The sequence below is a fragment of the Microbacterium xanthum genome (assembly GCF_034531355.1).
Classification (GTDB): domain Bacteria; phylum Actinomycetota; class Actinomycetes; order Actinomycetales; family Microbacteriaceae; genus Microbacterium; species Microbacterium xanthum.
On record NZ_JAWHUE010000001.1, the window covers coordinates 564,770 to 680,112 of the forward strand.

The following is a 115,343-nucleotide window of genomic DNA, read 5'->3' on the forward strand; positions in this document are numbered from 1 at the left end:
CGTCTCGCGGGCGGTGCTGGCCCACCTCGTGACCAAGACCGGCTACGAGGTCTACGAGGCCGACGGTCCCGATCATGCGCGCGAACTCCTCCAGGACACCACGTTCGACGTCGTCTTCAGCGACTACCGCATGCCGGACGAGGACGGACTCTCGCTGTTCCGCTCACTGACACACCTCGAACCCCGCCCCCGTTTCGTCCTCGTCTCGGGCGTCGTGGAGCTGCCGAGCCCCGATCTCACCGAGCTCGGCGTGGATGCGGTCCTCCCCAAACCCGTCATGACCAGAGCCGTGGTCGAGTGCATGGAGACCCTCGGGCTGCCGCGCGCGAGGCCATGACCGTCGCCCCGGCGTCGCCCCCGCGAGCCCGCCCGTCAGGGATCCGGCGGCCCGGCGGCCTGACGTCCTTCGTGCTCCGCCATCGGCTGCTGCTGATCGCGCTGCTCCTGGTGATCTTCTTCCACGGCGCACTGCTGGTCTCGGGCAGCTATCAGCGCACGTACGACGCTTACGTGCACATCTTCTTCGGCGACCACTACGCCAGGTCGTGGTTCTCGAGCTGGGACGACCGCTGGTACACCGGGTTCTCGACGGTCAGCTATCCCCCGGGCGCACACCAGACCATCGCGGCGCTGAGCGGGGTGTTCGGCTTGCGGGGCGGCTTCGTCATCGCTCAGCTGTCCGCCCTCATCATCCTCACCATCGGCGTCTACCGGTCCTCGAAGCTCTGGGTCGGGCACCGCGCCGCCGGGTGGGCGGCGATCATCCTCGTGCTCTCCTCGTCGATCGCCGAAACGGTCCACGTGTTCGGGCAGCTGCCGACGACCTTCTCGCTCGGATTCCTCCTGAATGCCCTGCCGTTCGCCGACAAGTGGGTGCGTACCGGCTCACGGCGGGCGCTGCTGTCCGGGGTGATCTGCGTCATGGCGACCACCGCAGGACACCACGTGACCACGCTCTTCGGCTCGGTCTTCTTCATCGGCCCGGTCCTCATCGCCGCCATGATGCGGGAGCTCCGGCGCCCCCGGCCCGACGAGACCGGTGCGCATACGGTGCGGTTCACCCGCGAGACCGCGTGGCCGCTGATCGCCCGACGCATCCGACGCGTGTGGCCGGCATTCGTGCGCACCGCCGTGTTCACCGTGCTCGTCGTGGTCGTGCTGCTGGTCGTCGTGCTGCCGTACTGGTTGCATTCCCGGACCGACCCGATCACCCAGGTGTCGATCCCCCACGCCAGTCGCGACAGCTTCATCGTCAACACCAGCGCGGGCCTGGTGTTCTGGCTCGTCCCGTGGGGCCTGCTGCTCTTCACCCTCCCCTACGCTCTCATCCGCGGTTTCCGCAGCCGGGCGTGGCCGCAGGCCGCATCACTGGCGGCGTTGACCCTGCTCGGCACCGGGGGGACCACCTTCATCCCCCGCGCGATCCTCGGGGGCGCCTACGACATCCTCACTCTCGATCGATTCACCTTTTGGGCGACGATCGTGATCCTGCCGTTCGCCGGCGCGATGGTCGTCAGCGCCACCCGGGGGCGCATCGCCGCCTGGATGAAAGCCCGTCTCGGACGGGCGGTCAGCCTGGTGCTGCTCGGGCTCGTGACCGTGTCGTTCCTGGTGTTCACGCTGTTCGCCGCGAACCTCACGCACTTCCGATCGTTCCAGCCCGACGCGATCGACATCGACCCGATCGTGGCGTTCATCGAGAAGGACCAGCACGACAACTGGCGGTACCTCACCCTCGGATTCGGCGACCAGGTCGCGTGGTTGTCAGCGAACACGACCGCCCAGATGGTGGACGGGAACTACCACTCGGCTCGTGACCTGCCGGAACTGACGACCCGTCCGATCGAGCGGATCGAAGGCTCGAAGTACTCGGGCGTGCCGGGTATCGGCAGCCTTCAGCAGTTCTTGGCGACCCCGGAGCGGTACTCGCTGAAGTACGTCTTCAACAACGACGATTTCTACGCACCGCTGCTCTCCGCCAGCGGCTGGACCAACCTCGGTCCTCTCGAGAACGGCATCGACGTCTGGGAACGCGCTGACGTCGCGCCGCTGCCGGCCACGACGGTGTCGCAGGAGAAGCCGCTGTGGCAGCGGCTGATGTGGGGCACCATCCCTCCCGCGGCGCTGGTGTCCGCGGTGATCGTGCTGGGCTGGAACCTGTTCGGCGCCCCGATCCCGGCGTCGTGGCGCGGTTACCGACCGATGCGGCACGGCGTGCTCGCGCGCATCGATGTGACCGCGCGGATGGGGCGCCGATGGGATGCCGTGCTCGCCCGGGCAGCGTCGCGCGTCCCCGACGAAGACCCGACCGGCCGTGCGCGGCGGTGGGCTCCCCGGTTGCCCTTCCGACACGTGTGGGAACGCGTCTGCGCCCCACGACCCACCTCGCGTCGCATGCAGGCGGTCGTCGGTGTGGCCGTGGTCGCAGCGGTCGTGGCCACGGGCGTCATCGCCCTTCGCCCCGCGGCGAAGAGCCCGGGCGACGTCGTCACGCAGTACTACGACGATCTGGACTTCCGCCGGTTCTCCGCCGCATACGCACTGCTCGATCCGGCGACGGCGCCCACCTTCGACCAGTATCAGGCCGATCTCGGGCGCGATGGGGGGCTCGTCGCCTCGTACGCCAAGCTCACCGACATCGTCGTCGACGAGGAGGCCGTCGACGACACCCGCGTCGACGTCTCCGCGACCCTGACGTTCCTGACGTCGTTGCAGACCTACGAGGTGACCACCGTCCTTCCCACCGTGCTCACCGACGAAGGGTGGCGCATCCGTCTGCCCGCGGCGGACCCGACCACCTCCCCCAACCAGTTCGCGAGCCGGCCCGACGTGGGGTTCGTCTCCCAGGGTCGCCGGGATGTGTCGTCGGAGGCCACGAATCTGCTCGACGTGATCGACCGACCAGAGCTTGTGGTGGACCAGGTCCGCACGCTGCAGATCGACGGCCGGTGGATCGTCATCGGTCAGGTCACCAACACCGACGTCGTCCCGGCCGATGTGACGGTGCAGGCACAGCTGCGGGACCCGGAAGGCGAGCTGCTCGTCGAGTGGGACGCCGCGCAGGTGATGGTGCACAAGCTGCTGCCGGGTGAATCGACCCCGTTCCGCATCGAGTTCCAGAACATCGCCGGCACCGGCGACTACGGCTTCGAGGCCGACGGCGGCGTTCTCGGCACCAATGACGACTACAGCGTCGTGGATGCCGAGATCGATCCGGACGAGGATCTCACCGCCCCGGTGGAGTTCGACCCGCAGTCCATCACGCCGCTCGCCCTGGCCCCGGGTGACGTGGTCGACGCGGTCGAGGTGTACGCGCGCGCCGTGGTGACCGACGCGCCCATCCCGGCCGGGCTGCAGATCCAGGGGCTCCGGGTCGAGACGACGGACCAGGGCGAGTATCGCCTGCACGGCGAGGTGCGCAACGACGGCGTCACCGAGGCTGCCGTCCCCCACCTGCTGCTGTCCTACCTGGATGCCGACGACGAGCTCGCCTGGGTGAGCCACGCCTACCTCGAGAACAGCATCGCCGCGCAGTCGAGCGCCGCCTTCGACGTCCTCATTCCGGCGGATCTCGCTCTGGAGCAGCCCGACATCCCGACCGCCGCGTTCAGCGGGCCGTCGCACCAGCGGCCGGACACGTCGTGGGTCGATCCCCTCCCCCTCCCCACGGGGTCCGGCTTCGCCGCGGTCGCGGTGACCGTGACGAGCTTCATGAGAGCGGGTGGTGAGTGATGCCCGCGAGAAGAACGGCTCGCGCTGCCGCCACGACGGCGGTGGGTCTCGTCGCGGTCGCCGCCGGTGTCGCATCCGGCACCGCGGCAGCCGACGATGCCGGGGCACTGACGGTGGTCGCACCCGCCGCGATCATGGCCGGCGAACCGGTGACGGTGACGATGACCGGGGCGGGCGAGAGCGTCGAGGTCACCGTCGCCGGCTCGCTCGGGACCTCTTCGTTCTCCGTGGCGGCCCGGGACGGGGCTGCGGAACTGGACCTGCCGGTCGAACTCACGCGCATCGCCGGCCTCACGACGCTCTATGCGGTCTCCGACGGCGCGGTCGCCGTCGCCGAGCTCCGGATCGACCCCGGCGACGTGTCCGGGATCCAGACGATCGTCGGCGCCCGCTCGATCGTCGCTGATGCCGACGACGTGGCCATGGCCGTCGCCCTTCCCGTCGACGTCTGGGGGAACGCGGCGGCGGAGGGGACACCGGTCGATCTCCTCCGCGTCCGGCCCGGCGGCGAGTCGAGCAGCCAGTCGCTCCAGGTCGAGAACCTGCTGGCGTTCGCCGACCTCTTCTCCGGGACCGTCGCCGGCCGGAACGCCGTGTGGTCGCGCGTCGGCGATGTGCAGAGCGTGACGGCCGATCTCGACGAGGTCGCCGGTCTCCCCCTGCCTTTCCCCGTGGCCCTGGTGGAACCGCCCGGGACCCCGCACCTCGCCGACGGGCGGGCGCTCGTCCAGGTGCGCACCGGGGTGTTGGCGGACGCGTTCGGAAACGTGCTCGCCGACGGCACCGCCGTGGACTTCCGCTGGCAGGGGCCGGACGGCAGCGGTTCCGCGCGGGCCCTGACGGTCGCCGGACAGGCCGAGACGTGGATGCAGTCGCCCACGCAGCCGGGAACGGTCACGATCGAGGCCCGATCGAAAGGTGTCGCGAGCGCGACGGCCGTTCCGGTGGACTTCGCCCCGGCGATCGACGGGTTCCCCGCCGACGCGACCGTGCAGGACGGGACGCTCACCGTCCGCGTCGGGCCGGCGCGCGCGACCGACGGCGCCCTGCTCCCGGACGGTGCCGTCGTGGTGGTGACCGCGGACGGCATCGAGGCCGAGGGGTATCTGGACGACGGCCGGGCCACGCTCGTGATCGCCGTCGGCGACCTCGCACCGCGACGCCTCTCCGTCGACATCCTCGGTGCCACCGTCGAGGTCGAGATCGAGGACGCATCATGACGACCCTCACCACCGCCAAGCGGTCGATCGCCGTCGGCCTGCTGGTCGCGTTGGTCGTGGCAGGAGTCCTCGTGATCGGTCAAGCCGGAGCGATCATCCAGCTCTTCGGATCAGGCGCCGACACCGAGGACGCGCTGCACGAGGTGGACGCCGTCCCCACGCTCGCCGATGAGCTCGTCGTGTGGGAGCCGGACGCGTGGACGCGTGAGCGCGTGCTCGAGCCGGCGACGCGTGTGGAACTCGAATCGGCGTATGTCCGCGCCTGGGCGGCGCTGGGGGTGCACCAGAGCACCGGCGAGATCGACGCGGTCGATGACACCTTCAGCGGACAGGCCCGCGACAACGTCCTCGCCGTGCCGGCGGATGCCGACACGGCCCTGTGGACGACCGGTCATCGGCTGACCCTGACCTTCTACTCCCGGGACGGTTCGATCGCCGCATTCGACGACGCCGGCGCCCACGTGGTGCGCGAAGTCTCGACGGCGGCGGGCACCACGATCATCGACACGATCGAGCCGTACTCGGTGGTCATGGTCCTCGAGGACGGATACTGGCGCGTGCAGCAGTTGCGGCGCAGCGGCCAAGACGCCGCCGTCGTCACGACCTCCCCCGCCGGCCACCCCGTCATCGTCGGTCTCGACGTCGCGTCACCCACCGCCGTACCGGGAGGACGCGCCCTGACCTATCCCGCTGAACTGTGGACCGACGACGACACCGACATCGCGGCGGACATCGCGGGGGCGGTCGAACTCGGCGCGGACCGCGTCCGGGTGGCGCTGCCGAACGTCACGGCCGACGAGCTGGATCAGAACCCGCTCGCACGTCTCGACGACGTCGTCACAGCGATCATCGGCCGCGGACTGCAGCTCGACCTGGTGCTCTTCGACGCCCAGACACCGGCCGATCCCGGATCGTGGCCGGTCGCGGATGCCGTCGCCCGTGAGGCGCTGCGCATCACGGATGGACGAGCGCGGGTCGTCGACCTCATGGACGGCGTCGACGGCGAAGGTCTCTCGCCGGCTCGCGCCGCTTTCCTCGCGCACCTGGCGGGGGTGGTCGCCGGGATTGCTCCCGAGACGGCGCAGACGATCGGCTGGCGGGCCGGGAGCACCCCGGTGGCGGCGCTGCAGGAGGCGATGGGCGAGTCGACCGTCGTCGCTCCGGCGGGGACCACGGAGTTCGCGGTGGAGGGAGCGATCCCCGCGAGCATCGTGCTGGAACCGGCCTCGACAGCGCCGGGCTGGTCGCTTCGGCCGCACACCCCGCACGCGCAGGCGGTGGGCGTGGCCGCCTCCCTGAGGGAGGTTCCGGTCGGCACCTCTCTCGCGGTGGGTGACATCCGGGACGCGAACGACGACGGGGGGCCCGGAGTGCGCACCGCCGACGGCACGCTGAAGCCGGCGGCGGCGCTGGTCGCCGCCGGAGCGGATACCGCGTCCGTCGGCGACCTCACGGTGGCGGATGTCGCCGCCACGCGGTTCTGGCAAACAACCGCCGCGGTCACCCTCGTGGGAATGCTCGCGGGCGTGATCCTCCTCACGCGCCGTCGCCGCCGTGGAGGTCCCGGGCCCCGGCGGTGATGCCCCCCACCGCCCCGCAGGGTCGTCACACGTCTACGCTTGCCGACATGGAGTCCGGAATCGAGCCTCCCGCGCTGCGCAGGTTCGTCGCCCACACCGAGTCGAAGGTGTCACCGAAGGCGGTGGCAGCTCTGTATTCGCGAGCGGAGATCCTCGCTCGCATGCCGTCGCGGGCGCAACGGTGGATCGTCTCCCACGCTCGTGGCGATGACGGGATGGGCTTCATCGTCGAGCCGTACTGCTTCTTCCTCGCCTACGAGATCACCGACCCCGACGCCGCCACCCGCCTCCTGCCCCCGCACTACCGCCTCGCCCCCACGGCGATGTTCGCCGACGAGACCCCGCGCCTGTGCGCGATCGTCGGGGCGTTCACCCTCCATACCTCGGTTTTCTGGGGCGCGCGGGTCGAACTGTACGTGATCGCCGAGGACACCCGCAGCGGCATGCTCACGTGGGTGATCTGCGACTACGAATCGAACACGATCAACTACGGACCGGGAGAGGGCTTCGCCGGAGCGACCACCGACCGGGCCGTCATCACGACGACCCACGCCGGCGAGGTGGTGATCGATGTGCGCAGCGCGCAACGCCCGAATCGGCTCGAGCTGTCCGCGCCCGTGCACGGCGCCGCGATGGCACCGCTCGACCAGCGGCTGTGGATCGAGGGGAACCTCAGCGTCGACTACGGCGGCCGCCTGCAGAGCGACGGCTCGGACCCGTTCGGACTCGTCTTCGACCCGGATGAGATGCGGCAGGCCCTGCGGATCGACCCGGACGCGGTTGCACTCGCCGCCGACACCTTCGGGGCGGCCTTCCGCTCCGCGACGCCGTTCGAGGCGGCGTGCTTCCCCTACGCGCAGCACTTCCTCACGAGCAGTTTCTCCCGACCGACGACGATCCGGGACCGGGCCGGTCTCGAGCGCGCCGTGCGAGAGCGGTCCGGCTGAGCGAGGTCGCTCCTTCTTCCGGGGGTCGACGATCGCGTCCGGGCGGGTGGCGGGCGGGTGACACGACGGGTGATCTCCGCCGACGTCGGCCGTCGCGCCGACCGGCGTGCCCGATGATGGCTGCGTGGGCGACCGCTCACGCAGACCCGGGAGAGACCATGGCGACCAAGATCGATGCACCCGAGCACCCGAAGACCGGGGCGCGAGCGGCATTCGGCATCGGAGGCGTGCTCGCCTTCGCCATCGGCGTCCTGATTCTCGTGTGGCCGGAGCGCACCGCCTTCGCGGCGACGGCGCTCGTCGCCGCCTACGCCATCGGCGCCGGACTCGTCTACGGCTTCCTCGGGCTGCTGTCCCGCGAGCAGCGGGCACGGACCCGGGTCGCTCGGATCAGTGCCGCGGTCGTCTTCCTGATCCTCGGAGTCGTCGCGCTGGCCAACCTGAGCCGTACCACGGCCTGGCTCGCCCTGTTCCTCGGGGTGGCGATCGGCGTTGTCTGGATCGTCGAGGGGATCCTCGCGCTGGTCACCGTCCGGGAGTCGGAACACCGCACCCTGTCGGTCCTGTTCGCGATCGTCGCCTTCGCCGCGGGTGTGGTCCTCCTGGTTTCCCCGCTGTGGGGGGTCTCGGTCCTGTGGTGGCTCCTCGGGCTCTCGCTCATCGCCTTGGGAGCGATGAACGCCTACCGCGCTTTCCGCCCGGGGTCGCGAGCGGCCGACTGAGCCACCGCGCCGTCGTCGAGCTCGGCATCGGCGTCCGCCTCCCGGAGCGCCCGGAACAGCGAGGACACCGACCCGAAGCCGGTCGCGCGCGCCAGATCCGCCGTCGGCATGCGGGGATTGCCTCTGCGGATCGCCACCGCCGCGCGGGCACGGTGCCCTCGGATCTCGCGATTGACGGTCGTGTGCTCAGCGGCGAAGGCCGCCTGCAGAGTCCGTTCGCTCACGCCGAGCCACTTCGCCAGCAGACGGCCGGAGAGCGCCGCGTCCTGATAGCTGCGCATGATCAATTTCATCGCCCGGGAGTACACGCTGATCTCGCGGTTCTCTCCGTCCGAGATGAGCCGCACGAGGGACCGCGCCACCTCGGTCGCGGCTCCGTGCATCGGGCCGGCCGCGGTGTCTGCCGGGATCGTCGCCGATGCCAGTGCACCGATGAAGGCGCGAAGCGGCCGCAAGGCCTCCGTGGTGACCGGTTCCGCCCCCTGCACCGGACGCTCGGGCAGGTTGAGTTCGGTGATCATGCCCGCGGGGAGGCTGAGGTAGAACACCTCGACGGGTTCGCCGGTGAGCGTGAAACGCACCGGCGTGTCTCCCGGCGGAACCAGGATCAGCCCGGGTTCGCGGCGCCACACGGGCCCCTCGCTGACCGCCTCCACGGATCCCGCGAGACAGACCACGACCGACGCCCGTTGCCACGACAGCTGGTCACGCGGCCAGTCGACGATCCCGGGCGCCACCTCGACATGCGCGAAGGTGATGTCGGGGAATCGGGTCATGGCGCCTCGCATGGGTCCCGCACCGGATGTGCTGACGATCTCGAGGTTGGCGCCACGCAGATACTCGACGAAGCCGGCCTGGTCCGACTCTGCGCGCGCCTCGAGATCGAACGACAGGCTCTCGACGGGGCCCATCTCCTGCCAGAGGAGGTGGCGATGGTTCACGATGGCTTCCGGTCGGATCGGCGAGTGCTCACTCCTCATCATGGCAGTGCGGGCAGACGCCCGATCACGCCCGGGCACGCGCACCCGCTTCGGTGACGGTGGATGCGGCATCGGCTCGCGAGAGGAGGAACACGCCGCCGACCGCGATCGCGCCCGCCGCGGCGAAGGCCGGACCCGCCCACCACGGCGCGCCGGAGGCCTCGCCAAGGATCGTGATGCCGAGGAGCACCGCGACCGCCGGGTCGATCACGGTCAGTCCCGCCACGACGACATCCGCCTTGTTGGCAGCGTGCGCACGTTGCACGAAGTACACCGACAGCCCTCCCGCGACGCCGATGCCCACCAGGCACGCTGCGGTCAGGACATCCGTCCGATCGACGGTGAAGCGGCCGGCGGAGAGGATCTGCTGCACCCGGAGGATGACCGTCTTGCCGAGGGTTGCGACGAAGGCGGAGTAGACCCCACCGAGGATCACCCAAGCCAGCGGCGGCATGAGGCGTCCGCGCGCGGCGATGACGACCGCTGCGGTGATCGCGAGGACCCCTCCCAGCGTGACCAGGACGGCGATCAGCTGTCCGTCGGTGATCGCACTCTGGCTGCTGACCAACGCCGCGACGAGCACGAAGAGGGCGACGCCCCCGGTGCTCATCGTGATTGCGCGGATGACCGCCCCCGAGGGGGCAGCTCGTGCGACCCAGGCGGTCAGGAGCACGGTGAAGACGAGCGCGGTCACCCCGACCGGTTGCACGACGATCAGGGGGGCGAACGCAAGCGCGGCCATCTGAAGGGCGATCGACAGCCCGAGCAGGATCCCACCCGTGAGCCACCATCGATTCCTCACGAGGTGGAGGACCCTGCTGCCGCCCGATCGTGCGACGCGCGTCTCCATTCTCCGGACGCCCCGCCCCTGCAGCAGGTTTCCCCCGGCGAGCGCAAGCGCGGATGCCACCGCCAACGCGATTCCGACGGCCGGCACGCTCGTGATGGTGTCCATATGGGGTCCTCCGGGTGGGTGACGGGTCAGTCCGAACCGTCGAGGTGCAGTTTCACGCTGATCTCATAGGCGTCCAGCTCATCGCGGACATACCGGAGCGCAGGCGTGCCGTACCGACCCGTGCGCGCCAGCACGCGCAGCTGGCTTCGCATCCCGCGGATGACCGCGAGCTCACGCATGAGCCCTTCCTCGCCGCCGACCCCTTCGCGATCGGCGCGCACGGTGCGGTAGACGTGGGAGTGGGCGAGAGCTTCCGCAGGGTCGTCGCCCACACCGGGCAGGATGATCTGCCGGTCGGCGACCGCGCGGGCGGTCATGCGTCGCAGCTCATCGTCGATGGCGCGGATCTCGGCGGGGTCGGGCCCCTCGCGACCCTCACCGGCGAGTCCCAGGCCGCGGGCGAGGGCCGGGAGTGTGCCGCCCTGCAGCGCCAACGATCCGGCCGCGACGAGGAAGGCGATGAGCACGAGGAGATCCCGCTCGGGCGTGTTCGCGGGGAGGGTCTGCGCGGCGGCGAGGGTCACGACCCCTCTCATCCCGGCCCACACGAGAATGGTGCTGTGCCGCCAGGTCAGCGGCGCCGACTCGAAGTACGCCCGGTCTGCGCGGGCGAGTCCGGGATCCGCCCGACGCATCGTGGAGGATCGCGACGGGCGCGAGATCCGCCGGTCCAGGGTGCGACGGAGCACGACGTTGCGCACCCCGATCAACGGGAAGACGTACGCCGCACGCACCGCCACCACGAGAAGGAAAGCGATCGCGGCAAGCGCCAGCGGGCGCCCCAGCCCTTCCCCCGCCGCGAGGTTGCGCTCGACGAGCCCCCACAGCTGGAGACCCATCGCGAGGAAGACGACGCCTTCGAGGACGAACTCGATCGTGCTCCAGTTGAGCTTGTCGGAGATCCGCTGCTCGGGCGTGAGCCAGCGCGCCGCCCCCTGTCCGCACACCAGGCCGGCCACCACGGCGGCGACGAGACCGGACCCGCCGAGAGTCTCCGTGGGCACGTAGGCGAGGTACGGGATCGTCAGGCCCAGCGCGGTGTTCGCCGTTGCGCTCCGGGTCCACGCCCGCAGCCGCAGCGCGACGAAGCCGACCAGGGCGCCGACCACGATCGCCGCGGACACGGACCAGAGGAAGGAGCCCACGGTGACGACAACCGAGAAGCCCGCCGCCGTCGCCGCGATCGCGGTGCGGAGTGTGACCAGAGCCGTCGCGTCGTTCAACAGGCTCTCGCCTTCCAACACGGTGACCACGCGGCGAGGTGCGCCCACGGCTCGCACGATCGAGGTCGCGACGGCATCCGTCGGGCTGAGGATCGCGCCGAGCGCGACGGCCAACGGGAACCCGAGGCTCGGAATCGCCCAGGAGAAGAAGGCGCCGAGCACCAGCGACGACACCACCACCACCAGGACGACGGCCAGTCCGCTGATGGCGCCGAAGTCGCGCTTGAACTCCCGCGCCGGGGCGGCGACGGCGGCCGAGTACAGCAGCGGGGGGAGGATGCCCACGAGGATGATCTCCGGCGGGACCGTCAGTGCGGGGACGGCAGGGATGAGGCTGACGGCCACACCGATCGCGACGATCACGAGCGGTCCGGCGACTCCGATACGCGACGCATAGGCGTTGGCGAGGGTGACGACGATCACGGCGACGACGATCAGGGTCAGCATTTCGACGGTCATGGTCAGGTCCTACGTCGTGAGGTCGACGACGCCGGACCCGATGAGCTTGGCTCCGAGCACCAGGAACAGCACGGTCATGATCGTCGAGTGGTTCGTCAGCAGCCACTGACGCGCGCCGCTCAACCGCCGCTCGACACCGCCGGGCGCAATGACGCTCACCAGCCAGGGCACGGCGACGGCACTGAGGGAGATGAGCACGAACACGAGGATCACCGCGGCGATCTCGGCCGCCGCCAGTGACGCCTGGGAGATCTGGCCCCCCGCCGCGACCAGCAGCGGCAGGTCCTTCGGCGAGAGCGGACCGGCCAGCAGGACGCCGAGCAGGAAGGCTTTGGGGATCGTCATCTCATCGATTCCGCGGAGCCACGCGGGGTGTGTCGTACGGGATCGTCGCCGCCACTGCAGGACGGCCAACCCGAGGAGTGCGCACCCGAGGAGGATCTCCACGACGTCGACGGCGATGTGGGCTCCCGACTCGGCGTCATCGGCTTCGGCCGTCCTCCCGAGCAGGACGAGCGTGAGGAGGAAGCCGATCATGAACGCCGACGACCCCGCGATGAAGGCGGAGCCGTTCGTCCGGCCTTTCCCCGACGTGGCCATGATGATGACGGCGACGATCGAGAGCGGGCTGATCGCGACGGCGACCGCGACGGCGAGGAGGCCTGCGATGAGCGGTGTCACCGCGGCCTCGTCGCCTCAGGCGCGCACATCGGCGCCGCGCCGACGTGTCCACAGGGGCAGCACGATCAGCGACGTCAGGAAGAAGCAGATCGCGCCGATGAAGGTGCCGACCGATGCGACGGTGCCGTTGACGACATCGCCGCCGGGCAGGATGTACGCGCCGACGGCGGAGAAGCCGAACGCGACGCAGCCGATGAAGTTGATCATCACCGACCACCACTCCTTCCGCCGAACATCCCAGTGCCTGGCGGTGTGGGCGTAGGCGATGAACCCGACCGCGCCGCTGATGAGGAACGCCACCGAGCCACCGGCGTCCGGGTTCCAGACGAACTTCTCCTCGGCGGAGACCGTCTTGGCGTACAGCGCGGCGGTCGTGCTCACGTTGAACAGAAGCGTTCCGAAACTCTGCGTGGCAGCCGTCAGCCACTCCGCCCGCACCATCCGCCCCGGCGCATACGAGACGGGAACGCTGACGGCGCCGCTCAGGAAGAGCTGGATCAGCCCGGCGCCGGTGAAGAACCAGGCCCCGATGAAGAAGAGGATGTTCGACCCCGCCGTCCCCAGGACGTCGGCCAGGCCGGGGGCGGACCCCACGGCGAAGAAGGTCGAGCCGATCATGAAGCCCCAGCACTGCTTGTTGAGCGTCGGGACGAATGCGCGCCGGGGCGTCGCGGCGGGAAGGGCGGTGGTCGTCATGGGGACTCCGTCGATGCGGCGGACACGGGCGGCCGGGTGGGCGGGGGTCCGCCCACCCGGTACCGGTCAGTGGTGGAAGTGCGATCCGGTGGATGCTTCACGAGGAAGCGGCGTTTCGAGCGACTCGAGGAAGGCCACCTCCCCCTTGATGTCCGCCAGCAGGGACGAGGCCAGATCGCGGCTGAGCCCGACCTTCACCACGATGCGCTGCAGCACGACATCGGACATGTCGTCGGCCATCGGGTACGCCGGCACGAGCCAGCCCTTCATCCGGAGCCGGTCGGCAAGGTCGTACAGCGACCAGTTCTTCGTGTGCCCGTCCTTGAGCACCCAGGCGAACACCGGGATCGTGTCGCCCTTGCTGACGAGGTCGAACGGGCCGATCTTCGCGATCTCCGACGAGAGGTACTGGGCGACGTCCAGGGAGTTCTGCTGCACCTCCCGGTAGCCCTCTCGGCCCAGACGCAGGAACTGGTAGTACTGCAGCAGCACCTGCGCGCCGGGGCGCGAGAAGTTCAGCGCAAGGGTCGGCATATCGCCACCGAGGTAGCTGACGTGGAAGATCATGCTCTCGGGCAGAACCTCGCGATCGCGCCACACGACCCAGCCGACACCCGGGTATACCAGGCCGTACTTGTGACCCGACGTGCTGATCGAGTTGACCCGGTCGACGCGGAAGTCCCAGTTCAGCTCCGGCTGGCAGAAGGGTGCGACCATCGCACCGGATGCGCCGTCGACGTGGATCTTGACGTCGAGGCCGGTCTCGGCCTGGATCTCGTCGAGCTTCTTGGCGATCGCCTCGACGGGCTCGTAGGCGCCGGTGAAGGTCTGCCCCAGGATCGCGACGACGCCGATGGTGTTCTCGTCGACGTACTTCTCGAGCTCATGGCCGTCGAGCACCATGTGCTCGGGCGTCACCGGTACATAGCGCGGCTCGACGTCCCAGTAGTTGCAGAACTTCTCCCACACGACCTGCACGGCTGCCGACATGATGAGGTTCGGCTTCTCGGTCGACTTGCCTTCGGCGCGGCGCTTCTGCTGCCACAGCCGCTTGAGGGCGAGACCGCCGAGCATGCAGGCCTCCGACGAACCGATGGTCGACGTGCCGATCGTGTCGCTGACATCCGGCACGTTCCACAGGTCAGCGAGCATGCGCCAGCATCGGTCTTCGATGGCCGCCGTGGCCGGGTACTCGTCCTTGTCGATCATGTTCTTGTCGGCGGCTTCGAGGTAGAGCTTCTTGGCCTCGTCGTCCATCCACGTGCCGACGAAGGTCGCGAGGTTCAGGCGCGAGTTGCCGTCGAGGATGGCCTCGTCGTGGACGATCTGATAGGCCGTCTCGGGCAGACTCGGCTGCTCCGGCATGACGAACTTGTCGAACTCGGTCGCTTCGCCCGGGCGGACGAAGACCGGGTTGACCGACAGTGTCGGGTCGAGGTTCGTGTTCTGGCGAGCCTTGGTCGTGTTGGAACTCACGGAGTCCTCCTTGTGTTCTGGGCTTCGGAATCGGGTCGGGGAATCGGGATCAAAGGTGGTTCTTCACGATCTCGCCGCCCTTGACGATGACCTTGAAGTTGGTGTCGGGATCGGCGATGAGGCTCAGGTCTGCAAGCGGGTCGCCGTCGACCAGGATCATGTCCGCCCACGCCCCCTCGGCGATCACACCGAGTTTGCCACCGCGGTAGGTGTTGCGTTCGCCCGCGAGCTCGAACAGCGAGGCGTTGCCGGAGGTCATCATGCGCAGCGCGGCGGCGCTGCTGTAGAACTCTCCGAGGCGCGCAGCCATCTCGCTCTGACGCGCGGCGGCTTGCGGCTCGAGGAGCAGGTCGGTCCCCCAGGCGGTCTTGGCCCCGTACTGCTTGGCCCAGGCGTACACCTGCGCGGTGCCTTCGCAGATCCGGGTGTTCTTTTCGGCCCGCACCGGGTCCGGGTAGTGGTGGTCCTCTTCCGCGAAGGGTTGCATCGAGAGCCAGACGCCGGCATCGGCGATGCGCCGGACGCTGTCTTCATCGGCGAGGTGACCGTGTTCGATCGAGCGGACACCGGCGGCCAGCGCGCGCGCGATCCCCGCGGGGGTGTACACGTGGGTCGCGACGTAGGTTCCGTAGTCTTGGGCAGCCTGCACCGCGGCCGCGATCTCCGCCGGCGTGTACTGGAGGGTGTCGAGCGGGTCGTACATCGACGCGGCGCCACCGCCGAGGGTGAGCTTGATCTGGCTCGCGCCCTGTCGCAGCTGCTCGCGGACGGCGGCGAGGACCTGCGGCACACCGTCTGCGACACGCGTGAAGTGGATGTCCTCGGTCCTGCTGGGCGTGCCGCCGAACTCCTTCGGGGTGTCGTACACGAAGGCGAAATCCGCGTGGCCCGACGTCTGCGAGATCATGGCCTGGCTCGGGAAGATCCGCGGACCGCGGAAGACGCCTCGATCGATGAGCGATTTGACCGGCGCGGTGTCGCCGCCCATGTCGCGGACGGTGGTGAATCCGCGGAGCAGCATCCGCTCGGCCTCGGCGATGGTGTTGCCGTAGAGGGCCCCGGTCGGACCCTGCAGGAAGTCGACCATGCTGTTGGCATTGCCCATGAGATGGACGTGGGCATCACTCAGACCGGGGATGAGGACGCGACCACGCCCGTCGATCTCGATGGCCCCGTCGGACCCTGCCACGGGCGACGAGGAGACACCGACGACATGCGCACCCTCGACCAGGACGTCCATGTCGTCCTGTGTGCGTTCCCCGACGCCATCGAAGACGCGGACGTTCCGGATGATCAGTCGCGTCGAATCGTGTGCACCGGGGGCGGTCATGGGGCCGACGCTATCCGCGGCGCCTCGGGCTCTCCGGGCCGCGGCAGTCCATTTCATCCGGCGCGACACCCCACTCATCACCCGCCCATCACCCACCCATCGCCCGGGGGCTGCCCGAGGGCGCCCAGGCGCTGCTCGGGCGACGGGCGTGGGGTGACCGCAGCGGTCCGCCGCGGGGTCACTCGGGCCCGGATGCGGCGGACAAGAGGTTCAGCCGGGCCGCGACGCGGACGGCCTCGTCGCGGCTTGCGCACCCGAGCTTCCGATACAGCGAGGCCAACTGGGACTTGACGGTGTTCGGAGACACGTGGAACGTCGACGCGATCTCCGCGGTCGTCTCGTGGCGCGGGAGCGCGTTGAGGACACGGAGTTCCCCGGCCGTCAGCTTCGGCCTCTCCGTCATCTCCGGGTGTGTCAGGTCGCTCACGACGGCGGTGAACCGCTGCGCCGCATCCGGGGACGAGACCTCCGCAACGTGCGCGACGAGCTGGCGCGGGACCGTCGCGAGCATGCGGCGCGCGCTGATGTCGGCGGCCTGACGGCACAGCCGTGAGGCCACGAGCGGGTCGAGATGACCGTCGCGGGCGTACTCCGCCCACGCCAGCAGTGCGCGTGCTTCGTCGCGCGCCCCCGGGCCGAGATGGGTGTCGGCGAGGATGAGCTGGAGACCGTGGACGGCGTTTCCGTATCGCCCCTCCGCCAGGTGCAGACGCGCCTCGGCCAGGCGCGTCAGTATCCCCGGTGCGCCGGCGCGTCGCGCCGCGTCGCGCGCTTCGACCAGATCGCCCATCGCCACATAGGCCTCGATAAGCCCCGAGGTCACGACGTCTCCCGCGAACGACCCGTGCTGCGTGGGGTGTGCATCGCGAGCGAGCATGAGCGTTTCCAGCGCGTCGTGCGGACGCTGCGTGGCGAGCGAGAACCGCACCCGCGCGAGGAGCGCGAACGGCCACGACACCTCGATGCTGTCGTACCCCTCGAGGCTGTCGAAGAGAACGTCGGCATCGGGAAGGGTCTCGACCTGGACGAGCGCTGTCGCCGCGGCCTCCGTCGCCCTGATCGCGTCGGCGTGAGCGGCACCTGGCTGCGGCTCGGGCTCCCGCTCGGCCTCGGAGAGGAATCGGAGGGCTTCTTTGCGCGATCCGCGAACGGCATGCGCCAGGGCCGTCCGCGCGAGCGCCACCCGACGGGCGCCGGGCTGGCCGCACAGCGGAGCCAGCTGCCGAGCCGTCGCGAATTCCCGCAAGGCGCGGGTCGTGTCGCCTGCCGTCAGCAGAGTGGTGCCGATCTGGAAGTGGAAGAACCACAGCGGCCCGTCGACTCGTGACCGCGACTCGGTGGGCACCTTGAGGATGCGTTCCTCCAGGCGGCGAGCATAGATGAGGGCTGCCGCGACGTCGCCGCTGAACCGGAACGCGATCATCTGCACCATGGTGAGCAGGTCGAGCTCGTCGGGACTCATCGACCGGGCATCGTCCTGGTACACGAGGGGCTTGAACGGTCGCGCACCTCGCGCCAGCACCGGTGTCATCGGGTGCACGACCTTCAGCGCCGGATGCCGGTCGAGCAGCGCGCTCGGCAACGCCTCGACCGCACAGACCAGCATGCGGTGGTGAAAACAGTAGAGCGGCCAGATGTTCGCCGTCGCAGCGCGGACGATCGCCTGCGGCGAGCCCGAGCGCATCGCGCGCTCCAGCTCATCTCGAGCTCTGTCCGGGTCGTTGAAGTTCATCGGTTCAGCCGCGCGTCACATCACGACACAGGCGCGGGGATGTCGGCCAGGGAGAGGAAGCGCAACGCCCCTCGGGATTCGAAGTCACCCGCGACGTTCCCGGCGAGCCCGCCTTCGAGCGCCAGCTTGCCGTTGAGGTCGAGCACCTGGTCGCCACTGCCCCGGGAGAAGTCCAGATCGGCGAGGTCGACCCAGACGACGTTGGGGCGGGTGGTCGACTCGAAGACGTACCGCAGCGACGTGAGGTCGACGACGGTCTGCCACAGGGTCTGCGAGGCGTCCGGCCTCCCGGGGTCGGGGATCCGGAAGGGCTGGGCGACATTGCGCATGACGCTGAACATCGACGCGATCGCATGCAGCCGGGTCGGCGGTTCGGGCAACCGGTCGACGTAGTACGACGCGCGGGCGAATCGGTCGGTCGCCAGGGTGCTCCCCCCCAAGGGCGACTCGCCCCCGAAGCCCGCGACCTGCGACAGCAGACGAAGCTGCTCGTCGTAGGCCGGCGAGTTCGTCATGACCCGGTACTGCGCGCCGTGGTGGATCCGCATCTCGCCGTCGATGTACTCGATGATGGCCGAGTCCCCGTGCGCATCGTTCAGTGCGAGATGCAAAGCCGGCGGCTCACCGGTCTGGGGGTCCGGCAGCGGGACGATGCGAGGTTGCTCCCGGCGCATCCATGCGACCGACTCGGCGACCGAGGCGAAGTTGTCCAGGAAGTACTGCATCCAGATGCTCTGGCTCAATCGCACCGCGCCCTGTTCGGCGCCGGCGGAGGCGTAGTCGGACTCCGCCAGCCACAGCACGTGCCCTGCCAGTCCCGCTTCATTGACCCCGTCGACCGAGACCATGTCGAAAGCCGTCGCCACGACCGACCCCCACGCGGATTCCCAGACCAGGCGACCGTCGACGCCGTCATCGCGCCGGGTGCCGCGCGGCAGCTTCCACAGGTTGGTGGCCAGATCGCGTCGGAAATCCATGTTGCGGCCGACGATGACGGCCCCACCGGCATCGGCCCACACCACCCGTGTGCACACGATTGGCCCTCCCATCGGCATCCGCTCCGCGCATTCGTGCGCCCGGCCCGGTACGCGGGGGCCAGGTGCTGGTGCGGTTCCCTCGGATGGTACGCATGGAGTCATGCATCTCGCGGGGGAACACCGACCACCGGGGCCTGTCTTGCGTGAAATGGCACCGACGGTGCGGAATCTGCCCCGATCAGGGATTAGTGAACCCAGGTCAGAAATTCGCTTCGGAAGGCGGAGGATCGCATGAACACGTCCTGGCGCAACGCGCTGCGCTCGCTGACCGGAGTCGGAGCCGACACCCCCGACGCCGCCGTGCCGGAGAGCGGTGTCGTGGCGATGCTGGGAGTCGTGGGGCCGGCGCTGCTGGCCTCATCCCGAGCGACCAACGACGTCGAGTCGACCCTCCGGAGGCTGGCGCACCGCTACGGTCGGAACGATCTGCGTGTCTTCGTCCTGCCGACCGTGATCCTCATCGAAGACGGCGGAGCCCGGTCACCCCGCACCGCCGTCTTCGCCGCGTCCGGCACCGCCCTGCGACTGGACCAGGCCGACGCGATCGAGCGATTGCTGCGGCGCGCGCTCGACAGCGCTCCGGCGCCGGCCGACGTCACCAGCGGAATCGAGCGGGTCGTGTCGGGGACACCGAGGTTCGGGTGGCCCCTGACACTGCTCGGGCACGTTCTTCTCACCGTGGGCTTCGGATTGGTTCTGAATCCGACCCTCACCGCTCTGCCGATCTATGTGCTGCTCGGGATCCTCGTGGGCGGGATCGTCATGGTCGGATCCCGGATCACCACCCTCTCGCTCCTGCTTCCGGTGGTGACGGCGTTCGTGGTCGCTCTGATGGTCTCCGTCTTCATCCGACCGCTCGTCCACGACGACGTGCTGCGGCTCGTCGCCCCCTCACTGGTGTCGTTCCTCCCGGGGCTCACCCTCACGATCGCGGCCGTCGAACTGACCTCCGGACAGATCATGGCGGGGGCCAGTCGACTCGTCTACGGCATCGCCCGACTCGGACTCCTGGCATTCGGCCTGTACGCGGGTCTGTCCGTCGCCGGCGCGCCTCACGCGAGTGCACCCGTCGACGACCGGCTCGGCTCGTGGGCCCCGTGGGTCGGCATCGCGCTGGTGAGCCTCGGCTACTACCTCTTCTCCTCCGCTCCGCGGGGCTCGCTGCTGTGGATCCTCTACGCCCTCGTCGCCGCGTACTCGGCGCAGCTGCTGGGAAACGTGCTCGTCGGGGCGCAGCTGTCCGGGTTCATCGGCGCCGCTGTCGCCGTGCCGTTGATCTACCTCGCCGGTCGCATCCGCTCGGGCGCACCGACCGCGATCATGCTCACCTGCAGCTACTGGCTGCTCGTCCCGGGCGCGATGGGCTTCATCGGCGTGAGCGAGGCCGCCTCCGGAGCTGCGGGAGCCACGGCCACCATCCTGCAGACCTTCGGGTCCTTGATCGCGATCGCCGTCGGCATGATGATCGGCGGCGCCGTGAGCCGAGACGTCGGTGCGTTCGCCACGAGCCTGCGTCGGAGCCGCAGCGAGGCCCCGACCGCCTGACCGTCCCTCTGATTCCTCATTCGGCATACGCCCTCACATCCACGGAGCTGAAGAACATGATCGAAATCCCCGGCCTGGTCAACGTCCGCGATGTCGGCGACTACCCCACCGTCGATGGATCGAGGACGAGGTCCTCCGTCCTCTTCCGGTCGGACGCCCTCTCCGGCCTGACCGCCGACGGCCTGACCGCGCTCTCCCGCAGCCCGATCCGCGAGATCGTCGACCTTCGCACCCCCGACGAGCGTGCTGCCGCACCCGATCGACTGCCGACGACGCCGAGCATCCGCTCCATCGACGCGCCGCTGCTGCAGGGCGCCGTATCCGACCTGCTCCGGGACGCCATGGACCCCGCCGCGCCCGCCACCACCCTGGATGAGATCCCGACGCTCGGCGAGCTGTACTGCGGGATGCTCGACGATGGGGCGACGGTGTTCGCCGATATCGCCCGCCGGCTCGCCGCGTCGACGGGTGCCGAGGCGCTCCTCATCCACTGCACCGCGGGTAAGGATCGCACCGGCGTGGCGACGGCGCTCCTGCTGGACGCCGTCGGTGTCGAGCGCGCCGCTGTGGTTGCGGACTATACGGCGTCCCAGGAGCGTCTGGCCGGCCCGTGGGCCGATCGCATGCTCGGCATGATCGCCGGCCTGGGCGTGCCCCTGACGCCGCGGCTGCGTGCACTCGTCTGCGAGACACCCGCCTCCGCCATCGAAGAGGCGCTGGAGAAGGTCGACGCGCTCGGAGGTTCCGCGTCGTACCTGCGAAACGGCGGGCTCACCACCCCCGAGCTCGCCCACCTCCGCTCCCGTCTGACCGGCTGACCCGGCGCTCCGACGCAGCCGGTCCCGCGCTCGCACGAGGCGAACGACGTTCCGGGTGATGGGCGGGTGATTTTGCGGGTGATGACGGCGGGACCCACGCCGGGCGGCGACCGAGGCGCCCGATACGGTGGTCGCGGCACAGGCCCGGGACCCCGACGCGTCGCGACCTCGGGCACGGCGAGTAGCGGAAGGACGCGTGGCCTCGGTATGCGGAACATCTGGCGGGTCTTCGTACGCGACCTGAAACGGCTCGTGAAGGTCCCGCTCGCGATGGTCATCGTCGGCGGCGCCCTCATCACCCCGTCGTTGTACGCCTGGTTCAACATCTCCGCCTTCTGGGACCCCTTCGACAACACGAAGAACCTCAGCATCGCCGTCGTCAACCTCGACAAGGGCGCATCGAGCGAGCTGACCGGCGACGTGAACGTCGGCGACCAGCTCGTGGCCCAGCTCGAGGACAACGACGACCTCGGATGGCAGTTCCTGTCCGAGTCCGAGGCGATGGACTCCATCAAGGGGGGCGAGAGCTACGCCGCGTTCGTCGTTCCCGAGACCTTCACGTCAGACCTGCTGAGCCTCACCACGGGCGACTTCACCCAGCCGAAGCTGCAGTACTACGTCAACGAGAAGCTCAACGGGATCGCACCGGAGATCACCGACACCGGCGCCACCACCGTCCAGACGCAGATGATCGACGCGTTCACGCAGCAGGTGGCCGACGCCGTGGCCACCGCCATCGAGACCAGCGGCTCGGAGATCGAAGCCGACCTCGTCGACACGGAGGCGCGCATCATCGCCGACCTCGAAGAGGTGTCCGCGGTCATCTCCCAGACGCGCGGGCACCTCGAAACGCTCGAGACCGACCTCGGCTCGGCCGCCGACGGCCTGCGCTCGGACGTCGGAAGCCTCGCGTCGATCGACGTCGCCCTCGGAAACGTGCAGGCGACCCTGACAGACGCTCGAGCCCTCGCCGACACGGCGCAGGCCGACCTGGTCCGCGTGGCGGGCGAAGCGACGACAGGCCACGTCATCGCCTCCGCAGACGTCGCCGAAGCGGCCGCCGCCGCACTCGCCGGGGTCGCCGAGGTCAGCGCCGCGACCGACTCCCTGGCCGCCGCGGTCGAGGCGCAGCGGATCATCCTCGACGAGGCCGAGGGCCTCGTGACCGCCCTCGCGGACCAGCTGGACCAGACCGTGGCCGCCCTGGCGAGCCTCGACGGCGACATGGCTTCCCTCGAGGACGACATGGGCGTCGCCATCGCCGACCTGCGCGCCCTGGGCGGTGCGGCGCTGTGGCAGCAGCTGGAGTCCCTCACGCAGCTGAACCCGGAACAGATCGCCGAGTTCATGGCCACGCCGGTCGTCGTCGACCAGGTCACCATCTTCCCCACGAATTCGTACGGCTCCCAGATGGCCTCGTTGTTCATCAACCTGTCGCTGTGGATCGGGGCCTTCGTCCTGGTCGTGATCCTCAAACTCGGCGTCGACGACGACGAGGTCCCCGGCCTCACCGAGCGCCAGGGGTACCTCGGCCGCTGGCTCCTGTTCGCGATGATCGCGGTCGCGCAGGCGATCACCCTCAGCATCGGGAACCTCGTCATCGGCGTCCAGCACGTGAACACGGCCGCCTTCATCCTCACGCCGATCGTGATCGGGCTCAGCTATCTCAGCATCATCTACGCCCTCTCGGTCACGTTCGGTTACCTCGGCAAGGGCCTCGTGGTCATCCTCGTGATCATGCAGATCCCGGGCGCGTCGGGCATCTATCCGATTCAGCTCATGCCCGAGTTCTTCCAGTCGCTGTACCCCTTCTTCCCCTTCACCTACGGGATCGACGCCATGCGCGAAGTCGTGAGCGGGTTCGCCGGGTACGCGTATTGGCGCTACCTCGGCACACTCCTGCTGTTCGTCGCGCTGGCGTTCTTCCTCGGCCTCGTCCTGCGCCGGCACGTGTCGAACCTCACGCGCCTGTTCACGCAGGAGGTCGCCGAGACGGAACTGTTCACGAACGAGAGCGAGGCCCCGGCCGGACGCGGATACCGGCTTCGCCATGTGCTGCTCGCCATGGCGGACCGGGCGGCGTACAACGATCGCCTCCAGCGGCGTCTGCTCCCCTTCGCGCGCTCCTACCGCAAGGTGCGCACCGCGATCATCGCCGTCGGGATCGTCGTGAGTCTGCTGATCGGCACGCTCGGAGTCGTGTTCGCCGAGGCGAAGCTGACCTTCGTCGGGCTCTGGGTGCTGTGGCTCCTCATCGTCTTCGTCGCGTTGATCGCCCTCGAGTACATCCGCTACAGCCTGAGACTCTCGACCGAGGTGGGGGAGATGACCGACGACCAGCTGCGTCGGCAACTGAACGAGCTGGAGGCCACGCGATGAGCGGCATCTGGGAACTGTTCCGAAGCGACCTCCGGCGCGCGACCAGTCGTGTCATGTCGGTCATCGTCCTGTGCGGACTCGTGGTGATCCCGTCCGCCTTCACCTGGTTCAACGTCGTCGGCAGTTGGGAGCCGTTCGACAACACGAAGAACCTCAAGGTCGCCGTCGCGAGCGTCGACAAGGGGTACACCGGCGCGTTGATCCCCCTCCACGTCAACGTCGGCAGCATGGTCGAATCCGCGCTGCGCGCGAACGACCAGCTCGACTGGATCATCACCTCCAAGGAAGACGCCGTCGCCGGCACGGAGTCGGGCGAGTACTACGCCGCCATGGTGCTGCCCGAAGACTTCAGCGAGAAGATGCTGACGTTCTACACGGACGGTTCCGAGCGCACCCACGTCGACTACTACACCAACGACAAGTCGAACCCCCTTGCGCCCGTCATCACCAGCGAGGGCGCGGACGACCTGACCGCGCAGATCAATGCAGAGTTCACCGAAGAGCTCAGCGACATCGCCCTCAGCCTCGTCTCCGGGCTCGCGACGTCCCTCGGCGACGCGGACTCCGAGGCGGCGCTCACCCGCGTCGAAGCCCACATCAGCGATCTCGGTGTCCAGCTGCGCGCGGCTTCCGGCACCGCCGAGATGTTCACCGCCCTGCTCGAAGGCAGCGTGCCGCTCGCCCAAGGTGCGGGGAACCTCCTGGACGCGGTGGACTCGCAGTTCTCGGCAGCGACCGGCACCGTGCAGGAGGGGGCGACGGCCGCGCAGCAGGCCGAAGCCGCCGTCGGGCGGGCATCGCAGGCGCTCACCGCGGCGTTCGAGGCGAGCAAGGCGCAGTTGGATCGCTTCGAAGCCGATGTCGACCGCATCTTCTCCGGCATCGACACCGACGCCGCGGCGAGCGTGGAGCTGATCGACTCGATGGTCGCCGACCTCGATGCCCTCATCGGGGACCAGGAGGCCCTGCGCCAGCGGCTCGTCGACGAGGTCCGTCCGAGCATCCCCGAGGACGAGCTGCCGGCTTTCGATGAGATGGTGACGATCCTCGACGGCGCGATCGAGCAGGAACGAGCTCTCGACGGCCGCCTGCAGGAGACCTCCGCCGGGATCACCTCGGGCAACGCCGACGTCCAGCGGTACCGCGAGGACATCGAATCCCGAATCTCCGAGGCGCTCGACTCCTTCGCGAATGCGAACGCCGTCTACGCGAACGACCTCCGCCCCACCCTCGACCAGCTCGCCGCGACGTTGGGCTCGGTCGCGGTCGCCATGGGCGAGGTCGGCGGCGATGTCGCGGGCGCCGGCGCGTCCGTCGACGACGTCGTCACGGTGTTGCAGAACGCCGCGGCAGACAACCGCAATCTGGCGGAACTGCTGGCATCCGCCGCCGATGACGTCGACCTGGTCGTCGACACCCTGTCCACGGCGATCGACACGGGTGACTTCAGTCAGATCGGCGAGATCATCGGCGCGAATCCCTCGGTCCTCGCGGCCGCGATCGCTCAGCCGATCGGGCTGGAGCGGATCGAGGTGTACCCCGTCGTCAGCTTCGGCGCCGGCATGGCGCCGCTCTACACGATCCTGTCGCTCTGGGTCGGTTCCCTGCTGCTGGCCGTGACGCTCCGGGTCGACCCGCCCTCACGTCCGTTCGACGGCGGCCCCGAGCTCTCCCTCAACCAGCGCTTCCTCGGACGATACGCCCTGTTCGCGCTGATGGGATTCGCGCAGAGCACGCTCGTGTTCCTCGGAAACATCCTGCTCGTCGGCCTGGATCCGGTACATCCGTTCCTGTTCCTCCTGACCGGCTGGATGACATCGTTGGTGTTCACCTTCATCGTCTACACGTTGGTCGTCTCGTTCAGCGATGCCGGAAAAGCCTTGGCGGTGTTCATCCTGGTCATCCAGGTCGCAGGCGCGGGCGGCGCGTATCCGCTCGCCCTGCTGCCGGAGTGGTTCCAGAACGTCAGCCCCTTCCTGCCGGCGACCCATGCGATCGATGCCTTCCGAGCCGCGCTGGCGGGGATCTACCACGCCGATTACTGGGTGTCCCTCGGCTGGCTGCTGGCGTTCCTCCTCCCGATGCTGCTGCTCGGTCTCGTCCTGCGGAAGCCACTCGTGGGCGTCAACGAGAGCATGGACCGCGCGCTGAAGTCCACCCGGCTGATGTGACCGCCACCGCCCGCGCCGAGCCTCGCGTCGAGAACGGCGCGGGCGGGTCGTGAAGGGAGGGTCAGGCGTCGTCGCGCAGCAACTGCGCGCGAACCTCGCGCCGGAGGACCTTGCCGATCAGGGAGCGCGGCAGGTCGTCGATCCGCACGACCCGCCGCGGCACCTTGTAGGCAGCAAGCCGTGTCCGGCAGAAGTCGCGGATCCCCTCCGCGTCGAGCTCCACGCCGTCCCGCAGCACGACGGCCGCGGTGACCTGTTCCGCCCCGTTCCCGCCGGGCATGGCGATGACCGCCGCGTCCTCGACATCCGGATGCTGCTGAAGCATGTTCTCGACCTCACTCGGGGCCACGTTGAACCCGCCGGTGATGATCAGTTCCTTCCGCCGATCGACGATCGTCACGAAGCCGTCGGGTGCCACCGAGACGATGTCGCCCGTCCGCACCCACCCTCCATCCAGGAGGGTCTCGGCCGTCTCGTCCGGTCGGCGCCAATACCCCTGGAACACCTGCGGCCCTCGGATGAGCAGCTCGCCCTCCTCCCCCGTGGGCACGTCCGCGCTCGGGTTCTCGGGGTCGACCACGCGGATGTCGGTGCTCGGGAACGGCACGCCGACGGTGCCGGGTCGACGGGTCGGGCCGATGGGGTTGCCGAGCGCGACGGGGGAGGTTTCGGTCATCCCGTAGCCCTCGACGAGCAGACCGCCGGTCACCTGCTCCCATCGTCGAACGGTCTGCACCGGAAGCCCCATCGCACCGGAGATCGCGAACCGCACCGACCGCAGGTCCACCTCGCCCTGTTCGGCGGCGCGGGCGAGCTTGTCGTAGATCGGGGGAACCGCCGGCAGGAACGTCGGCGGGCTCGACCGCGCGGCCTCCGTGATCAGCGACACGTCGAACGCCGGGAACAGGACCAGCCGGGCGCCGATGCTCATCGCGAACGTGAGGCACAGCGTCATCCCGTACGCGTGGAAGAGCGGCAGGACGCCGTAGAAGACCTCCTCGCCGTCGCGCAGCCCGGGCACCCACGCGCGGCCCTGCATCGCGTTGGCGCGAAGGTTGGCGTGCGTGAGAACGGCCCCCTTGGGGACCCCCGTCGTTCCGCTCGTGTACTGGAGCACGGCGATGTCGTCGAGCCCCGGGCCGGGCACGGCAGGCGACACGCGGCCGTGGGCGAGGAGATCCTCCCACCGGTGCACGCGCTTGGCGCGGGGAGAGCGGGTGAGCTTCTCCCGCGCGCTGCGTGCTTTGGGGAGGGGCAGACGAAGGGCCAGCCGCTTCGACAACGGCAGCGCGCGAGACATGTCGACGCTCACCGTGCGCGCCGGACGGACGTCGGCAGGAAAGTCGGCCACGGTGTCGTAGAGCTTGTCCCACACGACGGCGAAGCGCGCCTCGTGGTCTTCGAACTGATGACGCAGCTCGCGGGGCGTGTAGAGCGGGTTGTGCTCGACCACGACGGCGCCCAGGCGAAGGACGGCGTAGAAGGCCACGACGTGCTGGGGGCAGTTCGGAAGAATGAGGGCGACGCGATCACCCGCCGCGACCCCGAGTCGGCGCAGCCCTTCGGCAGCCCGGTCGATCGCGTCGCCGAGAGCGCGATAGCTCGTGGCCCGACCGAAGAACTCCAGGGCGGGCTTGCGCCCGTGCGCACGCACGCTCTCGGCGAGCATCTCCGGAAGGGTCTGGGTGACGTCTCCGATCTGGTGCGGGACTCCGGGCGCGTAGGAGTCGAGCCAGGGCATCGACTCGGGGGAACTCGTGGGCACAGACCGTCCTCTCGGCGACCGACAGCGGCACCAGCCTACGGCCGGCGCGTCGAGGTCGGGTCGGGTCCGGCTGCCGGGGGTGATGTCGGGGGTGGGTGGGACGATGTAGTCATGTCCGGAGGAGCTGTTGTTCACGCTGATGTCGCCGCGGCGCGACTGTCGGTGGTGACGGCGGATCTGGTGGAGATCCGGCGGGCGAAAGCGGAGTTGGATGCGCGGGAAGCGCACGCTCTCGCGGAAGCGGCGCGGGTCGCGGATGAGTGGGCCATCGCGGAGGGCACCCGGTCCGAGGCCGACCTGGCTCGGCGGGCGGTCGCGGCGGAACTGGCCGCGGCGCTGCGGGTGTCGGACCGGACGGTGCAACGACAGATGGCCGACGCGGAACGGATGATCGAGGCCTTCCCCGACACGGTCGCGTCCCTGACCGCGGGGAAGATCTCGATCGCGCATGCCCGGGTCATCGTCGATGCCGGTGCCCGGATCACCCGCCCCGAACTGCGGGCGGAGTACGAGGACAGCGTGCTGCCCTACGCCGAAGCGGAATCCGCGTCACGGCTGCGGCCGGTCGCGAAACGTCGCGCGGAATGGTTCCTCGACGAAACCATCCAGGAACGCCACACCGCCGCGAACACCCTCCGACACGTGCGGGTCACCGACCTCGACGACGGCATGGCCGAACTGGCCGTCACCGGATCCGCCGTCCTCATCCACGGCATCCACAACCGCCTCACCCAGATGGCACACGAGGTCACCGACGCCGACGCCGCCACCATCCAACACGCCCGCGACACCCTCACCGCCACCCGCAAGGCCACGACCCGCGACACCGGACCGGGCGAGCCAACCAGCGGGTGCGGCACGGCGGTGGAACAGGCCGAAGCGCACCTGGAAGAACTCCTCCGCAACCGGCGCACGATCGACGCGATCCGCGCCGACCTGCTCGCCGACATGCTCCTCACCGCAGACCCCACCGCCCACACCGGCACCACCGGCACCGGACTGGCCGCGATCCACGCCACCGTCCAGGTCACCGTTCCCGTCCTCAGCCTCCTCGGCACCCCCGTCGAAGACCCCTTCGACGCCACCACCCTCACCGGACACGGCCCCATCCACCCCGACACCGCCCGCACCCTCGCCGGCCACGCCCCCGGATGGGACCGCATCCTCACCCACCCGATCACCGGCGACGTCCTCACCGTCGACCGCTACCAACCCTCAAACGAGATGCGCCGCACCCTCCGAATCCGCGACCAACACTGCCGATTCCCCGCATGCCGACAACCCGCCACCCGCACCGACCTCGACCACACCATCGACTGGCAACACGGCGGCACCACCACCACCACAAACCTCGCGCACCTCTGCCGACGCCACCACACCCTCAAACACCACACCCCCTGGACAGTGACCCAGAAACCCGGCGGCACCCTGAAATGGACCAGCCCCACCGGACGCCACTACACCGACCACCCCACCTCACGCATCCACTTCACCACCGACCCCGAAACCGACACCCCCACCCACACCCCCGCACCCTTCTGACAACCCGGGAAGGAGTGAGGTGGGGCGTGCGGCCCCCGTTTCAGCCGAGACGACGTCGACGTCGCGCTGCGACCAGGAGGGCCGCCGCGCCCGCGGTGATCAGCGCGCCGGCAGCAGCGAGCCACGGCAGCGTCCCGGCGCCGTCGGCGCCGGTCGCCGGAAGCGACCCCCCGGCCGACGCAGGCGAGCCGCCCCCGCCGACGTCACTGCCGGAATCAGCCTCCGGGGAGCCACCATCGCCCGGAGTGCCCTGCCCTGGCTCGGGCTCCGGCTCGGGCTCCGGCTCCGGCTCGGGCTCCGGCTCGACGGCGGGCAGCACCTGGAACAAGGTCACCGGCGACAGGTCGATGCCGCCGTAGGAGTCGGAGGTACGCACGTACCATCCGCGCTCACCGATGTCGGCGAGCGACCACGTGGCCGAGAGGATGCTCCCGCTGGGCACATCTTCGAAGTTCGCGATCTCGGTCGCATCGAGGATCTCGGCCGAGAAGGCGTCCGTGGACAGGGTACGAACCCCCGGATCGATGCCGAGCTGCTCGTAGGTGATCTCGAACTCCTGCGGGGCATCAGCAAGCGACGCATCGTCGGAGTTGTAGTCGTCGAGCGACGGCGAATAGGTGCGAACGAGCATCCGCTCACCCTCGTTGTCGAAGTGCAGCAGACGAAGATAGCCGAGTCCGCCCTCAGGAAGTCCCTGGTAGTCGAACAGCATCGAGTACACCGTGCGGTCGTCGACGCCGTCACCATCGTCGTCGAACGAATCCGTGCGCGTGAACGCGTCGTGGTAGTGACCGGAGAACACCATGCGCACGTTCGGGTTGGGCGCCACGACCTCGTCGAGCACACGCTGCGGGATCGCCCCGAGCCCGCCGGTCGTGAGGATGAACTCGTGCTGCGCGAGGACGGCCACGCGGTCGGGGTACTGCGCGAGCACGTCGTTCATCCACGCGATCGACGCGTCATCGGGCAGCCATCCGGTGTAGAGCATGACGAAGTCGATGCCTCCGGCGGAGATCAGATCGTAGTGCCCGCGGTTGTTCTCGTAGTCCCCACCGAACCAGGGATTCGCCGCGAACCGGTCGGCACCGAAATACGCCCCGTAGTTGGTGTAGTCCTGCAGCTCGTTGCCGACGTCGTGATTGCCGGCCAGCACACCGTAGGGCAACCCGGCGTCATCCAGCTTCTGATACTCGGGATCGGCGTTCTGCCACTGGTACAGCTGATCCCAGTCATCGACGATGTCGCCGGTGTGGAACAGATACTGAAGGTTGAGCTCGTCGCGCCGATCGAGAAGGTAGTCGTGGATGGCGCTCTGGTGGCGCAACGCGTTCTCCGAGACGGTGTTCTCGTTGTAGTACTGCGTGTCGCTCTCCCACGCGAGTGTGAAGTCGTACTCCGAACGGGGCACGTCATCGGCATGGTGCGGGGTGACCTCATCGGTGCGGTCGCTGAGATCTTCGCCCGCGAATCCCTCCGAGTGCTGAACCAGCATCCGCACCACGCCGTCCACCGCATAGGCGTCGACATCGACGACCGCGTTCAGCGTGAACGATTCGTCATCGGCGGTTGCCGTGTGACGGTCGACCTCGTCCCATCCCGACGCGTCGGCGCGCTGCACGTAGAAGATGACGCTCGCACCGGTATCGGCACGACCCGACCAGGTCGAGCGCACCTGTGCTCCGGCCGCGGTCTCTCCCGCGGCGACATCGAAGAGCTGGAAGGGGAACTCGGCGGTACTGGAGACATCCTCCGAGACGCCGTCCACGTCAGCGAACGCGCGCACCTGCGCATCCGTCAGCACCGCGACCTCGTCGCGCTCGAGGGAGCGCGCGTCATTCACCGTGCCGGACTGCACCTCGATGTCGCCGTCCGCGAGGTCGATGCGGCGCCCCTCGCGGAAGGACACGTCGAGAAGGTCACCGCTCGGATCTTCGACCCTGGCCTGCAGGGTCACCTCTCCGGCGTGGACCTCGTCGCCCTCGAGGGGCGCGAGCGCACCCGCAGAGGGCTGTTCGAGGTAGGTCTCGAACGAGGCAGTGGTCGTCGACGTGTTGCCGAGGGCATCGACTGCGGTGACGACGATCTCGTGCACACCCGCCTCGAGGTCGACCGACGACGTGGCGAAGGAGTATGCCCCGGGAGCGTCCTCGGTCACAGACACCTCCGCCTCATCGAGGGTCGCGGTCACGGATTCGGCCCCCGACCCGGCATCCGTGACTCGCGCGGTGACGTCGATCTTCCCCTGCAGAGCCGAATCCTCGCCGCGCTGCGCCTGGTCGACGATCGTGATGTCGGCCACCGGTGCCGTGTTGTCGACCATCACCGAGCGCGTGGCGGTGTCGGTGCCGTCGGTGGCGGTGATCGTCACCTCGCCATCGGAGTGCATGGTGGTGTCCCAGGCGTAGGCCTGAGCACCGAACGCGTCGTCCGGCAGGAGGAAACGAGCATCGTAGAAGTCGTACAGGGTGTTCGCGTCGGGGTTTGCGTCGTTGTCGCCCATGCCGATCACCCGTGTGGGGTCGTCGTAGCCGGCCGGGGTGATGGTGCGCCCGTCGGGGAGGACGAGACGCAGACCTCGGATGTCGAAGTTGTCGTTGTTCTCGAGGTGGTCGATCTCGGGCGCCTTCTTGGACCCCGCCCACACGCTGAGCACGAGCTCCTCGTTCTCAGCGATGTACTCCAGCGGGACCGTCGTGACGATCGTCTCCCAGCCGCTCGTCCCGGTGTCGAAGATGCTCAGGATGTCGCCGTCGGGCGTTCCGCCGACGCGAACGCCGTTCTTGAAGTAGTAGTTGACGTTCGTCGCTTCGAACACGAAGAGCGGCTGCGACTCGAGGCTCGCGATCGTCTCGACGCTCTGGGCGTCGATCGCAAGGTCGATCGGAGTCGTGGCGCGATCGCGCGCGGCGACGATGTCGACGGTGCCGCCGACGAACTGACCGTCGACGAGGTTGAGTCGCACCGGGGAGGTGTCGATGCCGGCGAGCGCGACGCGGCGCGTGTCCGTCGCCGCAGCGTTCGTCCCGTCGGTGACCGACAGCGAGTACTCGTACCACCGCTTGCCCATGAGATCGGCGGCGCTGACGATGTGCCGGAAGACGCCGTCGCCGGCGTCCGTGAGATTGAACGTTCGCGTCTGCTCATCGGCGCTGTTGGCGAGGGTCAACGTCGCCGTACGCGGCTGCACGTCGTCGAGAATCCGGAACGAGATGGCGAAGTCGCCCTCGGCGGCGATCTCGTCTGCGGTCAGATCGGTGATGACCGGGGCGGACTCATCCGGAGCCGTGATCATGAGTCCCGCGGGCACCTGGTCCCGCTGCACGGCACCGGGAGTGGCCGGCTGCCAGTCGATCAGGCGCTGAGCGGTCAGGTCGTCATCGCTCGGGGTGTACCGGATGCCCTGGTCGGCGTGCACGTCGTCGCGGATGCTGCCGGTGCTGTCGGCGGTCACGTTGTAGAAGGCACGACTGACCGTGTAGCCGGTGTTCGTCACGACCTCGACGCCACGCGCCGAGCCGTTCGCCATCCCGGCAGCGTCGATCTCCACGAGCGACTCGCCCAGAACGAGGTCTGTCCCGAATTTCGCGTTGAAGTCCGCCGCGGTCAGCGCATCGTTGGGACCGTTCTTGATCCAGAACGTGAGCGTCTCGCCCCCGTCGATCACGACGTCGGCGGGCACCGCGGGCCAGAGCAGCGACGATCCGGTGTCGGGGTAGAGATAGTTGATCGAGTAGTCGGAGAAGTCGATCGGGGCGCTCGTGGCGTTGTAGACCTCGATGAACTCGTACCCGTCGGATCCGCCCACGTTCGAGGAGTCCGGGAGCAGTTCGGTGATCTGCAGCGGCGCCGTCACCACCGAGTCGTCGGGCTGGGGGTCGAAGGCGGGGAAGGTCAAGGCCTCCGGGGCCACGGTTCCCGGGCTCGGCGCCGCAGGGTCGGCCAGCAGATCCATTCCCCGCTCGGAGGTGTCGGCCGGGATGCGGAAGTGGGCGGTCTGGTGGGGTGCCGTCGCGGTGCGACCGTAGGTCGACCAGCCAACGATCTCATCTCCCTTCAGCACCCGGATCCCGCGCGGGGCGGAGTTCGCCATCCCCGACTGGCCGGTCACGCGCACGACGCGGGCCTCGGTCGGTGCCGACCAGGCGGCGCGGAACTCGTCGATCGTGTGGGCGTACGAATCGATCCCGGTCGCGGTGTAGCTGAGCCAGAAGACCACCGTCTCACCGGCCGCGATCGTCGTCGACTCCTCGACCGTGAGCGCCACGTCTCGGGTGCGATCCGCCGAGTCGACGTAGATGTAGGAGAAAGTGATGCCCTCCGCGGTGAGATCGATCGCGTCATCCGTGGGGTTGTGAACTTCGAAGTACTCGAAGTTGTCGACACCCGTGTTGTCGGGTGCGATCTCGGTGACGATGAGGGGCCACGCGGCCGCGTCCGTCCCGCCGGGCGCCGGCATGGGAGTGGGCTCGGACCCCGCGCCCTCGAGCGCTTCCTGTGCCACGAAGCCCGGGGACCGCTGCGCGTTCTGTGACAGGACGTCCAGCCCGAGGTCCGCCTCGTCGGCCGGCAGCCGGAAGTGGACCGCGTCATCGGCGCCGAATGAGCCTGCCGGAGCATGCGACCAGGAGGTGACGACGCCCTGCTGCCGCACCTGGATGCCTCGGTCGCCACCATTGGCCATGCCCGCCTGACCGGTCGCGCGCACGACCTGCGTCTCCGGCGCCACGGAGTGGTAGGTCCTGAAGTCATCGACCGTACGGGCGAAGGAGTCGACCGTGCTCGTCTGATAGCTCACCCACAGGATCGCCGTCTCGTCGACGTCGAGCACGAGCGGCTCGACCTCCAGCGGCACCGTGCGTGCATCGACGGCGTCGCCGTAGGAGTACGCGAAGGTGAATCCGGAGGCGGCGAGATCGAGGACGCCCCCGGTGGTGTTGTGGATCTCGACGTATTCGTAGTGGTCGTATCCGACGTTGTCGGCGACGAGTTCGGTGACGATCACAGAACTCGGTGTCGTCTGCGCGGTGGCCGAGGTGGCGATCACGAGCGGGGAGACGACGACGGCGGTCGCGGTGACCCACGCAGCGACGATGGACAGGGAACGGCGCGATTCGTGCACGGCGGGACACCTCAAGGTCGGGGAACAGCGTGACGCTATGGCGCAATCGGCTCGTTCGCCTGAACGACAGGTTCCGCGGCCGTGGCCAAATGATGAAGCGGCAGGTCACCTCGAGGTGCTAGACCCCACGCGCAGCAGGGACTGCTAGGCTTGAGGGGCCCGTTCGGGCCTCTCTTCTTGTTCTCGCGACACGCACGACGCACCAGCGCAGGTTGACGTCATCTCCTCGGACCTTCGAGTCCGGATTGTCGCACTCTTCGAAAGTTCCCTTGTCTTCTTCATCAGCCGCGTCTGCGGCCTCTGTCCCCACGTCCATCCAACCGCCCCTTCGATGGGCGCAGGCAGACCACGACGTCCACGTCGCCACCGTGGGCGGTGAGTACGCCGGGTTCGTCGCCGAGACGAACGGCGTGTTCGAAGCGCACAGCGCGCGGGGCGAGAACCTCGGCACCTACGCGACATCCGCCCGGGCCCGCGCCGCCGTCGACGCCGCCGGCGCTCCACAGACCCGACCGGCGGTCACATCCCCCACCCGTCGCGGCCTCACCCGGAGGCCGCCCACCCTCGTCCGCTCCCGCGGCCGACTCATGAAAAGGAAAAACACGATGGCCACTGGCACCGTGAAATGGTTCAACGCCGACAAGGGATACGGCTTCATCGCCCCCGACGACGGCTCCGCCGATCTCTTCGCGCACTACAGCGCGATCGCCGGAAACGGCTTCAAGGACCTCGAGGAAGCGCAGAAGGTCGAGTTCGACGCCGAGCGTGGCCCCAAGGGCATGCAGGCCGCGAACATCCGCGTCATCTGAGACACGGCCCGGGTGCCGGCGGGTCCCTGACCGGCACCTGGGAGTCGTGGCGCATGCCGCTACGCGGATACGAAACCCCGTAGCGTGGCTCTCAGCGATCGGCGACTGCCGTTGGCTTCATCGGCCGACATGGTCCCGATCGAAACACAGGTAGGAACATCTCCTCCACCGTCGAGGCCCGCCTGGGCCCTATCCGACAGACCTACGCGCGCACCGAAGACTTCCCCCCGATCGCCCGCGCCTACACCGACATCTCACAGGTCGTCCGCGAAAGCGGCCTCCTCCAACGCACCCGCTGGTTCTACCTCCTCGTCGGCGGAGCGCTGGCCCTCGCGTTCGCGGGCTGCGTCGCCGGGTTCATCCTTCTCGGCGACAGCTGGTTCCAGCTGCTGATCGCAGGCGCTCTCGGAATCCTCTTCACCCAGGTCGCGTTTCTCGCCCACGAGGCGGCGCATCGCCAGATCCTGGCCTCGGGGCCCGCGAACGACAAGCTCGCGCTCATCCTCGGCAACGGCGTTGTCGGCATGAGCTACTCGTGGTGGTCGACCAAGCACACCCGCCACCACTCCAACCCGAACCGGGTCGGCAAAGATCCTGACATCGACATCGACACCATCTCGTTCCTCGACGCCGACGCGGCCACGGCCCGCGGCCTCCGCCGCGCGATCACCCGCCGGCAGGGATGGCTGTTCTTCCCCCTGCTCACACTCGAGGGACTCAACCTCCACGCGCTCGCGTTCCGTCACGTCGTCCGCCGCGACCCCGTCAAGGACCGCACGTGGGAGATCGTCCTGCTCGTGGCCCGCTTCGCCCTGATCTGGACGCCGATCTTCATGGTCCTGCCCCTGGGAATGGCGTTCGCCTTCATCGGGGTGCAGCTGGCGGTGTTCGGCGTCTACATGGGCGCATCCTTCGCCCCGAACCACAAAGGGATGCCGGTGATCGCTCCCGACGCCAGGCTCGACTTCTTCAGCAAGCAGGTCCGCACCTCGAGGAACGTCTCAGGCGGTTGGTGGGCGACCTGGCTGATGGGCGGCCTGAACTACCAGGTCGAGCATCACCTGTTCCCGAACATGCCCCGCCCACACTTGTCTCGGGCTCGCAGCATCGTGCGCGAGCACTGCCGCACGCTGGGTGTCCCGTACACCGAGACGACGCTGTGGCGCTCCTACGGCATCGTCATCGCCTATCTCAACCGCGTCGGACTCGCCGCTCGCGATCCGTTCGACTGCCCCGTCTCCGCGACCTATCGGAGGGCGTGACCGAGGAGGCGGGAACATGGGTCGGCCAGGGTCCGCTTCCCTGGCCGGCAGACGACCGTCACCCCGATCACGATAGGGTAAACGCTTACCGCCTGGTTCTCGGTGCGGCCAGGGCGAGAAAGGACGACGATGTCGGATTCCGCGGCACACGCGCGCACGGTGGCGGCCTCCCGCGAGGTCTGCCTGTGGCTGACCCCCAAGATCTTCGCCTCCCTGCGCCATCCCACCGAGGCTGCCGAAGCCTTCTTCGACCACTACGCCGGATGGGCGGGCCGCGGAGACCGCCTCACGCTCAACTTCTGCGCAGGGAACGGAGATCACATCCTCGCCTATCGAGGATCCGACGCGTGGGACGACACCTTCGACTGGGCGCGCTACAACTGCTACGCCGGCGAGGACGTCGGGCACCACACCCACAACCACGCATGGCTCTCCCGAGTGCGCGAGGGCGGCGAGAGGTCGCACAATCCGTACTCGGCCGGCCCCATGTTCCTGCTCAGCGACGAAACGCTGGACTATCGCACACTCGCCGGCATCTACGCGGCTCTCCGGGGCGCCGCCGCCGACCGCGGCATCGATCTCACGCTTCTCGAGTACCTCGAGCCCGGACCCGAGTTCTGCCGCAGTGAGTGGAAGACGCATCTGCACCCCGAAGGCGCGCGCGGGCAGGCGGATGCCGGTGGAAACATCGCCCAGGGCGTCATCGACGTGACCTCCACGCTGACGGCGGACTCGCGTGCGTATGCGGCGTTCCCGCACGGCATCACCGAGGGGCTCATCACCGGCGATTTCGTCGCTGCGCAGTCGGCGGCCTTCGTGCGCGACTTCGGACTGGACGGGATCTTCCTCGGGAACCAATTCGGCCTCCTCGGGTTCTGGGACCCTGCGCATGCACCGGAACCCACCCTCGAGCGACGAACCGGCATCACGAGGTTCTTCGTGCAGATGCGAGAGCACATGGCCGAGAAGCTCATCTACTGGATGGACAGCTACTGGCCCGCCGACGTCGAAGACCGTGCGTGGGCGATGAGCCGCGAGAACTACTATCTGCTCGACGCGATCATGGTGTGCAACTTCGCGGTCCTCGTGGAGCGCACCCAGATGGCCCCGAACCTGCTCAGCCGTTTCGGGCTCCGCGGACGCGACATCGCCGGCCGCGGTGCACCGCGCGTGCTCTTCTCGTTCGACTTCGTCGATCCCTGGTACTGGTATCGCACCTACCTCGATGACCGCCGAACCTTCCTGTTCCAGCACGAGGTGTACGCGGACCTCGGTCACCGCGCGGAGGGGGTCACCTTCTTCGCGAACGACACCTTCGGGCACTTCGTCTGGCCCGACGCGTTGGAGCGAACGCGTGCGGTCATCCTGGATGCTGCATCGGAACCGCCCGCCGCGTGAGCCGCGCGCGGCGGACACCCCGCCCCACCGCAGCGAGAAACCCCCGCGATCCCCGTTTTTTCAGGGGATCTGCGGGGGTCTCACATGGCGGTGACGGTGGGATTTGAACCCACGGTAGGGGTGAACCTACACAACATTTCGAGTGTTGCACCTTCGGCCGCTCGGACACGTCACCGCCGACCAGTTTACGACAGGTTCACCTCACTGGCCAATCGAGCGGGCGAGCGACCGGTCGGGCGGGCGACGACGGCTTGCTTCGATGTCGGGAGACCCCCTCCCCACCGCTCACCGAGCCCCGCCATACTGGCCTCATGAGCGTGATCGAGAACTCGAAACTCACCGTCGTCGGCGCGGGCAGCGTCGGTGCGAGCACGGCCTACGCGGCCCTCATCCGAGGGTCCGCCCGACACGTCGCCCTCTACGACATCAACGCCGCCAAGGTCGAAGCGGAAGTGCTCGACCTCGCCCACGGCACGCAGTTCACCGGCTCGAGCGACATCGTCGGCTCCGACGACGTCTCCGTGGTCGAGGGCTCCCAGGTCGTCGTGATCACCGCGGGCGCCAAGCAGAACCCCGGCCAGACGCGCATCGAGCTCGCCGGCGTGAACGCCGGGATCATGCAGAAGATGATGCCGCAGCTGCTCGAGGTCGCCCCCGACGCCGTCTACGTCGTCGTCACCAACCCGTGCGACGTGCTCACGGTGCTCGCGCAGGAGTCCACGGGGCTCCCGTCCGAGCGCTTGTTCGCCTCCGGCACCGTTCTCGACACCTCGCGCCTGCGCTGGAAGCTCGCCGAGCGCGCGGGGGTCTCGCGGTCGAGCGTCCACGCCTATATCGTCGGCGAGCACGGTGACACCGAGTTCCCGCTGTGGTCGAAGGCCACCATCGGCACGGTGCCGATCCTCGACTGGGTCACCCCTCGTGGCGACAAGATGACCGTCGACGAACTCGACCAGATCGCCGACGACGTGCGAAACGCCGCCTACAAGGTGATCCAGGGCAAGGGCGCCACCAACTACGCCATCGGCCTGTCCAGCGCCCGCATCGTCGAGGCGATCCTCAACGACGAGCACGCCGTCATGCCCGTCTCCCCCGTCCTGCACGACTTCCACGGCGTCGACGGGGTCGCCCTGTCGGTTCCGTCCGTCGTGAGCGCATCCGGTGCGCGCCCCATCCGAGAGACGACCTTCGCACCGAACGAACTCGAGCTGTTCCACCGTTCCGCCGACGCGCTTCGCGACGTGGCGTCGTCGCTGCGCTGATCACACTCCCGGATGCCGTGCCGCGACGAGGTCTGCACTCCCGCCGGCGGTGCGGCATCCGGTGCTCCTCGTGGCGCTGACCGCCCTCAGCCCGCGGAGACCCCGCCGCCGGGGATCGCGCTCAGCAGCTCACGGGTGTAGTCGTGCCGGGGATCGGCGAAGATGTGCTCCGCCGTGCCCTGCTCGAGGATGACCCCGCGACGCATCACCGCGACCTCGTCGGAGATCTGCCGGATGACGCCGAGGTCGTGCGAGATGAACAGGTACGTCAGACCGTGCTCGGCTTGCAGATCCACCAGCAGCTGCAGCACCTGCTCCTGCACCGAGACATCGAGCGCCGAGACCGGCTCGTCGAGGATGATCATCTCGGGCCGCAGGGCGAGGGCCCGCGCGATCGCGACCCGCTGACGCTGACCGCCCGAGAGCTGGGCGGGCCGCCGGTCGGCGAGGGCGGGGTCGAGTCGCACGTCGGCCATGAGATCACGCACGGCGGTTGCGCGTTGAGCACGCGATCCCATCCCGAACGCACGGAGCGGCTCGTCGATGATCGCCCCGATCTTCATGCGCGGGTCGAGGGAGCCGAAGGGGTTCTGGTAGACGACCTGCAGACGACGGCGCAGCTGTCGAAGCGCCGCGCCCCGCAGCCGGGTGATGTCGGCCCCGTCGAAGAGCACCGTCCCGGCATCCGCATCCACGATCCTCGCGACCATGCGCGCCGTCGTGCTCTTGCCCGACCCGGACTCGCCGACGATCGCGAAGGTCGTTCCCCGCGCGATGGAGAAGTCCAGAGCGTCGGCGGCGACGATCGGAGCGGCCGACGATCCGTACGTCTTCGACAGTCCCGCCACGCGCAGGAACGGCTCCACCGCATCGGCCGCCCGTCGGGCGCCCGATGTCGGCTCGAGCCGGTGACTGCGCAGGCCGGGAGCGGCGGCGACGAGGCGACGGGTGTACTCGTGGGTCGGGTCGGCGAGGACCTCAGCGGAGGTGCCGCGCTCGACGATCTCCCCCTTGTTGACCACGACGATCCGGTCCGCACGGTCGGCGGCGACCCCGAGGTCATGGGTGACCAGCAGCACCGACGTGCCGTGCGCCTCGCGCATCTTCTGCATGCGGTCCAGCACGTGCCGCTGCACGGTGGCATCCAGGGCGCTGGTGGGTTCGTCGGCGATGACGAGCTCGGGGTTGCACGCCCACGCGATGCCGATGAGCACCCGCTGCCGAAGACCGCCGGAGAGCTCGTGCGGGTACTGCCGGGCACGCTGGGCGGGTTCGGGCACGCCGACCTCATCGAGGATCTCGATCGCCCGTGCCGCGGCGGCGGGCGGCGTGAGACCCCCGTGACGACGAATGACCTCGGCGATCTGCTCGCCGATGCGCAGCACGGGATTCAGGCTGTGCGAAGGATCCTGCGGGACGAACCCGATCCGAGCGCCGCGGACGCGACGGAGAGCCCGCTGGGACAGCGACATGATCTCGACGTCGTCGAAGCGGATGTCGCCGCCGACGATCGTCGCCTCCTGCGGAAGAAGCCGCACCAGCGCATGCGCGATGGTGCTCTTGCCCGATCCGGATTCACCGACCACCGCGACGACTTCGCCGCGGGCGATGTCCAGATCGACGCCCCGCAGAGCGGGATTCACACCGGTGGGTGTCGCGTAGTCGACGCGCAGGCCTCGGACAGAGAGCAGAGGTTCGGGGGTCATCGCTCTCCTCCGATGTAGCGGGCGATGCGGTTCACGGCGAGCACGACCACCAAGATGACCACACCCGGGAGGATGCTCAGCCACGGCGCGATCGCCACGAAGTCACGACCCGCCGAGACGAGCGCTCCCCACTCCGGTGCGGGCGGCTGCGCGCCGAAGCCGAGGAAGCTCAACGCCGAAACGGCGAGGATCGCGACGGCGAGCTCGAGCGCGGCCATCGAGATGATCGGACGGGCGGCATTCGGCAGCACGTGGCGTACGAGGATCGTCGGCCCCCGCACCCCCAGGGTGCGCGCCGCTTCGATGTACTCCTCTGCACGCACCCGGATCACCTGAGCGCGCATGACGCGGGCGAAGGCCCCGGAGGTCCCCAGGCCGACGCCCAGTCCCACCGCGACGGGTCCGAAGCCGAGCGAGGCGACCACGATGAGGGCCAGGAGGATGCCGGGGATCGCGATCACGACGTCGACGAAGCGCATGACGACCGCATCGACGACACCGCGCAGGTAGCCGGTGATCAGGCCGATGATCGCACCGAGCGTCACGCCGGCGACGACCGCCAGCCCCGCGGCCGACAGCGACAGCCGGGCGCCGTAGACGACGCGGGAGAAGACATCGCGGGCGAGATGGTCCGTGCCGAACAGGTGCTCCCAGCTGGGCGGTGCGAGCCGCATCGCACCCACCGACTCGTACGGGTCGTAGGGGGCGAGGAGTGCAGGTGCTGCCACGGCCAGCGCGGTCAGGGCGAGGAGCAGGATCGAGACGACCATGCCGGGGTAGCGGAGGATCCTCATGAGCGCGCCCCCGTCTCATCCTCCGACGTCGCCGGATCACCGGCGCGCCCGCCGAATGCCGCGGGGACGGGGGCCGAGCCGCCGAACGTCGAGGCGACAGGGTCACCGTCGACGGGCGCTTCGGCAGCCGGGCGCGCGCCGACCACCTGCGTGCGCGTGCGCGGATCGATCACGCCGTAGAGCGCGTCGACGACGAGGGTGACCACCGCGTAGACGCTCGCGACCACGACCACGACGCCCATCAGCACGTTGATGTCGCGGGCGAGGACGGCATCGACGGTGAGTCGACCGATGCCGTCGCGCGAGAAGACGGTCTCGACCACCGCGGTGCCTCCGGCGAGGTACCCGACCTGCAGGCCGATGATCGTGATGGCGGGGAGCATCGCGTTGCGGAGCACGTGCCGGAAGACGACCGTGGACTGCGACAGCCCCTTGGCGTTGGCGGTGAAGACGAAGGGGCTCGCCCCCGCGTCGAACACCGCGGCGGAGAAGACCTGGAAGAAGATGGCCGCCGTCGGCAGGGCGAGGGTGATGCCGGGCAGGACCACGCTGGCGAATCCGGTCGCGCCGGAGGCGGGGAACCACCCCAGTCCGAACGAGAAGACCGTGATGAGCACGAGGCCGGTGAGGAAGGCCGGGATGGCGATTCCGAGCGGGGGGATCTGCACGATGACGTTGCGCACCCAAGCCGGGCGTGCAACGTAGGCCCAGACGGTGAAGCCGAGGGCGATGAGGAAACCGACGACGAGCGCGAAGCCGGCGAGTGCCGCCGTAGGACCGGCGACACGGAGGATCGTGTCGGTGACCGGGAGGCCGGTCGCGATGGAGACGCCGAGGTCGCCGCGGAAGATTCCGAAGAACCCGACGAGGTACTGCTGCCACAGCGGCCCGTCGAGGCCGTAGCGGGCACGCAGCTCGGCGAGCGCCTCGGGATCGGTGGTGGTCGCGTCCCCGCCACGGACGGCGAGGGCGGCCAGGACAGGGTCGCCGGGCAGCGCGTGGATGAGCAGGAATGCCACGGTGTAGGAAGCCCACACCACGAACAGAGCCTGAGCGATCTTGGGAAGCAGGAACCGTGCGGCGGTCCCCGCCTTCGCTCTCCTGCCCTTCGCGTCCACGCGCTGCACCGGCGATGCCATCAGTCGGAGGTGACGACGGCGTCGTAGAGGTTCAGACGCGAAGCCGAGTCGAAGGTGATGCCCTCGACACCCGCACGCGAGGCGTGCAGCTGAACGGTCTCGAGCGTCGGCATGACGTACGCGCGTTCGGCGACGATCTGCTGGATCTCGTCGACGATCTCCTGGCGAGCGTCGGCGTCGGCCGTCTCACGCTGCTCCTGCAGGAGCGCCTCGAGTTCGGCGTCCTCGACGATGCCCCATCGAGAAGGCGAATCGACCGACAGCAGCACGCGCAGCACGTCGGGGTCGGTTCGGGTCAGACCCGCACCGAGCATCTCGTAGTCGCCCGTGGCGATGGCTCCGAAGAAGTCACCGGCGGTGACCATGTTCAGCTGCAGATCGATGCCGACCTCTCGCAGCTGCTGCTGGGTCGCCTCGAGCACGTCCTGCGCGTAGAAGGCGGTGACCGTGACGGTCAGCGGCTGCCCGTCACGCTCGTAGATCCCGTCGGATCCCATCTCCCAGCCGTCGGCCTCGAGAAGCTCGGTCGCACCCTCGGGGTCGTAGGCCAACGTGTCGCCGAGGTCGGTGTAGCCGGGGGTCGACGAGGTGAGCACGCTCGTCGGCGCCGATCCGCTGACCGATCCGGCGATGACATTGATCTGCTCGCGGTCGATGCCCTTGGTCATCGCCTGGCGGACGACCTCGTCGCCCATGAGCCCCTGCTCGGTGTTGACCACGAAGCCGTTGGGCACACCGGGGTTCGCCTTGGCGTACAGGTTGAACTCGTCGGTGGTGTAGCGGGCCTCGTCGATGTAGGGCAGGTCCTGGATGACGTCGTACTCGCCCGAGGACAGTCCGCCCGTGCGCACGCTCGCCTCGGTGATGATCGGGAAGGTGACCGTCTCGAGGTAGGCCTCGCCCTCGTGCCCGCGCAGCTCCGACGGCCAGTCGTAGCCCTCGCGGCGGTCGATGACGATCGAGTCGTTGGCGACGTAGGAGTCGAGCACGAACGGTCCGGAGCCGACCGGGGCGGCGCAGCGCTCTTCGGCCGTCGCGGTCGCCGACGCCTCCGACAGGATGCCGAGCGACATGGTCGTCGCGCCCTGCAGGAACGCGACGTTCGGGGTGTCGAAGGACACCGTGAACTCGGTGTCGCTGATGACCTCGGTGCCGGTGTAGCCCTCGAGGTAGGCTCCCGCGAGCGATGCGGAGCCGCCGAGCTCGATGATCGCGTCGAAGTTGGCGGCCACGACCTCGCTGGTCAGTGCGGTGTCGTCGCTGAAGGTCACATCGTCGCGCAGGGTGAAGGTGTAGGACGTGAGGTCGTCGCTCACCTCCCAGCTCTCGGCGAGCCACGGCACGATCTCACCGGTCTCAGGATCCTGGTCCAGCAGCGAGTCGGTCAGCTGACGGCCGACGTTCAGCGCCGTGGTGACGGAGGTCTGCTGCGGGTCGACGCAGCCGGCGTCCTCCTTGAGGGCGAAGACGACCTCCTGCGCGACGTCGGCCGCGGGGGTGGGGGAGCTTTCGGTGTCGCCGGCGCAAGCGGACAGGGCGACGGCCGCGACGGCGATGCCGGCGGGCGCGACGACCCAACGGGTCGTTCGGGGTCGGGTGATCACAGGGTTCTCCTTCGGAGTGGGGGGCTGCGGAGGGGTGGTGCTCAGTCCGGCAGAGAGCCGGCCACGAGCTCACCACGGGCGACGACGGCCACGATGTTCTCGGTGGTCAGGGTGTCGATGTCCTCCCACGGGCGACCGCGGACGACGACGAAGTCGGCGCCCAGACCCGCCCGGAGGCGACCGGTGGTCTCGCCCATCCGGATCGCATCGGCGGCGTCTGCGGTACCCGCGCGGAGGGTGCGCTCGGCGCTCCAGGCGAAGCTGCGCTGCATGAGGCGCATCTCTTCGAGCTGGTCGCCGAAGGCGATCATGACGCCGTTCGCGTCGGTGCCCAGCACGAAGCGCACACCGGCGGCGGCCGCGCCGACGAAGTTGGCGTCGCGCTCGGCGACGACGGCCTGCGCCTTCTCGGACGCCTCGTCGCTGACGGGGAATCGGCGTTCGGCGATGGCGTCATTGATCAGCAGGGTCGGCGCGACCGGGATGTCGCGCTCGATGAGCGTGTCCCAATGGCGTTCCTCGATGCCCGTGCCGTGCTCGATCGAATCGACCTCGAATTTCAGGGCCAGATCGATTCCCTCGGCATTGTGCGCGTGGGCGGCGACGAGCATTCCGAGCGCATGAGCCTCGTCGACGGTCGCGGCGATCTCGGCCTCGGTCTGGTTGCGCCAGCCGACCTTGTCACCCACGGACAGCACGCCTCCGCTGGTGTAGATCTTGATGCCGTCGGTGCCCGAGCGGGCCCACTGTCGGACGAGCTTGCGGCACTCGTCGGGCGAGTCCGCGGTCGGCGCGCGGTGCGGGTAGTGGGGCGGGGTGAACAGATCGCCGTGCCCCGCGGTCATGCCGACCGGGCAGTGCACACGGATGCGGGGCCCGGGAATGAGCCCGGCCTCGAGGGCGCGCGCGGCGGCGAGCTGGACGCTGGATCCACCGAGATCGCGCAGCGTCGTGACACCGGCCGCCGCGGCGCGTCGGGCGTGCGCCACCACGTGGAGCGAACGCTCTTCAGCGGGAGTGATGAGGGGCCAGGTCATCCAGTCCACGGAGCCGGAACCCGCGTAGGAGTCGAAGTGCACGTGCGTGTCGACCAGTCCGGGAATCACGCTGTATCGGGCATCGGCGTCGCCGACCGGGTCGCCGACCTCCGAGATGGCCCCGCCGGTCCAGGCGAGCGAACGGACGCCGCGGTCGGAATCGCCGTCCCACAGTGCGATCGCCGGGATCCGCTTCTCCGTCTGTGCCACGCGGGCCCCTCTCCTGTGCCGTCCGACGGCGCTCTCCTCGTGCCGACCTCCGGCACACGAGTCGCCACACTACCCACGAAAAATCACGGAAAGGTCAACAAGTTCCCTGGCACAACAGGTTTTACAGGTATGAAACAAACAATGAACCCAGGATTTGCAGGGAATGAGGAAAGCTGGTGGCGTCTCGCTCGACGTTCTTGTCGATAAGTCGGGGCGAAGAAGGGGGATTGATGCGAAGCGCATCGTTGCAGACCGGCCGCCGCATCGCGGTCTCTCTCGAACCGGGAGACGACCTCATCGGGTCGATCGCGGACGCCTGTACCCGATACAGGATCTCACAGGGCGTGATCGTCACCCTCAGCGGCGCCTTCCGCGCCGTCGAGCTCATCGCGGCGCAGTCACCCTCCGCCGACCCGGAACCGCCGTTGCCCGAGAGCGTGCACATCCCGTACACGGAAGGGATCGGATCGGGCACCGTCACATCCGACGCGGACGGCGACCTCGTCGTGCACGTGCACCTCGCGGTGGGGCGCAAGGACGCCGGCGCGCGCGCCTTCGCCGGCCATGTCCTCACCGCCGAGGCGCACTACGTCGTCGAGATCGTGATCGACGAGGTCTTGCAGCCCCGGATGGTGCGCACACCCTCGGAACAGACCTGGGGCCTTCCCACTCTCGACTTCTCCGAGACGACGGAGGCCACCGCATGACCACCTCGATCCCCCTGTCCGCCCCTGCGGGCGACCGCGCCGCACTCCGCGTGCAGCACGAGCTGCTGCGATTCGTCCGGGAAGCCGCCGACAGCGGGGCCCCGCTGCCCGGAGAACTGGAACTCACCTCCCGTCTCGGGTGCACGCGACAGCAGCTGCGCAACGCGATGTCGTCACTCGAGGCGCAGGGAATCGTCCGTCGCCGACAGGGCACCGTCACGACGGTCGATCCGATCGCGCTTCGACTGAGCGTCCGGATGGAGGAGCAGTTCGAGCACACCGACCTCCTCAGCCGCCTCGGCTACCGTGCGAGCGTCGAGGTCCTGAGCGCTGCCACGGCCACCCTGCCACCGCAGGCGGCCGCCCTCATGGAGTTCCCCCCGAGCACGCGCGCACAGTGCGCCCGCAAGCGCTGGCACGCCGATGAGGCCGTCGCGATGGTCGCCGACGACGCCGTCCCCCTGAAGGACGACGTCGAACCCCGCGACGGCGAATCCATCTTCGACCTCGCGCATCGCGTGTGGGGCGAGCCGGTGATCTGGGAGGTCAGTACCCCCGGGGTGGCCCTCCTCGATGCGCCGATGGCGGCGACCTTCGAGCTCCCGGAGGGCACCCCGGTGATGACCTTCGAGCTCGTCGGGGTGGGAGCCAGCGGTCGGCGGCTGATGTACAGCCTCGAATACCACAACCCCGCCGTGGCGGCGTACTCAGTGGTGCGCACGGTCCGCCCGCCGTGGCACGCGGGCTGATCGCCGCAACGAGAGGCACCTCGAGCTACTTGTAGACAAGTTCACGAGCCGATCGGCCGCCCTCCTGTCTCCACTGCCGCGATTCCGGGGTCGGGTTTCCATCGTGTTACATCTGATCAGCCTGACCCCCTTGCACTTGTCGACAAGTGCGCGGCTTCGGCTAGTGTCGTGATCGCTGAAGGAAAGGTCGTCATGTCATCTCCGCCCGCCACCGCCGTTCGCGTGGACGAACAGCAGATCCGCGCTCTGCCGAAGGCGGAGGTGCATGTGCATCTGGAGGGGACGTTCTCACTCATCGACCTCCTGACCCTGGCGAAGGAGAACGACGTCCCCTTGCCGGGACCGGCCGCGAGCGTGTTCGACATCTCTACCCACGCCGACTACATCGCCCCCGAGGTCACGTCGGGCGTCGGCGGATCCGGAGCCGGGTCCGCAGGCCTGACCGGGTTCCTGCGCTTCCTCGACTGGCAGTGCGGACTCGTGCGCACACCGGCGCAGGCCGCACGTGTCACCTATGCCTTCGCCGCGCGCCAGACCGCCGCAGGGGTTCGCTACAGCGACGTCATCGTCAACCCCACCCACTGGAACGCATGGCGAGGGCGCGAACATGCCCTGCTGGATGCATTGACCGCCGGGCTGGACGAGGCCGAACAGGACGGCCTGTGCCGCGTGAGCATCGCCTACTCGCTGCTGCGCTCGCAGAGCGCCGGCGAAGCGGAGGACATCGTGGCCGGCCTCGTTCGCGCGCGCCCGCCCCGCGTCGTGGCCCTCTCTGTCGACGGCGACGAGAAGGTCGCCGGCCGCACCGGAGAGAAATTCCACGACGCTTTCACCGCCGCGGCCGCCGCGGGCTTGCACCGCACCGTGCACGCGGGCGAGTCCAGCGGTCCGGAAGGCGTGTGGGACGCGATCGATCTCCTCCAGGCCGAACGCATCGACCACGGCGTGCGAGCCATCGAGGACGACGCGCTCATCGCCCGACTCATCGAGGACCGCATCAGCCTGGGCGTGTGCCCGCGGTCGAACGTGACCCTCGGCATCTACCCCGACTGGACGAGCCACCCCATCAGGCGACTCGTCGACGCCGGGGTGCTCGTGACGTTGAACACCGACGATCCGGCGCCGATGGGCACGACCCTCGACGTCGACTGGGCGGTCACCGCCGAGCGTTTCGGATTCGACCTGTCCGACATGGTCGGCTTCGCCCAGCGCTCGATCGATGCGTCCTTCGCCGACGACGACCTCAAGCGCGACCTTTCCACCGAGCTGTCGAGCGTGAGCGCGACGCTGCGGTGACCCCGAGCCGGCCGTCGCCATCGTGTCGACCCCCCGCGACACGATGGCGGCGGTCTTCCCTCAGACTGGATGAGGGCCGTCCCCGCACCCGACGAGAGGAGGCCGCATGACCGACAGGCTGCAGCTGCTTCCCACCACGGCCGAGCTGGTGCGCCTTCGCGCGGTGTCGGCCGGCCTCGACCGGCCCGATGTCATCGTCCGCGGCGGACGGGTGCTCTCCCCCGGCACCGAAGAGTGGCTCGAACGCGACGTGCTCATCGCCGGGCGACACATCGCGACCTTGACACCGTGGGGCCACGTCGCCGAGGCCGCCGAGGAGATCGATGCACGGGGCGCGTGGGTGGCGCCCGGCTTCATCGACGCGCATCTCCACATCGAGTACACAAACCTCACGCCCGGCCAGCTCGCCCGCGTGAGCGTGCCCCGGGGCACGACCACCGTGCTCACCGACCCCAACGCGGCCGCGAACGTGTGGGGGCCTGCGGGCATGGACTACCTGCTCACGACACGCGCACCGTTCCACATCTTCCAGCAGGTCTCCCCCACCACGCCCGCCTCGACCACGCTCGAGCGCGGCGGGGTGGTGATCCCCGAAGAGACGGTGCTCGCGCGCCTTCACGACGACGTCACCGCGACGCTCGGCGAAGGGAACCCGTTCGACCTCGGCGACGTCTCGACGGCACGGTTCCGTCAGGCGCTGGTGGCAGGGCGCCGCATCACCGGGCACACCGCCGCGCAGACGCACGAGTCGCTCTGGAGCTATCTCGCCGCGGGAGTGGGTGACGACCACAACTCCGCGACGATCGACGAGGTGCTCGAGCGCACCCGCCTCGGCGCCATGATCACCGTCATGGGGTCCTCCCTCGCCGACAACACCGTGCCCCTGTTCGCCGATCTGGAGGCGATCGCCCCGGCGTTGCGCCACATGTGCTTCTGCGCCGACGACAAGCACGCGCTGGATCTGAGCGAGCAGGGCCACATCGACCATCACGTGCGTCAGGCGATCCGGTTCGGTGTCGATCCGGTGCTGGCCTACCGCATGGCGACGGCTCAGCCGGCGCACTATTACCGTCTCGACCAGATTCTCGGGCTCCTCGCTCCTTCGCGGCTGGCCGACCTGCAGGTCATCCCCGACCTCGCCGAGGTGCGACCGTCCACCGTGATGGTCGAGGGATCGGTGGTCGCCCGCGACGGCCGAGCTGCCTTCGACGTCGACGATGCCGTTCCCGGGTGGACCCGCGACACGATCCACCTGCCCGACTCGCTCGCTCCCGACCTGCTGCACGTGAGGTCGGACCGACCGCGCGCACGCGTGCGGGCGATGGAGATGTACGACGGCTACTTCAAGCGGGCGTTCGAGGCGGACCTGGCCGTCTCCGACGGCGCCGTGCAGTGCGACATCGAGACGGATGTCCTCAAGATCGCCGTCATCGACCGGCACCACGCCGAACCCCTGGCCGGCGTCGGGTTCGTCCGCGGGTTCGGGCTGCGACGCGGCGCCGTCGCGATCTCGATGAACTGTCCGAACATGAACATCGCCGTCGTCGGCGCCGATGACGCGTCGATGCTGCGTGCGGTGGAGGAGATCCGCACGATGGGCGGTGGTTTCGTCACCGTCGACGGTGACGAGGTCCTGGCCCGCGTGGCGCTTCCCGTGGGCGGGATGATGAGCGATGCGCCGTTCGAACAGACCGCCGCGGCCCTCGATCATGCGCACGCCGTGACCGCCGCGCTCGGCTGCCCTCTCGGCTCGCCCTACATGATCCTGTCGTTCGTCGGACTCTACGTCGTACCCGATCTCGGTGTGACCGAACGCGGCCTCATCGACACCCGCTCCCAACAGGTCGTCGATGTGCTGCTTCCCGGCCCCATCGACGCGTGCGGTCACGCCGACGCCGACCGTCATCTCTGACCAGGAAGGACTCCGATGCTCACCCGCCCCTCCCCCGTGGCCATCCCCGCCGACGAGCAGCACTGGATCGACACCGTGACGACGCTCGCGACACGCTTCGCCGAGACGGCGGCCGACGATGACATCGCCGCCCGGTTGCCGATCGAACACCTTCGCGCGCTCAGCGACAGCGGTCTGGATGCAGCGTTCCTGCCCCGCGAACACGGCGGCGAGGCGCTCTCCTACGCGACCCTCGGGCAGGTCGTGCGCATCCTCGCCCGCTCGCACCCCGCGGTGGCGACCGTGTGGCTGATGCACATCGGCGCCGCGCACGCGCTCGTGACCACCGCACCACCGGAGGCCGCGGCCCACTTCGCCGCCGAGCTGCGTGCCGGCAGGCGTTTCTCCAACGCCCTCAGCGAGCCTGCCGGCGGCAACCACTTCCTGGCCTCGCAGCAGGATGCGACCCCCACCGCCGACGGGTGGAGCCTGACCGGACGGAAGCTCTTCGTGTCGGGTTCGGAGGCGGCCGACCACCTGTTCCTGAACGCCCGCGTCGACGGCGCGCCCGGGTTCTTCGGCGTGAGCGTCGACGACACCGTCTCCTTCCCTCCGATCGACGAGACCATGGGCATGCGCGCGACCCGGAGCCGGACGATCGTCTTCGAGGGGACGGCGCTGACCGCCGCGCGCCGATGCGGTCCGCCCCCGGCCACCTACGCCAACCTCATCACGGTCGGGTTCGCCTTCATCTCCCTCGGAATCGCCGAGGCCGCACTGGATGCCCTCGCCACGACCGCGCACCGCGCGAAGGGCGGCACCGTCCTCGCCGACCAGCAGTGGGTCAAGCAGGAGACGGCGATGGTGTGGGCGCAGGTCACCGCCGCGATGCTCATGGCCGAGCGCACCGCCTGGCTCGCCGATGCGGAAGATCCCCAGGCGATGCCGGCGGCGACCGAGACGAAGATGCTCGCCAACGAGGTCGCCAAGGCCGCCGCGGCGCTGGCGCTGCGCGTCGGCGGTGGGGGCGCCTTCCTGGTGCGCTCGCCGATCCAGCGCATCGTGCGGGACGCCCAAGCCGGCGCGCTGATGGCGTACTCGGTGCCCTTCAGCCAGGAGCTCGTCGGCGCCGCCGTGCTCGACGCGATGGGGTGACCTCCCCGTCCCGGTACGGCCTGACCGTCCGATGTCGCAGGGGCCGCGTAGCCTGTCGGTGATGGCCAGCAAGCGCACGACCCAGACAGCCCCGTACCGCTGCACCGAGTGCGGATGGACGACCATCAAGTGGGTCGGACGCTGTGGCGAGTGCCAGCAGTGGGGAACCGTCGTCGAGGCGGCCGAGCAGACCGGCATCGTCCGTTCGATCGCCGCGGTCACCCCCTCTGCAGCCCGTGCCGCGCGACCCATCACCGATGTCGACACCCGCGACACCCCGCGCCGCACGTCGGGAGTCGCGGAGTTCGACCGCGTGCTCGGCGGAGGTGTCGTCCCCGGCGCCGCGATCCTGCTCTCCGGTGAGCCCGGGGTGGGCAAGTCCACGCTGCTGCTCGAGGTCGCCGCCCAGTCTGCGCGGGCAGGCGGTCGTGTGCTGTACGCCAGCGGGGAGGAATCCACCGCCCAGGTGCGGCTGCGGGCCGAGCGAACCGGCGCGTTGCACGAGGACCTCTACCTCGCGAGCGAGACGGACCTCGCGACGATCCTCGGCCACATCGACGACGTCCGACCGGACCTGCTCATCGTCGATTCGGTGCAGACGGTCGCCTCGGCCCTGAGCGACGGCATGGCCGGGCACCCCTCGCAGGTCCGCGAGGTCGCATCGACCCTCATCCGCGTCGCCAAAGAGCGGAACCTTCCCGTCATCATCGTCGGGCACGTGACCAAGGACGGCTCGATCGCCGGTCCCCGCGTGCTCGAGCACCTCGTCGACGTGGTCTGTCACTTCGAAGGGGACCGTCAGACGTCCCTGCGGTTCGTACGCGCCCTGAAGAACCGCTTCGGCCCGACCGATGAGGTCGGGTGTTTCGACATGACCGGCGACGGCATCGCCGAAGTCCCCGACCCGAGCGCCCTGTTCCTCGGGCACGGCGACCCGGTCCCGGGGACCTGCGTCACGATCGCGTTGGAGGGCCGCCGCGCTCTCCCCGTCGAAGTGCAGGCCCTCACCATCGAGACGTCGGCGCCGAATCCACGTCGCGTCGTCAACGGCGTCGATGGCGCCCGCGTGGCGATGATCCTCGCCGTCCTCGAGAAGCGCGCACGACTCCCGCTGTCGCAACACGACGTGTACGTCTCCACCGTGGGAGGAGTGCGCCTCGTCGAGCCCGCCGCCGACCTGGCCATCGCGGTCGCGATCGCGAACTCGCTCCGCGATCGCGCTCTGGCCCGCGGCACCGCCGCGATCGGCGAGCTCACCCTGGCGGGAGAGATCCGCCCCGTCACGCAGGCCGGTCAACGGCGCACCGAAGCGGCGCGCCTGGGCTACAGCGCCGTCGTCGACGCCGAGCAGCGCACCGTGGCCACCGCGCTGCGGGCGATGGAACGCTTCGCCGCACCCGCCGCGGCGGAGCCGCGCCCGGACTTCTGAACGCGTGCGGCGAGGTGATCAGGCCTCAAGCGCCGCGAGGAGATCGGCGGGAGTCGCCTGCAGGGGATGCGGTCCAGCGATGTCGAGGAATACCGTCGTGATCTCGGCCTGGTGTGCGGCGAGAAACGCGCGAAGCCACTGCGGGGACTGCAGGGCGACTCCGGCCGGCAGGCTCTCCGGCTTGTGGGCCGCGTCGCTGAACAGCAAGAGGGCGACGTCACCGGTCTTGGCGTCGCGGTAGGTCCAGACCTCACCGACATCGAGCGGGTTGTCCCGGTCTCCGACGGTCATCAGCGGCACCACCGTCGGCCCATGGCGCAAAGCGAACGCGACCGCCGCCATGTCCTGGGTCTGCAGCGCATCCGACAGCTGCGTGTTGCGGAAATCGACGGAGGGGGACTTCTTCGAGCGCTTCTTGCGTGACGCCATCGCCCCAGCCTAATCGGCACGTGATCCGGAGATCAGAGGGGGGACGTGGGGACGAGGCGAACTGGGGGATCGACTCGGCCCCACGTCACGCTCACGGCCGAGGCCGGAGCAAGCTTCGTGGGCCGCTGGGTGATCCACTGGGAAGGATCAGCTGCTGGGGACAGTTCCAGGCGTACACCGAAGCGGGTCCAGTCTAACCCGAGTACAAAACGGTATCTGTCCCCTTTTCGGGGGACAGGGCGATATATCAGTCCGCGTGGCCGATCGATCAGAAGAGCAGGAAGTACGCCGGCTCGCTGGACGAGACGCCGCCGATCTCCACGTCGAGATAATACGACGCACCGCCGCCAGGCGCACCGGGACGCCCGGCATCCGAGCAGGTGTCCACCGAGGAGCGCGTCCGATCCCACTCGACGGGATTCGCGCTCTCGACCGTCTGTCCCGCCTCGAGGAGCACGAGCATGTCGCTGGGCTCGCTCTGGCAGTCGGTCGAGCGCCACCACACGTCCGACCCGCTCGTGATCGTGAAGGTCTGCGCCGCGGTGCCGACGTTGAGCGTGCAGTCCGCGCCATCGTTGGTCAGACGGATCGACAGCAGGGGGTTCTCGCCCGCCGCGTACTCTCCCTTGTCGGTGACGGCCTCGACCGTGAGATCGCGCGCGACGCAGGGCGTCGCGGTCGGCGTCTCCGTCCCCTCGGGTTCAGCAGACGCCTCCGGCGCAGCACTCGCACTCGCGCTCGCACTCGGCGTGGGGCTCGGTGTCGCACTGCCGGCCGCGGCCGTCGGGTGCGGGGTGTCGTCGGAGGCCCACGCCTGCCAGGGCTGCGCGATGAACAGCCACACCGCACCCGCGACGACGATCAGGAACACCAGCAGCACGACCAGCCGCCGACGGCGGTAGACCGCCGGAGAGTGTCGCCGCCTGCGCGGGGTGTCGCCGCTCATGGGTTCCAGCGTACGCACGCGTCCTTCGCGCACCCTGTGGGCGCGCCGCTCATCACGCGCGGAGGTTCTTGAGCATCCGAGTGTTGCCCAGGGTGTTCGGCTTGACGTGGGCGAGGTCGAGGAACTCGGCGACTCCCTCGTCGGGACTCCGGATGAGCTGCGAGTAGACATCGGGGTCCACGACCTGCTCGCCGATCGTCTCGAACCCGCGACGCGAGAAGAACTCCACCTCGAACGTCAAGCAGAACAGACGCGTGAGGCCGAGCTCGCGTGCCTGCTCTTCGAGTGCTTCGACGATGGCCGTCCCGACGCCCTTGTGCAACCAGGCGTCCGAGACGATCAGCGTGCGCACCTCGCCGAGCTCCTCCCACATCACGTGCAGCGCCCCGCATCCGATCAGCTCGCCGTTCGCATCCTCGGCGACGACGAACTGCTGCACCGCTTCGTAGAGCACCACGAGGTCTTTCCCGAGCAGGATGCGCTGCTGGACGTAAGGCTCGAGCATGGCCTGGATGGGCCGCACATCGCGGGTTCGGGCGGGGCGCACGACGAAATCGGCCATCACACCACCATACGCGGCGCCTCGCCGCCCACACAGAAGAGCGGATGCCCGCCGCGCTCCCGGAATCCGGGGCGTCGGCGGGCATCCGCCCGTCAGGTGAACCGACTCAGCTCGAAGCGGCGATGTCGGGAGTGGCCGTGATCTCACCGGCGGTGCCGACGCCCACCGAGACCTTTTCCCCGCGGGGACCGTGCTCGAAGAGGAAGACGCCGTTCTCGGCATCGACCTTCACGTGATCGCCGGGGTTGAGCTCGCCGTGCAGGATCTTCTCGCTGAGGCGATCCTCGATCTCGTGCTGCATCGCGCGACGCAGCGGTCGCGCACCCAGCGCCGGGTCGAAGCCGACCTCGATCAGACGCTCCTTCGCCGGACGCGACAGCTCGATCGTCATGTCACGGTCGAGCAGCCGCTCGCTGAGACGCTTGGTGAACAGGTCGACGATCTGGATCAGCTCGTCGCGGTTCAGCTGCGGGAACACGATGATGTCGTCGACACGGTTCAGGAACTCGGGCTTGAAGTGGCGCTTCAGCTCCTCGTTGACCTTGCCCTTCATCCGGTCGTACGTCGTCGAGGTGTCACCTTCGACCTGGAACCCGACCGGGCCACCGGCGATCGCCTGCGAACCGAGGTTGGTGGTCATGATGATGACCGTGTTCTTGAAGTCGACGATGCGTCCCTGGCCGTCGGTGAGGCGCCCCTCTTCGAGGATCTGCAGCAGCGAGTTGAAGATGTCCGGGTGCGCCTTCTCGATCTCGTCGAAGAGCACGACCGAGAACGGCTTGCGGCGCACCTTTTCGGTGAGCTGGCCGCCCTCTTCGAAGCCGACGAACCCGGGAGGGGCCCCGAACAGGCGCGAGACGGTGTGCTTCTCACCGAACTCCGACATGTCCAGGGAGATCAGCGCACCCTCGTCGTCGAAGAGGAACTCGGCCAGAGCCTTGGCGAGCTCGGTCTTTCCGACGCCGGTCGGACCGGCGAAGATGAACGACCCCGACGGGCGCTTGGGGTCCTTCAGGCCCGCACGCTGACGGCGGATCGTCTTGGACAGCGCAGCGATGGCCTCTTCCTGGCCGATGACGCGCTGGTGCAGCGCCTTCTCCATGAAGACCAGCCGGCTGGACTCCTCTTCGGTGAGCTTGAACACCGGGATGCCGGTGGCCTGAGCGAGTACTTCGGCGATCAGACCCTCGTCGACCACCGCGTGCGACGCGACGTCACCCGAGCGCCACTGCTTCTCGAGGCGAAGCCGCTCGGCGAGCAGGGACTTCTCCTCGTCGCGCAGCGCCGCGGCCTTCTCGAAGTCCTGCTCCTCGCTCGCCGCTTCCTTGTCCTCCCGGACCTTGGCGATCTTCTCGTCGAACTCCCGGAGCTCCGGCGGGCTCGACAGGATCGACAGGCGCAGGCGCGCGCCGGCCTCGTCGATCAGATCGATGGCCTTGTCGGGCAGGAACCGGTCGGCGATGTAGCGGTCGGCGAGGTTCGCCGCCGCGACGATGGCACCGTCGGTGATCTGCACCTTGTGGTGAGCCTCGTACCGGTCGCGCAGCCCCTTGAGGATGTTGATCGCGTGCGGCAGCGCCGGCTCGTTGACCTGGATGGGCTGGAAGCGACGCTCCAGCGCCGCATCCTTCTCGAAATGCTTGCGGTACTCGTCGAGCGTCGTGGCGCCGATCGTCTGCAGCTCGCCTCGAGCCAGCAGCGGCTTGAGGATGCTGGCCGCGTCGATCGCGCCCTCCGCGGCTCCGGCACCCACGAGGGTGTGGATCTCGTCGATGAAGACGATGATGTCGCCGCGCGTGCGGATCTCCTTCGTGACCTTCTTCAGGCGCTCCTCGAAGTCTCCGCGGTAGCGCGAGCCGGCGATGAGCGAACCGAGGTCGAGCGAGTAGACCTGCTTGTCCTTGAGCGTCTCGGGCACCTCGCCCTTGACGATCGCCTGGGCCAGTCCCTCGACGACGGCGGTCTTGCCCACGCCGGGCTCGCCGATGAGGACGGGGTTGTTCTTGGAGCGGCGCGAGAGGATCTGCATGACCCGCTCGATCTCCTTCTCGCGTCCGATCACCGGGTCGAGCTTGTTGTCTCGCGCGGCCTGGGTCAGGTTGCGACCGAACTGGTCGAGCACCTGCGAGCCGCCCTGGGCCCCCGACTGCGCCTGCTCGCCACCGCCGGCGGCGACGCCGGCCGGCTCCTTGCCCTGGTATCCCGAGAGCAGCTGGATGACCTGCTGGCGGACCTTGTTCAGGTCGGCTCCGAGCTTGACGAGCACCTGGGCGGCGACACCCTCTCCCTCACGGATGAGGCCGAGGAGGATGTGCTCGGTGCCGATGTAGTTGTGGCCGAGCTGCAGTGCTTCACGCAGGCTGAGCTCGAGGACCTTCTTGGCACGCGGCGTGAAGGGGATGTGGCCGGTGGGCTGCTGCTGCCCCTGGCCGATGATGTCCTGCACCTGCTCGCGCACGGCGTCGAGCGAGATGCCGAGGGATTCCAGCGCCTTCGCGGCGACGCCTTCCCCCTCGTGGATCAGCCCGAGCAGGATGTGCTCGGTGCCGATGTAGTTGTGGTTGAGCATCTTCGCCTCTTCTTGGGCGAGCACAACCACGCGGCGGGCACGGTCGGTGAATCTCTCGAACATCGTTCACTCCCTCGGCGCTTGGGGTGCAGGTCGCACTGCTGCGCGATACATCGAGGTTAGCCAGCGGCGGCATCGGTCGGGCCGCTGTTCGCCAGGGGCATATCGCGACGCGCCCGTGATTCACCTGTCATCGGATGTCGCCATCGGCGCCGGCAGCGACATCGAGAGGCCACCGACCCGGGAGAAGCGGCAAGGAGCGGCAGGCGAAGCACCGCGCAGCGGGCGTCGACTGTGGGCGTCAGCGATGACCAGCGATGGGAATGCGCAACGCGTCGAACTCGTCACCGGCGAGGACGGCTTCGACCCGCTCGTCCTCGTCGTCGCCGAGCCCGTCCACCGCCACCACCGATACCCGGGGCCCGAAGTCGGCCGTGCACACCTGGTCTGCGGGGAGGGGGTCGACGGTCACCGTCACTTCGGTGGGGGTGGATGCGACGGCACTCGAGATCAGGGGCGGGCAGGTCGAGGAGCCCCAGGTGAGCAGAAGGAAGACGGCGTCGTCGGCCCAGCCCGCGCTCGGCGCCCCCTCGGCGAGCCCGCCACCCTTCCCCGCGAGGTCGGGGTCGCCCGCGATCTCAGCCTGGCCGGAGAAAGACCCGGTCACGACGACATCGAGGTCCTCGCTCGGGTCCACACCCTCGGGCAGCGGAACATAGCTGCCCCGCGCGACCAGGTCGCGCGTGCAGGCGACACCGTCCGGGTCGGTCAGCTCCACGGTGAGGACACCGTCGACGACGTCGGCCGCACTCACCGTGGGAAGGCACGAGGAGCTGCCGAAGGTGAGGATGCCGACCGCGCTGCCGTCATCGAGCCACGCGGCGTGGACCTCGGAGTCGCCCCCGCCCGGCGTCTCCGTCGACGGCAGCGGCACGGGTGTGACGGTCGGCGTCGCATTCATCGCGCATCCGGAGATCAGGAGGGACGAGGCGGCCAGCGCGAGCGCGGCCGAGAGGAGGCGAGGACGAGGCATGACGTCATCATGCTCTCTCCGACTGAACGCCCGCGACACGTCCGATCACGGCGACGTAACGAATCACGCCTCGGGAACGTCGTCGGTCACTGCAGAGCGGACGTGAGCCGCGCGAGATTGTCGAGCACGGTGGAGCGCAAGGGTTGCTTCTCCCACTCGTCCAGCGTGAGCTCGCGACTGAGTGATCGATACTCGGCTTCGACTTCGCGCATCTCGGTGATGAACTCCTCACCGCGCACCAGCATCGAGATCTCCATGTTCAATCCGAACGACCGCATGTCCATGTTGCTCGAGCCGATCACCGCGACCTCGTCGTCGACGGTCATCGACTTCGAATGGAGGATGAACGGTTTGCGGTACATCCAGATCTTCACGCCCGCCTTCAACAGCACTTCGTAGTAGCTGCGCTGCGCGTGGTAGACCATCGCCTGGTCACCCTCTTCGGAGACGAACAGCTGCACCTCGACGCCACGGTGGCACGCGCTCGTGATCGCCAACAGCATCGCCTCGTCGGGCACGAAGTAGGGGCTGACGATGATCAGCTTGTGTTGAGCGGCGTACATGAGCGCGGCGAACAGACGCAGGTTGTTCTCGAAGCGGAAGCCCGGCCCCGACGGGATGATCTGGCAATCGAGGTCGCCTGGGCCCGCTTTCAGTTCGTCGAGATCGGTCTCGGCGTAGAGCACCTCTTGCGTCTCGGCGTACCAGTCCGAGAGGAACACGGCGTTGATCGAGGCGACCACCGGCCCTTCCAGGCGCACCATGAGGTCGACCCAGTGCAGGCCGCGGCGGATGTTCTTCTTGAGGTTGTAGGTCGAGTCGGTGACGTTCTGCGACCCCATGAACGCCACGAGACCGTCCACGACGAGGAGCTTGCGGTGGTTGCGCAGGTCGGGTCGCTGGTACTTGCCCTTCAGTGGCTGCACCGGCAGCATGAGCTTCCAGTCCGCCCCCATCTCGTCGAGGCGCTTCAGGGTGCGCTTGTAGAAGGGCTTGCCGCGGTTGGCCCAGTGATCCAGCAGCACGCGGACGGTGATGCCCCGCGCGCAGGCCTCTTCGAGGGCTCGGAAGAGGTTGTCGGTCGCATCATCGGCCTGGAGGATGTAGAACTCGACGTGCACGTAGCGCTCGGCGGTGCGCACCGCCTCGGCCATCGTGTCGAGGCTCTCCTGGTAGTCGGAGATGAGGTGCGCCTCGTTGTCGCCCGACAGGGGCATCGCGCCCAGGTTGCGGTTGAGCGTGACCAGCGAGGTGAACCACTCGGGGGCGTTCGGGCGGAGGCTGCCGAAGTCGAGCGCCTCGCTGGACTCGCGGATGTAGGCGTTGATGTCGTCCTGCAGCTTGCGGCGCTTACGCGGCAACCGCGGGTTGCCGATGATGAGGAACAGCAGCACGCCGACGAACGGGATGAAGTAGATCGCCAGCAGCCACGCCAGCGCGGAGGTGGGACGGCGGTTGCGCGGGATCACGATGATGGCGGTGATGCGGATCGCGAGATCGATGACGAAGAGCGTCACCACCCACCAGCTGGGCGGGTCGAACGTGAACGTGACGACATCTTCGGCCACTGCGGCGTCCCCCTGACTGGCCCACCGGGCGTGCGGGCGCTCGACCCAGGCTATCGGGACGTGCGGTCAGTTTCCGGATGCGGGGGCATCTGCTGCGGGGGGCAGGCCTCGTCGGGCGCGCTCCTTGGCCTCCAGCCGGGCATAGGCGCGTCGTTCGTTGCGGTCGGCGCGGATCATGCTGCGGATCACCCAGAAGAACAGGAAGCTGACCACGAGGGTGGGCAGGATCGCCCACGCGGCGGCGAGCCAGAAGTCTTCCATCAGGCCAGGATACGCGTCCGGTCGCCGCGTTCGCTGGGAACGCGCACTCCTCCGCGACACCCCTGTGGACAAACCGCGGCGTCCACCGCATGCTCCGCCGACCGCCCGGGGCGGGCGAACGGACGCGAACCTCGTCCCATGACCTCGATCGTGAAGGCCGCCGACGCGGCAGAGTTCCTCGCCCTCGTGCCCCGCCTGGCCGGCTTCCGGCCGAGCGAGAGCATCGTCCTGGTGCCCTTCATCGGCACGCGAACCGCCGGCGTCATGCGCATCGACCTTCCCGTCGGCGCGGATGCGGAGGAGACCGACCGGTGTGCCGCGACCTTCCTCGGGATGGTCTGCCGCCTGCCCGACGCGGACGGATTCGCCGCGGTGGTCTACACCGACGCCCCCTACGACGGCAGTATGCCCCATCGCGCACTCCTGGAGGCGCTGTCGACGCGAGCGGACGCTGCGGGATTGCGGATGATGGATGCGCTGTGCGTCGCGACGGACGGGTGGGGCTCGCTCTTCGACCCGCAGTGCCCCGACACCGGCTGGGACCTCGAGCGCATCGAGGCGGGCGCGGCGTCGATGTCGCACATCCCCGCTCCATCCGGCGATCAGAACGCCGGCGCGAGCCTTCCGACCGTCGACCTCGCGACGAAGGAGCGGGTGGCGCGCGCGCTGGGACAGCTCGACAGGGCGATCCGCACCGTCTTCGGCGAGTCCCCCGACTCGTCGGCGGAACGGATCGATCCCCAGGCCGTGGCGGCCATCGCGGCCCTGGACGACGTGCCCGGTCTGTTCGAGGAGGTCGTGGCGGCCGAGGCGGACACCGAGTCGGCGTTCGACCTCGCGCTGCTGGCATGGTGCCTGTCACGACCGGCCCTGCGCGACGTCGCCCTCGTGCAGTGGTGCGGCACGGTGCACGACGGCGACGAAGCGCTGGACGCCCAGGCGCGGTGGGAGAACGGCGAGGCGTACCCTCCGGAGATCGCGGAGCGGATGTGGGGTGAGGGTGCCTCCCCCGACGCCGAGCGATTGCTCCGTGCGTTGGCGGCGTCGCGCCGCGCGGCCGCAGCGGCGCCTCGGGAACATCGCGCGGGCCCGTTGGCGGCCTGCGCCTGGTTGTCGTGGGCGCTCGGCCGCTCCACGCACGCCGGCATGTTCGCCGAAATGGCATTCGCGGTCGAACCCGATCACGGGTTGGCCGGCATCGTGCTGTCCATGGCCGGCGCGGGCCACCTACCGGCGTGGGCGTTCCGGACGCCGCGATCCCACCGCGGACGGGGCGGCGACGATCGAGGAGAGCGCGAGGGGCAGGATGCGGCTACTTGACGAGCGGGAAGAGGATCGTCTCGCGGATACCGAGGCCGGTGATCGCCATGAGGAGTCGGTCGATCCCCATCCCCATCCCCCCCGAGGGGGGCATGCCGTGCTCGAGGGCGCGGAGGAACTCGTCGTCGATCCGCATCGCCTCGACGTCGCCCTTCGCCGCCAGCTTCGCCTGCTCGGTGAACCGCTCCCGCTGGATGACGGGGTCGATGAGCTCCGAGTACCCGGTCGCCAGTTCGAAGCCGCGTACGTACAGGTCCCATTTCTCGACCACGCCCGGGATCGTGCGGTGCTCGCGCACCAACGGGCTGGTGTCGAGGGGGAAGTCCATGACGAAGGTCGGACGCTCCAGGCTTCCCTTGACGAAGTGCTCCCAGAGCTCCTCGACCAGCTTCCCCGGGATGGCGTGCGCCGGGACCTCGACCTCGAAGCGCTCGGCGATCTCGACCAGCTGCGCCAACGGGGTCTGCGGGTCGATGAGCGGCGCGTCACCGTCGGTCCATGCCGCGGCGAGCGCCTCGTTGAGCGAGTCGTACATCGAGATGCGGTCCCACTGGCCGCCGAGGTCGTACACGGTGCCGTCGGCCCACGTGACCTCGGTCGAACCGGCGACCGCGACCGCAGCGTCCTGGATCAGGGTCTGCGTCAGATCGGCGATCCCGTTGTAGTCGCTGTAGGCCTCGTAGGCTTCGAGCATCGCGAACTCGGGACTGTGCGTGGAGTCTGCACCCTCGTTGCGGAAGTTGCGGTTGATCTCGTACACGCGATCGATTCCACCGACCACGGCCCGCTTGAGGAAGAGCTCCGGCGCGATGCGCAGGTACAGTTCCGCGTCGAACGCATTGGAGTGGGTCACGAACGGGCGCGCGGAGGCGCCGCCGTGCTGCACCTGCAGCATCGGGGTCTCGACTTCGACGAAGCCGCGCTCGGTGAAGGTGCGCCGAAGGCTCTGGTTCACCTTCGCGCGCGCCAAGACCGTCTCGCGTGCCTGATCGCGCACGATGAGGTCGAGGAAGCGGCTGCGCACACGACTCTCCTCGCTGAGGTCGCTGTGGAGGTTCGGCAGCGGAAGCACGGCCTTCGAGGCGATGCGCCACTCCGTGACCATGATCGACAGCTCGCCGCGACGCGAGGAGATCACCTCGCCCGAGACGAACACGTGATCACCGAGGTCGACGAGCTCTTTCCACGCCGCGAGCGAGGCGTCGCCGACATTCGCGAGCGAGACCATTGCCTGGATGCGGCTGCCGTCACCGGACTGCAGCGAGGCGAAGCAGAGCTTGCCCGTGTTGCGGCTGAACACGACCCGGCCGGCGACCGCCGCGATCACGCCGGTCTCGGCACCCGCCTCGAGGTCGCCGTATCGCTCCCGCAGCGCCGGGATGGTGTCGGTGACGGGAACACTCACCGGGTAGGCACCGCCGGCGGCGTCCTCGCGCTCGGCGATCAGGCGCTCCCGCTTGGCCAGGCGAACCGCCCGCTGCTCGAAGGTGTCGTCGGCGGTCGCTTCGGCCGCGTTGTCGGGCGCGGCGGACGTGTCGGTCATATCGGGGGGCTCCTCGCGAAAGTCGCGGCCCAGTCTAGCCGCGGCGCGCGGACCCGCCGGAGCCGCTCAGCCGATGTAGATCTCGGTGTTGTCGATGAATCGGTGACCGCCGACGATCGCGGCGATCAGCGCGAGGGCAGGGCCCGCGTGTCCCTCGTCGACGGGAAGGAACGTCGCCGGGTCGACCACGTTGAGGTAATCCAGACGGATACGCGGCTCTCCCATGAGCGCCCCCTGGGCGGCGGCGATGCACGCGTCGACCCCGCGGTCGGCGTTCGCGGCGGCGGCCTCGAGCGCGACCGGCAGCTTCGCGGCCGCCGCGAGATCGGCATCGTCAAGAAGAGCCACGCGCGAGGACACCGGCAGCCCGCCGCCGTCGCGGGCGATGTCGACGGTGACCACATCGATGTCGAAGAAGAAGTCTCGGATCATGCGCTCCACCAGGAAGACGCGCTGGCGGTCGCGCAGACCATAGACGGCCACATCCGGACGCACGAGGGAGAACAGCTTGGCTTCGACGGTCAGCAACCCGTCGAAGTAGGCGGGGCGCGAGCGACCCTCGTACCGCAGGCCGAGGTCACCCGCGGAGATCTTGGTCGTCGACGACAGGTCGGCGAACATCTCCCCGGCCTGGGGCGCGAAGGCGACGTCGACCTCGAGGTCGGCGAGCATCGCGAGGTCGGCCTCGGGGGTGCGTGGATACGCCTGTGCGTCCGCGGCGGTCCGGAACCGGAGCGGGTTCAGGAACATCGAAACGACCACGAGGTCAGCGGCATCACGCGCGGCTCGGATGAGGTCGCGGTGGCCGTCGTGCAGCGCGCCGATGGTGGAGATGAGGGCGACCGTCGAGTCGGGGGCGTCCGCTCGCAGTTCTGCGAGTCGGGCGCGCAGGCCCGCGGTGGTGCTGATCATCCGACGATCGTATCGAGCCGGGCGGCCCTCAGCCGACCGCGGAACAGCTCACAGCGCGCTGTGGTCGGTGAGCGCCTGGTCGACGGTCGTGTGCACGAGCCCCGAGAGGTACCGCCCCGGATCCGGCACCCCCGCGTCGGCCAGGAGAGCTGCGGACTGCGCGACGATCGACCGGGAGAACGTCGTCGCGGTCGCGATCGCCTCGGCGTACGCGGACCGCGCGGACTCGGCGACCACGATGGGCTCGCAGCCGAGCTCGACCGCGAGCGCCTGCGCGATGGGCAGCACGGCGGCCGGCGCCGTGACGGCGGCGTACGACTGGGCGAGCAGCCGGAGGTCCATCGAGGTGCCGGTGAACGTCATGGCCGGGTGGATCGCCAAGGGGATCACGCCCTGGGCCATCGCGGGCGCGAGCACGCCCGTGCCGAACGCGGGATCCAGGTGCAGGGCGAGCTGCCCCGCCTGCCAGTCGCCGGTCTCGGCCAGGCCCGACACCAGCCCCGGGAGCTCTTCGTGCGGGACCGCCAGCACCACCAGTTCGCTGCGGCGCACGACGTCGGGGGTGTCGAGGAACGGGACCCCGGGAAGCACCGTCTCGACGCGTTCGTCGTCGGAACCACGGGTGATCCCCACGAGCGCGTGGCCCACTCCGGCCAGGGCGGCGCCGATCACCGGCCCGACACGCCCTGCGCCGATGACGCCGACGCCGAGGCGCCCCTCGCGCGTCATCGGTCGCCCTCCGAGTCGGGGTCCGACGTCCCGGACGCTTCCGGTGCGGGGGCGGGCACCGGAACCGGGTCGCCGGATCCGCCGTCCCACCGGTGCGTCTGGTCGGCTGCGGCAGCACGGACGGCACCGGCCGCAACGGACTCGAACAGCTCCAGGGCGGCGTCGCGATCGATGATGCCGAGCGCCCCCGAGACCCGCCCGGCGATCGTGTGCGCACGGACGTTCGCGACGCTCAGCCGCCGGTCGACCGGCCCCTGGGTGACATCGACGCTCTGCAGACGGGCGAGCGGAAACACACCGAGCGTGCGCCAGACCACCCCGCGGCGGAGGAACAGGGTGTCGGCGCTGAGGAGGAACCCGTTGCGCTTCCACGACAGCAGACGGAACAGACGTGCACGACGCGGAGTGGTCACGTACGGATCGGCGTCGCGCGGCCCCAGCACGCCGTCTTCGAAGATCGCGCGCCACTGGTCCGGGCTCAGGTGCGGCAGCACGAGCCCCAGGACCCGCGCCACGTCGTCGCGGTCGCCGACGGGCAGCACGGTGGCGAACTGGTCCGTCCCGGTGTCGGTCGCGCTCTTCCCCGAGAGGCGATTCACGCTGACCGACCACCATCCCAGCGGCCGCCAGAAGATCGACTGGGACACCTCCACCGCGTGCACCCGACCCGGCGGCACGATCTCGGTGACGGTGGTGAACAGGCCGAACGTGATCCGCACACCGCTGCGCGTCGGAGCGATCGAGTACCGCAGCGACCTGGTGATGGTCCGGATCGTGTAGGCCCCGAAGCCGAGCACGACGGGGAAGATGCCGAACAGCACCCAGGGGGTGCCGTAGATCGCACCGACGACGATCGCGATGATGCCCACGAGCAGTGCGATCGTCGATCCACTCAGCAGCTGCGAAGCGATCAGCCGGCCGGGCGGGATCTGCACGACCGACTCCGGTTCCTCGGCCGGATCCTCCGCACCGTGGACGAGTCCGTCCAGACCTGACGAGACGGTGGATGCCGCGGTCGCCGCCAGGTCGCTCGCGGCCCGCCGCCCCGTCGCCCTGTCGTGCTCGGCGCGGGCCGCCGCCTCCGCGAGCTGACGCCCCGAGGCGAGGCGGAGGATGTCGGAGCGCACCGCCTCGGCGTTGGGAGTGGAGAGGTACTCGAGCTTGACGTTCGCGTCGAGTCCGGCGCCGACCACCTCGAGTTTGGCCATGCCGACGAGCCGGGCGATCATCGGCCGCGTGAGGTTGACCCCCTGCACCCGGTCGAGCGGGGCGCGGCGATGGGTTCGGAACAGCACGCCGGAGCGCACCTCGACGTCGTCGCCGGTGATTCGGAACGCGTGGAAGCGCCACATCAGGTAGAAGAAGCCGATGACCACCAGCAGCACACCGAGCACGACCAGCAGCGCCACGAGGAGGAGGTTGTGGCCCAGCACGTAGTCGACGGGATCCTCCGTCGTGTCGTAGCCGCCCGGGATCACCCCGTCGAAGAAGAAGCCGAGGACCCGGTCGCGCAGGTTCGCGATGATGATGCCCGAGACGATGACGAGCACGAGTCCACCGCGGAAGAGCGGAGTCAGCGGATGCATCCGGTGCCACTCGCCGTCGCTCAGCGGGGACCGCGCGGCGTCGGCCGGGGGCGTCGGGCCGCCCGGCACGGAAGGCACCGAAGGCGCGGGAGGCAGGTCGGTCACAGCCCGGTCCGGCGGGTCTCGGCGACGTCGATCAGGGTGTCCCGGAGCACCTCGGCCGCGGACTGGCGCAGCCCCGGGATGACCACACCGGTCGAGGCCGCCGCGGTGACGAGCTTCAGCTGGGCGATGCCGAACCCGCGGTCCAGCGGGCCGTGGGTGATGTCGACGAGCTGCATGCGCCCATAGGGCACCGCGACCACACGCTGCCACAGGATGCCCTTGCGGAAGACGAGGTCGTCGCGTCGGAGCTGATAGCCGACCGCGCGTGCCTGGCGCGGGGTGATGATGAGCGTGATGGCGCTGATCACCAGGGCGACGCCGGCGGGGATCCAGATCCACCACTGCCCGAGCACGAGGCTCATCACCAGCGCCGCCGCCAGCACGAGAACGAAGAAGAAGCCGCCGGAGATCAGCTGCACCCATACGTACGGGGGCGCGAGCTGATGCCAGGTGCCATCTCCGAGGGGGAGGCGCGCCTCGCCCTTCGGCTCGCGGATGGCCGCGAAGGTGCCTTCGTCCAGCGCCGCGGGTGGCGGGGGCGGTGTGACGCTCTCCACCGCGGGTGAGGTGGCGGTGTCCTCAGGCGCCGCCGCCGGTACCGACTCCGGCGTCGGGCCCTCCGGGGTGTTCGTCATCGTCGTCCTTCCGGATCGTGCACATGTGCTCGGCGACCAGGCCCGCCGCGACGAGCGCGACGCCGCCGCCGACGGTCGCCAGCACGACCCCCAACGAGCCTACCGACGGGACGACGGGACGGGTCAGGAGGAACAGCGCGAGTCCGAGCGCGAACCCGGCCGTCAGCGCGCCGACGATCGACGACGCCTTGGCCAGCATCGCGATGCGCAGCGCCTGGAACGGGTTCGGCGAAGCACCGGTCCCGCGGGTCGCGCGACGGACGGGCACCGCGAAGGCCACGACGGCGCCGCCCAGCAGCACGAGCAGGATGGGGAGCATCGCGGCGGGTGTGAACGTCGGCCGCCCCGACGAGGTCAGCAGTTGGTCGACGAGAAAGCCCACGCCGACGCCGAGCCCGGCGACCACGAGCAGGATCCCGGTTCCGGTGCGCGTCATGACGGCCCCCGCAGGTCGGCGAGGAGGTCGGCCACCCGTCCGTACCCGACCAGATCGGCATCGGGGTCGATCTGGAGCCACGGTGCCAGAACGAAATCGCGCTCGGCGGCGCGCGGGTGCGGCAGCGTCAGTGCGGGGTCGTCGGAGGTCATGTCGCCGTACGCGATCAGGTCGAGGTCGAGCGTGCGGTCCCCCCACCGTTCGCGTCGTTCCCGACCGTGCCGCGCCTCGATGGCGTGCAGGTACGACAGCAGGATCGCGGGAGCCAGACGCGTGGTGAGCACGGCGACCGAGTTGAGATACGCGGGTTTGCCCTCATCCGGGCCGGACGGGGTGACCGCCACCGACTCGATCGCCTCGGCCGCTCGCACCTCGTCGACCAGCGGAAGGCGGGCCAGGTCGTGCACCGCATCCCGGAGGGTCTCGGCACGGTCGCCGAGGTTCGCCCCGATCGCGACGACAGCCTGCACCGCGGGCCGCGCGTCCCGGGGCGGCGGGTCACCGATCCCGTGCGCCAGGCGCCGGCTCATCGTGTGGCCCGGGCGCGCGTCACACGCACCGAGACGTCGGAGAAAGGCACCCGGATCGGCGCATTCGGCTTGTGCACCGTGACGGTCACGCGCCGCAGGCGCGGGTAGCGCGCGAGCAGATCCCGCGCGATGCGCGCCGCGACCGTCTCGATGAGGTCGACCGGGTCATGGGCCACCAGCCCTGCCACGTGCTCGGCGACCTCACCGTAGTGCACCGTCTTGTCGACGTCGTCCGCGCCCGCCGCCTCGCGGACGTCCAGATGCATGGTGACGTCGATGACGAACTCCTGGCCATCGCGGCGCTCATGCGAGAGCACGCCGTGATGACCGAACACGCGCAGACCGGTGAGGGTCAGTTCGTCCGTGGCGGTCGGGTCGCCGGAGGCATCCATCCGTTCACTCTCCTCGGTAGGTGGCGATGCGCAGGGCATCGCGGGTCGAAGCGACGTCGTGCACGCGCACCGCCCACGCACCCGCGTGGGCGGCCAGCACGCTGGTGACGGCGGTCGCGAGGTCGCGACGCGCCTCGTCGACCTCGCCGGCGCCGGAGAGGGCCTCCGCGAGGAACCGCTTGCGGCTGGTCCCGACCAGAAGGCGCGGCCCGAGAGTCGCCACGCGGGCCAACCCGCGCAGAAGTTCCCAGTTCTGCGCCCCGCGCTTTCCGAATCCGAAGCCGGGATCCACGATGATGCGCGCCGGGGGTATTCCCGCAGCCTCCGCGGCGCGAACGCGGGCGGAGAGCTCCCCGACCACGTCGCGCACGACGTCCCCGTAGGAGGCACGTGCGTACATGTCATCGGAGTGCCCGCGCCAGTGCCCGAGCGCGATGTCGGCGCGCGTGTCGGCGACCGCGGCGAGCATCTCGGGATCGGCGAGTCCACCCGAGACGTCGTTGACGAGGACCGCTCCCGCCTCGACGGCGGCCACGGCGGTGGCGGCGTTCATGGTGTCGACGCTCACCGCGAGGCCCGCACCGGCCAGGGCGCCCACGACCGGCAGCACCCGACGCTGTTCCTCGGCCGGATCGACGCGCTGCGATCCCGGTCGCGTGGATTCCCCGCCCACATCAAGCAGGTCGGCCCCGGCGGCGCGCAGGGCGAACCCGTGCGCCACTGCCGCGTCCGCGTCGAGGTATCGCCCGCCGTCGCTGAAGGAGTCGGGCGTGACGTTGACGATGCCCATGATCGCCGTCATCGGGGCCCTCCCAGGAGGGAGAAGAGCTCGGCGCGCTGCGCGGGATCGACGAACGCCCCTCGCGCGGCGACGGTGACCGTCGAGGCGTCGGGCTGGCGTCCGCCGCGCATCGTGACGCACTCGTGCTCGGCATCGAGGACGACGAGGACACCGCGCGCATCGAGCCCCTCGTCGAGGGTGTCGGCGATCTGTTCGCCGAGTCGCTCCTGCACCTGCGGGCGCGCCGCGAGCACGTCGACGACCCGTGGCAGGGCGCCGAGGCCGACGACCTGCTCGCCGGGCAGATAGGCGATATGGGCGTGCCCGCGGAAGGGCAGCAGGTGATGCTCGCACATCGAGCGGAAGCGGATGTCGCGCAGCATCACCGCTCCCGACGGCAACGTCTCGGGAGCGGGACCCCGCGAGACGCTGATCGTCCGCGAGAGCGACGCGGACGGGTCCGCGCCGACGCCGGCGAAGAAATCGACGTAGGCATCGGCGACGCGGTCCGGAGTGAGCTTCAGCCCCGGGCGCTCGGGATCCTCGCCGATCGCCTCGAGCAGCTCTCGCACGAGCGCGGCGACACGGTCACGGTCGACGGCCACGTGGCCGAGCCTAGGCGGTCGCGGGCCGCGCCTGGCCGGACGGCCGGGGCTCGGTCGCCGATCCGGACGCGGGGGCGGCGTCGGGCTCGGCCGCGGTCGAGGCAGCGACACCCACCGCGGGCTGACGCACGGGGACATCCACCGGGGGCAGCTGCGAGACGGGGCGCTCCTCGCTCGAGAGCCACTGCGGGCGCGGCGGCAGCTTCTTCACGTCGCGGAAGATCTCCGCAAGCTCCAGGTGGTCCAGCGTCTCCTTCTCGAGGAGGGCCAGGGCGAGCTTGTCGAGGACTTCGCGGTTGTCGTTGATGACCTGGTAGGCCTCATTGTGCGCCTGCTCGATCAGACCGCGAACCTGCTGGTCGACGCGCTCGGCGATGCGCTCGCTGAAGTCGCGGCCGTGCCCCATGTCGCGGCCCATGAACACCTCGCCGGAGGACTGGCCGAGCTTGACCGGCCCGACCTCCATGGTCATGCCGTACTCGGTGACCATCTTGCGGGCGATGCCGGTGGCCTTCTCGATGTCATTGGAGGCACCCGTGGTCGGGTCGTGGAAGACGATCTCCTCCGCGACGCGGCCGCCCATCGCGTAGGTGAGCTGGTCCTGCAGCTCGTTGCGCGTGACCGAGTACTTGTCGTCGACGGGCAGGACCATCGTGTAGCCGAGGGCCTTGCCGCGCGGCAGGATCGTCACCTTCGTGACCGGGTCGGTGTTGTTCATCGCCGCCGCCGCGAGGGCGTGACCACCCTCGTGGTACGCGGTGATGAGCTTCTCCTTGTCCTTCATCACGCGGGTGCGGCGCTGCGGCCCCGCCAGCACGCGGTCGATGGCCTCGTCCAGTGCGCGGTTGTCGATGAGCTGCGCGTTGGAGCGAGCCGTGAGCAGTGCGGCTTCGTTCAGCACGTTCGCGAGGTCGGCACCGGTGAAGCCGGGGGTCTTCCGGGCGACGACTTCGAGATCCACCCCGTCGGCGAGCGGCTTGCCGCGCCCGTGCACCTCGAGGATGCGCTGGCGACCCTTGAGGTCGGGGGCGTCGACGCCGATCTGCCGGTCGAAGCGGCCCGGACGCAGCAGTGCGGGGTCGAGGATGTCGGGCCGGTTGGTGGCGGCGATGACGATGACGTTGACCTTGGGGTCGAAGCCGTCCATCTCGACGAGCATCTGGTTCAGCGTCTGCTCGCGCTCGTCGTGCCCGCCGCCCATGCCGGCGCCGCGATGGCGCCCGACCGCGTCGATCTCGTCGATGAAGATGATCGCGGGCGAGCTCTCCTTGGCCTGGTTGAAGAGGTCGCGCACACGGCTCGCGCCGACGCCGACGAACATCTCGACGAAGTCGGAGCCCGAGATCGAGTAGAAGGGAACACCGGCTTCACCGGCCACGGCGCGCGCCAGCAGTGTCTTTCCGGTGCCGGGAGGGCCGTACAGCAGCACGCCCTTCGGGATGCGGGCGCCGACCGCCTGGAACTTGGCGGCATCCTTCAGGAATTCCTTGATCTCATCGAGCTCTTCGATGGCCTCGTCGGAGCCGGCGACGTCCTGGAAGGTGACCGTGGGGGTCTCCTTCGTGACCATCTTCGCGCGGGACTTGCCGAACTGCATGACCTTGCTGCCGCCGCCCTGCGCCGACGAGAGCAGGAACCAGAACAGGAGTCCCAGCAGCAGCAGCGGGATCATGAGGGACAGGAACCCGTCGAACCACGACGGCTGGGGTACGACGTCGTTGAAGCCGTCGCTCGGCGCGGCCGCGTCGATGGCCTGGACCACCTCGTCGGCCCGGGCGTCGACGTAGTAGAACTGCACCTCGGTCGCGCCGTCGTACGCCTCCGACAGCGTCAGGTCGACACGCTGGTCACCGTCGGTGTTGGTCACCTCGGTGACCGTTCCGCCACCCAGCAGCTCGAGTCCCTCTTGCGTGGAGACCTGCTTGGCCCCGCCCAGACTCGAGATCAGTGAGAACCCGACGATCAGCAGCACGCCGATCAACACGATGTAGAAGAGCGGGTTCCGGGTGATCTTCTTGATGTTCATGGTGCGGGCGCGGCCCGATCCCTTTCGTCGGCGGCCGTCCGGGGCGGGCATGACGCCGCCTCAGCGGTCCGAACAGGCTATCGCGGGCCGCCTATGCCCCGTCTGTGCATTCGCCCACGGCGGAATCGTCCGCCGCCGCCTCCTCAGGCGTAGACGTGCGGGGCGAGCACCGCGACATCTCGCAGGTTGCGGTAGCGCTCGGCATAGTCGAGGCCGTAGCCGACGACGAAATCGTTCTGGATGTCGAAGCCGACGTACTTGCAGCGCACCTCGACCTTGGCCGCGTCGGGCTTGCGCAGCAGCGAGAAGATCTCGATCGAGGCCGCGCCGCGCGAGGCGAAGTTCTCCAGAAGCCAGTGCAGGGTCAGTCCGGAGTCGATGATGTCTTCGACGATCAGCACGTGCTTGTCGTGCAGATCGGTGTCGAGGTCCTTCCGGATCTGCACGACGCCGCTGGACTTGGTCGACGTGCCGTACGAGGAGACCGCCATCCAATCCATCGGGGCATGCATCGGCAGCGCCCGCGCGAAGTCGGCCATCACCATGACCGCTCCCTTGAGGACACCGACCAGCAGCAGGTCCTTGCCCTCGTAGTCGGCGGCGACCTGGGCGGCGACCTCGCGCAGCTTCTCCTGGATCTGCTCCTCCGTGACGAGGATGTCGGTCAGGTCATCGCTGATCTCTGCGGCGCGCATGCTCCGAGTCTAAGAGTTCGCCGATGTCACTTCTTCCGATCGCGCGCCGCGACCCAGGCGATGCTCCACAGGGTCGCGTAGGCGTGGGCCGCCTCCGACGTGGGCGCGAAGGCCGCCACGGGCTTGCGCTCGGATCCCATGCGCTCGACGACGACGGTCGACGGGACCACCACCTTGCACATGTCCGGCTCGGAGGACGGCAGCTCTTCCATCGCCGACCGGTGCGCTCCCTTACGACGGTCGACCATCGACAGGAAGGAGACGATCTTGGCCGGCTTCGCCTCTGCGGCGATGACGTCGCGCACCTGCTGCAGCGACCGCGCCGACAGGGGTGCCGGCACCACCGGCAGCACGACGAGGTCGGCGGCGCGGATGACGTTCTGCGCGAGGAGGGATGCCCCCGGCGGGCAGTCGAGGATCACGACGTCGTAGTCGTCGGCGAGGGGACCGAGAGCCTTCTGGATGCGGCGGGTGGAGTGCTTTGCGGCGTCGAGGGCGAGTTCGAGGTCGCGGTAGCTGTCGTCACCGGGCAGCACGTCCAGGTCCTGGTAGTCGGTCTCCCGGACGGCCCGTGTGATCTTCCCGCCTCCGCCGACGATCGCTTCCGCGCCGCCTTTGAGCTTCGGCTTGACCTCGAGGAGGTAGGTCGCGGCGCCCTGCGGGTCGAGGTCCCACAGCAGCACCCGCTGGTCCTTCGCTGCTTCATAGGCGAGGTTCACCGCCGTCGTGGACTTGCCCACTCCGCCTTTGACGCTGTACACCGCGATGACCTTCACGAGCGCCACCCTAGCCATGGGAGGGTTCCCACGACAGCGTGAAGCGCCGGGTGTCGCTCACACCGCGGTGAATTCGATCCGCCCACCGACTCGTCGGGCGCGGCACCCCGGAAGATCGATCGGGCCCTGACCGGACCAGTCGGTGACCAGTCGCGCCACCTCCAGGGTCTGCACGCGGGTCAGGCTCGCCCCGAACTCGCTGGCCACCACCAGACGGATCACGCGATGCCGAAGCGCCGCAGGATTGGCCGCGAGCGCCGACGCGGACACCGAGATCCCGGCTTCCGCGTGCTCGACGATGTCTTCGATCGTCTCGTGGATCATCTCGTCGAACGCTTCCGCATCCTCGCGCGACTGCTCGGCGGTGCGGGCCAGCGCCTCGGCCACACCGGGACCGAGTTCGCGCTCGAGAACAGGGAGGACCGTGTTGCGGGTGCGCACGCGGGCGAAGCGGGGATCGGCGTTGTGCGGGTCGTCCCACGGCTCAAGCCGCTCGGCCGCGCACGCCGCGCGGGTCGTCGAGCGCCGCAGGGCCAGCAGAGGGCGCACGAGGGGAATGCCGTCGAGGTCGGCGACCGCGGCCATCCCCTGCAGGCTGGTGGCGCCGGATCCGCGCGCCAGGCCCAGCAGCACCGTCTCCGCCTGATCATCGAGGGTGTGACCGACCAGGATCGCCTGCGCGCCGAGCTCACCGGCCACCGCGCGCAGCGCGCGGTACCGTGCCGTCCGTGCGGCGGCCTCCAGCCCGCCGACGCCGTCGACCTCCACCGCGACCGTTCGCGACCCGAGTCCGAGGGCCTCCGCCGCCTGGGCCGCTCCTCGCGCGACCTCGGCCGAGGTCTCCTGCAACCCGTGATCGACGACGACCGCCGTCGCGGCCGCACCCGAGTCCCGCGTCTCGAACGCCACGGCGGCGGCGAGCGCGAGCGAGTCCGCCCCGCCGGACACGGCCACCACGAGGGGGCCGGGGGAGCTCAGGCGTGCCAACGAGGAACGAACGGCGCGGCGCACGTCGGCAACGGCGGGATCGAGGCTCGGTCGGTGCGACATGCCGCCACGGTACCGCCCGCCCCACCGTCGCCGCCTCGCGGCGACCCGGCTCGCGGCTAGGCTGGTCGCGCATCCGCACGTCTTCAAAAGGAGCACCAGCATGGGCGCTTACGACGCCGTCATCGAAATCCCCCGTGGCAGTCGCATCAAGTACGAGGTCGACCACGGCACGGGCCGCGTCTACCTCGACCGCATCCTCTACACCCCGATGGGATATCCCTCGAACTACGGGTTCTTCGAGAACACCCTCGGCGAGGACGGCGACCCCCTCGACGTGCTCGTGCTCCTCGACCACGAGATCGCCCCCGGCGTGCTGGTCAAGGCCCGCCCGGTCGGCGTGCTGAAGATGAGCGACGAGGCCGGCGGTGACGACAAGGTCGTCGCCGTGGTCGCCAAGGACCCGCGCTGGGAACACATCCAGGACGTCGCGGACATCCCGGAATGGACCCAGAAGGAGATCGGCCACTTCTTCGAGCACTACAAGGACCTCGAGCCCGGCAAGTGGGTCAAGGTCGACCAGTGGGCCGGCGCCGCCGAGGCCGAGCGCCTCGTCGACGAAGCGTTCGCTCGCTTCGCCGAGCACGAGGGCGAGACCCGCACGCAGGGTGAGGGCGAAGCGCCCAGCTCTCGCTGACGAACACGGAGACCACATGGCGCGACGCGGCGCGGTGCGACGACGCATCGCCGTGGTGAGCGACGCGATCGCGTCGCGCCTGTGGCCCGTGCCGCTCATCGCGGTGATCGGGGCCGTCGTGATCGGCCTCGCGCTGCCCGAACTCGACCGCGCCGTCGACCCGTCGCTCTCCGACGCGGTCGCGGCGTTCGTCTTCTCGGGCGGAACCGACGCGGCGCGCGCCGTGCTGTCGGCGATCGCCGGTTCGCTCATCACGGCCACGTCCCTGACCTTCTCGCTGACGGTCGTGGCCCTTCAGCTGGCCAGCAGTCAGGCCTCTCCCCGACTGCTGCGCATGTTCGCCTCCGACTCGATGGTGCAGGGGACCCTCGCGGTCTTCCTCGGCACCTTCGCCTACGCACTCACCGTGCTGCGCACCGTGGAGAACGCCACCGACGCGGCAGATGCCTTCGTTCCGCGCATCGCGGTGACCGTCGCGTCGGTGCTCACCCTCGTAAGCGTGGTCGTCCTCACGTTCTTCCTCGCACACCTGGCCCGCCAGCTCCGGGTCGAGACGATGATGCGAGACGTGCACCGGGAGGCGGCGCAGACGATCGCGATCATCGCCGACGCGCATCCCGGCGAGCCCTCTTCCGCACCTGTCGAGCCCGAGCCCGCCCACACCGTGTTCGCCGTGCGATCCGGATTCCTCACCGGGGTGGATCGTGCCGGACTGGTCGAGACGGCCCGCGAGCACGGGATCGTGGTGCGCGAGCTGCGGCCGGTGGGCGCCAGCGTGATCGCCGGCACACCGCTTGCCCGGTGGTGGCATCCGGGCGAGCCCGGCGGCTCCGGGCGCACGGATGAGCGCATCGCCCACGACACCGCCGGCTGCTTCACGACCGCATACGAGCGCACTCCGGCCCAGGACGTCGGGTTCGGCCTGCGCCAACTCACCGACGTGGCCTGTCGCGCCCTCTCGCCGGGGGTGAACGATCCGACCACCGCGATCCACGCGCTCAGCCACATCTCCGCCCTCCTGTGCGACCTCGCCGGGCGGCCGCAGCGTCCCGCAGCGTATGCGTCGACGGACGGCGTCGCCCGCCTCATCCCGGTCGGCGACGATTTCGCGGAGCTCGTGGACGTCGCGCTGTCCTCCATCCGGCGTGATGCCGTGGGCTCACCCGACGTGCAGGCACGCCTGATCGGTGTCATCGACGACGTCGCCTGGCACGCCGGACGCCGTGATCAGCGCGAAGGCCTTGCCGCCCAGCTCGAGCGCATCGACGCGTCGGTGGCGGCATCCGATCTCGACGAGACCGACCGTGCCGCATTGACGACACTGATCCGCGAGGCGCGATCGACCATCCGCCGCCGGTGACGACGGGCGTGCGTGCCGACGGCGTCAGACGCCGATGCCCCGCGCCGACATGAAGCTGATGGGGTTCACCGGCGACCCGTTGACGTAGGTCTCGAAGTGAAGGTGGCAGCCGAAGGAGTTTCCGGTGTTGCCTTCTGCGGCGATCGCCTGGCCGGCGCTGACCCGCTGCCCGTAGCTCACCCAGATGCCGCCCGAGCGGATATGTGCGTAGCCGGTGCCGATGCCGCCGCCGTGGTCGATCTTGATGTAGTTGCCGTACCCGCCGTTGTAGCCGGCATAGACGACCGTGCCCGCGGACGCGGCGTAGATGGCCGAACCGCAGCCCGCGGCGAGGTCGACGCCGGCATGGAAGCTCGACGAGCAGTAGCTCGGGCCGCACTGGGACGTGCGCCAGCCGTAACCCGAGGTGCGCCACCCGGAGGACGGCCGGGCCCACCCGGATCCGCCGACGGAGCCTCCGCCGCTCGAGCTCCCGCTCGACCCGCTGGAACTGCCCCCCGAACTCCCGCCGGAGTTCTGCGCCTCCTGTTCACGGCGCTTGCGCTCCGCTTCGGCCTCCGCCGCCAGTCGGGCCGCTTCCTCTCGGGCGCGACGCTCGGCTTCCTCGCGGCGGCGACGCTCTTCCTCGACGCCGGCCTTGTAGTCGGCGATCGTCTGCGCCGTCTCGTCCTCGAGGGCGGCGAGCTGAGCCTGCAGGGTGGTCAGGTTCGACTCCTGGGCCGCGAGGGCGGCCTGGGCCGCCTCGGCCTTCTGCTGCGCCTCGACCATCTTCTCTTCGGCGATCTTCTGCAGGCGATCGCGCTCCTCGCGGGCGACCTCCGCCTGGTCGGAGAGGCTCTGCGCGGCGTCGCGAGCGGTGACCGCCTCGCTGTACACGGTCTGGTTGCGCTCGAGCAGCTTGTCCATCGTGCCCAGACGCGACAGCAGGTCATCCGCCGAGGCCGCCGAGCCGGAGAAGAAGAGCTCGAGCGAGGTGTCGTCGCCCCCGTTGCGGTACAGCTGAGCCGCGACACGTCCCGCCTTGTTCGCGGCCTCGTCCGCCGCGGCGGCCTGCTCATCGGCCTGCGCCTGCAGTTCATCGGCCTTGAAGGAGGCCTCGAAGAACGCCTGCTGCGCTTCATAGAACTCGTTAGAGGCCGCTTCCGCCTCGGCCTGCGTGCGCGCCACCTCGGCTTCGAGACTCGAGATGAGGTTCCGGATCTTGGTGACCTCCGCGGCCTTGGCCGCCTCGTTCGCCTTCGCCGCCTCGACCTCGTCCCACGACGGGTATCCCTCGATCGCGATGGCCCCGGGCGAGTACGCCAGCGATGAGAACGTCAGAAACCCGAGTGCGCCGAGTGCGCCGATGCCGAGCACCGAACGCCGGTTCACGGAAGGCCAGAGACGCTTCTTCTCGGCTTCGGTGGGCGCGCAGCCGCAATCGACGTCGCTCTGCTGGGCGTCCACGGATCCTCCTGACGGGGGCGGTCAACGCTGATCACAGTAGCAACACGAGTCACAACCGCAACAGACCCGACGTGGTTTTCCGCCGGTTCCACCCTGCGCTCGATGCACTCAGCTCCGGGTGCGGCGCGCCGCCGATCCGGCGATCGTCACCTCGATTGGCGTTTCTGCGAAATGTCTCTTATGCTTGAGCGTCGGTAAGCGTGAGCACCGGGTCGCAAGATCAGGGGTTCATTCGGCCCCATCGTTTAGCGGCCTAGGACGCCGCCCTTTCACGGCGGTAGCACGGGTTCGAATCCCGTTGGGGTCACTTTTCCGACACAATTTAATAAGCATGGCCCTGTAGCGCAGTTGGTTAGCGTGCCGCCCTGTCACGGCGGAGGTCGCGGGTTCAAGTCCCGTCAGGGTCGCTCCAAGCGACGGGCCTTCTTTCGAGGAGGCCTTTCGTCTAGGACGCGGCAGACATGCCGCGCGGCTCTGTAGCTCAGTTGGTAGAGCGCACGACTGAAAATCGTGAGGTCACGGGATCGACGCCCGTCGGAGCCACAAGGACCGTCGTTACAACGGTCCCAGAAACCCTCGCCTAGCTTCTACATGGCGGGGGTTTTGCTTTTCCCTGGTGGGGCGACCACGCCCCCGCCCGTCCCCGGCCCGCACGGGGCCGGCGCTACGCCTTCAGGTCGGGGAAGTCGCTCTCGTGGAACTCCCGCTCGCCACGCGCACCTCCACGCCGTTCCTCCCGCTCGCGCAGCTCGACACGGCGGATCTTGCCCGAGATGGTCTTCGGTAGCTCCCCGAACTCCACCCGCCGTACGCGCATATAGGGCGGCATGTGCTCACGTGCGTGGGCGAGGATGCTGCGAGCGGTCGCCGCATCCGGCTCGGCGGCGCCGGCGAGGTGCACGTAGGCCTTCACGACGTTCAGACGCACCGCGTCCGGGGCGCCGATGACACCGGCCTCGGCCACCGCGGGATGCTGCAGGAGGATCGACTCCACCTCGAACGGCGAGACCTTGAAGTCGCTGGCTTTGAAGACGTCATCGGTGCGCCCGATGAACGTGAGGGCACCATCGGCGCTGCGCACCGCGACGTCGCCGGTGTGGAAGCGCCCGCCCTCCTCCACCGTCGCCGTGCGCTCGGGGTCGCCTGCGTATCCGGTCATGAGGTTGAGGGGGCGCCGCGGCTCGAGCGGAAGACAGATCTCGCCCTCCTCACCGATCTCCCCACTGACGGGATCGCGCAGTTCCACCTCGACACCGGGCAAGGCGCGCCCCATCGAACCGGGCGCGAAGGCGGTCCCCGGGGTGTTGCCGATGACCGCGGTCAGCTCCGTCTGGCCGTAGCCGTCGCGGATGTCCAGGCCCCACCATCTCCGGATGGTGTCGATGACCTCGGGGTTCAACGGCTCCCCGGCCGACAGCAGCTCCCGCAGGGCGCGCGGCTTGGTCTCCAGGTCGGCCTGGATCAGCATGCGCCACACCGTCGGCGGGGCGCAGAAGGTGGTCACGCCGGCACGGTCGAGCTGGCGCACCAGGGCGACCGGGTCGAAACGGGGCGAGTTGTAGACGACGACGGTCGCCTCCGCGAGCCACGGCGCGAAGAACAGGCTCCATGCGTGCTTGCCCCAGCCGGGGGCGCTGATCGTCATGTGCACGTCGCCGGGGCGCACGCCGATCCAGTACATCGTCGACAGGTGCCCGACGGGGTAGGAGACGTGGGAGTGCTCCACCATCTTCGGGCGCGACGTCGTGCCCGACGTGAAGTAGACGATCGCCGGGTCGCCCGAAGAGACGACCACGCCGGGCGCGGTGTCGTCGGCATCCCCCGCGTCGGCGAACGTGTTCCACCCGGGACGGGGACCGCCGACGATGATCCGCACGAGGTCGCGACCGAGGCCGTCGAACTTCGACGCGTCGTCCGCGTCGGCGATCACGGCGCGCACGTCGGCTCGCTCCAGGCGCTCGGCCAGGTCCTCGGCCGACAGGACGACCGAGGTGGGGAGGATGACGGCACCGATCTTCATGACCGCGAGCATCGCCTCCCAGAGCTCGACCCGGTTGTCCAGCATCAGCATCACGGCGTCGCCGCGCTGGAGCCCGAGACCGCGAAGCCAGTTCCCGACGCGGTCGGATGCGCGGCGCAGCTCGTCGAAGGTCCGCGCTTGCTCGGATCCGTCGTGCTCGATCACCCGCAGCGCAACGGCGTCATTGCCCTCGGCGATGGCATCGAACCAGTCCACCGCCCAGTTGAAACGGTCTCCGACATCCGGCCAGGAGAAGGCGGAATGCGCCGTCTCCGGCGTGTGCGCGTGCGCCAGGAGGAGGTCACGCGCATCACGAAGAGCGCGGCCGGCGGGGGTCTGGGGCATGGGATCTCCTCGAGAGTGTCGCCCGGCATCCCGAGCATCGGCCGCCCAGTCTAGGAGGGTCTCCCCGGCAAGCGAGACCCCGCGGACGAGTCCGGAGCCGGCGTCCCGGGGATGTGTGAGGCTGAATCCATGGCGGACTCACTCGACGAGGAGGAACTGCGGCGGCTGCGCGCTCGCGCCTACGGCCCGGCCGCGGACATCCACGACGACCCGGCTGCACTGCAACGTCTGCGCGAACTCGAATCGCCTGTTCCCGTGCCTCCCCCACCCGCGGCACCGGCGGGCTCGGATGCGGCGGACGACCCGCCCGCGTCGGCCGCACCGGATCCGGCGCCGCTGAAGACCAGCGGACCGGATGACCACGAGGACCGGGTCGAGGTTCATCCCGCGCGACGACCGTGGCTGGTTCCGGCCATCTGGGCGGCGTCGGTCGCCGTCGCCGCCCTGGTCGCGGCGACGGCGGCGCTCGCGATCGCCCCGCCCGCACCCCCGTTCGACACCGGCGCCGCCGAACAGGTGGTCGCGCTGCCGCCCGATCCCGACTTCGCCTGGCCGGAGATGTTCGGCGGTCGGCAATACGGTGCGCAAGGCTTCGAGGACCATCTGGGGCTCACCCCGATCGTGGTGGACGAGTCGTGGATGGGTCGCGGTGGCGAAGACGGTTGCCTCATGCTCATCCACACCGACGCGCTCAACGATGACAACCCCGCGTACAGCCCGTGGTTCACGGGCTGCGGTGCCGGACCCATCCCGTCGACCGTGGCCGTCGAGGTGGACGGGACCTTCCCCGACCCGTTCGCGACGGCCTACGACGGCCGCACCGTGCAGTTCGTGCACGACGACGACCTCATCCGGGTGTACGTATACGACGCGGAGTGACCGGCCGCCTCAGCGGTCTCGACCGCGCTTGCGCACAGCGTCGGGCGCACCGGGTCGCGGGCGGGCCTTCGCCTTCCGGCTGGGCGGTGGGTGCGAGGGGATCGCGATCGGCTTGGCGCGGGGATCACGTCGCGAGGAATCGTCGGCGCTCACAGGGGGAACGCTCCGTACCGGCGCGCGAACTCGTTCTCGAGGTCCTCCTCGAAGAGGTCTGCTTGATCGGGGTATTCGTCGATCGAGTCGTCCACATCGTCTCCTTCGTCACCTGTGCGGCTGGCTGGAAGTTCGAGTCAGCGTTGTGACGAATCTCCCACGCCGGCCTCCGCGTGAAGGGGGGTTGCGTGCCGAGGTGTTCTGATGCAGTCCCCGCCGTGGCGGGGGAACAGCATCGGTCGGATGATGGGGAGTATGGCGTTCCTGCTCCGTCCTCCGCGTCCGGCCGATGCCGCACCGTTGGCGGCGCTGCACGTCGAGACATGGCGCCAGACCTATGCCGGTCTCATGCCCGCCGAGACGTTCGGCGCCGACATGCTGCGCTCGCGGCGGCGCCTGTGGGACCGCGCACTGAACGACCCTCGTGCCGACATGCGCATCCGCCTGGCCGAGGCGGGCGGTCAGCTGATCGGATTCGCGTGGTCCGGTGACGCGGTCGGGAACACCGGAACGCGACCGCCGCGGGACCTGCAGTTGTACGCACTCTATGTCGACGCCCTGCACCATGGCGGGGGTGCCGGACAGGCCCTGCTGAATGCGGTGCTCGGCGACGAACCTGCCGTGCTCTGGGTGGCGAAAGAGAACTCCCGCGCGGTCGCGTTCTATCGGCGTAACGGCTTCGTCCCCGATGGGACCGAACAGGTCGAGCCGACGGCGCCGGATGTCACCGACATCCGCATGGTGCGCTGAGCACCCGCGCGCGCACGTCGGCACGGTGCGCCGGCAGAGCGTGCAGGTCGGCAGGGTGCGCTGAGAATTCGCGCAAGAGCGACCCGCGATCGCGCCCGTTCCGCCACAGTGGACAGATGGCAGACCCGCAACGCCGGCCGGTGATCTCAGCCCGCGACGTCCACAAGTCCTACGGGCGCGGCGGCACACGGTTCGAGGCTCTGCGCGGCGTCAGCCTCGACATCCATGCCGGGGAGAGCGTGGCGGTGGTGGGCAAGAGCGGCTCGGGCAAGTCGACCCTCATGCACGTGCTCGCCCTCATGGACGCGCCCACCTCGGGGAAGGTGCTGCTGGACGGTGCGGATACCGCGACCCTCCGCGGCCGGGGGTTGAACCGCGCGAGGAACACGACCTTCGGATTCGTGTTCCAGCAGTTCTTCCTCACCCCGAACACGACCGTCCTCGACAACGTGACCCTGCCGTTGAAGATCGCCGGCATCGGCGCGCGAGAGCGTCGCCGCCGCGGCATGGCTGCTCTGGCGCAACTCGAGCTCGACGACAAGGCGCGCAATCGCGCGACCGACCTTTCCGGTGGACAGAAGCAGCGCGCGGTGATCGCCCGCGCCCTGGTCAACGAGCCGCGCATCATCTTCGCCGACGAGCCCACCGGCAACCTCGACTCGACCACGGGCGGGGTGGTGGAAGACATCCTGTTCGATCTGAACCGACGCCACGGGATCACGCTGATCCTCGTCACGCACGACGACGAACTCGCGGCCCGATGCGACCGGCGACTGCAAATCAAGGACGGGGTCTTCGTCGAAGCCGAGGGGGCCGCGTGAAGGCCCCGACCCTCATCTCCACCGCGGTCCAGAACTCCTTCCGCTCGAAGACCCGCACGCTGCTGACCGTGCTGGCCGTCTTCATCGGAGCGTTCACCCTCACCGTCACCAATGGCCTGGGAACCGGGGTCGGCCGCTTCATCGACGACACGGTCGCCGCCATCGGGGCAGACGGCGTGCTGACGGCGACCAAGACCAGCGAGAACGCCGTCTCCGGCTTCAGCGACGAGCCGGTCGAATACGACCCCGACGTCGTGGACACGACCGTGCCCGGTGCTCCCGACGGAGCGCCGGGCGCCACCACCGGCGTGGTGGCGATGACCCCCGACGACATCGCCGAACTCGAATCGATCGACGGCGTCGACCGCGTCGAGCCGACCAAGGGCGTCTCGGCCGACTTCATCCGGTTCGGCGACGAGGGAACACCGTACGTGACGGCGGTGGAGAACACCGTGCCCGGCCAAGAACTGCAGATGGCGGCAGGCGTCGAACCGTCGCGCGACTCCGACGACCCCGAAGTGGCGATCCCCGTCTCGCTGGTCGAGCCACTGGGATTCGACGACGTCGACAGCGCGATCGGGCAGACGGTCACCATCGCCGTGACCGACGGCTCTCGGACGCAGTACCTGATGGACGCCACCGTCACCGGCGTGGTCGAAGAGACCTTCAGCGCCGGGACGACGACCATCCCGAACGCCGCCGCCACCGACGAACTCTTCGCGTTGCAGAACACCGGGGTCCCGGAGGAAGACCTCGATCGGTACGCGACGGCGAGCGTCTTCTTCGACCCCGAGGCTACGGACGAGGAGATCGAGGCGCTGAAGGAGCGACTCGAAGAGGCCGGCTATACGGGCCAGTCGATCGCCGACCAATTGGGAGCGTTCGTCGCGGTCATCGACGGGATCGTGCTGATCCTCAACGCGTTCGCCGTCATCGCCCTGATGGCCGCCACTCTGGGCATCGTCAACACGCTGCTGATGTCGGTGCAGGAACGCACCCGCGAGATCGGGCTCATGAAGGCGATGGGAATGGGGTCGGGGCGCGTGTTCGCCCTGTTCAGCTTCGAGGCCATGTTCATCGGGTTCCTCGGCAGCGCGCTGGGAGCTGCCGTGGCCGTCGCCCTGGGCACCGTGGTGAGCACGCAACTGGCTGCGGGGCTGCTCGCCGATCTGCCCGGCCTCGAACTGTTCGCGTTCGATGCCGTCTCCATCGTGCTCACCACGGCCGTGGTGATGTTCATCGCGTTCCTGGCCGGCACCCTTCCCGCGGCCAAGGCGGCCGCCGCAGATCCGGTGGCGAGCCTGCGGTACGAGTGACCGCTACGAGACGGTGACGTCGACCTGCAGCTCGGCGGCGACCGATTCGAGCGCGTCGCGCACGTCCCCGGCATCCCGTCCCGCCGGCATGCGCGCGGTGAAGGTCGCCTCGAACAGGCGTCCACCGGCCATCGCGGCGTCTCGCGTCTCGGTCGAGAGGTGATCGATGCTCAGCCCGTGCGCTTCGAGTGCACCGGAGAGCTCTCGCACGATCCCGGGACTGTCGTTGCCGAGGACGGTGAACGTCAACTCGACACCGGCGCGCTCGGCGGCGTCACGATTCTCGTGGACGGTCACGGTCAGGGCGCCCTCGAGCGCTGCGAGCGCGCCCCGCAGGCCCGCTGCGGCGGCGTCGGGCACGACCACCTCGACGACTCCGGCGAACGTCCCGGCGAGTTCGGCCAGTTCGCTGCGCTCCCAATTGCCGCCGTGGTCGGCGATGGTGCGGGAAACGGACGCGACGAGACCGGCGCGGTCATCGCCGACGATGGTGAGCACGAGCACGGTCACGACCTCGATGCTACCCGCCCGGCCGGGTCCCGTCAGGGTCCATGCGGGCTCTTCGCCGCCGCCGCGATGAGCGCCGTTCACGGGCGCGCACCGCAGGTGTGCCATCATGCGCACCATGGATCCGGCCGACCAGCAGGACACAGCCATCGTGACGTCCCTGCGCGAGCGGGACTTGCCACGCGTGCGCGCACTCCTCGACGCACACGACGCGACGGAGGTGGCGAGCCTGCTCGAGCGGGAAGACGCCGCCGACCGCGCCGTGATGTACCGCCTCCTGCACCGGGACAAGGCGCTCGACGTGTTCGAGCTGCTCGATGCGGGCATGCGCGCGGAACTCTTCCAAGGGTTGCGCGCCGAGGATGTCGCGCAGGTGTTCGAAGACCTCGATCCCGACGATCGTGCGCAACTGGTCGACGAGCTCCCCGCGGGGGTGGCCGGAAAGCTCATGCGGGGGCTGTCGCGCCGGGAGCGCGAACTGACCGCTCCGATCCTCGGCTATCCCAAGAACGCGATCGGCCGCTACATGAGCACCGAATTCGTCCGGCTGCTGCCCCACTTCACGCTCGGTGACGCGCTGACGCACGTCCGTCACCGCGGGGGCGATGCCGAGACGGTGTACATGCTGCCGGTCACCAGCGAGCACCGGCGCGTGATCGGCGTCGTCGGACTGCGGGAACTGATCACCGGGCGCCCCGATCAGCGGGTCGAGGACATCATGGTGGATGCTCGGGTGGTCGCCGCCACCGAGGAGGCCGAGTCCGCCGCCCGACAGGTCGTGGACGCCGGGCTCCTCGCCGCTCCGGTCATCGACAGTGAGGATCGGATCGTCGGAATCGTGACCGTCGACGATGCCGCGCGCATCCTCGAAGAAGCCGAAGACGAGGACGCGGCTCGGCAGGGCGCGTCCGAGCCGCTCGGCCGCCCCTATCTGGCCACGCCCGTCTTCGGAATCGTGAAGTCGCGCGTGGTGTGGCTCCTCGTTCTCGCGGTGTCGGCCCTGCTGACGGTGCAGGTGCTGGATGTCTTCGAAGCCACCCTCGACAAAGTCGTCACCCTGGCGCTGTTCATCCCGCTTCTGACCGGCACCGCCGGCAACACCGGCTCGCAAGCCGCGACCACCGTCACCCGCGCCCTGGCGATGGGCGAGGTGTCCAAACGCGACGTCTTCGCCGTCGCCTGGCGCGAGGTGCGGGTCGGCGCGATCCTGGGCGCCCTGCTGGGGACGCTCGGTTTCATCCTGGCCGGACTGGTGTTCGGGATGCCCTTCGGCATCGTCATCGGCTCGACCCTGCTGCTGATCTGCACCCTCGCGGCGACCGTCGGCGGGTGCATGCCGATGCTCGCCCGCCTCGCCCGCGCCGACCCGGCCGTCTTCAGCACCCCGTTCATCTCGACCTTCTGCGACGCCACGAGCCTCATCATCTACTTCGTCGTCGCGACCTGGGTACTCGGCATCTCCTGACATCCCCGCCGGTCGGGGCATCCGTGATCGGCTCGGCTCCGAACAACTTAAAGCGGGGGAACGTCCCCGGCGGATGAGGGGGCGAGATGTCGTCGACACGTATGCCGTTGCGGGCGTGGCTGTGGAGCGCACTGTCCGGGCTGATCGGCGGAGCGTCGTTCCTCGCCGCGGCGGAGCTGGTCGCCCTCGCGGTCGCGCGGCAGGCCAGTCCGGTGCTCGCGGTGGGCTCGTTCATCGTCGACGTCGTGCCGCAACCGCTCAAGGAGTTCGCGATCGCCACCTTCGGCGAGTACGACAAGATCGTGCTGCTGATCGGCATCGGGGTGGCCGTCGCCGTCGCGGCGGCGATCAGCGGAGTGCTGCAGTACGTGCGGCCACCGCTGGGTGTCGTCGCCTTCGCGATCGCGGGGATCCTCGCCACCGCCGCGACGGTCACCCGCGCCGGGGCGACCGTCCTCAGCGCGCTTCCCCCCGTGGTGGGAACCCTCGTGGGAAGCATCGTTCTCATGCTCGTCGTGAACCGCCTGCGCCGGTGGCTGTCACCGCGCCGGAAGGACGCGCCCGACACGGCGGGGGCCGAGGCGAAGACCGGTGCGGCGCAGGACACCGCCGCGCTGGATCGTCGCGGGTTCTTTCGCATCAGTGCCATCGCCGGGGCATCCGCGGTCGTCGTCGGCGTCGGGGCGCGCGCCCTCAGCGCGGCGACATCCTCGCTCGGCGCGATCCGCGAGGAGCTCACCCTGCCCGCCCCGCGCACCACGGTCACGGTTCCCGAGGGGGCCGAGTTCGACATCGACGGCCTCTCCCCTCTCATCACGCCCAATGCCGACTTCTACCGCGTCGACACCGCCCTCACCGTCCCCTCCGTCGACCCGTCGACCTGGCGCCTGGTCATCGACGGCATGGTCGACGAGCGAGTCGAGCTGACCTTCGACGACCTCATCGGAATGGGCGTCGACGAGTACGCGGTCACCCTCACGTGCGTGTCGAACGAGGTCGGCGGCGGACTCGTCGGCAACGCGGTGTGGTTGGGGGTGCCGATCCGCGATGTGCTGGCACGCGCCGGCGTGCACGATGGCGCCGACATGGTGCTCTCGCGCAGTGTCGACGGCTACACCGCATCCACCCCGCTCGCGTCTCTGACCGATGACGGCCTCGATGCGATCTTCGCGGTCGGGATGAACGGCGAACCGCTGCCCGTCGAGCACGGTTTCCCCGTCCGGATGGTGGTACCGGGCCTGTACGGCTACGTGTCGGCGACCAAATGGGTGACCGAGTTGAAGGTCACCACGTTCGCCGAGGACGAGGCGTACTGGACGCCGCGCGGGTACAGCGCCGAGGCCCCGATCAAGTTCTCCTCGCGGATCGACACCCCGCGCACCGGGACGCCGGTCTCGGCCGGCACCGTCCCGATCGCCGGGATGGCATGGGCCCAGACCGTCGGCATCGAGCGTGTCGAGGTGAGCATCGACGACGGCGACTGGCAGCAGGCGACCGTGTCGACGCCGATCAACGACGACACCTGGGTGCAGTGGTACCTCGAGTGGAAGGCCGAGCCGGGAACCCACTACGTCGCCGTACGCGCCGTCAACGCCGACGGCGAGCTGCAGACCGAAGAGCGCGCACCCATCGCCCCGAACGGTTCATCCGGCTGGCAGCGCGTCCTCGTGACGGTCCAGTAGCCCGCGGCGACGCAGTCCCCGGAGTGTCCGCTAGCCTGTGCGTGGCGCCAGGGGGTGGCGCCAGGGGGATCCGGGGACTGCCATGGGGGCTTCGAACGAGCACGCGCGCAGGGCGTATCGACGACGACGGCGCACGCGCCGCACCACCGTGAGCGCGATCGGCGTGGTCGCGGCGGTGGGTGTCGCCACGGCGGTGACGTGGTCGATGATGACGCTGCCCACCTCGCGCGGTGCCGCCGCTGCACCGTCGAGCCCGCCAGGAACCAGCGCTCCCGCCGCGACGTCGAAACCGCGTCCGATGACTCCCGGCGAGCGGCTCCTCGCCGGCACGAACGATCCGAGGGCCTGCGCGGTGTCGTTCGTCGGCGAGGGGATCGACCTCGCCCCCGCCCTCCAGGCGACGGGGACCCTGTACACCTCGCTGCCGATACCCGTGCGTGAAGGCGCGGTCTTCGCGGGATGGTACGCGTCGGCGAGGGACGCCGCCGACCTCACGGTGGAAGCACGCCTGAACGGTGCAGACATGGTCACGTGCGACGAAAGGGAGAGGACGCTGCACGGCGCGTGGGTCTCTCCAGAACGTCATGCCGCCGAGGACGCGCGCATTCCGATCCTGATGTACCACCAGTTCACGCCCCGACCGGAGGGCGAAGACCACTGGCTCCGCGGCAACTACGCCTACATCGGCGACTTCGACGACCATATGGCCTACATCGCCACCTCTGGCTTCTACCTCCCGACGTGGGACGAGCTGTCGGCGTTCATCGACGGTGAGATCCTTCTGCCGTCGCGCTCGGTGATCGTCACCGACGACGATGCGGACCAGACATGGTTCGACCTGGCCGTTCCGGTCATCGACGCGCACGAAGTGCTTGCGACGTCGTTCATGGTCACCGCGTGGCGCCAAGATCCTCCGCCCAGCCCGTACGTGTTGCGACGCTCACACACCCACGACATGCATCGCGCCGGTGAGAACGGTGATGGTCGGATCGTGAACGAGGGTGTCGACGTGATCGCGGCCGACATGACGACCTCCGCCGACATCCTCGGGGCCGCCGAAGTGATGGCCTACCCGTTCGGTCACCACAACGAGACGGCGAAACAGGGGCTACGCGATGCCGGTTTCGAGATGGCGCGAACGATCGAGCATGGGTACGTGACGGTCGGGACGGACAAACTCGCCCTGCCGACGATTCGGATCGACTACGGCATGGGGCTGGACGCCCTGATCGCCCGCATCGGCTGAGACGCGGCCGACGCATTCCGCGTACGTCATACGCGTTCGGGGTGTCTGCCATACTGCCCGTGTGACGTCTTCGCGTGTCCCCGCCACTCTTCCCGTCGCCACACTGATCCTTCTCGGCCTGAGCGCCTGCACCTTCGGTGATCCCGCTCCCACGCCAACCGAAACCGCCGCGGCGCCCGCCGCACCGGCTCCGACGGCCTCCGCGACGCCGACCGAGACCCCTGCCCCGTCAGCCTCGCCGACGCCGACGCCGACGCCGACGACCTCTCCCTCCGCCCCCGGCGGCGGCTCGGGTGGATCGTCCGGCGGCGGCTCGGGTGGATCGTCCAACGGCTCGGGCGGATCGTCCAGCGGCGGGTCCACGCCGTCCCCGCAACCGCGCCCGACGGCATCGCCCACCACCACCCCCGCACCGAAACCCACACCCACACCCACACCCACCGTTCCCTCGGCCTGCCCGACGGATGCCACGGATCCGGGCATCCCGGTGATGGACTTCGGGTCGATCGCGGAGTACTCGCCGGCCCCGCTCGCGCAGGGCGAGGACTGCACCGGCTTCCGCGCGTTCCTTTCCACCGGCCTTCCGCAGTACGACTCGCAGTCCTTCGAGTTCTTCGGACACCTGGTCGAAGACAGCGGCGACATCAATTCCGTCGCGCTGATGTCCCAGGGCAACACGGTGAGAACGGTGGACCCGGGCCTCGACGTGCCATGGCTGACCGTGGAAGAGGCCGGCCTGATCTACAACCGGCTGTCCCTCGACGAGGGGCCCGCCTTCGGCGGCATCGACGGACTTGCCGACCTGGGAGTGCCGGTGTCGTTGACGTACGACCCGTGGAACATCCACGTCGAAGAAGCCACGCCCGCGAAGCCGACCCAGGTCATCGACATGCGTGTCGTCTCCGGGTCGATCGGTGGGGTCGGCGCCGTCTACGAGCTCACGGTCGGGGTTGAGGTCGACGTGCCGGGCGCGAGCTCGGCGCACTGGGCGGAGCTGTCCGTCACGGCCGAGGACCGCACCGGCATCATCCAGTGGGGATACGGCCCGAACGGGTTCTTCCCGCTGTGGATGTTCGACGGCGAGCCGCTCCCTGCCCACGGCGGCGCGATCCCGACCCTCGACCAGCGCACGCCGATCATGGACACCTACGGCGGGGATATCGGCGCCTACCTCGCCGCGACCCACGACCCGATGGTCGGCCAAGGCTCGCAGTACTACTCCATGCCCCTCGTGGAGGTCCTCGAGTGGTCCATCAGGATCGGGACGTCCTATGTCGCCGGGGGCACGGAGGGGTTGCTGTTCTTCGACAACCTCACGGAGACCTACAACGACTCCGCCCAGTACATCGTGGGCAGTGGATACGAGTGGACCGAGTTCTCCGTGCAATTGCCCGACACCCGGCAGGGCATGCTGATCGCGACGACCGGCCAGGCCGATGTCGGCGAGCTCCACTCCGCGATGATCGGCGGCGCGGGTTCGACCCAGTCGACGAACGGCACCCTCCAACCGACCGCGAACTGGCCGCAGGGGGCGATCGAGATCACCCCGACCGCCGAGACGTGGACCTCGCCTGGCAGCTGCTACGTGTATCACCTGGAATACGACGTGACGCTCGCGGCATCCGGAACACGACCGGCCGCCGACCTCACGTTCCGTGCAGCGGCCGACAACCAGGAACTCGGCGCCCTGAAGCGCTTCGTCTATGAGGGGCTGTTCGAATACGAGGGCACCCTGGACGGCGAGCGGGTCGGCGGATACGCGTGGGGCGAGATCCAGGGCGTGCCGCCGAAGAATGATCCCACGCCGCCGAACTGCGGGTGACGGTCTTCGTCAGAGTTCACCGGGGGCGGATGCGAGGTCGTCGATCTCCTCGACGATCCGGCGGCCCCTGGTGGCCTCCCCCGGCTTGCGCGGCGCGTAGACCACGAGCGAGTGGAAGACGAACCGCACGAAGAAGGCGAGAACGAGGGTGATGCCCGTCGCGAGCACCGCCGAGACATGCCAGCTCTCGACGAGGAGTGCCACGAGGGGGATGCGCACGAGCGCCTCGGCGTTGTTGAACCCGAACGATTTCGCGAAACGGACCCAGCCGCCGGAGGCCGCACCCCGCATGTCCTGGAAGACGAACCGCTCGATCATCAGGAAGTTCCCGATGATCGTCGCCTCGGCCGCCACGATCGCTGCGATCAGGTAGTCGACACCCATCGCCGTCAGCGCCCAGACGATGGCGAGGTTGGCCACCGCCCCCAGCCCGCCGATGATGGCGAACAGCGACATCTTTCCGAACCGCAGCGCGGTCAGCTGCGACAGGAAATGGATTCCCTGGCGCACCGACGCCTTCGAGTCACCCGCGTGCCGATCGGCGAAGACGAAGGGCACCTCTGCGACGCGCAGCGGCTTGCGCGCGAGGATCTCGAGCAGGATCTTGAAACCGCGCGGACGCAGCGTCTCGGCCTCGATCGACCGCCGGTCCAGCACGAAGAACCCCGTCATCGGATCCGAGACATCCCGCAGCCGCACCGGGAACATCGACTTCGTCACGGCGGTCGATACCTTGGAGACGAAGACACGTGATCTGTCGGCGAACCCCGCGTCGGCTGCGCCCGACTGGTAGCGCGAGGCGACCACCACGTCCACGTCACCCTCGGTGAAGCGGTGCCACAGGGTGGGGATGTCCTCGGGCGGATGCTGCAGGTCACCGTCCATCACCAGACACGCATCCGACTGCGCGGCCTCGAACCCCTCGAGCACCGCGCCGCCCAACCCTCCGGCGCGCTCCTCCCGGTGGATGACCCGCACGGGGATCGTGGCGGTGGCGGCGAGCGCCCGCACCACGTCGGGGGTGTCGTCCGTGCTGTCGTCGACGACGATCACCTCGGCGTCGATGCCGCGGACGGCATGCTCGATGCGTCCAACGAGTTCCGCCATGTTCGCGGCCTCGTTGAACGTCGGCACGATGATCGAGAGCTGCATCCCGGTCCATCGTCCCACGACCGGCGCCCCCGCCGTGCCGCGGGATTACGCTGGATGCTATGACTTCACCCATCGATTCCTCCACGATCACGATGTTCGGCGCCGATTGGTGCGGCGACTGCCGCCGCACCAAGGCGCAGCTGGACGGCCTCGGTGTCGACTACACCTACGTGAACCTCGTCGAGACTCCCGACGCCGCCGACGTCGCCCGCGACATCTCGGGCCGCACCAACATCCCCGTCGTGGTCTACCCGGACTCCTCGCACCACGTCGAGCCCTCCAACGCCGACGTCGAGGCGAAGCTCCGCGAGCTCTCCCTGATCTGACGCCGGTGTCACCGCGGCCGTTCGGCGGTCATCGGCGGCTGCGAGCGGCCAGCAACCATCGCGAGACCGCCACGTCATGGGCGGCTTGACGCGCGAGGTCATCGGGATGCTGGAAGGCCTCCATGGCGCGCAGGTAGGCGATCAGCCGCACGTCGAGCGTGCGCCCGTAGAGGTCCCCGGTGCGGTCGTGCAGATGGCACTCGACGCGGTCCGCCCTCACATCCCCAAACGTCGGATTGTCGCCGATGCTGACGGTCGCATCGGACCAGGCCGGCTCCGGTTCGACCCGCACGCGCGCGGCATAGACCCCTCGCAACGCTCGATCCACCGAGACGTCGAGGTTGGCCGTGGGGAAACCGAGAGACCCCCCGCGCCCTTCGCCGTGGACCACGACTCCACGCAACGCACGCCCCTCGCCCACCATCGCCACGGCGGCAGACTCACGCGCCGATGGTGCGGTACCGGCTGTGATGAAACACGAGCGGCTCGATCTCAGGGAAAAACCGCGCGTCGTCGACGGCGAGGAGCACGATCGTGTGGTCTCCCCCCTCTACCTCACCGTGCACGCGACAGGTGAGCCACAGCGCCGCGTCGTCGAGGTGGACGGCGCCCTCGTCTCCAACGCGCCAGGCGCCACTGTCGAAGCGGTCTCCCTCACGCGCGGCGAGGCGACGGGAGACTTCTTCGTGACCGTTGCCGAGCACACTCAATCCGATGACCCCCGCGCGCGCGAGCGCCGGCCAGGTGCGCGAGGTGTTCGCGACACTGATCGCGACGAGAGGAGGGTCGAGCGAGATGGAGGTGAAGGAGTTCACCGCCATGCCCACCCGATGGCCGTCCTCGCCGATGGCGCACACGGCGACGACGCCGGTCGGAAAGGCGGAGAAGGCCTTCCGCAGTCGGAGAGCGAGTTCTTCCTCGATCAGATCGGACGTCACTATCGTCACCTCTCAACTAGTCAAACTTGTCTAAACAAGATATCACGAAGTTTGACTGTTCGGATCTGGACTATTGCGCATTAGCATGAGCCCATGCCTTCCTATACGCGACTCATCGTGCTCGGTGCGGTCTACCAGTTCCAACCCGTGCACGGCTACTTCCTGCGGCGGGAACTGTCGACGTGGCACGTCGACGAATGGGCCAACACCCAACCCGGCTCGGTCTACAACGCCCTGAAGACGCTCGTGAAAGACGGCTACATCGTCGAGAACGGCACCGAATCGGATGGCAACTACCCCGCGCGGACGACCTACAGCATCTCGCCGACCGGCCGGGTCGAACTGCTTCGAATGCTGCGCGAGGCTCTGTGGCACGTCGAGGCGTTCGACACCAAGGCGGTCATGGCCATCACGTCGTTCATGTTCGTTCTCACCCGGGACGAGGTCATCGCGGGCCTCGAGAACCGAATCAGCAAGATCGATTCCCTCATCACCGAAAACGGCTTCCACATCGAGGACACCCTGCGTTCGGAGACGACCCCGCGCTACGTGCGGGAGATCTTCGACCTGTCCTCCGCGCGTCTGCGCGCCGAGCAGGGGTGGGCCGCGCAGCTCATCGCCCGCCTGCGCGACGGGGAGTATCAGTTCGCGGGCGAAGGCGACTGACGGAGTCTCCGCACCATCTCCCGGCTGAGCGCGTCGGGTTGCGCACCGCGGTGACTCGCGACGATCGCCCCGGCCGCAGCCCCCTCACGTACCGCCTCGTCGAGACTCAAGCCGCGCGCGATCCCCGCCACAAGACCGCCACAGAACGCGTCGCCGGCACCGGTCGTATCCACGGCGTCAACCGCGACAGCGGGGACCTCGCACCGCGCGTGCCCACGACGATGGACGGTGAGACCCGCCGCACCACGGGTGTGGATCACCGTGGTTCGCTCGGCGAGCGCCTCGACGCCACCGAGCGCGGCAGCCTCGGTCTCGTTCACCACAAGGATGTCGACGTCGTCGAGCATCGCGCACACATCGGCGTGGACCGGGGCGGCATTCAACACGGTGACGACACCCGGTGTGCGCGCCGCCGTGGCGAGAGTGGACCGGACGACACCGGGATCGACCTCGAGCTGCACCAGGACGACGGCGGCCCCCTCCAGCGGGGCGACGGCGTCGTCGGGCGTGAGGGCGACATTGGCCCCCGGGACGACGATGATACTGTTCTCGGCCCCGGGGAGCAGGGTGACGTGAGCGACACCCGTCGGCGCGTCGACGGTGACGACGTGTTCGGCGTCCACCCCGGCAGAACGCATGGCCTCACGTAAGAGCGCGGCGTCGGCGTCGTCCCCGACGGCCCCCACCATCCGCACCGGCGCCCCGCACCGTGCGGCAGCCACGGCCTGGTTCAGCCCCTTGCCCCCCGGAAAGGTCCCGAGGGATTCTCCGAGGAGGGTCTCGCCCGGTTCGGGCAACCGGGCGAGACCGATGAAGCGGTCGACGTTCAGGCTGCCGACGACGCAGACCGCACCCGGGCGGGTCACGACGCCTGCAGCACCGCCCGCGCGCGGGCTGCGGGGTGATCGGCGGGAAGTGTCGCGCTCTCGGACCCGGTCAGCCGCTCACGCAGAGTGGCTCCGGTCGACTCGGCAAGGGCCCCCCGCGCGCGCAGGATCGGCATCACCCGCTCGACGAAGTCGGCGGTCGACCCGGGCTGCACCACCGGAGAGATCAGGAATCCGTCGAGGTCGGCGCCCTCGGCCAGTTCGATGATGCGGTCCGCAATCGTCTCCGGCGTCCCCAGGACAGCACTGGACCCGGCCCCGTGTTCGCGCCACCCGGCCAGCACGTCACCGACGGTCTTGCCGGCGAATCGGCTGATCTGCGACTGCGACATTTCGGTGCGCAGGTCGGTCATCGGCGTCTCGGGGTCGTAGGAGGACAGATCGATGCCGGTGAACCACGCGTACGAGGCGACGGTGACGTCGGCGGTCTGCGCGGCGAGCACCTCGTCGTAGTAGCGGCGGGCCTCTTCCTCGGTGTCGGCGACCACGCACCGGAACTCCGCCATGACCTTCACCGACTCGGCGGGACGACCGGCCTCGACAGCGGCTTCGCGGATCGCGGTGCTGTGCGCCTTGAGCTGCTCGACCGACCCACCGCCGACGAACATGCACTCACCGTGGCGCCCGCCGAACGCACGCCCCGCCGGCGAAGCGCCCGCCTGGAACAGCACCGGGGTGCCCTGCGGGGAGTAGGCCGAGTTGCCGTAGCCCTCACTGCGGAAGTACGGACCCTCGTGCCGGATGCTGTGTACTTTGGCGGGGTCCGCGAAGATGCCGCCCTTGTCCTTCACGAGCGCGTCCGGCTCCCACGCCCCCTCCCACAGCCGGTAGACGAGGCGCACGAAATCGTCGGCCATCTCGTAGCGCTCGTCGTGCGCGACCATCGGCACGCCGAAGGCCTTCACGGCGGTCTCCGCCGTGCCCGTCGTCACGATGTTCCACCCGGTGCGGCCGCCCGAGAGCTGGTCCAGCGATGCCATCCTGCGCGCGAACGGATAGGGCTGTTCGAGCAGCGTCGATCCGGTCATCACGACGCCGAGGGAGGTGGTGTGGGCGAGGATCGCCGAGGCGACCACGAACGGGTCGAGGCGGGGCAGGTCCAGCCCCTCGATCGACGCGACGTCGGGACGCTCGCCGTCGACCTCGGCCCATCCCCACGCGTCGGCGAGGAAGAGGAAGTCGAACCCGCCCTCCTCGCACAGGCGCGCGAGCTCGAGCCAGTACTCCAGGGTGTCGAAGTTCTCACGGGTGTTGTCCGGGTGACGCCAGGTGGCTCGACCGGTGTCGTTGGCTTGGGCATTCTCGAACAGACCGAAGTGCAGCTTTTTCATGAGGTGTTCCTTTCTCGCCCTGGCTCAGCGAGCCGAGACGTCCTTTTCGCTCCACCACAGGACGCGGCGGCGGACCGCCGCGAGGAGCATGATGAGGAGGATCCCCATCAGACAGAGCATGAAGATCGCCGCCCACGTCACGGCGAGGTTCGCCTGCGCCGCCGACGTCGTCACGAGCGATCCGAGCCCGGCCGCGGTCCCGGCGGCCACGAACTCGGCGACCGCGGCACCCACGACTGCGAGCGGCAGACTGATGCGAAGACCGGCGAAGAAGTACGGCATGCTCCCGGGGAACCGCAGGTCTCGGAAGATCTCCCACCGGCTCGCCGACAGCGTCTTGAAGACGTCGAGGGCGCGGGGGTCGACGTCCCGCAGCCCGGCGAGAGAGTTCACCAGCACCGGGAAGAAGACGACGATGCCCGTGATGATGTACTTCGGCAGCATGCCGAACCCGAACGCGACGACCAGCGCCGGGGCGATCGCGATCACGGGGGTCACCATCACGAGCACGATCAGCGGCATGACCGCACGCTCGACGATCTCGAACTCGCTCATGATCACGGCGATGAGGAACCCGAGCACGATCGCCGAGCCCGCACCGACGGCGACTTCCTGCAGCGTGATGAGGAAGTTCAGCCAGTACATCCCGGGCTCTTCGAGCAGGCTCGCGATCACCTCACCCAGGGTCGGCAGGACGTAGGGGTTCGTGAAGGCGACCAGCTGCCACAGCAGCCCGACGATCACGAACACGATCGCCGTCGGTGCCCACACACGCGGGTGCATCCACGCGGTGCGAGACGCACCCGACCTCCGACGCGGTGCCGTCTGGGCGGCCATCGTGCGGGTGGCGGTCATCTCGGTCGATTCAGCGGACATGCGTCGCCTCCTCCATCACGGCGCGCAGTCGTCTGCGCACATAGCCCTCCAGGTCGCGGAATGCGTCGCTGGCGTAGGCGTCCTCGGTCCGGGGGCGCGGAAGGTCCACGGGGATGATCTCCGCGATGCGGCCCGGATGCGCCGCCATGAGCACGATGCGGTCCGAGAGCACGATCGCCTCCGGTACCGAGTGGGTGACGAACATCACCGACTTGCGATGCGACTGCCAGAAGTCCAGCAGCCCCAGCCGCTGCTGATCGCGGTTGATCTCATCCAACGCGGAGAACGGCTCGTCCATCAGCAGGATGTCAGGGTCGAACGAGAAGGCCCGTGCGATCGCGACGCGCTGCTGCATACCGCCGGAGAGCTGCTTGGGGAACTTCTCCAGCGCATGCCCCAGCCCGAAGGAGGTCAGCAGGTCATCGGGGTCGCGCAGGCTGCGGCCGGCGTTGGCCCGTGGGTTGATCGTCAGAGGCAGGCGCACGTTGTCGCGCACCGACTTCCACGGCAGCAGCGCCGGCGCCTGCGGCACGAGACCGACGAGCTTCTTGCGGGTCGCCGCCTTGACGCTCTGCCCGCCGATCGACACCGAACCACCGTCGGCGTCGTAGAGGCCGGCGACGACCTTCAGCAGGGTCGACTTCCCGCATCCGCTCGGCCCGATCACCGAGACGAACTCACCGGGCTCGACGGTCAGGCTGACATCGTCGAGGGCGACCATGGTCGCGTCGCCGCGTCCGAAAGTCTTCCGGATGCCGGTGATCTCTACCTCGTGGCCGAGGCTCACTGGCCGTCTCCGGGCCACACGAGCACGCCGTCCTCGTAGAGTCCCGCGACGAGGTCGACGTCGATGACGTCGTTCACCGGAGGGATGTCCTTGACGTTTCCGTACTCGATAACGATGTCAGAGGCGTCTTGCCATACCTGCTCGGTCTGCACACCCGGGGCACCGGCTTCGCTGTCGCGCACCCACTGGGATTCGACCCGCCAGGTGCGTTCCTGCTGCTCCAGCGGGAACGCCTCGCCCTGACCGGCCTCCTCGGCGAGGGCGCTGATGCGCTCGACGCAGTCGGCTTCGTTCTCGAGGCAGTACTCGAGTGCCTTCAGGTCGGCGCGCATGAAGTCGGCGACGACCTCGGGGTTCTGCTCGTAGAACTCCGTGTTGACCTCCATGACGTTGTACGTGCCGCTCAGCCCGAAGTCGGCCGGCACGAACTCGGAGAACTCCTCCCCCATTGCCCGAAGGGTCTCGCATTGATTCGAGGCGTAGCCGACGATCGCATCGACCTGGCCGCGCAGCACGACGGTGGGGTCGTAGTTGGTCATCTTGATCAGGTCGATCTGGTCGATGTCGGCACCGGCCTCGTCGAGCATCGCGGCGGCGACCGGAGTGAGGTTGATGAAATAGCCGAGGCTGCCGCCCTCGAGGTCGGTGAGAGATTCGATGTCTTTGTTGGCGAAGATGCAGAACGGCGAGGTGGTGCCGAAGGTCGCGATTGCGGTGATGTTCTCGCTGTTTGCGGCGGCCATCAGCACATCTTCGGCCGACCCGAGCTCGGTGAACTGCGCCTTCCCGGAGGAGACCAACTGCTGTCCGTTCGCCCCCGAGGCGTTGATCTCGACGTTCAGACACAGGTCGTCGAAGTAGCCGAGCTCCTCGGCCATGAACACGTCGAGCTGACCTGCGCTGGCGGAGTAGCCGTAGCCCGAGATGTAGGTGATGGGGGTGGCGGCGTTGCGCTCGCAGTCCGCGGGGTCGAGGAGGCTGTCTTCAGGGACGTCGGATGTGGCCGAACCGGCGCACCCGCTCATGATCATCGCTCCCAGCGCGACACCGACCAGCGTCGCACCGCGTCGCTTTGCTGACATCATCATCATCAGTGCTTTCGCCTTTCATCATTGATGGCTTCGGCATCAGACTAGTCAATATTGAATGTATTAGGCAAACACTAGTTACTTCTTGACTACTCCACCGATCGACCCGGCCCCGGCGGCGAGGCGTAGCCTGAAGCCGAAGGGAGACGGTCATGACGAACCTCGACCCGGCGGTCGTCTCGCGACGTTTCGGCCGACAGGCGGATGTCGGACACCTCGCCCTGACGGGCGAGCGCGGCGTGGTGCTTCCGGCCTTCACCGACCACCACGTGCATCTGCACCTCTTCGATGAGCACGCCCTCGCCGCGCGCGGCGTGGCGGGGATCCTCGATCTCGGGGGCGATCCCTTCGCTCTCGCCCGCCGCGCGGAGCACGCCGTGCCGCGACCCGGCTACGCCGGAGCCTTCCTCACGGCGCTCCGGGGGTACCCCGCAGGCCGCGCGTGGGCATCCGAGGCGGTGATCCGGACGGTGACCAACCCATCCCGCCATCCCGGGGTACCCGGCGGCGCCGGCACCGCGGTCGACGAGCAGATCGACTGCGGAGCCCGCGTGATCAAGGTCGCCCTCAACGCCGACGCGGGGCCCGTGCTCACACCGGATCTCGTCGCGGCGATCGTCGCGCACGCCCATGACCGCGGCGTCCCGGTGGTCGCCCACGTCCAGGGGGCGGGAATGTTCGACGCGGCCCTCCAGGCCGGTGTCGATGCTCTTGCCCACGCGCCGTTCACCGAAACGGTCTCTCTCGGTGCGATCGACCGGGCGGTCGCGGGGGGACAGATATGGATCTCGACCCTGGACATCCACCGCGATGACGCGCAGCGCGCGCGGACGGCGCGCGAGAATCTCGCCGCATTCCACACCACCGGCGGCCGGGTCCTCTACGGCACCGACCTCGGGAACGGCGATCTGCCGGCCGGCATCCACCCCCGGGAGGTGTCGGGCCTGGTGGCGGCGGGGCTGGACGCGGCGGCGATCGTGACCGCGCTGTCCGATCCGTGGCCGTTCCAGGATCCGGTCCCCGGCGTCTGCACGTTCGTCCCGGGGCGGCCACCCGCAGACGATCGGGAGCTCGGCGCGTGGTTTGCGACCGCCTCGACCGTCCCCCGGGAGGAGGTCACCCGCGATGAACCCTGACCTCCACGCCACCGCCGAAGCCCTCGACGCAGCCGATCCCCTGCGCTCCCGCCGCACGTTGTTCGTCGGCGCCGATTCTCCCCTGGTCTATTTCGACGGCAATTCCCTGGGGCGCCCCCTCAAGGCGACCGTCGGCCGGCTCGAACGCTTCGCCCGCGACGAGTGGGGCGGCCGTCTGATCCGCGGCTGGGACGAATCGTGGATGGACCTTCCCTTCGCGATCGGCGACGACATCGGACGTGTCGCGCTCGATGCGGCGCCCGGTCAGACGGTCGTCGCCGACTCCACCACGGTGCTGTTGTACAAGCTGGTCCGCGCCGCCTTCGACGCGCAGATCACCCGCGACCCGACACGGGCCGAGATCGTCATCGGCCGCAACGAGTTCCCCACCGACCGCTACGTCGTCGAAGGCATCGCCGCCGAGCGCGGCGGGCGCGTCCGCTGGGTCGAGGTGGACGATGACACCGGGGTCACGACGGAACGCCTGGCCGCGGCCGTCGGCCCCGAGACGGCGGTCGTGGTGGTCAGCCATGTCGCCTACAACTCAGGGCACCTCGTGGACGCGGAAGCGATCACCGAGCTCGCCCACGCGGCGGGCGCCTTCACGGTGTGGGATCTCTCCCATTCCGTGGGGTCCGTCCCGATCCACGCGGACGCGTGGGCGCTCGACATGGCCGTCGGGTGCACCTACAAGTACCTCGGCGGCGGTCCCGGCTCCCCGGCCTTCGCGTATGTCGCCCACCGCCACCAGGCGGCCCTCACCCCGCCCCTTCGAGGATGGATGGGCGCCGCCGACGTCTTCGCGATGGCTCCCGACTTCCGGCCCGCCGCCGGGATGCGCCGGTTCCTCTCCGGAACGCCTCCGGTGCTCGGGATGCTCGCGATGCAGGACTCGCTCGCGCTTCTCCACGACGTGGGCATGCCCGCCGTCCGGGAGAAGTCCGTCGAGCTCACGACCTTCGCGATCGAGGTCTTCGAAGAAGAGCTCGCCCCGCTCGGCGTGCGCCTCGCCTCGCCTGCCGACCCCGCGAATCGAGGCGGACATGTCACCTTCCGACACCCGCTCATGCGCGAGGTGAACGCCGCGCTCTGGAAGCAGGATGTGATCCCCGATTACCGTGACCCCGGCGGGCTCCGGATCGGACTGGCACCCCTGTCGACGTCGTTCGCCGAGACGCTGCGCGGACTCCTCGCCGTCCGCGACGCACTCGCGCGCCTCTCACCCGACCGCCTGCCCTCGGAAGGATCCTCGTGACCACTGCCTTGCCCGACCTGGCCGCCGACTCCCGCGAGGCGCTCGACGCCGAGATCGCGGCGCTTCGACGCGGGGCGACACTCTGGACCCGGCTGTCGCTCGAGCAGCGGGCCACGCTGCTCGAGCGGATCCACGCGAGCACGGCGGCCGTGATGGACGAGTGGGCCGACGCGGCAGCCACGTCGAAAGGTCTGGGGCCAGATCATCCCCTCCGCGGCGAAGAGTGGTTCACCGGCCCCTACATGACGCTCGTGTCGACCGAGTGGCTGGCCCGCACGGTTCGCACACTCGCCGCCGGCGGCAACCCCCTCGATGGCGTACCGCTCGACCAGACGCCCAGCGGACGTCTGCGCGCAAGAGTCTTCCCGGGCGACCTCTCCGACCGGATCATCGTCTCCGGATTCACCGGAGAGGTCTGGTTCGACGGGGACGTCACCCCGGCGCGGGCCCGGGCGGCTGCGGGGTTGGGGCAACGGACCCCCGGCGTCTCGGGCGGCGTCGGTCTCGTGCTCGGCGCCGGCAACGTGACCTCGATCCCCGTCGCAGACGTGCTCTACGAGCTGTTCGCGTTCAATCGCGTGTGCCTCCTCAAGGTCAACCCGACGCAGGATGCACTCGTGCCCGTGTTCGAGCAGGCCCTCGCTCCGCTGATCGAGCTCGGCCTGCTGCGGATCGTGCGCGGCGGCGGCGAGATCGGCGCCTACCTCACGCGACATGAGTCGGTGGACCATGTGCACATCACGGGCTCGGTGGACACCTTCGACGCGATCGTCTGGGGTGTCGGGGACGACGCGGCGGCGCGGCGGGCTGACGGGAATCCGCTGCTGCAGACGCCCATCACCGCCGAACTCGGCGGAGTGTCGCCGATCATCGTCGTCCCCGGCGAGTGGTCCGAGGCCGACCTCGCCTATCAGGCCGAGTACGTGGCCACCATGCGTCTGCAGAACGCCGGTCACAACTGCGTCGCCGCGCAGGTCCTCGTGCTCAGCGAGGACTGGCCGCAGCGAGAGGCGTTCCTCGACCACGTGCGCCGCGCAATGGCCGGGACGCCGTCACGCAAGGTCTGGTACCCGCGCTCCGAGGAGCGGCTCGCGACGCTACGCGACTCCCGGCCGGATGCGACCTGGAGCGACGGCGGTCGACGCGGCGTGGTGGAGTTCGCGTGCGGCGCCGACGACGCGATGGAGATCCAGGAGCAGTTCGCCCCGGTGCTCGGTGTGACCGCGCTCCCCGGTGTCGGGCAGGTCTTCCTCGACGCCGCGATCGCCTACGCGAACGAGCGACTCACCGGAACCCTCGGCGCGAACATCCTCATCGATCCGGTCGAGCAGACCAGGCTCGGCGACGACTTCGAGCGCGCGCTGGAGCGCCTCCACTACGGCACCATCGCCGTCAACACCTGGACTGCCGTCGGGTTCCTCACCCCCGCCCTCCCCTGGGGCGCGTATCCGGGCGGCACGCTGGAGCACGCGCCGAGCGGCCTCGGCGTCGTGCACAACGCCTTCCTCCTCGCACGCATCGACCGAGCGGTCGTGCGCGGGCCGTTCCGCCCGTTCCCTCGGTCGCTGTCAGCCCTGCGGCCGCGATCTCGCGGCGCCTTCTCGCTGCTGCCCAAGCCGCCGTGGTTCGTCACCGCGCGCACCGGCGCGACGGTGAGCGCCGGCCTGACCCGCTTTCGCGCCGGGGGCGGCATCCTGCGTCTGATCCCGACGATGCTGAACGCGTTCCGCGCCTGACGAGCGGGTCAGCGCGTCGCGACGAAACGATCCGTCGCGACGCGCAGTGCGCGGGCGATCCCGGGCTCCGAGGCGGCATGCCCCGCGTCCGGAACCATCACCAGCTCCGCTTCGGGCCACGCGCGATGCAGGTCCCACGCCGTCATCGGCGGCGTGCACACGTCGTAGCGCCCCTGCACGATCACGGCGGGGATGTCCCGGATCGCGCCGACGTTCGCGATCAGCTGCCCCTCATCGAAGAAGCCGCGGTGCAGGAAGTAGTGATTCTCGATCCGCGCGAACGCCGTCGCCGCGCGCGGATCCGTCATCGCCTCCACGAGGCCGTCATCGGGCCGCAGCGTGAGCGTGGATGCTTCCCACCGCGTCCAGGCCACGGCCGCCGGCACGTGCACGGCCGGGTCGGGGTCGATCAGGCGCCGGTGGTACGCCTCGATCATCCGACCGCGTTCGAGCACCGGAATGGGGCCGAGGAAGTGTTCCCACCTGTCGGGGAAGATCGCCGACGCACCGCCCTCGTAGAACCACTCGAGCTCGTGGGCGCGCAGGGTGAAGATGCCGCGGAGGACGAGCTCCGACACCGACGAGGGGTGGGTCTCGGCGTAGGCGAGCGCCAAGGCGCTTCCCCAAGAGCCGCCGAAGACCATCCACTTCTCGATCGCGAGGTTCCGTCGCAGCAGCTCGAGGTCGGCGACCAGGTGCCAGGTCGTGTTGTGCCGCAGCTCGCCCTCGATATCGGCGGCGTGCGGCGTGGAGCGGCCGCAGCCGCGCTGATCGAGCAGGATGATGCGGTACTGCTCGGGGTCGAAGAAGCGGCGATGCCACGCCGCGGTACCGGACCCCGGACCGCCGTGCAGGAAGACGACGGGCTTACCCGCGGGGTTTCCGCTCTGCTCGTAGTGGAGACGATTGCCCTCGCCGGCGATCAGCTCGCCGGTCATATAGGGCTCGATCTCGGGATAGAGGATGTCATCGAGCGGTCCGCTCACGGTCGACTCCCTGCTCTCTGCGAGGGCGACAGCGCCTCCCGCAGGTCCCTCTTCGCCCCGACGACCGGGGCTTTTGTCGAACGCCATGCCGACAAGGTAGCGCCTGAGGTGGCGTGAACCGCGCATTCCTGCGGTGCGGCGGGCTCTCGGCGGGACGAATAGGCTCCCAGCATGGGCGTGACGGGCACGACGGGCGGGCGGCGGCGGTGGCGCCGATGAGCGGTGTCGAGGCCCTCGTGATCGCGGTGGGGGCGATCGTCGTGATCGCCGCGGCCACGACGGTGGCCCCGAAGGTGCGCATCGCGGGTCCGCTTCTGCTCGTGGCCGTGGGACTCGGTGTGAGCCTGCTGCCGTTCGTGCCCCCCATCGAGGTCGACCCGGAGATCATCCTGGTCGGGGTGCTCCCTCCGCTGCTGTACTCGGCAGCCGTCTCCCTCCCGGCGATCGAATTCCGACGCGATCTGCGCCCGATCGCCGGTCTCTCCGTCCTCCTGGTCCTCGTCAGCTCACTCGTCCTGGCCGTGTTCTTCCTGTGGGCCATCCCCGGCCTCGGTTTCCCCCTCGCCCTGGCGCTCGGGGCGATCCTCAGCCCCACGGACGCGGTCGCGACCTCGATCGCCAAGCGCCTGGGGATCTCGCGTCGAGTGGTGACCCTCCTCGAGGGCGAGAGCATGCTCAACGACGCCACCTCGCTCGTCCTGCTGCGCACCGCGATCGCCGCCGCCGGCATCGGCTCGTTCCACGTCGGCGAGTTCTTCCTGTCCTTCGGATGGGGCGTCGTCGTCGCCATGGCGGTGGGCGCCCTCATCGGGTGGATCAATCTGCGCGTGCGCTCCTTCATCTCGCACTCGGCGGCGAACACAGCCGTCGGATTCACGGTGCCCTTCCTCGCCTACCTGCCCACCGAACAGCTCGGCGGCTCGGGACTGGTCGCGGCGGTCGTGGCGGGAATCGTGACCGGCCAGGGCGCCGCGCGTCACTTCACACCGGAGCAGCGGTTGTCCGATGAGCTGAACTGGCGCACCGTCGAGCTGATGCTCGAGGGAGCGGTCTTCCTCCTGATGGGGCTGGAGCTGAAGGATCTGCTCCTCGACAACGCCGGCGACGGTCTCGGCCACGCGGCCGCGCTGGCGGCGGCCGCGCTCGTGATCGTCCTGGCGGTGCGGGCCGTGTACGTCGGCCTCCTCATCGCCTTCCAGAGCACCCGCGCCCGGCGCCTGCAACGCGAACGGCTCGACGCGATCACCGCCCGCATCGACCTCATCCACCCCCCGGAGCGCGGCGCCCCGAGCGTCACCGCCCCGCACCGCACGCGCCGCCTGGGGCGAATCCGCGCGAGACTCAGCCGCGCCTACGCCGACCTCGACTACTACTCCGCGTCGCCGCTCGGCGGCAAGCACGGCGCCGTGATCGTCTGGGCCGGGATGCGCGGCGTCGTCACGCTCGCGGCGGCGCAGACCCTTCCCCGCGAGACCGACGAGCGATCCCTCGTGGTCTTCGTCGCCTTCCTCGTGGCCGTCGGCAGTCTCATGCTGCAGGGCCTCACCCTGCCGGGCGTCGTGAGGCTGCTCCGAATGCCCCGGGTTCCCGAACAGGTGATCGGATCCGAGCAGGACGCCCTCGACGACGAGCTGCGCGAGGCCGCCTCCGGGGCGGTCGCCGACGCACGCGTGTCCCGGCGCGACGGCTCCCCTTTCGATGACGCGTTCCTCACCGACGTCGGCCCGCGACTGACCGAGCCCCCCGACGACGGAGGGGCGCGGGTGGTCGACCGACTCGAGCTCCGGCTCGCCCTCATCCGCGTCATGCGGGACCGCCTCGAAGAGGTGTCACGTTCCGGACGATTCAGCACCGCGGCGTTGCGCCACGCCCTCGCACAACTCGATGCCGATCAGTTGGGCCTCGAGCTTCGACTCGACGACGAGGAGAACTGAGGGCGCGCATTCGCCTCCGTTTTCGGAGAGAATGTCGGTGGACGCCGCGCACTCCGCGAAGGCGTGAGGGAGCAGGGCATGAGCGAGATCGCCGACGCACCGATGACCGGTCTGTCGCACACCGTGGGCGGCGATGCAACCGGCCCGGAGCCCGAAACCGCCCCCCTCCACCTTCCGCACACCGCCGCGGAGTGCCCGAAGTGCTTCACCGAGCTGCAGCACGATCGGGACTGGTGGCAGGCCCGGCCGATGGGTTCGAAGCTGGTCGGTCTGGTGATCTCCCGCGACGACATGCCCTCGGTGGTTCAGCAGCGCGACGAACTGACCCGTTTCGGTGTGCCGATCGAGGGGTTCCGCCACCCGGCGCCCGAGACCCTCGAGTCCTGGGAGCAACGACTGGTGCGGCTGTTCGGCACCCTCACGCGCGGCGACGTCCTGGTCGTGGCGAACGTCCACGCTCTGGGGCGCGACATCGATGAGGAGACCCGGACGGTCGCGGAGCTCCGCCGCCGCGGCGTGGTCGTGAAGGTGCTCAGCCACGGCGGCCGGCATCTGTTCGCGCCGGGCCGCTGACCGGTTCTACGAGCCCACGTATGCACGCAGGTGCTGCGCGGTGAGAGTGTCGGCCGAGGTCACGAGATCAGCCGGCGTCCCCTCGAAGACGATGCGGCCTCCGTCGTGCCCTGCACCCGGGCCCAGGTCGATGATCCAGTCGGCGTGCGCCATGACCGCTTGATGGTGTTCGATCACCACGACGGTGTCACCGCCGTCGACGAGGCGGTCCAGGAGAGCCAGCAAGGTGTCCACGTCGGCGAGATGAAGTCCCGTCGTCGGCTCATCGAGCACGTAGACGGCCCCCTTCTTCGCCATCGAGATCGCCAGCTTCAACCGCTGACGCTCGCCGCCCGAGAGGGTGTTCAGCGCCTGCCCGAGGGTGATGTAGCCGAGTCCGACGTCGATCATGCGCGCGAGCGTGGCGTGCGCGGTCCCCTTCGTGAAGAACGCCGCCGCCTCGGCCGCCGACATCGACAGCACCTCGTGGATGTTGCGACCGTCGAGGGTGTACTGCAGTACCTCGTCGCCGAACCCGCTGCCATCGCACAGTTCGCATCGGGTCTCGACACTCTGCGTGAATCCGAGGTCGGTGATGATGACGCCGAGGCCCTTGCACGCGATGCACCCACCGGCGGAGTTGGCGCTGAACAGCGACGGCTTGACCCCGTTGGCCTTGGCGAACGCCGAGCGGATGGCGTCGAGGATGCCGGTGTAGGTCGCGGGGCTGCTGCGGCGCGATCCCTTGATCGGCGATTGATCGACGACGACGACGTCGTCGAACGCGGGGAGGTTCCCGTGGATCAACGAGGATTTGCCGGAACCGGCCACCCCGGTCACGACGGTGAGCACCCCGAGCGGGATGTCGACGTCGACACCGCGCAGGTTGTGCTGCGCGGCACCGCGGATCTCGAGCGCGCCGGTCGCCGGTCTCGGGGCCTTCCTCAGCGTCGCACGGTGATCCAGGTGGCGCCCGGTCAACGTGCCCGAGGCACGGAGGCCCGCGACGTCGCCGGTGTACTGCACCTCCCCGCCCGCACGGCCTGCCCCGGGGCCGAGGTCCACGACGTGGTCGGCGATCTGGATGACCTCGGGCTTGTGCTCGACCACGAGCACCGTGTTGCCCTTGTCACGCAACCGCCGCAGCAGGCGGTTCGTGCGTTCGATGTCGTGCGGGTGCAGTCCCGCCGTGGGTTCGTCGAAGACATAGGTGATGTCGGTGAGGGACGAACCGAGGTGGCGGATCATCTTCGTCCGCTGGGCTTCGCCGCCCGAGAGGGTCCCGGAGGACCGATCCAGGGAGAGGTAGCCCAGGCCGATGTCGACGAAGGAATCGACGGTCTGGCGGAGTCCCGCAAGCAGCGGCGCCACCGAGGGGTCCTCGATCGTGCGCAACCACTCCGCGAGGTCGGTGATCTGCATCGCGGCGACATCCGCGATGTTCACACCGCCGATGCGTGAGGACCGCGCGCCGTCGTTCAGTCGGGTCCCCTCGCACGCCGGGCACGGGGCGAAGGCGACCGCCCGCTCCACGAACGCCCGCACGTGCGGCTGCAGGGCATCCCGATCCTTCTGCAGCATCGACTTGGTGATCTTCGGCACCAACCCCTCGTAGGTGAGGTTGATCCCGCCGACCTTCACCTTGGTCGGCTCCTTGTAGAGGAAATCGTGCCGCTCGGTGTCGGTGTAGTCGCGGATCGGCTTGGCCGGGTCGACGAATCCCGACTCGATGAATGCCTTCACCATCCACCCGTCGGCGGTGTACCCGGGAACGGTGATGGCGCCGTCCCGGAGGGACTTGTCCGCGTCGAACAGCGCGTCGAGGGCGATGTCGCTCACCTCGCCGAGTCCCTCGCACGTCGGGCACATGCCACCGGTGATCTCGAACGACCGACGCTCCTTCTTCCCCTTTTCCGTGCCGACCTGAATGGTGACCGCGCCCGCCCCGGAGACCGAGGGGACGTTGAAGGAGAACGCCTGCGGCGAACCGACATGCGGTGATCCGATGCGGCTGAAGAGCAGACGCAGCATGGCGTGGACGTCCGTGGCCGTCCCGACGGTGGAGCGGGAGTTGGCTCCCATGCGCTCCTGGTCGACGATGATCGCCGGGCTGACGTTCTCGAGCGCGTCGACCTCGGGGCGGTTCAGCTGCCCCATGAACTGCTGCACGAAGGTCGGATAGGTCTCGTTGATGAGGCGCTGCGACTCGTTCGCGATCGTGGCGAACACGAGCGATGACTTGCCCGACCCGCTCACCCCGGTGAACACGCTCAGGCGCCGCTTCGGGATCTCCACCGAAACGCCTTTGAGGTTGTTCTCCCGGGCGCCGACGACGCGGATCACGTCATGGGTGTCGGCGATGTGCACGTCGGACTCGGTCATGCGGGCTCCTCCACGGTCACTGTTCAGTGTGACCCATCGCGCCCGTCGCCGGCAGGGTCGATCACACCGCGAGGAAACACCCTTCGATGTGGTCATCGACCATGCCCGCCGACTGCATCAGCGCATACATCGTCGTCGGGCCGACGAAACGGAAGCCGCGTCGGCGCAGCTCCCGGCTCAGCGCCTCGGACGCGGGCGTGGTCGCCGGCACCTCGTCGAACGCGCGCGGGCGCGGCGAGGGAGCCGGGGCGAACGACCACATCAGCGCATCCAGCTCGCCTCGATGCATGTCGCGCACGATCGCGGCGTTGGAGATGGTGGCGAGGATCTTCGCGCGATTGCGGATGATGCCGGTGTCGCCGAGGAGGCGTTCGACATCGTCGCCGCCGAACGCCGCGACCACGGCGGGGTCGAAGCCGGCGAAGACCTCGCGAAAGCGGGGACGCTTTCGCAGGATCGTCAGCCACGACAGGCCGGCCTGGAATCCCTCGAGACTCAGCTTCTCGAACAGGGCCCGGTCGCCGTGGAGCGGCCGACCCCACTCCTCGTCGTGGTAGCGCCGGTACTCCGCGTCGTCACCGACCCAGCCGCACCGGGCGACACCGTCCTCGCCGGTACGCAGACTCTCCCCCACGCCCCCAGTATCCCCCGGGGATGCGACGACATCCCCGCCGAAACCACCCCTCTCCGCCGAGACCATGCCCTTGCGGCGCCGGGAAGGGGTGGGTTCGGCGCGACGAGGTGGTCTCGGCGGTGGGATGTTACTTCTTCTGGAGGGACTTCTCGGAGACGGGGGCCTCGCCGGACTCGCGCTGCGCGGCGAAGTACGCGGCGGCCTCGTCCTGGCGTTCCTGCTCGGCGCCCGACGCGATGGGTGCGCGGACGTGCTCGGGGGCGAATCCGAACGCGTCCACGAGGTCCTGGGCGTGCGGGCGCAGGCGCGCGGAGAGCCGGTCGATGTACCGCGAGACCGCTCCGGCGCGCTGCGTCGACAGTCGACCGTTGATGAGATACCACGCGAGGTGGCGCTCCAGCAGCGACAGCCCGAACAGGTCGCGCAGCCACGTGAGCACCTGCTTGGTGCCCCCATCGGTGGTCTTGTTCACCGCGTCGGTGAAGGCCTCCCACTGCAGCAGCTCCCCGTGAGCGCGTGCCGCCTCGATCAGCTGCGCCTGGTTCTCGTTGAACAGCGCGGCGGCTTCGTCGGCGGGAAGCTTGGATGCGGGGCGCAGGCGTCCGGCGATGTCGGAGACCATCTGCTGCACGCGGTCGGCCAGCAGCTCGTGCTGGTGATCGCCGCGCAGCCCGAGCTCGACCGACCGGGCGGTCGAGCCGAGGTCGGTGACGGCCTGCCCGAGCTGGCGGAGCCCGGCGCCGTGGAAGACCTTGCCCGCGGTCTGTCCGACGGCGAAGCGTGCGAGGGTCGCGGCATCCGCTCCCTTGAACTGCTTGGCGAAGTCCCCGAGCAGACGCTTGCCGACCAGCTGGAGGAGTACGTTGTTGTCACCCTCGAAGGTGACGTACACGTCGAGGTCCTGATGCAGGTTCACCATGCGGTTCTCGGCGAGGAAGCCCTGACCGCCGCACGCCTCGCGGCATTCCTGGATGGTGTCCAGCGCGTTCCACGTCGACAGCGGCTTCAGCGCCGCCGCAAGGGTCTCCAGGTCCTCCCGCTCATCGGGCGTGTCGGTGCGGCCGGAGAAGACGCCGTCGAACTTCTTCAGAAGCTCGTCGTGCGAGAAGAACTGCGCGTAGACCTGTGCCAGGCGCGGGAGGAGTCGGCGCTGATGCTTGGCGTAGTCGAGCAGCACGACCTCGTCGGTGCCGGCGCCGGAATCGAACTGGCGGCGCTGGTTGGCGTAGGTGATCGCGATGTCGAGCGCGAGTGCCGTGGCGGTGGTGGCGGCCCCGTCCAGCGACACCCGGCCCTGCACGAGGGCGCCGAGCATCGTGAAGAACCGGCGTCCGGGGCTGTCGATCTCGGAGGTGTACGTCCCGTCGGCCGCGACGTCGCCGTAGCGGTTGAGGAGGTTCTCGCGGGGAACGCGCACGTGGTCGAAGTGCAGCCGACCGTTGTCGATGCCGTTCAGGCCCCCCTTGACACCGTCATCCTCGCCGCCGATACCCGGGAGGAAGGCGCCGTCGTCGTCGCGCAGCGGCACGAAGAAGCAGTGCACGCCGTAGTTGACCCCGCCCGTGATGAGCTGGGCGAACACGGTCGCGGCCTTGCCGTGCAACGCCGCGTTGCCGAGGTAGTCCTTCCATGCCCCCCGGAACGGGGTGTGCAGCACGAACTCCTCCGTCTCGGGGTCGTACGTGGCGGTGGTGCCGATCGCGGCGACATCGGATCCGTGCCCCGTCTCGGTCATCGCGAACGCGCCGGGGAGGTCGAGGGTGATGATGTCGCGCAGCCACTTGTCGTGGTGCTTCTTGGTGCCCAGCTGGTACACGGCGGATCCGAAGAGCCCCCACTGCACACCCGACTTGATCTGCAGGCTCGGGTCGGCGAGGACGAGTTCCTCGAATCCCGCGAGGTTCGCGCCGTTGTCGTCGAGGCCGCCGTACTCGGCCGGGAAGGCGCGCCGCGAACCGTTGTTGTCGACGAGCAGGTGCAGCTGCTCGAGCACGCGCGCTCGGTGCTCGGCCACCGGCTGGCCCGGCTGCTGCCAGAAGATCGGGTCCTTGATCAGCTCACGGGCCTCGAGCCGCGTCTCACGCCAGGTCCCCAGGAGCGCGGCGGTCACGGCATCCCGATCGATGCGCGCCTCGTGTGCTTCGGCGGCCGTGTGGGGCGCGGTGGGCGCGCCGCCCTCGGGTGTGCGCTTGTCAGCGGAGGGCGTGGACGAACGGACGGCAACGTCTGCCATGTCATCACCTTTCGGCGTCGGAGGGATGGGTCCGCGTGTGAGATGCGAACTCTCTCGACAGTAGGTGTCCCACAACCATGCGGCAAACCTCTTGCGCCTTCGCCACAAAGCACCCCGCTTGCTCCGCCCGGGTGGATTGTGCCCGCTCCACAGCCGCGCGGCACCCGCCTCCGGCCGGTCGCGAGCTATCCCTCCGCCGCGACGACCTCCAGCACCGCTTCTCCGTAGGCCTCGCGTTTCGCGGCCCCGATCCCGGTGATCCCATCGAGATCGGCCATGCTGCCGGGGCGGTGCTCGGCGAGGGCCCGGAGGGTCGCATCGGTGAAGACGACGTACGCCGGTTTGCCGATCTCTCGCGCGACGCCCGCGCGCCAGGACCGCAGGGCTTCGAACAGTCCGCGGTCACCGTCGGCGAGCGTGTCGGCTGCCGCGGACTTCCGCGACCGCGAACCGCCACCCGAGCCGCCGCGCCCCAGCACGTCCCGCCGCAACGGCACCGGCGTCTCTCCCCGCAGCACCCCCGTGGCCGGGTCGCCGAGAGCGAGGGTGCCGTACTCCCCCCGCGCGACGAGGATGCCGCGGGCCAGGAGCTGACGGACGACGCTGCGCCAGTCCTGGTCGCTGAGGTCCGCGCCGATGCCGTAGGTCGCCAACCGGTCGTGACCCTGCTGTCGGATGCGGTCGGTGGATGCCCCCCGCAGGATGTCGATGAGGTGACCGGCGCCGAAGGACTGACCGCGTTCGCGCTGCAGTCGCACCACGGTGGAGAGGAACTTCTGCGATGCGACCAGGCCGTCCCACGTGTCCGGCGGGGTCAGGCAGGTGTCGCAGTTGCCGCAGGGGTCGGACTCCTGCCCGAAGTAACCGAGGAGGTTCTGCCGTCGGCAGGCGACCGTCTCGCACAGCGCCAGCATCGCGTCGAGATGCTGACCGAGCCGCATCTTGTAGGTGCGGTCGCCGGGCGACTGGTCGATCATGCGGCGCTGCTGCACGACGTCGCCGAGCCCGTACGCCATCCACACGACAGCGGGGTCGCCGTCGCGACCGGCGCGACCGGTCTCCTGGTAGTAGCCCTCCACCGACTTCGGCAGGTCGATATGGGCGACGAACCGCACATCCGGCTTGTCGATCCCCATCCCGAAGGCGATCGTGGCGACCATCACGACGCCGTCCTCCCGCAGGAACCGCGACTGGTTCGCACCCCGCACGGACGCATCGAGGCCGGCGTGGTACGGCAGCGCGTCGATTCCCTGACCGGCGAGGTATGCGGCGGTCTGTTCGACGGACTTGCGGCTGAGCGCGTAGACGATGCCCGCGGCGCCCTCCGGCTGCGCACGGATGAACGACACGAGCTGGCGCCGCGGATCGACCTTGGGCTCGATGCGGTACTGGATGTTCGGCCGGTCGAAGCTGGCCACGAAGTGGCGGGCCTCCGGCAGGTGGAGACGCTCGGTCAGCTCCCGATGGGTCGCCCGTGTCGCGGTGGCCGTCAGGGCGATGCGAGGCACTCCGGGGAAGCGCTCGTCGAGGTCGCCGAGGGCAAGGTAGTCGGGACGGAAATCGTGGCCCCATTGGCTGACGCAGTGTGCCTCGTCGATCGCGATCACGCTGAGCCGTCCACGCTGGAGGAACGCGCCCGTCTGAGCCATCGACAGGCGCTCGGGGGCGATGTAGAGCAGATCGAGCTCGCCGCGCACATACGCCTGTTCGACCGCGGCCCGCTCGGCCGGCGTCTGGGTCGAGTTGAGATACGCCGCGGCCACACCGTTGGCGACGAGGGCATCCACCTGGTCGTGCATGAGGGCGATGAGCGGAGACACCACCAGGCCCGTACCCGGCCGCACGAGCGCCGGCACCTGGTAGCAGACGCTCTTGCCGCCACCGGTGGGCATCAGAACGACCGCGTCGCCACCGCCGATCACGTGCGCGACGATGTCGGCCTGCTCGCCGCGGAACGCGTCGTAGCCGTAGACCTCGTGGAGGACCGCCGCGGGGTCGGCGCCGGTGAAGTCGCGGTGCGCGGAGGACGCGACCGTGGCGGCGGGCTCAGCCGGCGGCATCCACTCGTCCTCCGGCGGCGGGGCGAACTCGTCGTCGGGAGGCGGCGCGAGGTCGTCGGGATCCCAGTCGGCGTACGGGTCGGCCTGCGGATCACTCACCCGACCAGGGTAGTCGCGGCCCCCGACGCGTGCCGCGCCTGTGGACAGCCCGCAGATCTCCGCCCGCGAGCTCCCCCGCACCCCCGCGCCCGGGGCGTTCACCTGTCACCGGATGTCGCAATGGGCGCGCATTCCGGCATCCCGTGACAGATGAACCGGCCCGACACCGCGACGGCGCCACGGGGGGCGGCGCGATCAGGCGGGGCGCGCGGCTAGAGGCGCACGACCTCATCGACGACGACCACGGCCGAGCCGGCCTCCTCGGAGGCGGCGAGGTCGACGTGGGCGCGGATGCGCCAGTCGTGGTGCCCGGCGGGGTCGTCGAGGATCTGCTCGACCCGCCACACCCCCTCGGCAGGCTGCTCGTCGATTGCGACGAGCCGGGGGGCGCGCGCCGAACCACCGGTGAGCAGCTCGTCGTGCTCGGCGAAGTACCGATCGAGCACGTCGGGCCAGCCGACCTCGGGATCGAGCTCGACGAGGTCGTCGTCGCGTTGCAGAGCCGCCAGCTGCACGCGGCGGAACAGTTCGTTGCGCACCAGCACGACGAACGCGCGGCGGTTGTCCAGCACCGACGGCGGCGCCGGGGGCACCACGGGTACATCGGGGTCCGCGGTGGGGTTCACCAGCGCCTCCCACTCGTCCACGAGGCTCGAGTCGACCTGCCTCACGAGTTCACCCAGCCACTCGATGACATCCAGCAGCGCGTCGGTGCGGGCATCGGCGGGGACGGTCTGCGTGATGGCCCGGTAGGCGTCGCTGAGGTAGCGCAGCACGAGCCCCTCGCTGCGACCCAGCTGGTACAGCGAGACGAACTCCCCGAACGACAGCGCCCGCTCGAACATGTCGCGCACGACAGACTTCGGCGCGAGCTCGAAGTCGCGCACCCACGGCTGACTCGACGCGAACGTCTCGAACGCCTCGCCGAGCAGGTCGGCGAGGGGTTTGGGGTAGGTGACCTCCTCGAGGAGCTCCATGCGCTCCTCGTACTCGATCCCCTCGGCCTTCATGGCCCCGACCGCTTCGCCTCGGGCCTTGTACTCCTGCTGCGACAGGATCGCGCGCGGATCATCGAGTGTCGCCTCGATGACGCTGACCACATCGAGGGCGTAGTGCCCCGATCCGGCCGCCCCCGGTCCGTCGTCGGGGTCGAGGATGTCGATCGCGGCCAGCGCGAACGGCGACAGCGGCTGGTTCAACGCGAAGTTCGGCTGCAGGTCGACCGTAAGGCGGATGCGCGGGTCCGTCGGCTCCTCCCGGTCGATCTGGACGATGCCCGCCGCGACCAGAGTGCGGAAGATCGCGATCGCCCGGCGGGCCAGGGCGAATCGCCGCGCGCGCGTCTCGTGGTTGTCGAACACGAGCGAACGGACGTTGCCGAAGACGTCTCCGCCCCGGCCGATGACATTGATGAGCATCGCCGCGGTGAGCTGCAGGTGCGGCGTGAGGGGTTCGGGCTCGGCGTCGACGAGCCGCTGGAACGACCCCTCCCCCCAGTTCACGACACCGGTCGGCGCCTTCTTCCGCACGATCTTCTTGCGCTTGGCGGGATCGTCTCCCGCCTTGCGCAGCGCGGCCTCGTTCTCGATCTCCCAGTCCGGGGCCATCACGACGACGTTTCCGTACGGGTCGTACCCGGCCCGTCCGGCGCGACCGGCGACCTGATGGAACTCTCGGGCGCTGAGCTGCCGCATCTTCGTGCCGTCGAACTTCGACAGCGCCGTGATCACCACCGTGCGGATGGGAACGTTGATGCCCACCCCGAGGGTGTCGGTGCCGCAGATCACCCGAAG

At 69.3% G+C, this 115,343-nt stretch carries 94 protein-coding genes and 4 tRNA genes (2 of these 98 running past the window's edge); 42 read left to right on the plus strand and 56 right to left on the minus strand.

The annotated features are described in order from the left end of the window. The 6 genes from RZO50_RS02730 to RZO50_RS02755 form a co-directional block, all read left to right on the plus strand. A protein-coding gene (locus tag RZO50_RS02730; RefSeq protein ID WP_322598163.1) for a response regulator crosses the window boundary here: on the plus strand, nucleotides 1–337 show its 3' portion. It extends 35 nt beyond the left edge of the window; the window shows 337 of its 372 coding nt (coding positions 36–372); its start codon lies beyond the left edge, outside the window; it ends in the stop codon at nucleotides 335–337. Continuing rightward, nucleotides 334–3,732, plus strand: coding sequence for a hypothetical protein (locus tag RZO50_RS02735; RefSeq protein ID WP_322598164.1), 3,399 nt, complete (start codon nucleotides 334–336; stop codon nucleotides 3,730–3,732). The genes RZO50_RS02730 and RZO50_RS02735 overlap by 4 nt, the downstream gene beginning before the upstream one ends. Further along, complete coding sequence (locus RZO50_RS02740) at nucleotides 3,732–4,952, plus strand: hypothetical protein (RefSeq protein WP_322598165.1); 1,221 nt, start codon at nucleotides 3,732–3,734, stop codon at nucleotides 4,950–4,952. Before RZO50_RS02735 ends, RZO50_RS02740 begins: the two co-directional genes overlap by 1 nt. Then, nucleotides 4,949–6,532 carry a hypothetical protein gene (locus RZO50_RS02745; RefSeq protein WP_322598166.1) on the plus strand — a complete coding sequence of 528 codons (1,584 nt, stop codon included), beginning with the start codon at nucleotides 4,949–4,951 and terminating at the stop codon, nucleotides 6,530–6,532. Before RZO50_RS02740 ends, RZO50_RS02745 begins: the two co-directional genes overlap by 4 nt. Nucleotides 6,533–6,579: 47 nt before the next feature. Then, on the plus strand, nucleotides 6,580–7,479 hold the full coding sequence (locus tag RZO50_RS02750) for a hypothetical protein (protein WP_322598167.1): 900 nt from the start codon (nucleotides 6,580–6,582) through the stop codon (nucleotides 7,477–7,479). A gap of 158 nt (nucleotides 7,480–7,637) precedes the next feature. After that, the gene (locus tag RZO50_RS02755; RefSeq protein WP_322598168.1) at nucleotides 7,638–8,201 is read left to right on the plus strand and encodes an HdeD family acid-resistance protein; all 564 of its coding nucleotides are present in this window, start codon (nucleotides 7,638–7,640) and stop codon (nucleotides 8,199–8,201) included. Here the strand turns inward: RZO50_RS02755 and RZO50_RS02760 are convergent. From RZO50_RS02760 to RZO50_RS02800, 9 genes are all read right to left on the minus strand, one after another. Beyond that, nucleotides 8,162–9,142, minus strand: coding sequence for a helix-turn-helix domain-containing protein (locus tag RZO50_RS02760; protein ID WP_322598169.1), 981 nt, complete (start codon nucleotides 9,140–9,142; stop codon nucleotides 8,162–8,164). The two genes, RZO50_RS02755 and RZO50_RS02760, sit on opposite strands and share 40 nt — an antisense overlap. 64 nt (nucleotides 9,143–9,206) lie before the next feature. Then, entirely contained in the window at nucleotides 9,207–10,136 is a 930-nt protein-coding gene (locus RZO50_RS02765; protein WP_322598170.1) for a DMT family protein, read from the minus strand. A 26-nt stretch (nucleotides 10,137–10,162) separates the two neighbouring features. Then, nucleotides 10,163–11,818, minus strand: a complete 1,656-nt coding sequence (locus RZO50_RS02770) for a cation:proton antiporter (RefSeq protein ID WP_322598171.1) — start codon at nucleotides 11,816–11,818, stop codon at nucleotides 10,163–10,165. Between the two features lie 9 nt (nucleotides 11,819–11,827). Next, nucleotides 11,828–12,499, minus strand: a complete 672-nt coding sequence (locus RZO50_RS02775; protein ID WP_322598172.1) for a GAP family protein — start codon at nucleotides 12,497–12,499, stop codon at nucleotides 11,828–11,830. 15 nt (nucleotides 12,500–12,514) lie between these two features. Continuing rightward, nucleotides 12,515–13,195, minus strand: coding sequence for a hypothetical protein (locus RZO50_RS02780; protein ID WP_322598173.1), 681 nt, complete (start codon nucleotides 13,193–13,195; stop codon nucleotides 12,515–12,517). Between the two features lie 66 nt (nucleotides 13,196–13,261). Continuing rightward, a complete protein-coding gene (locus tag RZO50_RS02785) occupies nucleotides 13,262–14,671 on the minus strand; it encodes a glutamate decarboxylase (protein ID WP_322598174.1) in 1,410 nt (469 codons plus the stop codon). A 49-nt stretch (nucleotides 14,672–14,720) separates the two neighbouring features. Next, nucleotides 14,721–16,001 (minus strand): metal-dependent hydrolase family protein, encoded by a 1,281-nt coding sequence (locus tag RZO50_RS02790; RefSeq protein ID WP_322598175.1) that lies wholly within the window; start codon nucleotides 15,999–16,001, stop codon nucleotides 14,721–14,723. 178 nt (nucleotides 16,002–16,179) lie between these two features. Then, entirely contained in the window at nucleotides 16,180–17,733 is a 1,554-nt protein-coding gene (locus RZO50_RS02795) for a LuxR C-terminal-related transcriptional regulator (protein ID WP_322598176.1), read from the minus strand. A 20-nt stretch (nucleotides 17,734–17,753) separates the two neighbouring features. Next, complete coding sequence (locus tag RZO50_RS02800; protein WP_322598177.1) at nucleotides 17,754–18,782, minus strand: linear amide C-N hydrolase; 1,029 nt, start codon at nucleotides 18,780–18,782, stop codon at nucleotides 17,754–17,756. Nucleotides 18,783–19,001: 219 nt separating this feature from the next. Between RZO50_RS02800 and RZO50_RS02805 the strand changes: the two genes are divergently transcribed. From RZO50_RS02805 to RZO50_RS02820, 4 genes are all read left to right on the plus strand, one after another. Then, a complete protein-coding gene (locus RZO50_RS02805; protein WP_322598178.1) occupies nucleotides 19,002–20,315 on the plus strand; it encodes a threonine/serine exporter family protein in 1,314 nt (437 codons plus the stop codon). A 56-nt stretch (nucleotides 20,316–20,371) separates the two neighbouring features. Then, nucleotides 20,372–21,133 carry a tyrosine-protein phosphatase gene (locus RZO50_RS02810; protein ID WP_322598179.1) on the plus strand — a complete coding sequence of 254 codons (762 nt, stop codon included), beginning with the start codon at nucleotides 20,372–20,374 and terminating at the stop codon, nucleotides 21,131–21,133. A gap of 207 nt (nucleotides 21,134–21,340) precedes the next feature. Further along, on the plus strand, nucleotides 21,341–23,512 hold the full coding sequence (locus RZO50_RS02815; protein ID WP_322598180.1) for a YhgE/Pip domain-containing protein: 2,172 nt from the start codon (nucleotides 21,341–21,343) through the stop codon (nucleotides 23,510–23,512). Beyond that, on the plus strand, nucleotides 23,509–25,683 hold the full coding sequence (locus tag RZO50_RS02820; RefSeq protein WP_322598181.1) for a YhgE/Pip domain-containing protein: 2,175 nt from the start codon (nucleotides 23,509–23,511) through the stop codon (nucleotides 25,681–25,683). The genes RZO50_RS02815 and RZO50_RS02820 overlap by 4 nt, the downstream gene beginning before the upstream one ends. 61 nt (nucleotides 25,684–25,744) lie before the next feature. Here RZO50_RS02820 and RZO50_RS02825 read toward each other — a convergent pair whose 3' ends face one another. Beyond that, entirely contained in the window at nucleotides 25,745–27,448 is a 1,704-nt protein-coding gene (locus RZO50_RS02825) for a long-chain-fatty-acid--CoA ligase (protein ID WP_322598182.1), read from the minus strand. 111 nt (nucleotides 27,449–27,559) lie between these two features. Here RZO50_RS02825 and RZO50_RS02830 point away from each other — a divergent pair, with 111 nt between their 5' ends. Continuing rightward, nucleotides 27,560–28,990 (plus strand): HNH endonuclease, encoded by a 1,431-nt coding sequence (locus RZO50_RS02830; RefSeq protein ID WP_322598183.1) that lies wholly within the window; start codon nucleotides 27,560–27,562, stop codon nucleotides 28,988–28,990. A 40-nt stretch (nucleotides 28,991–29,030) separates the two neighbouring features. On the opposite strand, the gene RZO50_RS02835 is transcribed toward RZO50_RS02830, so the two are convergent. After that, nucleotides 29,031–34,109, minus strand: coding sequence for a metallophosphoesterase (locus RZO50_RS02835; RefSeq protein WP_322598184.1), 5,079 nt, complete (start codon nucleotides 34,107–34,109; stop codon nucleotides 29,031–29,033). Between the two features lie 605 nt (nucleotides 34,110–34,714). Here RZO50_RS02835 and RZO50_RS02840 point away from each other — a divergent pair. The 3 genes from RZO50_RS02840 to RZO50_RS02850 all read left to right on the plus strand — a co-directional run bounded on the left by RZO50_RS02840 (nucleotide 34,715) and on the right by RZO50_RS02850 (nucleotide 37,578). Beyond that, nucleotides 34,715–34,918, plus strand: a complete 204-nt coding sequence (locus tag RZO50_RS02840) for a cold-shock protein (RefSeq protein ID WP_322598185.1) — start codon at nucleotides 34,715–34,717, stop codon at nucleotides 34,916–34,918. A 158-nt stretch (nucleotides 34,919–35,076) separates the two neighbouring features. Next, entirely contained in the window at nucleotides 35,077–36,180 is a 1,104-nt protein-coding gene (locus RZO50_RS02845) for a fatty acid desaturase family protein (protein ID WP_322598731.1), read from the plus strand. Nucleotides 36,181–36,309: 129 nt separating this feature from the next. After that, complete coding sequence (locus tag RZO50_RS02850) at nucleotides 36,310–37,578, plus strand: hypothetical protein (protein ID WP_322598186.1); 1,269 nt, start codon at nucleotides 36,310–36,312, stop codon at nucleotides 37,576–37,578. Nucleotides 37,579–37,663: 85 nt separating this feature from the next. On the opposite strand, the gene RZO50_RS02855 is transcribed toward RZO50_RS02850, so the two are convergent. Next, nucleotides 37,664–37,753 (minus strand) — tRNA-Ser (locus RZO50_RS02855). A gap of 136 nt (nucleotides 37,754–37,889) precedes the next feature. Here RZO50_RS02855 and RZO50_RS02860 point away from each other — a divergent pair. Next, entirely contained in the window at nucleotides 37,890–38,840 is a 951-nt protein-coding gene (locus RZO50_RS02860) for an L-lactate dehydrogenase (protein ID WP_322598187.1), read from the plus strand. Between the two features lie 86 nt (nucleotides 38,841–38,926). On the opposite strand, the gene RZO50_RS02865 is transcribed toward RZO50_RS02860, so the two are convergent. Genes RZO50_RS02865 through RZO50_RS02885 form a run of 5 tightly spaced genes read right to left on the minus strand, consistent with a single transcriptional unit; the run spans nucleotide 38,927 to nucleotide 45,330 of the window. Next, complete coding sequence (locus RZO50_RS02865) at nucleotides 38,927–40,546, minus strand: ABC transporter ATP-binding protein (RefSeq protein ID WP_322598188.1); 1,620 nt, start codon at nucleotides 40,544–40,546, stop codon at nucleotides 38,927–38,929. Further along, nucleotides 40,543–41,340 (minus strand): ABC transporter permease, encoded by a 798-nt coding sequence (locus RZO50_RS02870; protein WP_194384396.1) that lies wholly within the window; start codon nucleotides 41,338–41,340, stop codon nucleotides 40,543–40,545. Before RZO50_RS02870 ends, RZO50_RS02865 begins: the two co-directional genes overlap by 4 nt. Continuing rightward, nucleotides 41,337–42,479 (minus strand): ABC transporter permease, encoded by a 1,143-nt coding sequence (locus tag RZO50_RS02875; RefSeq protein ID WP_322598189.1) that lies wholly within the window; start codon nucleotides 42,477–42,479, stop codon nucleotides 41,337–41,339. Before RZO50_RS02875 ends, RZO50_RS02870 begins: the two co-directional genes overlap by 4 nt. Beyond that, a complete protein-coding gene (locus RZO50_RS02880; RefSeq protein WP_322598190.1) occupies nucleotides 42,479–44,083 on the minus strand; it encodes an ABC transporter substrate-binding protein in 1,605 nt (534 codons plus the stop codon). The genes RZO50_RS02875 and RZO50_RS02880 overlap by 1 nt, the downstream gene beginning before the upstream one ends. A 41-nt stretch (nucleotides 44,084–44,124) precedes the next feature. Then, nucleotides 44,125–45,330: an amidohydrolase family protein gene (locus RZO50_RS02885; protein ID WP_322598191.1), complete on the minus strand. Its 1,206-nt coding sequence runs from the start codon at nucleotides 45,328–45,330 to the stop codon at nucleotides 44,125–44,127. Nucleotides 45,331–45,560: 230 nt separating this feature from the next. Between RZO50_RS02885 and RZO50_RS02890 the strand changes: the two genes are divergently transcribed. The 6 genes from RZO50_RS02890 (at nucleotide 45,561) to radA (ending at nucleotide 52,557) form a co-directional block, all read left to right on the plus strand. Then, on the plus strand, nucleotides 45,561–46,037 hold the full coding sequence (locus RZO50_RS02890; RefSeq protein ID WP_322598192.1) for a PPC domain-containing DNA-binding protein: 477 nt from the start codon (nucleotides 45,561–45,563) through the stop codon (nucleotides 46,035–46,037). Next, nucleotides 46,034–46,786 (plus strand): GntR family transcriptional regulator, encoded by a 753-nt coding sequence (locus RZO50_RS02895; RefSeq protein WP_322598193.1) that lies wholly within the window; start codon nucleotides 46,034–46,036, stop codon nucleotides 46,784–46,786. Before RZO50_RS02890 ends, RZO50_RS02895 begins: the two co-directional genes overlap by 4 nt. 192 nt (nucleotides 46,787–46,978) lie before the next feature. Beyond that, nucleotides 46,979–48,082: an adenosine deaminase gene (gene add / locus RZO50_RS02900; protein WP_322598194.1), complete on the plus strand. Its 1,104-nt coding sequence runs from the start codon at nucleotides 46,979–46,981 to the stop codon at nucleotides 48,080–48,082. A gap of 106 nt (nucleotides 48,083–48,188) precedes the next feature. Then, nucleotides 48,189–49,994, plus strand: a complete 1,806-nt coding sequence (locus tag RZO50_RS02905; RefSeq protein WP_322598195.1) for an adenine deaminase C-terminal domain-containing protein — start codon at nucleotides 48,189–48,191, stop codon at nucleotides 49,992–49,994. A gap of 15 nt (nucleotides 49,995–50,009) precedes the next feature. Then, nucleotides 50,010–51,128: an acyl-CoA dehydrogenase family protein gene (locus RZO50_RS02910; protein WP_322598196.1), complete on the plus strand. Its 1,119-nt coding sequence runs from the start codon at nucleotides 50,010–50,012 to the stop codon at nucleotides 51,126–51,128. 61 nt (nucleotides 51,129–51,189) lie between these two features. Continuing rightward, nucleotides 51,190–52,557: a DNA repair protein RadA gene (gene radA, locus RZO50_RS02915; RefSeq protein WP_322598197.1), complete on the plus strand. Its 1,368-nt coding sequence runs from the start codon at nucleotides 51,190–51,192 to the stop codon at nucleotides 52,555–52,557. Between the two features lie 18 nt (nucleotides 52,558–52,575). Here the strand turns inward: radA and RZO50_RS02920 are convergent, their stop codons facing one another. The 7 genes from RZO50_RS02920 to RZO50_RS02950 all read right to left on the minus strand — a co-directional run bounded on the left by RZO50_RS02920 (nucleotide 52,576) and on the right by RZO50_RS02950 (nucleotide 59,925). After that, nucleotides 52,576–52,986, minus strand: coding sequence for a dehydrogenase (locus RZO50_RS02920; protein WP_322598198.1), 411 nt, complete (start codon nucleotides 52,984–52,986; stop codon nucleotides 52,576–52,578). A 268-nt stretch (nucleotides 52,987–53,254) separates the two neighbouring features. After that, a complete protein-coding gene (locus tag RZO50_RS02925) occupies nucleotides 53,255–53,932 on the minus strand; it encodes a hypothetical protein (protein ID WP_322598199.1) in 678 nt (225 codons plus the stop codon). A 52-nt stretch (nucleotides 53,933–53,984) separates the two neighbouring features. Next, on the minus strand, nucleotides 53,985–54,494 hold the full coding sequence (locus RZO50_RS02930; RefSeq protein ID WP_322598200.1) for an amino-acid N-acetyltransferase: 510 nt from the start codon (nucleotides 54,492–54,494) through the stop codon (nucleotides 53,985–53,987). 106 nt (nucleotides 54,495–54,600) lie between these two features. Further along, complete coding sequence (locus tag RZO50_RS02935; RefSeq protein ID WP_322598201.1) at nucleotides 54,601–57,126, minus strand: ATP-dependent Clp protease ATP-binding subunit; 2,526 nt, start codon at nucleotides 57,124–57,126, stop codon at nucleotides 54,601–54,603. A gap of 238 nt (nucleotides 57,127–57,364) precedes the next feature. After that, nucleotides 57,365–58,096: a hypothetical protein gene (locus RZO50_RS02940; RefSeq protein ID WP_322598202.1), complete on the minus strand. Its 732-nt coding sequence runs from the start codon at nucleotides 58,094–58,096 to the stop codon at nucleotides 57,365–57,367. A gap of 86 nt (nucleotides 58,097–58,182) precedes the next feature. Then, nucleotides 58,183–59,616 carry a cardiolipin synthase gene (gene cls, locus RZO50_RS02945; protein ID WP_322598732.1) on the minus strand — a complete coding sequence of 478 codons (1,434 nt, stop codon included), beginning with the start codon at nucleotides 59,614–59,616 and terminating at the stop codon, nucleotides 58,183–58,185. A gap of 114 nt (nucleotides 59,617–59,730) precedes the next feature. Next, nucleotides 59,731–59,925, minus strand: coding sequence for a hypothetical protein (locus tag RZO50_RS02950; protein WP_322598203.1), 195 nt, complete (start codon nucleotides 59,923–59,925; stop codon nucleotides 59,731–59,733). A 138-nt stretch (nucleotides 59,926–60,063) separates the two neighbouring features. Here RZO50_RS02950 and RZO50_RS02955 point away from each other — a divergent pair, with 138 nt between their 5' ends. Further along, the gene (locus tag RZO50_RS02955) at nucleotides 60,064–61,245 is read left to right on the plus strand and encodes a DUF4192 family protein (RefSeq protein WP_322598204.1); all 1,182 of its coding nucleotides are present in this window, start codon (nucleotides 60,064–60,066) and stop codon (nucleotides 61,243–61,245) included. Here RZO50_RS02955 and lysS read toward each other — a convergent pair. The 14 genes from lysS to tilS all read right to left on the minus strand — a co-directional run bounded on the left by lysS (nucleotide 61,238) and on the right by tilS (nucleotide 74,046). Continuing rightward, on the minus strand, nucleotides 61,238–62,788 hold the full coding sequence (gene lysS / locus RZO50_RS02960) for a lysine--tRNA ligase (protein WP_322598205.1): 1,551 nt from the start codon (nucleotides 62,786–62,788) through the stop codon (nucleotides 61,238–61,240). The two genes, RZO50_RS02955 and lysS, sit on opposite strands and share 8 nt — an antisense overlap. Nucleotides 62,789–62,854: 66 nt before the next feature. Next, nucleotides 62,855–63,700 (minus strand): 4-phosphopantoate--beta-alanine ligase, encoded by an 846-nt coding sequence (locus RZO50_RS02965; protein ID WP_322598206.1) that lies wholly within the window; start codon nucleotides 63,698–63,700, stop codon nucleotides 62,855–62,857. A 48-nt stretch (nucleotides 63,701–63,748) separates the two neighbouring features. Beyond that, nucleotides 63,749–64,429 (minus strand): DUF2520 domain-containing protein, encoded by a 681-nt coding sequence (locus tag RZO50_RS02970; protein ID WP_322598207.1) that lies wholly within the window; start codon nucleotides 64,427–64,429, stop codon nucleotides 63,749–63,751. Beyond that, nucleotides 64,426–66,093 carry a PH domain-containing protein gene (locus RZO50_RS02975; RefSeq protein ID WP_322598208.1) on the minus strand — a complete coding sequence of 556 codons (1,668 nt, stop codon included), beginning with the start codon at nucleotides 66,091–66,093 and terminating at the stop codon, nucleotides 64,426–64,428. The genes RZO50_RS02970 and RZO50_RS02975 overlap by 4 nt, the downstream gene beginning before the upstream one ends. Nucleotides 66,094–66,116: 23 nt before the next feature. Then, nucleotides 66,117–66,755, minus strand: coding sequence for a PH domain-containing protein (locus RZO50_RS02980; protein WP_322598209.1), 639 nt, complete (start codon nucleotides 66,753–66,755; stop codon nucleotides 66,117–66,119). Beyond that, a complete protein-coding gene (locus RZO50_RS02985; RefSeq protein WP_322598210.1) occupies nucleotides 66,700–67,191 on the minus strand; it encodes a DUF3180 domain-containing protein in 492 nt (163 codons plus the stop codon). The genes RZO50_RS02980 and RZO50_RS02985 overlap by 56 nt, the downstream gene beginning before the upstream one ends. After that, nucleotides 67,188–67,721, minus strand: a complete 534-nt coding sequence (folK, locus tag RZO50_RS02990; RefSeq protein WP_322598211.1) for a 2-amino-4-hydroxy-6-hydroxymethyldihydropteridine diphosphokinase — start codon at nucleotides 67,719–67,721, stop codon at nucleotides 67,188–67,190. The genes RZO50_RS02985 and folK overlap by 4 nt, the downstream gene beginning before the upstream one ends. Beyond that, a complete protein-coding gene (gene folB, locus RZO50_RS02995) occupies nucleotides 67,718–68,113 on the minus strand; it encodes a dihydroneopterin aldolase (protein WP_322598212.1) in 396 nt (131 codons plus the stop codon). The genes folK and folB overlap by 4 nt, the downstream gene beginning before the upstream one ends. A gap of 4 nt (nucleotides 68,114–68,117) precedes the next feature. Next, nucleotides 68,118–68,915 (minus strand): dihydropteroate synthase, encoded by a 798-nt coding sequence (gene folP, locus RZO50_RS03000; protein WP_322598213.1) that lies wholly within the window; start codon nucleotides 68,913–68,915, stop codon nucleotides 68,118–68,120. Continuing rightward, entirely contained in the window at nucleotides 68,912–69,499 is a 588-nt protein-coding gene (gene folE, locus RZO50_RS03005; RefSeq protein WP_322598214.1) for a GTP cyclohydrolase I, read from the minus strand. The genes folP and folE overlap by 4 nt, the downstream gene beginning before the upstream one ends. A gap of 10 nt (nucleotides 69,500–69,509) precedes the next feature. Then, entirely contained in the window at nucleotides 69,510–71,525 is a 2,016-nt protein-coding gene (gene ftsH, locus RZO50_RS03010) for an ATP-dependent zinc metalloprotease FtsH (protein WP_322598733.1), read from the minus strand. A gap of 143 nt (nucleotides 71,526–71,668) precedes the next feature. Beyond that, nucleotides 71,669–72,220, minus strand: a complete 552-nt coding sequence (gene hpt / locus RZO50_RS03015; RefSeq protein WP_322598215.1) for a hypoxanthine phosphoribosyltransferase — start codon at nucleotides 72,218–72,220, stop codon at nucleotides 71,669–71,671. 26 nt (nucleotides 72,221–72,246) lie between these two features. Then, nucleotides 72,247–73,014: a ParA family protein gene (locus RZO50_RS03020; RefSeq protein WP_322598216.1), complete on the minus strand. Its 768-nt coding sequence runs from the start codon at nucleotides 73,012–73,014 to the stop codon at nucleotides 72,247–72,249. A 39-nt stretch (nucleotides 73,015–73,053) separates the two neighbouring features. Further along, nucleotides 73,054–74,046: a tRNA lysidine(34) synthetase TilS gene (gene tilS, locus RZO50_RS03025; RefSeq protein WP_322598217.1), complete on the minus strand. Its 993-nt coding sequence runs from the start codon at nucleotides 74,044–74,046 to the stop codon at nucleotides 73,054–73,056. A 100-nt stretch (nucleotides 74,047–74,146) separates the two neighbouring features. On the opposite strand from tilS, the gene ppa reads away from it, so the two are divergent. Both ppa and RZO50_RS03035 read left to right on the plus strand, forming a co-directional pair. After that, complete coding sequence (ppa, locus tag RZO50_RS03030; RefSeq protein ID WP_322598218.1) at nucleotides 74,147–74,680, plus strand: inorganic diphosphatase; 534 nt, start codon at nucleotides 74,147–74,149, stop codon at nucleotides 74,678–74,680. Nucleotides 74,681–74,696: 16 nt separating this feature from the next. Continuing rightward, the gene (locus tag RZO50_RS03035; RefSeq protein ID WP_322598219.1) at nucleotides 74,697–76,040 is read left to right on the plus strand and encodes a DUF2254 domain-containing protein; all 1,344 of its coding nucleotides are present in this window, start codon (nucleotides 74,697–74,699) and stop codon (nucleotides 76,038–76,040) included. Nucleotides 76,041–76,064: 24 nt separating this feature from the next. Here RZO50_RS03035 and RZO50_RS03040 read toward each other — a convergent pair whose 3' ends face one another. Then, the gene (locus RZO50_RS03040; protein ID WP_322598220.1) at nucleotides 76,065–77,486 is read right to left on the minus strand and encodes a M23 family metallopeptidase; all 1,422 of its coding nucleotides are present in this window, start codon (nucleotides 77,484–77,486) and stop codon (nucleotides 76,065–76,067) included. 234 nt (nucleotides 77,487–77,720) lie between these two features. Between RZO50_RS03040 and RZO50_RS03045 the strand changes: the two genes are divergently transcribed. The 3 genes from RZO50_RS03045 to RZO50_RS03055 all read left to right on the plus strand — a co-directional run bounded on the left by RZO50_RS03045 (nucleotide 77,721) and on the right by RZO50_RS03055 (nucleotide 78,029). Further along, a tRNA-Glu gene (locus RZO50_RS03045) sits at nucleotides 77,721–77,793 on the plus strand. Between the two features lie 26 nt (nucleotides 77,794–77,819). Beyond that, nucleotides 77,820–77,893, plus strand: a tRNA-Asp gene (locus RZO50_RS03050). 63 nt (nucleotides 77,894–77,956) lie between these two features. After that, a tRNA-Phe gene (locus RZO50_RS03055) sits at nucleotides 77,957–78,029 on the plus strand. Between the two features lie 121 nt (nucleotides 78,030–78,150). On the opposite strand, the gene RZO50_RS03060 is transcribed toward RZO50_RS03055, so the two are convergent. Beyond that, the gene (locus RZO50_RS03060; protein ID WP_322598221.1) at nucleotides 78,151–79,851 is read right to left on the minus strand and encodes an AMP-binding protein; all 1,701 of its coding nucleotides are present in this window, start codon (nucleotides 79,849–79,851) and stop codon (nucleotides 78,151–78,153) included. Between the two features lie 129 nt (nucleotides 79,852–79,980). Here RZO50_RS03060 and RZO50_RS03065 point away from each other — a divergent pair, with 129 nt between their 5' ends. From RZO50_RS03065 to RZO50_RS03080, 4 genes are all read left to right on the plus strand, one after another. After that, the gene (locus RZO50_RS03065) at nucleotides 79,981–80,730 is read left to right on the plus strand and encodes a hypothetical protein (protein WP_322598222.1); all 750 of its coding nucleotides are present in this window, start codon (nucleotides 79,981–79,983) and stop codon (nucleotides 80,728–80,730) included. 408 nt (nucleotides 80,731–81,138) lie between these two features. Continuing rightward, nucleotides 81,139–81,633, plus strand: a complete 495-nt coding sequence (locus tag RZO50_RS03070) for a GNAT family N-acetyltransferase (RefSeq protein WP_322598223.1) — start codon at nucleotides 81,139–81,141, stop codon at nucleotides 81,631–81,633. A gap of 116 nt (nucleotides 81,634–81,749) precedes the next feature. Continuing rightward, nucleotides 81,750–82,454, plus strand: a complete 705-nt coding sequence (locus RZO50_RS03075) for an ABC transporter ATP-binding protein (RefSeq protein ID WP_322598224.1) — start codon at nucleotides 81,750–81,752, stop codon at nucleotides 82,452–82,454. Next, the gene (locus RZO50_RS03080; protein ID WP_322598225.1) at nucleotides 82,451–83,770 is read left to right on the plus strand and encodes an ABC transporter permease; all 1,320 of its coding nucleotides are present in this window, start codon (nucleotides 82,451–82,453) and stop codon (nucleotides 83,768–83,770) included. Before RZO50_RS03075 ends, RZO50_RS03080 begins: the two co-directional genes overlap by 4 nt. A 3-nt stretch (nucleotides 83,771–83,773) precedes the next feature. Here the strand turns inward: RZO50_RS03080 and RZO50_RS03085 are convergent, their stop codons facing one another. Then, nucleotides 83,774–84,280, minus strand: a complete 507-nt coding sequence (locus tag RZO50_RS03085; protein WP_322598226.1) for a glycine cleavage system transcriptional repressor — start codon at nucleotides 84,278–84,280, stop codon at nucleotides 83,774–83,776. A 106-nt stretch (nucleotides 84,281–84,386) separates the two neighbouring features. On the opposite strand from RZO50_RS03085, the gene mgtE reads away from it, so the two are divergent. Further along, complete coding sequence (gene mgtE, locus RZO50_RS03090; RefSeq protein ID WP_322598227.1) at nucleotides 84,387–85,742, plus strand: magnesium transporter; 1,356 nt, start codon at nucleotides 84,387–84,389, stop codon at nucleotides 85,740–85,742. Nucleotides 85,743–85,828: 86 nt separating this feature from the next. After that, nucleotides 85,829–87,424 carry a molybdopterin-dependent oxidoreductase gene (locus tag RZO50_RS03095; protein WP_322598228.1) on the plus strand — a complete coding sequence of 532 codons (1,596 nt, stop codon included), beginning with the start codon at nucleotides 85,829–85,831 and terminating at the stop codon, nucleotides 87,422–87,424. A gap of 30 nt (nucleotides 87,425–87,454) precedes the next feature. Here the strand turns inward: RZO50_RS03095 and RZO50_RS03100 are convergent, their stop codons facing one another. After that, nucleotides 87,455–87,754: a hypothetical protein gene (locus RZO50_RS03100; protein WP_322598229.1), complete on the minus strand. Its 300-nt coding sequence runs from the start codon at nucleotides 87,752–87,754 to the stop codon at nucleotides 87,455–87,457. Nucleotides 87,755–87,776: 22 nt separating this feature from the next. Here RZO50_RS03100 and RZO50_RS03105 point away from each other — a divergent pair, with 22 nt between their 5' ends. Together RZO50_RS03105 and RZO50_RS03110 are read left to right on the plus strand one after the other, a co-directional pair. Beyond that, nucleotides 87,777–88,670, plus strand: a complete 894-nt coding sequence (locus tag RZO50_RS03105) for a polysaccharide deacetylase family protein (RefSeq protein WP_322598230.1) — start codon at nucleotides 87,777–87,779, stop codon at nucleotides 88,668–88,670. A 61-nt stretch (nucleotides 88,671–88,731) separates the two neighbouring features. Beyond that, nucleotides 88,732–90,492 (plus strand): lipocalin family protein, encoded by a 1,761-nt coding sequence (locus tag RZO50_RS03110; RefSeq protein ID WP_322598231.1) that lies wholly within the window; start codon nucleotides 88,732–88,734, stop codon nucleotides 90,490–90,492. 9 nt (nucleotides 90,493–90,501) lie between these two features. Here RZO50_RS03110 and RZO50_RS03115 read toward each other — a convergent pair whose 3' ends face one another. Continuing rightward, a complete protein-coding gene (locus RZO50_RS03115) occupies nucleotides 90,502–91,644 on the minus strand; it encodes a glycosyltransferase family 2 protein (RefSeq protein ID WP_322598734.1) in 1,143 nt (380 codons plus the stop codon). A gap of 59 nt (nucleotides 91,645–91,703) precedes the next feature. Here RZO50_RS03115 and RZO50_RS03120 point away from each other — a divergent pair, with 59 nt between their 5' ends. Then, nucleotides 91,704–91,970, plus strand: a complete 267-nt coding sequence (locus tag RZO50_RS03120; protein ID WP_322598232.1) for a glutaredoxin family protein — start codon at nucleotides 91,704–91,706, stop codon at nucleotides 91,968–91,970. Between the two features lie 28 nt (nucleotides 91,971–91,998). Here RZO50_RS03120 and RZO50_RS03125 read toward each other — a convergent pair whose 3' ends face one another. Beyond that, nucleotides 91,999–92,394, minus strand: coding sequence for a riboflavin kinase (locus RZO50_RS03125; RefSeq protein ID WP_322598735.1), 396 nt, complete (start codon nucleotides 92,392–92,394; stop codon nucleotides 91,999–92,001). 16 nt (nucleotides 92,395–92,410) lie between these two features. Beyond that, nucleotides 92,411–92,908 (minus strand): flavin reductase family protein, encoded by a 498-nt coding sequence (locus RZO50_RS03130; protein ID WP_322598233.1) that lies wholly within the window; start codon nucleotides 92,906–92,908, stop codon nucleotides 92,411–92,413. Between the two features lie 93 nt (nucleotides 92,909–93,001). On the opposite strand from RZO50_RS03130, the gene RZO50_RS03135 reads away from it, so the two are divergent. Further along, entirely contained in the window at nucleotides 93,002–93,574 is a 573-nt protein-coding gene (locus RZO50_RS03135; protein ID WP_322598234.1) for a PadR family transcriptional regulator, read from the plus strand. Here RZO50_RS03135 and RZO50_RS03140 read toward each other — a convergent pair. From RZO50_RS03140 to RZO50_RS03160, 5 genes are read right to left on the minus strand one after another with little or no spacing between them, the layout of a single operon-like run. Continuing rightward, entirely contained in the window at nucleotides 93,550–94,440 is an 891-nt protein-coding gene (locus tag RZO50_RS03140) for a ribokinase (protein ID WP_322598235.1), read from the minus strand. The two genes, RZO50_RS03135 and RZO50_RS03140, sit on opposite strands and share 25 nt — an antisense overlap. Next, entirely contained in the window at nucleotides 94,437–95,792 is a 1,356-nt protein-coding gene (locus tag RZO50_RS03145; protein ID WP_322598236.1) for an NtaA/DmoA family FMN-dependent monooxygenase, read from the minus strand. Before RZO50_RS03145 ends, RZO50_RS03140 begins: the two co-directional genes overlap by 4 nt. Before the next feature lie 24 nt (nucleotides 95,793–95,816). Continuing rightward, nucleotides 95,817–96,668: an ABC transporter permease gene (locus RZO50_RS03150; protein ID WP_322598237.1), complete on the minus strand. Its 852-nt coding sequence runs from the start codon at nucleotides 96,666–96,668 to the stop codon at nucleotides 95,817–95,819. After that, entirely contained in the window at nucleotides 96,658–97,455 is a 798-nt protein-coding gene (locus RZO50_RS03155; protein WP_322598238.1) for an ABC transporter ATP-binding protein, read from the minus strand. Before RZO50_RS03155 ends, RZO50_RS03150 begins: the two co-directional genes overlap by 11 nt. Continuing rightward, a complete protein-coding gene (locus tag RZO50_RS03160) occupies nucleotides 97,452–98,537 on the minus strand; it encodes an ABC transporter substrate-binding protein (RefSeq protein ID WP_322598239.1) in 1,086 nt (361 codons plus the stop codon). The genes RZO50_RS03155 and RZO50_RS03160 overlap by 4 nt, the downstream gene beginning before the upstream one ends. 158 nt (nucleotides 98,538–98,695) lie before the next feature. On the opposite strand from RZO50_RS03160, the gene RZO50_RS03165 reads away from it, so the two are divergent. From RZO50_RS03165 to RZO50_RS03175, 3 genes are read left to right on the plus strand one after another with little or no spacing between them, the layout of a single operon-like run. After that, nucleotides 98,696–99,679: an amidohydrolase family protein gene (locus RZO50_RS03165; RefSeq protein ID WP_322598240.1), complete on the plus strand. Its 984-nt coding sequence runs from the start codon at nucleotides 98,696–98,698 to the stop codon at nucleotides 99,677–99,679. Then, nucleotides 99,669–100,934, plus strand: a complete 1,266-nt coding sequence (locus RZO50_RS03170; RefSeq protein ID WP_322598241.1) for a kynureninase — start codon at nucleotides 99,669–99,671, stop codon at nucleotides 100,932–100,934. The genes RZO50_RS03165 and RZO50_RS03170 overlap by 11 nt, the downstream gene beginning before the upstream one ends. Further along, the gene (locus RZO50_RS03175; protein WP_322598242.1) at nucleotides 100,931–102,670 is read left to right on the plus strand and encodes an aldehyde dehydrogenase family protein; all 1,740 of its coding nucleotides are present in this window, start codon (nucleotides 100,931–100,933) and stop codon (nucleotides 102,668–102,670) included. Before RZO50_RS03170 ends, RZO50_RS03175 begins: the two co-directional genes overlap by 4 nt. A gap of 8 nt (nucleotides 102,671–102,678) precedes the next feature. Here the strand turns inward: RZO50_RS03175 and pip are convergent, their stop codons facing one another. Next, on the minus strand, nucleotides 102,679–103,656 hold the full coding sequence (gene pip, locus RZO50_RS03180; RefSeq protein ID WP_322598243.1) for a prolyl aminopeptidase: 978 nt from the start codon (nucleotides 103,654–103,656) through the stop codon (nucleotides 102,679–102,681). A 215-nt stretch (nucleotides 103,657–103,871) separates the two neighbouring features. Here pip and RZO50_RS03185 point away from each other — a divergent pair, with 215 nt between their 5' ends. Continuing rightward, complete coding sequence (locus tag RZO50_RS03185; protein WP_322598244.1) at nucleotides 103,872–105,590, plus strand: cation:proton antiporter; 1,719 nt, start codon at nucleotides 103,872–103,874, stop codon at nucleotides 105,588–105,590. 102 nt (nucleotides 105,591–105,692) lie between these two features. Further along, nucleotides 105,693–106,163, plus strand: coding sequence for a recombinase family protein (locus tag RZO50_RS03190; protein ID WP_322598736.1), 471 nt, complete (start codon nucleotides 105,693–105,695; stop codon nucleotides 106,161–106,163). Between the two features lie 6 nt (nucleotides 106,164–106,169). On the opposite strand, the gene RZO50_RS03195 is transcribed toward RZO50_RS03190, so the two are convergent. From RZO50_RS03195 to RZO50_RS03215, 5 genes are all read right to left on the minus strand, one after another. Beyond that, nucleotides 106,170–108,524, minus strand: coding sequence for an excinuclease ABC subunit UvrA (locus RZO50_RS03195; protein WP_322598245.1), 2,355 nt, complete (start codon nucleotides 108,522–108,524; stop codon nucleotides 106,170–106,172). 61 nt (nucleotides 108,525–108,585) lie between these two features. Continuing rightward, nucleotides 108,586–109,158 carry a DNA-3-methyladenine glycosylase I gene (locus tag RZO50_RS03200; protein WP_322598246.1) on the minus strand — a complete coding sequence of 191 codons (573 nt, stop codon included), beginning with the start codon at nucleotides 109,156–109,158 and terminating at the stop codon, nucleotides 108,586–108,588. A gap of 127 nt (nucleotides 109,159–109,285) precedes the next feature. Next, the gene (locus tag RZO50_RS03205; protein WP_322598247.1) at nucleotides 109,286–111,391 is read right to left on the minus strand and encodes an acyl-CoA dehydrogenase family protein; all 2,106 of its coding nucleotides are present in this window, start codon (nucleotides 111,389–111,391) and stop codon (nucleotides 109,286–109,288) included. A 185-nt stretch (nucleotides 111,392–111,576) separates the two neighbouring features. Further along, complete coding sequence (recQ, locus tag RZO50_RS03210; RefSeq protein ID WP_416211571.1) at nucleotides 111,577–113,451, minus strand: DNA helicase RecQ; 1,875 nt, start codon at nucleotides 113,449–113,451, stop codon at nucleotides 111,577–111,579. Nucleotides 113,452–113,762: 311 nt separating this feature from the next. Next, nucleotides 113,763–115,343, minus strand: the 3' portion of a protein-coding gene (locus tag RZO50_RS03215; protein ID WP_322598249.1) for a DEAD/DEAH box helicase. 933 nt of this gene lie beyond the right edge of the window; the window shows 1,581 of its 2,514 coding nt (coding positions 934–2,514); its start codon lies beyond the right edge, outside the window — the gene reads right to left on this strand; the stop codon is at nucleotides 113,763–113,765.

Coding starts and splice junctions, on each gene's coding strand:
- RZO50_RS02735 (WP_322598164.1), top strand. CDS start 334: ATGACCGTCGCCCCGGCGTCGCCCCCGCGAGCCCGCCCGTCAGGGATC.
- RZO50_RS02740 (WP_322598165.1), top strand. CDS start 3,732: ATGCCCGCGAGAAGAACGGCTCGCGCTGCCGCCACGACGGCGGTGGGT.
- RZO50_RS02745 (WP_322598166.1), top strand. CDS start 4,949: ATGACGACCCTCACCACCGCCAAGCGGTCGATCGCCGTCGGCCTGCTG.
- RZO50_RS02750 (WP_322598167.1), top strand. CDS start 6,580: ATGGAGTCCGGAATCGAGCCTCCCGCGCTGCGCAGGTTCGTCGCCCAC.
- RZO50_RS02755 (WP_322598168.1), top strand. CDS start 7,638: ATGGCGACCAAGATCGATGCACCCGAGCACCCGAAGACCGGGGCGCGA.
- RZO50_RS02765 (WP_322598170.1), bottom strand. CDS start 10,136: ATGGACACCATCACGAGCGTGCCGGCCGTCGGAATCGCGTTGGCGGTG.
- RZO50_RS02770 (WP_322598171.1), bottom strand. CDS start 11,818: ATGACCGTCGAAATGCTGACCCTGATCGTCGTCGCCGTGATCGTCGTC.
- RZO50_RS02780 (WP_322598173.1), bottom strand. CDS start 13,195: ATGACGACCACCGCCCTTCCCGCCGCGACGCCCCGGCGCGCATTCGTC.
- RZO50_RS02790 (WP_322598175.1), bottom strand. CDS start 16,001: ATGACCGCCCCCGGTGCACACGATTCGACGCGACTGATCATCCGGAAC.
- RZO50_RS02795 (WP_322598176.1), bottom strand. CDS start 17,733: ATGAACTTCAACGACCCGGACAGAGCTCGAGATGAGCTGGAGCGCGCG.
- RZO50_RS02800 (WP_322598177.1), bottom strand. CDS start 18,782: ATGGGAGGGCCAATCGTGTGCACACGGGTGGTGTGGGCCGATGCCGGT.
- RZO50_RS02805 (WP_322598178.1), top strand. CDS start 19,002: ATGAACACGTCCTGGCGCAACGCGCTGCGCTCGCTGACCGGAGTCGGA.
- RZO50_RS02810 (WP_322598179.1), top strand. CDS start 20,372: ATGATCGAAATCCCCGGCCTGGTCAACGTCCGCGATGTCGGCGACTAC.
- RZO50_RS02815 (WP_322598180.1), top strand. CDS start 21,341: ATGCGGAACATCTGGCGGGTCTTCGTACGCGACCTGAAACGGCTCGTG.
- RZO50_RS02820 (WP_322598181.1), top strand. CDS start 23,509: ATGAGCGGCATCTGGGAACTGTTCCGAAGCGACCTCCGGCGCGCGACC.
- RZO50_RS02830 (WP_322598183.1), top strand. CDS start 27,560: ATGTCCGGAGGAGCTGTTGTTCACGCTGATGTCGCCGCGGCGCGACTG.
- RZO50_RS02840 (WP_322598185.1), top strand. CDS start 34,715: ATGGCCACTGGCACCGTGAAATGGTTCAACGCCGACAAGGGATACGGC.
- RZO50_RS02850 (WP_322598186.1), top strand. CDS start 36,310: ATGTCGGATTCCGCGGCACACGCGCGCACGGTGGCGGCCTCCCGCGAG.
- RZO50_RS02860 (WP_322598187.1), top strand. CDS start 37,890: ATGAGCGTGATCGAGAACTCGAAACTCACCGTCGTCGGCGCGGGCAGC.
- RZO50_RS02865 (WP_322598188.1), bottom strand. CDS start 40,546: ATGACCCCCGAACCTCTGCTCTCTGTCCGAGGCCTGCGCGTCGACTAC.
- RZO50_RS02870 (WP_194384396.1), bottom strand. CDS start 41,340: ATGAGGATCCTCCGCTACCCCGGCATGGTCGTCTCGATCCTGCTCCTC.
- RZO50_RS02875 (WP_322598189.1), bottom strand. CDS start 42,479: ATGGCATCGCCGGTGCAGCGCGTGGACGCGAAGGGCAGGAGAGCGAAG.
- RZO50_RS02890 (WP_322598192.1), top strand. CDS start 45,561: ATGCGAAGCGCATCGTTGCAGACCGGCCGCCGCATCGCGGTCTCTCTC.
- RZO50_RS02895 (WP_322598193.1), top strand. CDS start 46,034: ATGACCACCTCGATCCCCCTGTCCGCCCCTGCGGGCGACCGCGCCGCA.
- add (WP_322598194.1), top strand. CDS start 46,979: ATGTCATCTCCGCCCGCCACCGCCGTTCGCGTGGACGAACAGCAGATC.
- RZO50_RS02905 (WP_322598195.1), top strand. CDS start 48,189: ATGACCGACAGGCTGCAGCTGCTTCCCACCACGGCCGAGCTGGTGCGC.
- RZO50_RS02910 (WP_322598196.1), top strand. CDS start 50,010: ATGCTCACCCGCCCCTCCCCCGTGGCCATCCCCGCCGACGAGCAGCAC.
- radA (WP_322598197.1), top strand. CDS start 51,190: ATGGCCAGCAAGCGCACGACCCAGACAGCCCCGTACCGCTGCACCGAG.
- RZO50_RS02920 (WP_322598198.1), bottom strand. CDS start 52,986: ATGGCGTCACGCAAGAAGCGCTCGAAGAAGTCCCCCTCCGTCGATTTC.
- RZO50_RS02925 (WP_322598199.1), bottom strand. CDS start 53,932: ATGAGCGGCGACACCCCGCGCAGGCGGCGACACTCTCCGGCGGTCTAC.
- RZO50_RS02930 (WP_322598200.1), bottom strand. CDS start 54,494: ATGGCCGATTTCGTCGTGCGCCCCGCCCGAACCCGCGATGTGCGGCCC.
- RZO50_RS02935 (WP_322598201.1), bottom strand. CDS start 57,126: ATGTTCGAGAGATTCACCGACCGTGCCCGCCGCGTGGTTGTGCTCGCC.
- RZO50_RS02940 (WP_322598202.1), bottom strand. CDS start 58,096: ATGCCTCGTCCTCGCCTCCTCTCGGCCGCGCTCGCGCTGGCCGCCTCG.
- RZO50_RS02950 (WP_322598203.1), bottom strand. CDS start 59,925: ATGGAAGACTTCTGGCTCGCCGCCGCGTGGGCGATCCTGCCCACCCTC.
- RZO50_RS02955 (WP_322598204.1), top strand. CDS start 60,064: ATGACCTCGATCGTGAAGGCCGCCGACGCGGCAGAGTTCCTCGCCCTC.
- lysS (WP_322598205.1), bottom strand. CDS start 62,788: ATGACCGACACGTCCGCCGCGCCCGACAACGCGGCCGAAGCGACCGCC.
- RZO50_RS02965 (WP_322598206.1), bottom strand. CDS start 63,700: ATGATCAGCACCACCGCGGGCCTGCGCGCCCGACTCGCAGAACTGCGA.
- RZO50_RS02970 (WP_322598207.1), bottom strand. CDS start 64,429: ATGACGCGCGAGGGGCGCCTCGGCGTCGGCGTCATCGGCGCAGGGCGT.
- RZO50_RS02980 (WP_322598209.1), bottom strand. CDS start 66,755: ATGACGAACACCCCGGAGGGCCCGACGCCGGAGTCGGTACCGGCGGCG.
- RZO50_RS02985 (WP_322598210.1), bottom strand. CDS start 67,191: ATGACGCGCACCGGAACCGGGATCCTGCTCGTGGTCGCCGGGCTCGGC.
- folK (WP_322598211.1), bottom strand. CDS start 67,721: ATGAGCCGGCGCCTGGCGCACGGGATCGGTGACCCGCCGCCCCGGGAC.
- folB (WP_322598212.1), bottom strand. CDS start 68,113: ATGGATGCCTCCGGCGACCCGACCGCCACGGACGAACTGACCCTCACC.
- folP (WP_322598213.1), bottom strand. CDS start 68,915: ATGACGGCGATCATGGGCATCGTCAACGTCACGCCCGACTCCTTCAGC.
- ftsH (WP_322598733.1), bottom strand. CDS start 71,525: ATGAACATCAAGAAGATCACCCGGAACCCGCTCTTCTACATCGTGTTG.
- hpt (WP_322598215.1), bottom strand. CDS start 72,220: ATGCGCGCCGCAGAGATCAGCGATGACCTGACCGACATCCTCGTCACG.
- RZO50_RS03020 (WP_322598216.1), bottom strand. CDS start 73,014: ATGGCTAGGGTGGCGCTCGTGAAGGTCATCGCGGTGTACAGCGTCAAA.
- tilS (WP_322598217.1), bottom strand. CDS start 74,046: ATGTCGCACCGACCGAGCCTCGATCCCGCCGTTGCCGACGTGCGCCGC.
- ppa (WP_322598218.1), top strand. CDS start 74,147: ATGGGCGCTTACGACGCCGTCATCGAAATCCCCCGTGGCAGTCGCATC.
- RZO50_RS03035 (WP_322598219.1), top strand. CDS start 74,697: ATGGCGCGACGCGGCGCGGTGCGACGACGCATCGCCGTGGTGAGCGAC.
- RZO50_RS03060 (WP_322598221.1), bottom strand. CDS start 79,851: ATGCCCCAGACCCCCGCCGGCCGCGCTCTTCGTGATGCGCGTGACCTC.
- RZO50_RS03065 (WP_322598222.1), top strand. CDS start 79,981: ATGGCGGACTCACTCGACGAGGAGGAACTGCGGCGGCTGCGCGCTCGC.
- RZO50_RS03070 (WP_322598223.1), top strand. CDS start 81,139: ATGGCGTTCCTGCTCCGTCCTCCGCGTCCGGCCGATGCCGCACCGTTG.
- RZO50_RS03075 (WP_322598224.1), top strand. CDS start 81,750: ATGGCAGACCCGCAACGCCGGCCGGTGATCTCAGCCCGCGACGTCCAC.
- mgtE (WP_322598227.1), top strand. CDS start 84,387: ATGCGCACCATGGATCCGGCCGACCAGCAGGACACAGCCATCGTGACG.
- RZO50_RS03095 (WP_322598228.1), top strand. CDS start 85,829: ATGTCGTCGACACGTATGCCGTTGCGGGCGTGGCTGTGGAGCGCACTG.
- RZO50_RS03115 (WP_322598734.1), bottom strand. CDS start 91,644: ATGCAGCTCTCGATCATCGTGCCGACGTTCAACGAGGCCGCGAACATG.
- RZO50_RS03120 (WP_322598232.1), top strand. CDS start 91,704: ATGACTTCACCCATCGATTCCTCCACGATCACGATGTTCGGCGCCGAT.
- RZO50_RS03125 (WP_322598735.1), bottom strand. CDS start 92,394: ATGGTGGGCGAGGGGCGTGCGTTGCGTGGAGTCGTGGTCCACGGCGAA.
- RZO50_RS03135 (WP_322598234.1), top strand. CDS start 93,002: ATGCCTTCCTATACGCGACTCATCGTGCTCGGTGCGGTCTACCAGTTC.
- RZO50_RS03145 (WP_322598236.1), bottom strand. CDS start 95,792: ATGAAAAAGCTGCACTTCGGTCTGTTCGAGAATGCCCAAGCCAACGAC.
- RZO50_RS03150 (WP_322598237.1), bottom strand. CDS start 96,668: ATGTCCGCTGAATCGACCGAGATGACCGCCACCCGCACGATGGCCGCC.
- RZO50_RS03160 (WP_322598239.1), bottom strand. CDS start 98,537: ATGTCAGCAAAGCGACGCGGTGCGACGCTGGTCGGTGTCGCGCTGGGA.
- RZO50_RS03165 (WP_322598240.1), top strand. CDS start 98,696: ATGACGAACCTCGACCCGGCGGTCGTCTCGCGACGTTTCGGCCGACAG.
- RZO50_RS03170 (WP_322598241.1), top strand. CDS start 99,669: ATGAACCCTGACCTCCACGCCACCGCCGAAGCCCTCGACGCAGCCGAT.
- RZO50_RS03185 (WP_322598244.1), top strand. CDS start 103,872: ATGAGCGGTGTCGAGGCCCTCGTGATCGCGGTGGGGGCGATCGTCGTG.
- RZO50_RS03190 (WP_322598736.1), top strand. CDS start 105,693: ATGACCGGTCTGTCGCACACCGTGGGCGGCGATGCAACCGGCCCGGAG.
- RZO50_RS03195 (WP_322598245.1), bottom strand. CDS start 108,524: ATGACCGAGTCCGACGTGCACATCGCCGACACCCATGACGTGATCCGC.
- RZO50_RS03205 (WP_322598247.1), bottom strand. CDS start 111,391: ATGGCAGACGTTGCCGTCCGTTCGTCCACGCCCTCCGCTGACAAGCGC.
- recQ (WP_416211571.1), bottom strand. CDS start 113,451: ATGCCGCCGGCTGAGCCCGCCGCCACGGTCGCGTCCTCCGCGCACCGC.